Source organism: Pelomonas sp. BJYL3 (assembly GCF_027257975.1).
Classification (GTDB): Bacteria; Pseudomonadota; Gammaproteobacteria; order Burkholderiales; family Burkholderiaceae_C; genus Roseateles_B; species Roseateles_B flavus.
Window position 1 is genome coordinate 281239 of record NZ_JANZKX010000006.1, and the last position, 111474, is coordinate 392712.

Here is a 111474-nt window from a genome sequence, read left to right on the forward strand (position 1 = left end):
CGTTTCGTGCCCTGTGGCGCCACGCAGCCGCTCTCGGCGGGCTGGGTCTCGCCGCGTGGCATCGCGCATGCGCCGCTGATCGAGGACGTCGGTGGCCACTGGCTGCTGAAGCTGCAGGTCGAGCAGCGCGTGCTGCCAGGCTCCGTGGTGCGACGCCGGGTCGACGAGCTGTGCGAGCGCATCGAGCAGGAAACCGGCCGCAAGCCGGGCAAGAAGGTCAAGAACGAGCTCAAGGAGCAGGTCACGCAGGAGCTGCTGCCCCAGGCCTTCACCAAGCAGGGCGCCACGCGCGTCTGGATCGATGTGAAGCAGCGCCTGCTGATGGTGGACGCCGGCTCGGTCAGCAAGGCGGACGAGCTCATCACCCTGCTCGTCAAGTGCCTGCCCAGCCTGGTCGTGCAGCTGCTGCAGACCGCCGAGACGCCCGCCGCCTGCATGGCCGCCTGGCTGTCCGACGGCGTGCCGCCTGCAGGCTTCACCGTGGACCGCGAGTGCGAGCTCAAGAGCGAGGACGAGATGAAGTCCGTCGTGCGCTACGCCCGCCACCCGCTGGACATCGAGGAGGTGCGCCAGCACCTGGCCGCCGGCAAGCGCCCCACCAAGCTGGCACTGACCTGGCGCGACCGCGTCTCCTTCCTGCTGACGGACACCCTGTCCATCAAGAAGATCGCCTTCCTGGACATCGTCTTCGAAGGCCGTGACAAGCCCAGCAAGGACGAGGCCTTCGACGCCGACGCAGCCCTGGCCACCGGTGAGCTCTCGCAGCTGCTGCCGGACCTGATCTACGGCCTGGGCGGCGAGCACGACTTCGCGGCGGCCGCGCTGCAGGGCGTGAGCCTGCAGCTGCAGAAGGAACCGGCCCTGCCCGCCACGGCCACCACGGCAGCCGGCTCCGAAGAACCGGCCCCCTGGGACTGATCAGGCGCCCGGGCGATGGCGCCGCGGGCGGTGCCAGGCCCACAGCAGGGCCAGGCTCAGCGCCAGCCCGGCGTGCACCCAGCCCGTGGCCTCGTGCCAGGCCTCGGGGACGAGGTACAGCAGGCCATAGGCTGTCAGCACCACGGCCGTCAACACGGCGCTCAGCCACAGCCCGCTGCGGCGCTGGCCCAGGCGGCCGGCCTGGGCACTGAGCCGCCAGCCGGCGGGCACATGGCTGCCGGCGACCATGCCCAGGCCCATCAGCACGAACATGCTGGCCAGGCCATGCACGCGCAGCAGCCAGGCCTCGGCCGGTGGCGGCAGGGTGTCCGCCTCGCGCCCGTAGTGCAGCAGCAGCCAGGCCAGGCCGGTGGCGGCCAGGACGGTGAAGCTGGTGTAGAGCCAGCGCTTGTGCCAGCCGGGCAGTTTGAGCAGAGGAGCGCGCATGGAGGGCAGGAACGGATGCGGGGCGCTCAGCGCCGCCAGATCCAGACCCGGGCCTGCAGTCGCGTGAGCAGCGCGGATTCTCGCTCAGCGCCGGAAACCGCCAGTGCGCCCAGGCCGGCCAGCTTGCACAGCGCGTCGGCCCACAGGGCGGAGGGCGCTGCCACCGCCACCTGCACGGCGTCGTCCGGTTCCAGACCGTGGAGCTGGCTGCGGCTGCCCGGCGCGTAGTGGCTGCTGGCAAAGGCGCCGTCGGCCAGCTGGCCGAACTCGCGCAGGCCGCCGCGTTCTTCGTCCCGCAGCAGCAGGGGCACCGGGTCCGGGCCGAACACGCGCAGGTCCCCCCCGGCATTGACGCTGCCCCAGACAGCGCCGCTGCGCCGCATCAGCGCCACCAGGCGGTCGACGACAAAGCCCTTGGCGATGCCGCCCAGGTCCAGCTGCACGCCCGCCTGCGTCTTGTGCAGGACGCCCCCGCGCAGCTGCCAGCCTTGCGGGCCGCTGCCCAGCGTGGGATCGAATCGGCCGGCGCTGCGCTGACGCAGCCAGTCTGCCGCCGCCATCACGCGCTGCGTGGCGGGCCGCAGGGCCAGGTGGGCGCCGCCAGGCAGGGCATTGAAGCGGGCGACGTCGCTGGCGGGCTGGAAGCGGCTCAGCTGCCCTTCCAGGCGCGCCAGCAGGGCGAAACCCTCCTCCAGGGCCTGCGCACCCCGTGCCGGGTCCGGATGACGCAGCCCCAGCTCGACGAGGGTCCCCAGCACCGGCTGAGCGCGGCGCTGCAGGCCAGCCGTGGTGAAGTCAGCCGAGCACACCGCTGCGCCTTGCCTGTTCGACCACCGCGACGATGCGCTTCACGCCCTCGGTCACATGGCCGCAGGACAGCGTGGCGCCCGAGATGTTGGCGATGTCCTCGCCCAGCTTCAGCGGCGCGCCCTGGGCCTTGCCCAGGAACTGCTTGCGCCAGGCGGGCGTGCGCACCTCATGGCCGTGGCTCTCGCGGTAGGAGAGGATCTCCACCCCGCGCACCCTGCCGTCCGTGCCGATGCCCACGGCATAGCTGATCAGCTCGAACTTGCCCAGCACCTCGTCGGCCACCACCACACCCAGCAGCTCCCTGCCCTTGTAGGCCAGGCGCAGCTTCCACTGCGCGCTGCGCGGCTTGACGCCCAGGGCGGCGATGGCCTGGGCCTGCGCGGCGTCCAGCTGCCAGTCACGGATCTCGAAACGATCCGCCTCGGCGAACATCAGCTTGGCCGCGGCCTCGGCCGTCATGTAGTCCACGGCAAAGGCGCCTGAAGGGGCCAGGGCCAATGCGGCGGTGGCGGCCAGGCTCAGGCGCATCAGAAGCTCCAGCCCAGGCCGAGGTTGAGGCGGTTCTGGTCCTTGTTCTGCTTGAAGCGCTGCACATCGGCCTTGAGCACCACGCCCGGCGCGAACTCAAAGTTGGCGCCCAGGGTGTAGACCTGCTCGGCCGCCAGCACCTCGGGCGTCAGGCCGGCGCCCAGGTCGGCATAGGCGGCGGCAGTGTTGAAGCGCTCCCAGCGCACGAAGGGCTTGAGCACATAGCTGCCCTGCTCCCAGAGCTTGTAGGCGGCCTGCACGTAGGCCCCGTCAAAGCGCGAGGGGATCAGGCTGTCCCCGCCCACCAGGGGCAGGTTCAAGGCGGCGGTGTTGGAGATGGTGCCGCGGCTGTAAAGCGCCGAGAGGTCCCAGGCGCCGGGGGTCCAGCGCGCATGCAGGTCCCACAGGGTGATGCGGGACTCGTTCGCCTGCTGCTTGTGCGTGGCCTGGCCGGTGAAGATCGAGCCGCCCAGCAGCAGGCCCGGAATGCCGCGGTAGTTGGCCGCGCCGAAGAAGGACAGGTCGCGCGAGCGCGCCAGGGCCATCTCCTGGTGGATGGCGCCCAGCGGGGACTCGCGGCCCTCGCTGCTGCCGGCATCCCATTTGTTCAGGTCAAAGCCGGTGGAGATGCCGCCCTGCAGCGTCCAGCCGCTGTCCAGCTGGCCCACCAGCTGGATGCCGCCCTCGCGCCAGGTGCTGGGGATGATGGCGGTCTCGACGAAGTTGCGCTCCACGCCGTAATAGGCGGTGGGCTCGTGGTTCTCGTTGATCAGGCCCATGGGCACGAGGAAGAGGCCGCCGCGCACGGCCCAGTTCGGGTGGAACTGGTGCTCGACATAGGCCTGCTCGATGGCCACCTCGCCGGCGTCATCAGCCGAGGCCACGGCATGCTCGACCTCGATCTCCGTCACCACCTTGGTCTTCTCGTCGAAGCGGTGCTGGTAGCCCAGCACCAGGCGGCGCAGATCGGCCTGGGCGTCCTTGCTGTTCTTCGTCGGGCGGTTGTAGTTCAGCTCGGCATAGCCGCTCAGCACCGTGGCCGGCGCGGCCGTGGGGCGCTCGGCCTCGGCAAAGGCGGGCGGGAGCGAGGGCGGAGCCACCGGCGCCACCGGCTTGGCCGCCTCGGCGGCACGCTGCTGCTGGACCTGGGCCAGCTCGGCGCGCAGCTTGTTCAGCTCGGCCGCCAGCTGGTCCACGCGGCGCAGCAGCTCCTGCTCCGTGGCGGTCTGGGCCTGGGCGGGTTGCAGGGCCAGCATCAGGGCAAGGCTCAGGGTGCTGAGCAGGGGCAAGGTCTTCTTGTTCATGAGGGGCACTTCGAAAGGTCTTGAATGAGGGGCTCAGCGGGCGTAGCCATCACTGAGCGTGCGCAGGAAGGCGACCACGTCGTCGATCTCGGACTCGCTGAGCGCCGGCGCATCGCCGGGCTTGCGGTTGTAGGGGCCTTCGCTGGTGTTGACGTTGCCGCGCAGCGCCGGAGGCAGGTCATTGAATTTGTCGATGCTGCCGTCGGCCAGGCGCGGGTACCACTTCTCGGGGAAGATGTCGCGCTGCACATAGAAGCTCACGACCTCCCGCAGGCTGCTGAAGCGACCGTTGTGGAAGAAGGCCTTGCGCTGGGCCACATTGCGCAGCGAGGGCACCTTGAAGGCGCCGCAGAGGTCCTGGCGCGCCTGCAGGTCACCGCCCTCGCGGGCACACAGGCCCAGGTCGAAGAAGGCCGGGTCGGCGTTCTGGGCCAGGGCGGTGTTGCGCGGCACGCCCAGGGCGTCGTAGCTGAAGTCCGTGAACAGCGGGAAGCTGCCGTCCGCGCCCTTGGCGGAGGGGTGGCAGGCGGCGCAGTTGCCCTTGTCCTTGGCATTGAAGAGGGCCAGGCCGCGCAGTTCCTGCTCGCTGAGGGCCGTGCGGCCGCGCAGGAATTCGTCGTACTTGCTGCTGTAGGAGCGGAACTCCCCGTCTTCCAGCTGGTAGGCCTGCAGGGCCAGCTGCATGCGCTGCAGGGCCTCCGCCGGGTTCTTGAGGATGTCGGCACCGAATTCCTTCCTGAACTCGGCGGCGTAGCTGGCGCGGGCCAGGCGGGCGATCAGGTCCTCGACGCTGGCGTTGGCCATCTCCTTGGGATTGAAGAAGGGCTTGCCGGCCTGGTCCATCAGGCTGGTGGCCCGGCCGTCCCAGAAAAAGCCGCCATTGGGCGTGCCTTCCTTGTCGAAGTTGAAGGACTTGTTGCCCGCCAGATAGCGCAGGCCCGGCGCGGTGCGCCCGCCCTCCAACTCCATCATCACGCCGCCCGGCTCGGTGGGCTTGCCGTTCAGGGCGCCGGCATGGCCCGTGTCCGGCGTGTGGCAGCTGATGCAGGCCTGCTGGCCGGAGCCGGAAAGACTGACGTCCTTGAAGATCTTCTCGCCCAGCTGCGCGCGGCTGCTCAGGCCGCTGTCGGCGGGCGCAGGGGTTGGGCCGGCATCGCTGCCACCGCCGCCACCGCAGGCGCTGAGGACGAAGCTCAGCAGGAGCGCCGAAGCCATCGTCAAAAAGGAATTCACGGAGGGTGTTGGGGCGTGTCCAGCCTTGATGAGCGAAGGCTGGACGCGCGTCTGAGCGTGGCGAAGCATGGTTTGCACTTGGATTAGCAAGCGCAATGATAACAATTCGCAATTGCGAAACCTTTACCCAGATCAAGGGCGTGCGCGTGGCAATGCATTGCCACTACGCGTCCAAGGGAGCGCCGCCCTCTTTCCGGCCACGTCCCGGCCACGTCCCGCCCACTTCCCAACCACCTCTCGCCTCCTCGCCGAGCAGGGGGCCCTTCCCACAGCAGCCGGTCCGCAGGCCCTCAGAAGTGATCGAGGTCCAGGCTGCCCTGCTGCCCCACCCACTGGCCGGTGGCACGCGCCTCCAGCGCCAGCAGGCGGGCCTTGGTCACGGCACCGCCATGCGCGGAAAAGCCGCCCAGGCCGGCCCGGGAGCCAGCGGCGGGCAGCACGCGGTGACAGGGCACGATGGGCGCGAAGGGGTTCAGCCCCATGGCCTGGCCGACGGCACGGGCCCCGCCCGGCATCTTCAGCTGGGCGGCCAGCTCGCCGTAGCTGCGCGTCTGACCCTGGGGGATCTGACGGGCCAGCGTGAACAGGGCGCGCTGGAAGGGCGTCAGCTCGCGCTCGTCCAGCACCACATGGCTCACCACCGCCGGCTGCGAGCTGGCCAGGGCCTTCACGCAGACCATGGCGTCCTGCACGAAGGCCGGCACGGCGTCGCCCTCGCGCGCCTTGCGGGCGGTGGGAAAGCGCTGGCGCATGCGGTCGCGCGTCTCGCCCCGGCTGGCCTCCGGCAACTGCGAGCCGACGATGCCCTGCCCCGACCACGCCAGGCCGCACAGGCCGATGGCGGTGTCATAGCAGAGGTACTGGAGCAAGGGCGGCAGGCCGCCTGCCTCGGCGCCCTCCCCGCCTTCGATGCTGGGGTCCATGCCCGTTCTCAGGCCACCAGCAGGTTCGCCGGTCGCAGGCCGGCCTGCTGCGAGCGCGCCTCGCTGGCCTGCAGCGCAACCTCACCGGGGCGCAGACCCTTGAGCTTGTGATCGGACCAGATCTGGCGCCAGCGGCGCGCACCGCCCAGGCCGTTGTAAAGCCCCAGGGCGTGGCGCATGGCCTGCGGCCAGGGGCGGCCGGACGCCACCACGCGCTCCAGGTACTGCACCCAGGCCTGCTCGACCTGCTCGCGGCTCTGTGCCGGGCCCGGCGTGCCGAAGAAGCGCTGGTCCCAGCCGGCCATCTGCCAGGGCTCGTGATAGGCCTGGCGCCCCACCATCACGCCGTCGACGTGCTTCAGTTGCTCGGCGATTTCGTCGTCTGTCTTCAGGCCGCCGTTGATCACGATGGTGAGGTGGGGAAACTCGCGCTTGAGCTGGTGCACCAGGGCGTAGCGCAGCGGCGGCACCTCGCGGTTCTCCTTGGGCGACAGGCCCTTCAGCCAGGCATTGCGCGCATGGACGATGAAGACCTCGCAGCCCGCCTCGGCGATGCGGCCCACGAAATCCCGCACGAAGTCGTAGCTCTCGATCTTGTCGATGCCGATGCGGTGCTTGACCGTCACCGGGATGCTGACAGCGTCCCGCATGGCCTTGACGCCGTCGGCCACCAGCTCGGGCTCGGCCATCAGGCAGGCCCCGAAGGCGCCGCGCTGCACCCGCTCGCTGGGACAGCCGCAGTTGAGGTTGACCTCGTCATAGCCCCAGCGCTCGGCCAGCCTGGCACAGGCCGCCAGATCTGCCGGCTCGCTGCCGCCCAGCTGCAGGGCGACCGGATGCTCTTCGTCATTGAAATCCAGGTGCCGCGGCTGATCGCCATGCAGCAGCGCGCCGGTGGTCACCATCTCGGTGTACAGCAGGGTCTGGCGGGTCAGGAGGCGGTGGAAATAGCGACAGTGGCGATCGGTCCAGTCCAGCATGGGCGCAACGGACAGGCGCCAGGGGCTACAAGCTGTTGATTTATCTGCGATTTCAGTCATTTTCTAGATTTCGCCGTAGCACGGAAATGCACGCATTTCCCCTGGGATGCACTTTCTGGGTGCTACGCTAGTGCTACGGCCGCAACACCGACGGCGATTCGTAGCAAATTCATCCAGGGAGGCCCCGCAGGCGATGGCATCAATTATCCCGCTGAACGGCAAATGGCGCGCTCAGGTGCGCCGCAGAGGGGCTCCGACACAGACCAAGACCTTCGCGACCAAGGCCCTTGCCGAGGCCTGGGCGCGCCAGGTCGAAACGGACATCGAGGCTGGCCTGGCCGGCCTCGTGTCGCCCAGCTCGAAGACAACGGTGGGCGACCTGATCAAGCGCTACACCGAGGAAGTCTCGAAGGCGAAGCCCTTCGGGAAGAACAAGGCCTGGGTCTTGAACCGGATGGCCGACCGCAAGGCCGGCCTCGGGGCGGTGGCGGTCAACTCGCTGACGGCCGAGCGCATCATCCAGTACATCGTCGACGACCGTCGTGTGAAGGGCGTGACAGCCTCGATTGACCTGACCTACCTGGGATCAGTCTTGAAGGTGGCCCGGTCCGTCTGGCGCATCCACTCACCCCGGGGCGTGGTCGATGACGCCCGCGACGCCCTGTTGCACATGGGCATGCTGGCCCGAAGCAATGAGCGCGATCGACGCCCCACGCAGGCCGAGCTGGACGCATTGCGAGCGTGGTTCCGCCTGCATTCGCGCAGCCTCACCATGGACATCTTCGACTTCATCCTTGACAGCTGCTTCAGACCTCCCAGCGAGATCTGCCGGCTGCGGTGGGCAGACCTGAACCGCGAGGACCGCACGATCCTCATCCGCGACCGGAAAGACCCGAAGAAGAAGATCGGCAACCACCAGCGCGTGCCCCTCCTGGGCCGGTGCATGGAGATCATCGACAGGCAGCCACAGGACGGCGAGTTCATCTTCCCCTTGAACGGCAAGAGCTGGAGCAGCGTGTTTCCCCGGGCATGCCAAAAGCTCGGGATCGAGGATCTGCAGCTCTACGACCTGCGGCACGAAGCCATTTCCCGCCTGGTCGAATCGGGCAAGTACAGCATTCCCGAGATGATGCTGGTGACGGGGCATCGCGATCCGAAGCAGCTGATGCGATATACCCAGCTGCGGGCGGTCGACCTGCACCGTTGAATTGATGAATAGCAGCGAGATTGCACACGACGGGTGGAGCGGGCGAGCGCCCTGCTGATCGCGCGCTCGCTGCATCCTCTGGCCGTCACTATCGCGTCGGTCAGTTCGGAGGCGCCTCCACCGTGGACGACGCGCCGGTATCAGCATCTGATCTCCTGCACACATACACTGCCAGGCCCTTCTTGGGGCGACTCGTAGCTTCCGGCCATGGGATGCCGGTCTTGTCTCCGGTCATGGCTTCTCGCCTGTTCTCGGTGTTCACCTGCAGGGAGAGCACCTGAGCCTCTTCGAAATAGACGTCGAACTCGATGGCGAGCGTGTCGCCAATTCGCACGATGCCATCCTCGATATCGACTCCAATTGCGTGCGCCCACACCAGTGCGACCCGCCCAAGAAACGCGTAGTGTTTGGGGATCGGCCTGATGCGACCGTGCCCGTATAGGACTGGCTTTACATCGTTTGATCGCCAGCCATGCCGTCGCATATTGACCACCAGGCGATACAAATCCCAAGTGGTCATAAGGCCCTGTTGGTTTTGCAGCGCCACGTCCACAAGTTCCCGCCTGAAAGGCATGGCGTTGTCGCGATCAAGTGGAGGGAGATGGCGCTGATGATTGACGATAGACAATCCGTAAACGTCGGTGCGATTCTGTTCGCGCATGAACAATGCAGCATGCTTGAAAGCCTGCATGGCATCCTCATCTCCAGGGAAATTGCTGATCCCCTTAACGTCAACTATCAGCGTCGGGCTAGCGTCTTGTATTTGCAAGTCTTCGCGACGCGGTTTCCCATCGCGGTCGCGAATCTTGTCCATATCGACGACGTTTTGAAACCCCAGCTCAGCAAGCCCCGCCGCCACCGCTTCCACCAAATGGTCGCCAGTTTCCGTGAGCAAGTCGTGTAGCCAACCGTCCTTTGAGCGCAGTTCGGATACGTCCGCATCTAGCTTGGCCATCGCCGCCTTGTGCATCGCGATGGCATTCTGTCGCGCGGTTTCAAGTTCGATGACGCTGCGGAGTTCATATTCAGGCAAATGCGTCCATCGGCCCCTATCGATGCCGGGGTAGAGATGCGGGAACAGTTCTGGAAAGACGTCCGTCAATAGTCGCTTGATTAGGCTAGCCTTGTCGTCTACTTGAGGCAGGAGGAACACGGAGCCTTTGGAGTCGTTCGAGTATCCAAGCGCGACAGGATCTCCGAACTTGTTCTTGGCGAGGACCTTCCAATTCGTATGATTATAAATAGGGTGCAACGTGCACTCATATCTCATGCTAAAGAGTTCGGCCGACAGGGCCCTGCCAATCAACGATTGCTGTTCGCAGACAACGATCTCCTCGCCGGATAAGCGCGACACGCGAACACTTTTCAGCGCTCCAAGAAAGCTCCACTCATCCACCTGGACCGGTTCCTTGACGTGGAAGGTCTGACGCGATTTGCGGCCGGTGACGACAGACACCCCGGATTCAGGCATCGCAAATACGACGACGACGCCGCCGGCTGCAACGATGCGATCGAACCTTGGTCGTGCGACTATGGCAGCCGAAAAGCGAGGATCAATAATGCCCTTATCGCACCCTATCCAGTAGCCGTCAGAGTCCAAAGCGCACTGAAGTTCTCCGATCGGCCCGTCTGCCGGTTCGCAGGCCAGGTCGACAAAGATGATTTCTTGCTCGGCGTAACCATCAGGGAGCCGCTCCGAATTGCGCCAAGGCTGGTAGCTACTGCTGATCTCGCAGCGATAGGGAGTTCCGAACGAACCCGCGGTAGCGTTGATACCAGAGTCGCGGAGCGCCAGAGTCACCGAATCATCCAGGTCAACAAGGAAGACTTTAGGCTTGGGCTGGACGGCGATCGATAGGCTTGCGCCAGTCGTTGCGGACTCCGAGGCCTTGCTGGATTCAGCGCCTTGGATTGGGACATCCAAATTCCTATTGATTTTCAAAGTCATTCCATCACTCGCGGGCTGTTGTTCGGGCTTGCCCCTGGCGCGACGCCTCGAAATCTCCTTTGATGTTCGCGGCTGTTGGGGCGTCGTCGGTGCCGTTGGGAAATCGCACTGTTCCGTTGACCTCGCCGACCCTCGAAGCATATGGCAGCAATCGGAGGTCTAAAGGGGTCATCTTCACGCCACTCTCGGGAAACTCCAACCGCGTCGACCTGGCCAAGGCTCGGTGCAGCCGCAGGAATGGCGAGAGTCGCCGCCGTCCGTTTTCTCTCGTTACTGGCCAATGTGTAACGGCCCCAAGGGCCTGGCCAGGCCTGCGATCCGGCCTGCCGCTAAACCTGGAACGCCCACGGGAACTTCCTAACCTCCCTAACCAACTCCTGAAAAATGCCAAAGAGTTCAGGCGCGACAACGACTTACAGAAGCAGAGCCAACCTAACCTTCTTCCTAACATGAACTGAACCTGATTAGGAAACTGGAACCTAATTTCTAATCCAGGAAAAATCCTTGCAAATCAATGACTTACGAAAAAATTAGGAACGAGGTTAGGAAAGATTCGGAAGCAAACCTAACCAAAATTCCCCTTTCGCGACAAAGACTTAGGGGCATTCTCCGGGGCAGGTTCGGAAAGTTAGGAAGTTCCCGAGGCACTTCCGCGAAAGACCGCAGTAGGCATTGGCATTGCGACCGACCGTCTCGCTCGCCAGCGCCCCGTCACGCCCGCAAAAGGCCGTCAGATCCCGGCAGGTCGGTGCCCCCTCCAAACTGCCCCACAGGCCGCACCAGGCCTTTCGCGGGGCACTTCCGGCAGTGCCGTCGAAAGCGGGGCATTTAGCCCGGGGGCGGGGCGGGGTCCCGAGCGCGCGCCGTGGGGTTCTGTCGCCCTCCCCCGCCTGCGCGCCTGCCCCCGGGCACCCGGGCGGCCCGTCCGAGCCCCTGGCGGGGCCGCCATTGCGTCCACGTGAAGTCAGCAGGGCTGTGGGGCGCCCTCGCGGCCTCGCGCGCTCCTGTGGCCTCTGACCGCGTCGATACCCAGCTCACCGCGGAATACTGGATAAAATCACAGCATGTTGGTGGACCTGGTCGAGTTGAATCACGCAGGACAGCGGCTTCCGCGCGAGGTATGGCGGGCAGCCGTGCCGATCCGCGGCGAGCTGTCGATCCTCAGGTACATGAGCTGGCACGGCCACGAGGGGGCCCCAGTCTTCGCGGCCCTGCGCCCATTCGGCCTGGTCGCGGATCTATGCACGGCGCGGATCTGGCACCTGAGCGGCCACAGCATGGTGCTGGGCGGTGAGCAGCGGCTGGAGGGCCGAACGTGTGAACAGGTGTGGTGGTGCCGCTTTGTCCTCAAACATACGAACAGCTGGTAAACCAAAGCACTGAAGCAATTGCTCAGGCTATCGGCGAAGGCCCGCTTGGCAACTTATCGCGCAGGCCCTCAGCTTCACCGCCGGTCAGCAGGACTTCTGATTTGGCCAGCCCTCGCTCGCGAAGCCTGCAGAATAGGGCCCAATGCAATCGGGATCGTGAGAACCATGGACGACGAGGCAATCAAGGAAGGCGCAAAGGCCATTCAAGATGTGGCACAGACAGCCGGCAAGGCCATGGACATAGTTCAAAGCTCCGGAAGGTTCATCGCACGGCACATCAATGGTCCTCTCGAGCAAGTTCTCGGCATGCTCGAAGACAAGCTCCGGTTCACCAGAGCAGCGAGACGAGCCCGCTTGTATGAGCGCTATCGAACGGAACTGCTGGCAATGGGCCAGGACGTGACGATCAAGCCGATGCCGCTTCCGTTTGCAATCGATGCCCTAGAACAAGGGGCACTCGAAGAAGACGATGCACTCCAAGACCTCTGGGCCCGATTGCTCGCCAACGCGTCGGACGCGAGAACAGCTACCGAAGCTCGCAGGTCCTACGTCTCAATTCTCAAAAATTTGACAAGCCTCGATGCGGTCATCTTCGACCGCCTATACACGGTGACCCCGAGGCCTGGCCGGCACGACCAAATTCTGACGGCCGGACTACCTGCTTCGGCAACTGTTCAGAAGGAAGATTCGCCGAATGGCACACCGGCTGACCCTTCCGAGGAGGTCAAAGAGGCACTGGCGAATCTAGTGCGCCTCGGATTACTTAAGTTCGCGCACAGCTGGGGTGGGGGCGAGATCTATGGAGTCGTCAACCAGACCCTGACTGGTGACAGCCTGATGCGCGCGATTCAACGCAGGCATGTCTGATGGCAGCCACCTCATCTGGCCGCAGCCCCTGTCGGGCCGACTGTGCACTTTTGCGATCGAGACCTACTAATTCGAGTGACTCGAATGGGGGGCGCGTAGGTTCAGGATCACGCCGTGTCCCTCTCGGGCTCAGCCAGTTTGATCACATAGGGATCGAACGCCACCACCTCCTCGCCCATCCACTCGTTGATTGCCCGAAACCGCGCCTGCAGCGGCTCGATCTCGTTGCGCGCGAAGACCTGGGCCGCCGGCAGCACAGCACCAAAGCCGCCTGTGTTTCCAGGCACGATGCCCAGCAGCTGCGGCGGGATGCGATGCGCCGCCAGCACGTCGTCGCGGCTCACGCTCTTGATGTTGAAGAAGTCGTCCTTCGCGGCCACCTCGCTGACGGGGATCAGCTGCACGCCGTCCTTCTTGCCGTTGGGCGAGTAGAGGAACAGGTTGCGAAAGTTGCCCGGGCCTTTCGAGTTCTTCAGGGCCTCGCGGATGGCGTCGATGTCTTCCTGCTGCTGGGCCGGGTCGCTGATGTAGAGGATGAAGCCCGCGTGGCTGCCGTTGTTGTAGTAGCGGCGCCGGAAAAGGGTCGCCGACTCATTCAGCCAGGCCGCCTGCAGGCTCGATAGGTACTCGGGCAGGCCATAGACCTCCTGGTTGATGTCAGCCTCGCGCATGTGGAAGATCGAGCCCACCGCGAACTCGTGCTCATCCTTCCAGCCGCGCACGAAGTAGTAACGGTCCAGCTCGGCGCCGCGACGCACGTACTTGGCCAGCGGGTGCAGCAGCTGCAGGTTGCGGCCCGTCATGCTGCGTGGCCGTTCCAGGTAGCCATTGCCGAAGGTCAGGAAGTCGAGGACCAGCGCGCCGAAGGCCTCGGCGCTCAGCAGCTTGTGCGGCTTGAAGGTGGACACCAGGACGTTGCGTTTGAAGTAGATCGAGCTGCTGTGGTGCGTGCTGGCGCGGAAGCTCTTGGCCAGGCCTTCCCAGCTGACCGGCGGCTCATACCAGCGGCCGACCAGGCCGCATTCGAGGTAGTCGAGCAGCTCGCGCCGGTCCATCACCGGCGTGGGCTCACCGAAGGTGAAGGCCTCGATCTTGCCGGCGTTGCCCTTGTGCAGCTCGGCCGGGGCGTCGTTCGTGTCCATTAGGAGATCTCCATGATGCTGCGGCTCTGCGCAGTGGCCCCTTCCAGGGGTTCGTTGTCGAGGGCATGCATGCACGCCCAGGCCAGGTCGGCATGCCCGGTCTCTTCGCTGCGGCCTGCGTCATAGGTGACGCCGCGGCCGCTGGCTGTCAGCGTGCGGCGGATGGCCAGGAACGCATGGGCCAGGTCCACCCAGCTGGCATCGAACTCGATCCGGCCTTTGCTGATCACGCTCTTGGCCTTGAGCACCAGGCGCGTCTTCACGTCCAGCGAGTAGTTGATCGCCTTCGCGGCCGGATAGAACTTCTGGACGATCTGGTAGACCCCCTGCCCCAGCCCCGTCGTATCGATCCCGATGTGCTGGACATTGAAGCGCTCGGTGATCTTGCGGATGAACTCGGCCTGGGCCTCGAAGTCCATGCCCTTGAACTGATGGCGCTCCAGCACACGGAACTTCCCGCCTGGCGTGACCGGCGGCGCCAGGACCACGCAGCCGGCCGTGTCGCCCGTGTGCGAGGGGTCATAGCCCACCCAGACGGGCCGATGACCATAGGGCCGCATCGAGAACGGCTTGACGTCGTCCCAGGCCTCCCAGCTGTCCACCATGCAGCGCTGCAGCTCGGACAGCGGAAACACGGAGAAGGTGTCGTCGATGAACCCGCACATGAGCAGGTTCTCGAATTCCTCGCTGGTGTACTCCAGGCGCAGTTCGTCAATGTCGAATAGGTCGCAGCCGCTGTTGGCGGCGTCGATGATGTTGACGATGTTGCGCCAGACCTTGTCCTCACCCGTGAACCCGCCGCCGCCCAGGCGGTCATGGCTGAGATCGAAGGGCACGCGGTCATTGCGAGCGCGCCGCTTGTTGAACTTCTCGCCGCTCCAGTATTGGTAGGCCTGGTGCTGGATCGAGCTGGGCGTGCTGAAGTAGGTCTTGCGCCATTGCTTGTGCATGGCCATGCCCGAGGCGACCTTGTTCAGCTCTTCAAAGCGATGAGTCCAGAAGAACTCGTCGAAGTAGAAGTTGCCGTGGTAGCCCTGAGCCGTGCGCGCATTGGTGCCGAGAAAGTAGATGTGCGCGCCGTTGCTCAGCACGATGGGGTCGCCGCTGAGCTCTACGCCGCATGAGTCCTTCGCGAACTGCAGGATGTACTGCTTGAAGATGTGGGCCTGGGCCTTGCTGGCCGACAGGAAGATCTGATTGCGGCCGGTCTCGATGGCATCGGCCAGGGCCTCGCGGGCGAAGTACCAAGTGGCGCCGATCTGTCGCGACTTCAGGATCATGCGCGTTCGCAGATGGCTGTTGCGCAGCCAGACCTTCTGATAGCCGAACAGCGAATCCTTGAACGCGTCCAGCAGCTTCTCGTGCTGCTCTTCGCTGAAGTGGTTGCGCTCGGGCTTCTTCTTCGGGCCTTCGTTGCGTCGCTCGATATTGGGATTGAGATCGGCTTCCTTTCCGGTCCTCTCGTACTTGCGCACGCGCGCCAAGCGCTCGATCTGGCGGCCCAGCAGGTCGATCTCCTTGAAGTCGCCGCCGGTCTTTCCGTCCTTGGCGATCAGCTGGACCAGGCGGGTTTCAAGAGCGCCTTCAACACGTTCGACGGGCTGGGCCTTGTCCCAGTCCTCGGCGTCCTTCCAGCCCTGCACGGTCGAGCGGGGCTCGCCGATGAACTCGGCGATGGAGGAGATGCGCCAGCCCTGCCAGTACAGGTGGCGGGCGCTGCGGCGCTTGTCAGCAATGACGCCATCGGCGGGCCGCTCGCGCGCATCCGGGCGCGGCGCGGCGACCTGCGACGGCGGGTCTTCAATGGCTTGCGGAGTCATGGCCCCGAGGGTATGGGCGCATGCCCGCGCGCGCGATAGGCGTCGGTGCATGTGAGACGTTACCGGCGCCCGGCAAACCTGCAACGCGTTGAAAGCGAGGGCCGCACCACAGACCATGGCAACACCAGCAACCTGCCCCGTTCGCCATGTCCATCAAGTCCAAGAAATTCCGCGTCGCCACTGAGGGCGCGACCACCGACGGCCGCAACATCGAGCGCTCCTGGCTCGTGCAGGCGGCCAAGAACTACAACCCGAAGACCTTCGGGGCGCGCGTGAACATGGAGCACCTGCGCAGCATCTATCCCGACAGTGCTTTCCGCAGCTACGGCGACATCGTGTCGGTCGAGGCCAAGGAAGAGGACGGCAAGATGCGTCTCTACGCCGAGATCGCGCCGCTGCCCGAGCTGGTCCAGCTCAGCAAGGCCGGCCAGAAGATCTACACCAGCATCGAACTCAACCCGAAGTTCGCCGACACCGGCGAGGCCTATCTCGTCGGCCTGGCCGTCACGGACAACCCGGCCAGCCTTGGCACTGAGATGCTGAGCTTCGCCGCCCAGAACCCGAAGGCGAGCCCCTTTGCCTCGCGCAAATCGCATCCCGACGCCCTCTTCTCCGAGGCCGTCGAGATCGAACTGGCATTCGACGAGGAGGCCGAAGACGGCGGCAAGTTCTCCGCCAAGCTGCGCGAGATCCTGGGCAAATTCAGCAGCAAGGCCAAGGGCGACGACGCCCGCATGGGCGAGGTCGTGGCCGTGCTGGAGGAAGTCGCCGACACCGTCGCCGCGCAGGACGCCGCGTTCTCGGCTCAGGCCAAGCGAACCGACACGATGGGCAGGGAACTGGCCGAGCTGAAGAAGTCCTTCGGCGAAATGAAAGTCATCGTCGACAAGATCGACAAGACCCCGGCGCCCGGCTACACGCAGCGCCCGCCGGCCACTGGCAGCAACCCCAACGGCGCCGCGCAGACCGACTGCTGAGCCCTTCTCCGAGAACCCACGCACACAGGAAACCCATGCGCAACGCTACCCGTCTCGCCTTCACCGCCTACCTGGAACGCATCGCGCAGCTCAGCGCGGTGGCCAGTGCCACGCACACCTTCGCCGTCGACCCCACCATCCAGCAGACGCTGGAAACCAAGATCCAAGAGTCGAGCGATTTCCTCAAACGCGTCAACGTCATGCCCGTCGACGAGATGGAAGGCGCCAAGCTCGGCCTGGGCATCAGCGGTCCCATCGCCAGCCGCACCAACACCGCCGTGAAGGACCGCGCCACGCGTGACCTGTCGGCGCTCGACGAGCACCGCTACAAGTGCGCGAAGACCAATTTCGACACGCACCTGGGCTATGCCAAGCTCGACGCCTGGGCCAAGTTCCCGGACTTCCAGAACCGCATCCGCGACGCGATCCTCACGCGGCAGGCCCTGGACCGCATCATGATCGGCTTCAACGGCACGAGCGTGGCGGCGGAGACCGATCCGGTCGCCAACCCGCTGCTGCAGGACGTGAACATCGGCTGGCTTCAGCACATGCGCGTCGATGCGCCCTCGCGCGTGATGAAGCAGGGCTCGGTCGCAGGCAAGGTCCGCATCGGAGCTGGCGGCGATTACAAGAACCTGGATGCAGCCGTCTTCGACGCCGTGCAGCTGCTCGACCCCTGGTACCAGCAGGACCCCGGCCTGGTCGCCATCCTGGGCCGCGATCTGATGCACGACAAGCTGTTCCCGCTGGTCAACGATACGAAGGACCCGACCGAAAGCCTGGCGGCCGATGTCATCCTGTCGCAGAAGCGTGTCGGCGGCCTGGCAGGCGCCACGGTGCCCTTCATGCCGCCGAATGCGATCCTGATCACCCGCTTCGACAACCTTTCGATTTACTTCCAGGAAGGCGCCCGCCGCCGCCGCGTCGAGGACAACGCCAAGCGCGACCGCATCGAGAACTACGAGTCCTCGAACGACGCCTTCGTGGTCGAGGACTACGGCATGGCCGCGCTGGTCGAGAACATCGAGTTTGTGGACTGACCATGGCAATGAGTCCCGCACGCGCGCATCGGGCGCGCATGCTCGCGGCCCAGGCCGCCGCCGCTTCCCCGGCGGGTGGCGAGGTCCTGGGCGGCGAGTACGAGCTGATGCTGGCCCAGCTGGTGGAACACCGCCGTCAGCTGAAGGACATCCAGTCCATCGAGCGCAAGATCGAGGCCAAGCGGCAGTTCTTGCCGATCTACAAGGCCTGGGTCGAAAGCGCGGTCGAGCATGGCAACGGCGCGCAGGACCAGGTGCTCATGACGGTGCTGGTCTGGCTGATCGACGTGGGCGAGTACACCGATGCGCTGGCCATCGCAGCGTATGCGATGGAGCACGGCCTGCAGATGCCTGACCAGTACGACCGCAACCTGCCCACGGTCTTGCTGGACGAGATCGGCGGTGCTGCGCTGTCCGGCAAGCTCGAACCACAGCGCGCCGTCCTGGTGCTGAATGTCGTCGCCGAGCTGACCGCCGACAGCGACACACCCGACCAGGCACGTGCCAAGCTGCACAAGGCCCTTGGCTACGCCCATATGGGCCGGCTGGGCGCCGGCGAAGTGGACGTGAGCCAACTGGATCCGATCAAGGCACGGATCGCCCTGGACCAATGTCGCCGCGCCTACGAGCTCTTCGACGGCGTAGGCGTGAAGAAGGACATAGAGCGCTTGGAGCGCCGGCTGAAGCACGCCGGCGAGCCTGACGCCTGAACGATTCCGGACCCCGGAACCCCGGCGGCTCGGGCTGACGGCTGAAGGCCCCGGCCAGATGCCACGACGCCCGACCACCGCCGACCTATTCCCCGCTGCAGCCATGAGCTTCCTCGGAACTGATACCGCACCCACCGCCGCCGACGAGGTCAGCCTCACGAACGATGGCTGGTTCCCGGCCATCGCATTGGCCGAGCTGCGCGCGGCCGTCCGCCTGGACGGCACCGTGACGCCCGCCCGGCTGCGCCACGCCGCAGTCAACGCCATGGCCAGCGTCAACGGCGAGCTGGCCAGCTACAAGGAAGCCCAGCTGCAAGCGGGCCACGCCGGCCTGGCCGACGTGCCCGCGCCCCAGGTCGCTGGCGAGAGCGTGCAGCTGCAGCGCTACCGAAGGGCCGTCTACGCCTGCGTGCAGGCCGACCTGATCGAGCACTACCGCGACTTCGACACAACGGGCGCGGGCGACAAGGCAGCCGACAAGCTGGAGCTGCGCGTCCACGATCTGCGCCGCGACGTTCGCTGGGCCATCAGCGATCTGGTGGGCAGGCGCCGCACCACGGTGGAGCTGATCTGATGCAGGTCCGCACGCAGCAGCACGACACCGTCGACGGCCTGTGCTGGCGACACCTGGGCCGCACCGATGGCGTCGTCGCAGAAACCCTCCGTATCAACCCGGGCCTGGCCGCCCAAGGGCCGCTGCTGCCCGCAGGCCTGGCCGTCGAGCTACCCGAGCCCTCCCCTGCGACGCGGCCGATGGTGCAGCTCTGGACATGAAAGTGACCATGAAGCAGGAGTTCAAAGACATCATCGTGCAGGGCCTCGTGGCCATGCCCACGAGCCTCTGGGCGCTCATCACGTCGCTGACCATGGCGCAGTGGATTGCGCTCATCCTGGGCGCGCTCCAGGCCGCGTACCTGGTGCGAAAGTGGTGGCGCGAGGAGACCGAGTGGGGCATCAAGCTGCGCAAGCTGACAGGCCACAAGCCGACCCGCGACAGCGTGCTGCCGGAGCTGGAATCATGAGCCGCATGCGCGTTGCCATCGGCTCGCTGACGCTGAGCGCCGCGGCGCTGGTCGGTCTGGCCGCCAATGAGGGCTACTCCGAGCAGGCAGCCATTCCTGTGAAGGGCGACGTGCCCACGATGGGCTTCGGCAGCACCACGCACGAGGACGGCAGGGCCGTGCAGCTCGGCGACCGGACCACGCCTGTGAAGGCCTTGCAGCGCACGCTGGCCTACACCCAGAAGGCCGAAGCGGGCTTCAAGGCCTGCATCGACGTGCCGCTGCATCAGGGCGAGTTCGACCTGTACCTGGACTTCGCGTACCAGTACGGCATGCCGACGCTCTGCAGCTCGACCATCGCCGAGCACCTGCGTGCGCAGCGATATGTGCAGGCCTGCGGCGCGCTGCTCGACTACCGCTTCATGACGTCGCCCGTACCACACGAGGGCTGGGAGGTCACCAAGCGCGATGACAAGGGCCGGCCTGTCCGCTGGAGCTTTGACTGCTCGACGCCAGGAAACAAGATCTGCCGCGGCGTCTGGACCCGCCAGCAGGAACGCCACCAGAAGTGCATGGAGATGCAGGGATGAGCCGCATTGCTGATGGCCTGCTGCTGCTCGCTGCCGTTGCCCTCGCCTTCTGGATGGGCTCGCTGCTTGGTCAGGCCAAAGGGGGCGCCGAGCAGCAGCTGGTGGCCGATCAGCGCGAGCGCAGCGTTTCGGAGCAGCACGCAGCCGCATTGGCCACCGCGAACGCGCGCAACCGTGCAGCCGAGGCCTCGCTGCGCATTGACCTGGCCAAACAGGCCAAGAACTTCAAGAGAGCCCTGGACGATGAGAAAGCCCATAAAGATAGTCTTCTGTACGGCCTGCGTTACGGCGCTGTCCGCTTGTCAGTCCCTGTCCTCGGTACCAGCACCGGTCAGGCTTGTGGAGCCCACGCCAATGGAGATCCCGGAGCTACCGGAGGAGATTGGCACGAAGCGCGAGCCGAACTTGCTCCACAGGCTGCTGCGGACCTTGTCAGCATCGCCCACGAAGGCAACGCCGCCATCCACCAGCTCAATGCCTGCATCGACCGCTACAACGCCGTGAGGGCGCGATTCAACGCACTGCTGCCGGCCCATGCTCAAGCCCAATAGCCTGCGCCAGCACCTGGTCTCGGCAGTGCCAGAGCTCAAGCGTGACCCAGACAAGCTCTCGATCCACATCACCGAGGGCAAGCTGGCAACGACGGCTGCCGGGTCGCTGTCATTCGAGTACCGCTACACGCTGAACCTGATCCTGCTGGACTACGGCGGCCACGCCGACGCCATCATGGTGCCGGTGCTGGCCTGGCTCCGCGTGCATCAGCCCGAGATCGCAGACAACCCTGAGCTGCGCGACAAGGCTGTGCGCTTCGCGGTCGAGTTTCTGAACACCAAGACGGTGGACCTGTCCGTAGAAATCGACCTCACCGAACGTGTGATCGTGAAGCGCCGCGCGGGCACACCCGAGGGCGGGCCGCAGGCCTTCGACGTGAAGCACGTCGACGAACCGCCACACCTGGGCATCCAGCCAGCCGGCGAGCGCTGGGAGTTCTACCTGCGCGAGCAACTGCTGGCCGCCTGGGACTACGACCCTCGCTGATGGACGATCTGCAGCAGCTCGACGACTGGCTGGCGCCGCTGCTGGCCAAGCTCACTCCGGCCAAGCGTCGCACGCTGGCTCGCGAGATCGCACGGGACCTGCGGCGGCGCCAGCAACAGCGCATCGCGGCCCAGCAGAACCCTGACGGCAGCAGCTACGTGCCACGCAAGCCACTGCTGAGGGATCGCAAGGGACAGATCCGCCGGCGCGCCATGTTCGGGAAGATCCGGCAGGCCAGCTACCTGAAGGCCCAGGCCACGCCGGACGAGGCCTCCGTGGGATTTTCCGGACGCGTCGCTCGAATCGCCTCAGTCCACCAGCTGGGGCTGCGGGACCGCGTGCGGCCTGATGGCCCAGAGCACACCTATCCGCAGCGCCGCCTGCTCGGTCTTGCTCCCGACGAAGTCGAGGGCTTGCGGGACCATATCCTCCGGTTCCTGAGCCAGTGATGGGTGCTCCCCAGCTTGCTCCGGGATTGCTCGCCCCGGAGCGACCCGGCCTGACTCGCCTCGCGCGAGAGGGGCCGGCACCATTGCTGACATGGAAACCCCGCATGTCAGCGAGCTGATCCGCCGCATCGAGAACCTCCTGCGCCTGGGCACCATCGCGCGCGTGAACGCGAAGGGCTACAGGGTTCGCGTGACGGCCGGCGGCCTTGTCTCCAACTGGCTGCCTTGGGTGGCACTGCGCGCAGGTACCACTCGCAAGTGGTCGCCTCCCACGGTAGGCGAGCAGTGCCTGCTACTGAGCCCCGGCGGTGACTTGGTCAACGGCGTGGTCCTCGTGGGCATCTTCAGCGCCGAGGTTCCGCCCAACGACAACCGCGCCAACACTGAGGCCACGCATTACCCGGACGGCACATATCACGAGTACGACCACGAGGCGCACCGCGACCTGCTGCGATGCGTCGGCGATGTCCTGCGCCAGGTCGAGGGCAGCATCACGCACGAGGCCAAGGGCGCGATCACGCACCAGGCGGACGGTTCGATCCTGATCGAGTCCAAGGCGTCCATTACTCTGAAAGTCGGCGATTCCCGGATCGTGCTGACGCCGAGTGGCATCACGGCCGACCCGGACATCGTAGGCGGTGGCCACGTGAGCCTGGTCAATCACAAGCACACAAAGGTCTCGCTCGGCAACGATGTGTCGGGCAAGCCCCTATGAGCGGCATGAACCGCAGCGGCGGCCGCGCCGTCGAGGGCATCGAGCACCTGCGCCAGAGCATCGGCGACATCCTGTCGACGCCCATCGGCAGCCGCATCGCACGCCGCACCTACGGCAGCTTGCTGCCCGAGTTGATCGACCAGCCAGACAACGGGACCACGCGGGTGCGCATGTGCGCCGCCACCGCCGGTGCGCTCATGCGCTGGGAACCCCGCATCCGCGTCTCGCGCATCACCTTGGAGCGTGGCGACCGCCCCGGCCAGGTGTTGCTTGACCTGGCCGGCCTCTACATCCCCCGCGGCGGCCCCGAGCAGGCGCTGCAGATCCACATCCCGCTGCAGCTGCGCGCTGCCGTCTGAAGCCATGCCGACCATCGTCGACCTTTCCACGCTGCCGGCGCCTGGCGTCATAGAAGAACTCGACTTCGAGGTGCTGCTGGCCGATCTCCGCGCCGACCTGCTGCAGCGCTACCCCGAGGCCGCCGACGTGCTGGACCTGGAGTCTGAGCCCCTGGTCAAGCTGATGCAGGCCTTTGCCTACCGTGAGCTGCTGTACCGCCAGCGCGTGAACGAGGCCGCCCGGTCCAACCTGCTGGCCTTCGCCAATGGCACGGACCTGGACCACAAGGGCGCCTTCTACAACCTGCCGCGGCTGCCCGGTGAGCTGGACGCCCGGTACCGCGTCCGCATCCAGCTGCGCATCGCCGCTCTGGCCGGCAACGGCACAGGCGAGCAGTACCAGCTGCTGGCCATGACGTCCTCGCAGAACGTCCGCAGCGCCTCTGTCGGCCACGTCCAGCCCGGTTCAGTTGCACTAGTGCTGTGGCTCATCGATGCCGGCCAGGCAGAGGCCACGCTGGCCCAGGTCCGCACCGCGCTGGCCGCCGAGAACGCCCGGCCGCTGGGCGTGTCGGTATCGGTCAGCCTGGCCCAGGCCAAGCCGATCCGCGTCGCAGCCAGGCTCTGGCGGGAGCCTGCAGCGCCTGTCGACCTGGTGCAGCAGATCGCGGCCGCCCTGCCACCCGCAGTGGCCTCCTACGCGGCCCTGGGCCGAGACGTGCCGCGCTCATGGATCACGGCAAGACTGCACGTCGCTGGTGTCGCACGCGTCGAGTTCGTCGATGCCGAGAGCCCGCCGGAGAACACCGTTCTGCAGGCCAACGAGTTCCCGAGCATCGGCGAGCTGCATCTGCTTGACCAAGGGGTGATCTGATGCCGCCGTCCGTCGATCGCCTGCTGCCCCCTCAAACCACCAGCCTGGAGCGTGCAGTCGTTCAAGCGGCGCCGAGCTGGGACGGCATGGCCGAGCTGGGCGCCAATCTGACGAGCACGCGGCCGGAGGGCTTTGCGACTTGGCTGGCCGCCGAGTGGGAGCTGGGCCAGTTCGCCGACCTCTTCGATTCCACCGAGGCCCTGATTGAGGCGGGGCTGCCCTGGCTCTTCGAGCGCGGCTCCGCGGCCAGCGTGCGCCGCGTGCTGGGCTGGCTCGGCTTCGAGGCCGATGTGCAGATCGAGGAAGACGAGGCCTATCTGCACATCGACCTGGGCCGCATCGCTACGCCCGAGGAGATCAAGCGCCTGGCCTTGGCCGTGCGAGCCAGCCTTCCGGCGCACATGCACTTCTACCGGGTCTTCTTCGCCTACGACCTGCGCCCGATCCGCCTGGACCATGGTCCGGCCCTTGACGGTGGGCTGCTCGAGGACGACTCCGGAGTGTGGGTCGGCGACGTGAAGGCGAGCTTTGCCGATTACCGCGGCGGCCTGGTCGAAGCGCCCAGCACCGAAGCTCTGGGCCAGTCGGCCACCGCGCGCCGCACCGCGCTGCTGAGCTACGACGATCGCATGCTGTTGGACGCCTGGCGGCTGGACTCGCATGTGCTGGTCGACAGCTACGGCGGCCTGCAGGAGCTCTTCACAGGCACATGCGATGCGCCGCGGCCTGGTGCTCCCGAGCGCCTCAACGGCATCGCGCAGATCGGCTCAGTCGAATGGGATGCACCTCAGCCCGTGACCGGGGCCATCGAGACACGCTCCACGGGCCTCCCTGTGCCCGTCCATCCCCCTCGCGCCTGGCTCGGCCCCTGGGCCGGGCCGTGGCGCCAAACCATCGAACTCAAACGCACCGAGGAAACCTGACCCATGGCCGTTCTTCAAGAATCCGGACGCATCGTCCTGGCTCGCGCTGTTGCCGCGCAGGCCATCCACCTGGCCTGGGGCCGGGGATCGCCAGCCTGGGACGCGGCGCCCCAGCCCGAGCCCACCGACGCCACGGCGCTGGTCGACGAGATCGGCCGGCGTGCTGTCACCCAGCTGGGCTATGTGGTGCCTGACGACGACGGCGAGATCGAGCTGCCCTCTGGTGCCCGCTACACCGCTGTGGCCGGCCCCACGCGCTGGCTCTATGTCCGCTTCACCTTCAACTTCAGCGACGCCGCTGGCGAAGCCATCCGCGAGCTGGCCATCTTCGTGGGCACGCAGGCGGCAGCCGGCGTACCCGCTGGCCAGCGCTACCTGACGCCGGCCGAAGTGGCCAACCACGGTGACCTCTACGCCCTGGAGCGCCTGCCCAAGTTCACGCGCAACGGCGACGTGCGCCAGGTCTTCGACTACGTCCTGCCCTTCTGAGCCACTCATGCCGAACCAGATCTACGACCGATTCGACCCGTCGCTCAACTATGAGCGCCACCTCTTCCGCGCCGACAAGGTTCTGCAGAGCGCAGAGCTGATTGAGATCCAGCGCTCGATCCAGCACCGCGTGAAGGGCATCGCGGACGTTCTGTTCAAGGACGGCGACGTCGTCCGCGATGCCCGCATCGTGGTCAACGCCGAGACCGGCGACACCTTGTGCGAGGCCGGCGCCATCTACCTGGCCGGGGCCGTGCGCGGCGTGCCGCCCGCGAACTTCGTGATCCCCGTCGTGGGTCTGGTCACGGTCGGCGTGTACCTGCGTGAGTCCATCATCACCGAGCTGCAGGACCCCAGCCTCGTCAGCCCGGCAGTGGGCACCCGCGGCTACTTGGAGCCCGGCGCCGCGCGCCTGCAGATCCTGCCGGAATGGGGTGTCGCCGGCGGCGCTGGTGCCTTCTACCCGGTCTACACCGTCGAGGATGGCCATGTGCGGGCCAAGGAGCCCCCGCCGCAGCTCGACGCCGTGACGCAGGCCCTGGCCCGCTACGACCGCGACTCCGCGGGCGGCAGCTATGTGGTGCAGGGCCTGCAGGTCGCCATGGCCGCCGATCTGCCGGACGGCCGCCAGGTCTACACCGTGGCCGAGGGCCGAGCCCGCGTCTCCGGCTACGGCGTGGAGCTGATCACCAGCCGCCGACTGGTCTACGACGCCCAGCCGGACCTGCAGTTCATCGACAGCGAGCCCCACGCCAGCACGACGGCAGCAGCGCAGCGCATCAACCTGGACCGGTCCCCGCTCTCTTCTATCGAGAGCGTGAAGATCACGGCCGAGCGCGCGGTCAACATCAATCACGGCGGCTTCGCCGGCGCCCTGGATCCGCTGCCGGACAACTCGGTGCTTGTCATCAAGGAAATCAAGCAAGGCGCCACCGTCTATACGAAGGACGCCGACTGGAAGCTCACCGCCGGGCAAGTCGATTGGAGCCCGTCCGGGGCTGAGCCGGCACCTGGCAGCACCTACTCGGTCCGCTACGAGTACATCGCGACCGTGGAGCCCACGGCCGTGGACGCAACGGGATGCACGGTCACCGGCGCCGTGCCGGGCTCGCTGATCCTGGTCAGCTATCACCAGATGCTGCCGCGCGTCGACCGGCTGTGCCTGGACGCCGAGGGCGGCTTCATCTGGCTGCGCGGCGTCGCGTCCGCCTGGCGGCCCACCGCGCCCGCCGTCCCGGCCGGCCTGCTGCCCATCGCCAGCGTCGCCCAGACCTGGACCAGTGCGCGCAGCGTCACCAACAACGGTGTGCGCGTGGTGCCGATGAATGAGCTGGCCGCCATCACCTCGCGCATCGACCTGCTGACCGAGCTGATGGCGCAGCAGCGCCTGGAGTCCGACGCGGGCCTGCGCGAGGCCGGGACGAAGAAGGGCCTCTTCGTCGACCCCTTCACGGGCGACAGCATGCGCGACCAGGGCCTGGCCCAGACGGCCGCCATCGTCGACGGCGAGCTCACCCTGCCCATCGTCTCGGCCGATGTGCTGACCCCGACCGCAGCCCTCGCGGCCCCGGCGACCCTACCGCTGGCGTTGCAGGCCTCTCTCGGCCAGGCCCTGCGTACCGGCAGCATGCCGGTGAACCCCTACCGAGCCTTCGACCTGCTGCCTGCCAGCGTGCTGCTGAAGCCCGCGGTGGACCAGTGGACCAATGTGCAGACCAACTGGCTGTCGCCTATCACGCAGCTGGTCAGCGCGGGCGCGTCGACCAGCACGGACCAGCTGGTGAGCATCAGCCAGCGTGCCGTCGAAAACCTGCGCCAGATCGTGGTCCACTTCGAGGCCCGCGGCTTCGGCGCCGGCGAGAAAGTCTCGGCCCTCACCTTCGATGGCATCGACGTGAGCGGAGCGCCGCTGGTGGCCAATGGCCAGGGCCTGGTGGCGGGGCAATTCACTATCCCGGCGGGCATCCGCGCCGGCGCCAAGCGCTTCAGCATTGAGGGCCAGGGCGGCACCCGCGGCGAGGCCACCTTCACGGGCAGCGGCCTGCTGCGCATCGAGACGCGCCAGATCGTCACCACGGTGGCCAGCCGTCCCATCGACCCGCTCGCGCAGACCTTCACGCCGGCGGACATCATGCAGCTGGCGGCCGTCGACCTGTGGTTCACCGCCAAGGGCACCAGCCGGGTGCTGGTGCAGATCCGCGAGGTGCAGCTGGGCGTGCCCACCCGCACGGTGCTGGGCGAAACCCAGCTCGAGCCCGCCGGCATCCAGCTGGCAGGCGCCTCCACGCGCGTAACGTTCTCGCGCCCGGTTCCGCTGGAGGCCGGCACCGAGTACGCCCTTGTCGTGCTGTGCGATGACGCCACCACGGCCCTGGCCCTGGCCGAGCTGGGCAAGTTCGACGACACGGCACAGGCCTTCTACACCCAGCAGGGCTTCAACGTGGGCGTGCTGCTCAGCTCGGCCAACGCCAGCACCTGGACGCCGCACCAGGACAAGGACCTGACCTTCCGTCTTCACGCAGCTCGCTGCACCAGCCTGCAGCGCCTGGTCGACCTGGGCCAGTGCGAGGTGGAAGGCGCCACCGACCTGCTGCTGCTGTCGCTGATCGAGGCCCCAACGGCCGCCGCACGCGTCGACTACACCCTGGCCCTGCCGGACGGCTCGCACGTCACCGTGGCCGACGGCCAGCCCCTGCGCCTGGCGGCGCCTATCACTGGGCAGGTCGGCATCACCGCGCGCCTGGTCGGCGCCGAGCGCGTGACGCCCGTCCTGCACCCGGGCCTGCAGCTGGTGGCCGCCACCGTCAGCAACGTGGGCGACTACATCAGCCGGGCCGTCAACGCGGGCAACAACTCGCGCGTGCGGATCATCTTCGACGCCCTGCTGCCCGGCGGATCGGCCGTCGTCGCCGACGTGGCCAGCGCAGCGGCCGATGCCTCGCTGCCGGCATCCTGGACCAACGCGGCCAATGTGAAGGCGACGCCCATCGGCGACGGCTGGATGGAGATGCAGCACGAGCTGGCCAACATCAGCGCTGCGGCGGTCCGCCTGCGCCTGCACCTGAGCGGCAACACGGCAGCTCGGCCGCGCGTGCGCAACCTGCGCGTGATCGTGCTGTGAGGTGATCCATGGCTGACCTGATCTTCGACGACATCACGCCTCACCTCAGCCTGCCGCTGCCCCATCCGTCCAACGACCTGGGCGTCGACGCTCTGCGCCTGCGCGACGCGTTGAGCGCCATTGACAGCAAGGTGGCTGCGCTGGACACGCTGCTGCAATCCAACGACGTGGACCTGGACCAGTGGCAGGAGCTGGTCAACGCGATCAAGTCCAACGCCAGCGACGCCGTGGCCTTGCTGGCCACCAAGGCAGGCCGCGACGAGCTGGCCGCCGTGGTGGCTGACAAAGCCAGTCGCGCCGAGCTGGGCGCCGTCAACACAGCGCTGACGAACGGCCTGGCCAGCGTCGCCCGCAGCACGGCCCAGGCCTCCGTCATCGGCATCACCTACGACGCCCAGGGCCGCCCCCAGCGCGTCGACGAGACCGTGGCCGGCCTCCCCCGGCAGACCACGCTCACCTACAACAGCGACGGGACCGTGGCCACCATCGTGAGCACCTTCGCGGGAGTCACCCGCACCGAAACCTACAGCTACGCCGGCGGCCGAGTGACCGGCATGAATGCAACCGAGATCTGACACATGAGTGGCTTCGATCCCCTTACCCATGCCGCGGCCCGAGAGGCCCGGCCGCCGGCCGGCGCGCTGATGCCCGCGATGCAGGTCGACCCGTCCGTCCTGACCCCCGGCTGGTGCCAGCTGGACGGCTCGCTGGTGTCCCGTGAGGCCTACCCGGATGCAGCCAAGATCGTGGGCGATGTGCGCTTCTTCAACAGCGCCCCGACCGAGGCGACCACGGACCTGACCATGCGCGCTGGCGTGCAGAGCGTTTCCAATCTGAAGTACCTCGCCTTCGGCAGCACCTTCATCGCGGCAGGCCTCAGCTCCGGCACGGGCGTCACGGACATCACGGCCTACCGGCTGTGGCGCTCGTCGGACGCGGGCGCGAACTGGCAGGCCGTCGACCTGCCGGCGATGCCCTCAGCAGCCAATCAATGGCGCGCCGAGTCGCTGGAGTGGTTCGGCGCCGGACGAGTCCTGCTGGTGCTGGTCGGCGTCACCGCAGCGAATCGGTACTCCATCGTCACGACCTTCTCCAACGACTCCGGGCAGACCTGGAGCGCACCGAAGGAACTGATCGCGGTGGCATCTGGCTATGTGACCCTGGACTCCGTGTCGGCCGACGCCGAGATGGTGGCCAGCGGGACGGGCTACTACTACGTCGGCGTCCAGATCAACCAGGCCTCGCCTGCCTCCGCGGGCCTGTATGCATTGAACCCCACCAACAACACCGTCTCCTCGCTGGCCATCCCCTCCGATGGCACCTCGGCCCAGCGCTGCAGGGTAATCGGCGGTCGAGTGACCGGGGCGGGCGTGAGCGAGGTCCACTACGCGGTGTTCGGCAGTGGCGCCTGGGGCCTCAACAAGGCCACCTTCAACGGTGCCGCCCTCAACTCAAACGGTCCGTCCACGCTCGCACTTACCCCCATCGGATCCATCTCTGGCATGCGTCAATACTTGACCAAGGGCGGGGACGGTAGCTACTACTGGGTCTTCAGCGCCGCCGCGGTCATGAAGATGCCGGCCAACTGGGCGGGCCTGCCACTGCAGGTCCATACCGGCCACGACAACACAGGCTGGCGGCTGCTCACGAACACCTTGGGTAATGCGACCACGGGCCAGCGCTATGACTGCAACACGGGCGTGGCCAGCGTGATCGGCGGCATGAACGCGGGACGAGGCAAGGTGGGCACGCTGCATGGACTGACGGATCGCGCCTGGTCCGAGGCCGTGGTCATCGACAAGACGCCGTCCAATGACCGGCACTTCGTGCACGTGGTCGGTGTGAGCGGCTCCTTCGCGGTGCGGACCACGCGAGCGGCCGACAACTTCGTGGGCGGCCTCCCGGACTCGCCGGACAACGCCAGGTTCCTGCCGTATCCCTCGACCAGCTGCAACTGGTACGACCCGGCGGCCGGACAGCTCAAGGTCGTCGACTTCGTGGCGGGCACGCCAGCGAAGCTGCGGGTGCGCACCTATGCCCTGGCCAACGACTACGCCACCTATGCCCACCTCCCCTATCTCCCGGGCCTGATGGCTCGCCTGCGCTAAGAAAGTTCCTCATGACCAACCTCTTTGAGCTGGGAGCCGGCGGCTATTGGACCGGCCGCATTCGCCAGCAGCCTGATGACTCCGTCGTGCCATCGGGCTGGACCGCCCGCCAGCCGCCCGCGAAGATCCCCGCGGGCCAGTACGCTGTCCTGACGCTCGCCGGCTGGCGCCTCACCCATGTGGCGCCGCCAGCCTACGAGGCGCCCGCCCAGGCCTTCCGCCCGGAGCTGGCCATCACGCAGATCACGGCCGACGCCGAGCACCAGATGCACACCATCGTCCATGGCCTGGCGGAGGTGACGTGCCCGGCCGGCACCGAGCTGACCTTCATCGCAGAGCTGCGCGGGCCGGACGGCAAGGTGCTCCCGCTCACCGACCGCTTCCGCATGCCGGTCCGCTCGCGCGACGGCCGCGAGCGCGTCGTCCTGGCCGACATGGCCGACGGCATCGTCACCATCCGCGTGCCCCTGCGCGAGTCTGGTGTCTGGTCGACCACCGAGGCCGCTGTGAACTCCGCGCTGCCCGGCGGCTTCCAGATGCAGTTCGCCGGCGTGACGGTCTTCGCGGTGGAGGCGTGATGAAGGCTCGCATCGTCTTCTGGCTGCTGCAGGTGCTCATCGCGCTGGACCAGCTCGCCAACGCGCTGCTCTTCTTCGGCTGGGCCGACGAGACCATCAGCGCACGCAGCTGGCGCCAGCGTGAGAAGTGGCAGTGGCGCCAAGCACGCCGGGTCATCGACTGGATCTTTGCGCTACTGGGCGACAGCAACCATTGCCAGGGCGCCTATGAATCAGAACTGCAGCGAAGCCAGCTCCCCGAGACGCTACGCTGATCCTGCATTCCACCCATCACATGGGCGCCTCCGGGCGCCCTTTTTCATTGCTACTTCCATGACAACGAAAGTCACTATCGGGCCCGCGACGCTCTACCTGGGCGACGCCCTGGACATCCTGCCGCGCTTGGAGCCCGGCATCGCCGCGCTGATCACCGATCCGCCCTACAGCTCGGGGGGCATGACACGCGGCGACCGCATGCAGGGCACCGCCAGCAAGTACGTGAGCACCGGCGCCACCCGGGCGGCCCACAACGTCGAGTTCATGGGCGACAACCGCGACCAGCGCAGCTGGCAGTTCTGGATGTCGCTGTGGCTCACGCTCGCGCAAAGCAAGCTCAAGCCGGGCGCCTACGCGCTGTGCTTCACCGACTGGCGCCAGCTGCCCGCGCTGACCGATGTCTTCCAGGCCGGCGGCTTGGTCTGGCGCGGCCTGGTGCCCTGGGACAAGACCGAGAGCAGCCGCGCGCCGCATACCGGCTACTTCCGCCATCAATGCGAGTACGTCGTTTGGGGCAGCAATGGGCCGCTCCCTGCAGCTGAACACGGCGGCCCCTGGCCCGGCCTGGTACGCGAGCGCGTGAACCATCGCACCAAGCTCCATATGACCGGGAAGCCTGTCGAGCTCATGGAGCGCCTGGTTGCCTGTGCGGACCCGGGCGGCGTGATCCTCGATCCCTTCATGGGCTCGGCCAGCACCGGTGTGGCCGCATTGAAGAAGGGCCGCCAATTCGTCGGCATCGAGAAGAGCCCGCACTACTTCGACGTGGCTTGCAAACGGATCGAGCTGCTGTTGTCGGAGGAAGCAATGAAAGCTGCTACTTGATGGCTTTGCCTATCGGCTGGCCCTGAGCAACTCGAGGCTGCAATGGCTCCAACCACAGCAAGGACAGCGGCGACAAGTGCTTTGCCCCATTCGTTGGTAAGTGACGCGAGAGAACGGAGGAGCAAATAGCGCTTTCTCAGCTCGCCCAAAACTACCAACTGATACGTGAAACGCTCGCCAATGCTCAGTGAATGCCTTCCTCCAAATAGCGAGGTCATTCGTACCACAACAAGATGGCGCCGGATCATCTTCTCGACGAGTCGGTGAGTAACGTCGGTTGGATCAAATGGCCCGCCAATGATGAACTCAGCGTCCAGCGGCCTTGACCAAGCCGACTTCCGCGGATGCGAGACGAAGAGCACGTAGCCTTCAGCCGACTGGCTGGCAATTAGCTCGCCGCCATCCTCCAACGTCTGACGATCCACATACTCAGCTTCACCGAAAGTCGATCCGTAATGGCGCATCAGTGCATTCGTTGGTATGTGCTCAAAGGCGATCTCCACAGTGCATGCATTCAGAACGTAGTGCACATCTACTGAAGCAGCCCATGGAAAGCCAGCCGCTTTGGCTCCAGCGACGAAGGCGCTGAATACACCGACGACTCTGTCCATCGTCTCGATCCGCCAATTGAGACGCCTGTCCTCCAGTAGGGTCCTCGACCTGCGTAGTCGTGCTGTTGCAGCTTCAGTATTCAATTGCATAGCCATGGCGGGGTGTTTCGATGCATCTGCAGCCTAACTCACTTCCATTCGCTGCACCTGGCCTTTGCGCAGTTGCCGGGCCTCTCGGTCTACCAGCGTCGAGCCGACCCGGCATCGCATGACTTCGCGCGAAGGAAGCAGAACACTGGCCGCTCATCCTCGGGGGCCGCGCACGTCAGGGTGTTGTCCCGGTGCCGGCCCCTCTCTTCAGCGACCACAGGAGCACTATGTCTCTCGCCCAGTACCACCATGGCGTCCGCGTCTTCGAGATCAGCGAGGGCGTGCGCACCATCCGCACGATCTCCACCGCCATCATCGGCCTGGTGGCGACCGCCCCGGACGCCGACGCTGCCGTCTTCCCCCTTAACAAGCCGGCGCTGGTGACGAACGTCAACGCCGCCATCGGCAAGGCCGGCACCAAGGGCACGCTGGCCAGCGTGCTGGACGCGATCAGCCTGCAGTCCACTCCCGTGATCGTCGTTGTGCGCGTGCCCGATGGCGAGGGCGAGGACGACGCAGCCAAGGCTGCCGACCAGATCAGCAAAGTGATCGGCACCGTGCTGCCCTCGGGACAGTACACCGGCATGAAGGCCCTGCTGGCGGCCCAGGCGCAGCTCGGCGTCAAGCCGCGCATCCTGGGCGCACCCGGTCTGGACTCGCAGCCCGTGGCTACTGCGCTGGCCGCCGTCGCGCAGCAGCTGCGGGCCTTCGCCTATGTGTCCAGCGCCGGCGCCACCAGCGTGTCCGAGGCACTCGACTACCGCGACAACTTTGGCGCCCGCGAGCTGATGGTGATCCACCCGGACTTCACGCGCTGGGACACCAAGCTGAACCTGACCGCCACGGCGCCGGCGACGGCCTACGCGCTGGGCCTGCGCGCCAAGATCGACGCCGAAACCGGCTGGCACAAGACGCTGTCCAACGTGCCCGTGAACGGCGTCACCGGCCTGTCCAGCGACATCTACTGGGACCTGCAGAACCCTGCCACTGACGCGGGCCTGCTGAACGAGGCCGGCGTCACGACGCTGATCAACAACCAGGGCTTCCGCTTTTGGGGCTCGCGGACCTGCTCCGAGGATCCGCTCTTCGCCTTCGAGAGCGCCGTGCGCACGGCCCAGGTGCTGGCCGACAGCATCGCCGAGGCGCACTTCTGGGCGGTCGACAAGCCGATGCACCCCAGCATCGTGCGCGACATCCTGGAGGGCGTGAACGCCAAGTTCCGCGAGCTCAAGGCGGGTGGCTTCATCCTGGACGGCTCGGCCTGGTACGACGAAGAGATCAACACCAGCGCCACGCTCAAGACCGGCAAGCTGGTGATCGACTACGACTACACGCCGATTCCGCCGGTGGAAGACCTGAGCTTCCGCCAGCGCATCACGGACAAGTACTTCGCCGACTTCGCCTCGCGCATCGCAGCCTGACGCATCCCGCCCGTCGGCACCGCCGGCGGGCCTACTTTCTTCCTAGCAGATCAACATCATGGCACTGCCCAAGAAGCTCAAGAATTTCATCCTGTTCAACGACGGCCGCGGCTACCTGGGCGAAATCCCCGAAGTGCAACCGCCCAAGCTGACCCGCAAGACCGAGGACTACCGCTCGGGCGGCATGAACGGCCCGATCAAGCTCGACCAGGGCATGGAAGGCATGGAACTGGAGTGGACCGCCGCCGGCTACCTGCGCGAGGTCTTCGCCCAGTGGGGCATCCTCAAGCACGACGGCGTGGCGCTGCGCTTCACCGGCGCCTGCCAGGCCGAGGATGAGACCGTCATGGCCATCGAGATCGTGGCGCGCGGCCGCCATACCGAGATCGACTCGGGCAAGGCCAAGGCCGGCGACAACACCGAGATCAAGATCAAGACCGCGCTGAGCTACTACAAGCTCAGCATCGACGGCCAGCCCGTGATCGAGATCGACTTCGTGAACCTGGTCGAGATCGTCGACGGCGTGGACCGCCTGGCCGAGATCCGCAAGGCCCTGGGCATCTAAGCGCTGCCCGCCCCTCTCAAACCCTGCGGAGATCTCCCCATGTCCCACACCCCGACCACCGCCACCGTCACGCTGGACTCGCCGCTCAAGCGCGGCGATACCACCATCACCCAGATCGAGCTGCGCAAGCCCCGCGCCGGCGAGCTGCGCGGTGTCGCTCTCTACGACCTGGTGCGCATGGACGTGGCCGCCGTGCAGACCGTGCTGCCGCGCATCACGACGCCCACGCTGACGCGTCCCGAGGTCGACTCGCTCGACCCCGCCGACATGTTCCAGCTGGCCGCCGAGGTGTCCGCTTTTTTGTCACCGAGAGCCGCGCAGGAGCTGGCCTCCCCGACCGCGTAGAGGAAGCGATGGCCGACCTGGCCATCGTGTTCCATTGGGCGCCGGCCGACATGGACGGCTTCACCCTCGCCGAGCTGATGGACTGGCGCGAGCGCGCCAGGGCCAGGCACGAGCCCACCGAGTAGCGACAGAGTATTTCCATGGCAATCAGCGACCTGCGCCTGCAGGTGATCCTTCAGGCGATCGACCGCGCCACAGCGCCCCTGCAGCGGATCAACAGCGGCAGCACCGCCACCGCCAAGGCCCTGCGCGACACGCGCGAGCGCCTGAAGGAGCTGGGCACTCAGCAGAAGACCATCGGCGAGTTCAGGGAGCTGCGCACCGGCCTGGACGCCACGTCCGCCAAGCTCGACAACGCCAAAGAGAAGGCCTCGCGCCTGGCGCGTGAGCTGGGCCAGGCGGGCCCACCCACCAAGGCCCTCACCCAGCAGCTGGCCGCGGCGCGCCAGGTTGCCCGAGATCTCGGTGAACAGCACCAGCGCCAAGCCGCCCAGGTCCAGGCGCTGCGCGACCGCCTGTCGGCTGCCGGCATCAGCACGCGTGAACTGGCCCAGCACGAGCAACGGCTGCGCGCCAACATCGCGTCGACCACGCAGAGCATCGAGACCCAGACGGCCGCGCTGCGCGCCCAGGCGGCCCAGCAGCGCCGCAGCGCGGCCGCGGCCGAGGCCTTGGCCAAGTCGCAGCAGCTGCAGGCCAGGGCCGCAGGCGCCGGCGCGGCAATGGGCGCCACCGGCGCCGCCATCGGCGCCCCTGTGGCCGTTGCCGTGCGCGACTTCGCCAGCTTCGAGGACCACATGCTGGGCGTGGCCCGCCAGGTCCAGGGCGCACGTGACGATGCCGGCAAGCTGACGGCTGTCTACCTGGCCGTGCGCCAACAGGTCCAGGATCTGGGCCGCGAAATCCCGCTGACCACGAACGAGATCGCCGACATGGTGACGGCGGGCGCCCGCATGGAGGTGCCCACCGACCAGCTGAAGGCCTACACCCGCACCGCCGCCATGATGGCGACCGCCTTCGACGCCGTTCCCAACGAGCTGGCCGAGCAAATGGGCAAGGTCAGCAAGAATTTCAAGCTCCCGGTAACGCAGATCGAAGCCCTGGCCGATTCGATCAACTACCTGGACGACAACGCCATCAGCAAGGGCGGCGACATCATCAACGTCCTGAACCGGATCTCGGGTGTGGTGTCGACGGTCAAGATGAGCGCCAACGACGCCGCCGCGCTGGCGTCCACGCTGCTGACGCTGGGCGAGAGACCCGAGACCGCGTCGACGGCCATCAATGCCATCACGCAGAAATTGGCCGCCGCCACCAAGGGCACCAAGAAGTTCCAGGCCGCCGTGGCCGAGATCGGCATGAAGAGCTCGGCCATCCAGAACGGCATGGCAACGGACGCCTCGGCGACCTTCGACAAGGTCATTGCCGGGATCCGCGCGCTGCCCGAGAAGAACCGCGTCGGCGTGATGGTCGAGCTCGTCGGCCTGGAGCACTCCGACACCCTGGCCAAACTGGTGGACAAGCCCGAAGAACTGCAGCGCCAGCGAGCGCTGGCCAATGGCGACGCCGCCAAGGGCTCCATGCGCCGTGAGGCCGATGCACGCAACCAGACGCTGTCCGCTCAGTGGATCATGGCCAAGAACCGGGCCTTCGAGCTCAGCACGACGCTGGGCGAGTCCCTGAAGCCTGCCCTGATTGACCTGATGGGCACGCTGGGGCGCGCAGCATCGGCCGTGGCCGACTTCGCCGCCAAGCACCCGTGGCTGACCTCGGCGGCAATGAAGACGGCGGCGGCCCTCTCGGTGCTGCTGATCGCCGGCGGCACGCTGACCGTGGCCATGGCCTCGCTGATCGGCCCCTTCGCAATGGCCCGCTACGGCATGGCCATGCTGGGCATCAAGGGCGCCGACATTGCCGGCAGCATGGCGCGTGCTGCCGGCGGCCTGCGCCTGGCTGGCCAGGCCGCGCTCTGGGCCGGCCAGGCGCTGCTGACGACGCCCATCGGCTGGCTGGTGATGGCCATCGCCGCGGCTGGTCTGCTGCTGGTCAGGTACTGGCAGCCTGTGAAGGCCTTTTTCGCGGGCGTTTGGCAGGGTCTGGCCGAGGGGCTGGGCCCGCTGGCCGCGATGTTCGACGGCCTCTTCGCGGCGCTCGGACGCGCCCTGGCGCCCCTGCGCCCCTTGTGGGACGGCCTGGTCGCTGCGTTGTCGGCGGTCTGGGGCTGGGTGTCTCAGCTTTTCGAGCCATTCCAGGCCTCGGCCGAACAGCTGCAGGCAGCCACTGCCAGCGGTCGCGCGTTCGGCCAGTTCCTGGGCTCGCTCGCTCAGCTCCTGCTCGCGCCGATCATGGCGCTGGGGCAGCTGGTGGGTGGCATCGCCAACCTGGTGGGCTCCTTCTGGGGCGAGGCCAGCGCAGCCTTCCAAGGCGGCATCAGCAGCATCGCAGCCCTGATCCTGAACTGGTCGCCGGTCGGCCTCTTCTACCAGGTCTTCGCCAGCGTGATGCGCTGGTTTGGCATCGACCTGCCCCAGCGCTTCACCGAGTTCGGTGCCAACCTCATGCAGGGCCTGGTCGGCGGCATCACGGGGGGCCTGGCCAGGGTCCGCGACGCCATCAGTGGCGCGGCAGAAGGGGCCATCGGCTGGTTCAAGGACAAGCTGGGCATCCGCAGTCCCAGCCGGGTCTTCATGAACGCAGGTGCCGAGATCTCCAACGGCGCAGCCGCCGGCGTCATGAGCCGCAGCGAGGGCGTGCGCAGGGCCGTGCTCGACCTGGCCGCGGCTGCGAGCATCGCCATGCCGGCTGTCGCCATGGCGGGCTCGGGCGACCTGGACAACACCGGTCCGTTCGATCCCGGCCTGGTGCCCTTCGACCGCCGTCCGCCCGTTGCCTCACCGGCAACCGCGGCGTCGCCTGCAGGAGCCACGCAGATCTCGATCACCATCAACCCGGCCCCGGGGTCTGACCCGCAGGCCATCGCCCGCGCCGTTGCCGCCGAGCTGGACCGCCGCGAGCGGGCCAAGCGTTCGGCCCGGCTATCGACGCTCGGCGACATCAGCTGAAGGGAGCCCGCGCCATGATGATGGGCTACGGTCAATTCGTTTTCAGCCTGCCGACGCTGGCCTACCAGGAGCTGCAACGCCAGACTGCCTGGCGTCACCCCAGCAACAGCCGGGTGGGCACCAGACCCGCACGCCAGTACGTCGGCCCGGGCGACGACACCATCACGCTGTCGGGAGTGCTCGCGCCCGAGTTCATGGGCGACGTGGTGAGCCTGGGCAAGCTGCGCGAGATGGCCGACGCCGGCCTGTCCTGGCCGCTTGTGACGGGCACAGGTGAAGTGCTGGGCGCCTTCGTGATCGAGTCCCTGCACGAGACCCGCAACGTGCTGATGGACAACGGCGCGGCGCGGCGCATCGAGTTCCAGCTGCAGCTGGCCCGCGTCGATGAGCAGCGCACTGACGCCATCGGCAGCGACTCGCTATGACGCCGGGCAGCCACCCTCAGGTCGACTACCGGATCACGGTCGATGGGCGCGACATCACACGCAAGGTCGACCCGCGGCTCATCAGCCTGACGCTGAGCGAGTGCCGCGGCGGTGAGGCCGACCAGCTCGACCTGGTGCTCAACGACGCAGACGGCCAGCTCGCGCTGCCGCCCAAGGACGCGCTGATCACCCTGCAGCTCGGCTGGGTCGGCCAGGCGCTGGTCGACAAGGGCAGCTTCACGGTCGACGAGATCGAGCACAGCGGCTCACCGGACCAGCTGCACATCAAGGCACGCAGCGCCGACATGGTGGACACGTTGAAGGTCCGCGCTGAGAAGAGCTGGCATCAGCGCACCATCGGCGACATCGTGGGCGAGATCGCAGGCAAGCATGGCCTGGCACCGCGGGTCGACCAGAAGCTGGCGGCAGTGGCGGTCGATCACGTCGACCAGACGCACGAGAGCGACCTGAACTTCGTCTCGCGCCTGGCCAAGCGCTACGACGCCGTGGCGACCGTGAAGAAGGGGCACCTGCTGTTCCTGCCGATCAACGGCACGCGCAGCAGCAAGGGTCAGGCCATGCCCTCGGCATCGGTCAGCCGTGCCGACGGCGACATGCATCGTTTCCACACGGCTGACCGGGAGGCCTACAGCGGCGTGCGGGCGTACTGGCACGACCCAAAGAGAGCCAAGCGCCGCAGCGTGCTGGTCGGGATCAGCGGCAACGCAAAGCGCCTGCGTGACACCTACGGCAGCGAGGCAGATGCACTGGCCGCCGCCAAGGCCGAATGGCAACGCCTCCAGCGCGGTGCGGCCACCTTGGAGCTGACGCTGGCCCTGGGTCGGCCCGAGCTGGTCCCACAAACGCCGGTGAGCGTCTCAGGCTTCAAGCCCAGCATCAACGCTATCGCCTGGCTGACCGTGAAGACTGCGCACACGGTCAGCGATGGCGGCCTCACGACGCGCATCGAGCTGGAGACGGCCGACAGCAGCAGCGGCGGGGGAACAGTTGAGGACGTTGCCTCGCCCTCCGATTAGGTTGCCTGCGGCCTCCCGGCCCGGCCCCCTCTTGCGTTCACTTTTGACGCCGAGTGCTCTCTGGCGATTGCTGCACGGAACTGCATTCCGTCAGTCGTCGAAACAAGGCCGCCTGGACCTTGACGATGTGGCACTTCTTGAGCTCATCTGGCCACTGCGACACAGCGGATTGCGAGATATCCATCGCTCGCGCTGCTGCGGTAACAGTTCCCCCCAAAAGGCGGATGGCATCGGCTTTCAACATGCAGGCATATTAGCACGCTCATCATTTTTGACAATCACGCTAACTCATAAGCGCGCTAAATTACGGGGTATGGATCTAAAAGAACGCCTCGAGTTCCTGATGTCCGAATGCAATTGGGGACGGGCCGACCTGAAGGCCGCGTCCGGCGAGACGTCGTCCGTTGTCTCTCAATGGCTGGGGCATGGCTCGAAGATCATCAAGAACATCACCAAGCTTGAGGCGGCGGTCGGAATCGCAGACAAGAGTGGGTTCAACGCCCTGTGGATTGCGCGTGGCATAGGTGAGCCGCGAACACCGAACAGCTCTTGGCCCTTCAAGCGGATCACTCCAGCTGTGTGGCATGCCCTGGACGAAGGGCTGAAGGATCGAATCGAAGCCATGGTGGAAGGCGCGCTAGCTATCGGCGCCACTGGTTCGATGCCACCAACGGCGCCAGCTTGGCGAGGCATGGCCTTGCAGATCGCTGCGGGCGTTGACGCAGTCACCCAAGGAGACCAGTTCCGTCGCTTTGTGAATGCGGTAGACGCCCAGTTTTCTGCCGAAGGACCGTCTGCGACAGACAGCCCTCCTCCACCCGGCAAGCCCTGAAATGAGAAAGGCACCCAGACGGGTGCCTTTCTCATTTCTCAAGCTGGGCGGCCTACAGGCCCAACACTGCGGAGACCACCCGCTCCCACGATATCGAGACCGCCATCCGGCTTAGGACAATTTGCGCGCGGATACGGTCCAACGGCCCGTCCTCTCCAAGCAGTCTCAGGTTGGAGCGCACGGCAAGAGGGTCCGCCATCTCGATAGCCAGTTGATGCGTGCCAGAGGCCACCCAGTCCCACGTTAGGTGCACCGCATGGGCGCTGTTCATCGCATACCACGTCGTGCATCCAGCGACGCAGTTTCCCAGCGGAGAAATGACGTCGGCGCCTCTGAGAGTCTCCCCGTGCACCCAGCGCAGGCGATGCTGGCCATCCCAGCGGAAAGGCGCTGGAAGCCAGAATCGCCGAGAAGCCTCCCTGGCTTCGAGCGCGTCATCGCGCTTGTTGGTGTTTTCAAAGGTCAGCATGAGTCACTGACTGTTCAATAAATGAGACTATCAGGCAAGCCGTAATTGCTTGCAGGTTGCATAAGAGTGCTTATGTGCTGAGAATCTGCCATCCGAAAGCCTCAAGCCCCATGCCAAGCCTCAGATCCGCGCGCGCCTCCATTCTGGAAGCCTCCTCCACCGACTCCTTCCTAGCTGCTTTGGTGAGCTACGCACACGCTGCTGGCTTTGGGACTGCGGATGCAACAGCAATCATCGAGCATGCCGATCGGCCGCGGGAATTCGCATACATCGACAACATCCCCAGCTCCAGCGAATGGCAATCACTTGATCCATCTCTTGGAGCTCGGTGCCCGGTGATGCAGCACTGCAAACGACTTGGAACGCCCGTAGTGTGGGGGCGCCGGACGTACCATGACGTTGCAGGTGTCGCCGACCTCTACGACGTCTGCAGTTCCCTGGGTCTTGCTTCCGGGGTCAGCGTGGGCGTGCACCTACCTAGGGGGCGGATGCTCCAGGTATCGCTGCACAGTGATCAGGACTTGCCGGTCCACGGTCACCACGCAATCCTGCATGACTTCGTGCAGTTCGCAGCCAGTGCTACAGCAGCGGCCTCGGATCTGCTACTGCAAATGGACGACGTTGATCGCATCCAGGATCTGACACCTGTAGAGCTCGAACTGCTCAGGCGGGTAGCTGCAGGCCAGCCGCTTGAGCGCGTCGCGCACCACCTCTCTTTGGCCGAGTCGGTCACAGGAGAGATCGCTGCCATGGCCAGCCTCACACTCGGATGCTCGTCCGTACAAGCAGCATCGCTGCGCGCACTTCGACTGGGTATCATCTAACTCCCCAGGTTTACAGGATTGAGGATTGAGTGATGGAGAAGCAAGGATCTAAGCCGTTCGAGCTCAATGTTGACGAGATCAACGCCGTTTCTGGCGGCGAGTCGAACCAGCTCACAACGCCGCAGGAGCCGCCGCAGCCGCGGAGCCTCTTCGCTGCCGAGACATCGGCGCCCGTTCCGGGCCCGTTCCCCACGAACTGAGCGTCAGGCTCATAAGACAAGCCCGCCACTGCGCGGGCTTTTTTGCGCCCATTGACGTTAGCACGTTGACCTAGACGATAAGCATGCTTATCATTTGGAGACCAAGAAGCATCAATGCGCCCATGAGAGTGACCATCAAGTGCCCGCACTGCCAGTCCCGCGCTCGAGCGGTGAAGAGCCGCGAAATGTCCGTCGTCACGCGCGAGGTGACCTACCAGTGCACCAACGCGCACTGCGGGCACACCTACGTTGCCAGCCTGGAAGTGATGCGCACGTTGTCGCCCTCTGCCACCCCCAACCCGGCCGTCACGATCCCCATGAGCGCTCATGTGCAGCGCCGGCTGCTGGCCACGCAGCTGGACCTGGCGCCGGTGGCCCCTGGCCGTGATCCTGATGCACCGGCCCAGAACCTCGATCTCTTCGAGACAGCGGCCCACGGCCCCTGACGGGCAGTCCCATCGGCAGGCCTGACCTGCCGCCTTGATCCCCTCACTTTGCGCCAGCGATGCCTGTACGGAGGCATCGCGGGCAGCGCTCACCCTGAAAGGACCGCGACATGAGCAAGACCCAGCCGCCTCAGTCGCTCTACGACGCCGCGACACAGTTCGCGCTGAAGCAGTTCAACGACCGCAAGGCCGAGCTGCTCTCCATGCGACACAGCCTGGATCTGCTCCAGGAGTTTCTGCCTGCGCTGGCCGAGCGCGGCTTCCCGATCCATGTCGATCAGCTGCGCTGGCTCAGCCACGGCCGAAAGGTCTCGATCTTCACGACGAGCACTAGGACGTCGCAACTGCTGCTGCAGGCCTTCGTCGAACTGGGCTTCGTCGAGTGCTCGCGTACGGACTACGACACCTTCGCCATCGTCGACCTCAAGAAGGGCCGCTTGAAGGTCCACATGACCGTCTATCTCGACAAGGCCGCCGCGTGAACGACGCAGATCTGCACCGTGACATCCTGCGCGAGCTGGGGGAATTCGGCTTCAAGTCCAAGCAAGGCTGGCTGCGCAAGGGCGAATGCCCGAGCTGCCGCAAGCGCGAGCTGTACACCAACGAAGAGAAGCCCTGGGTGGTGCGCTGTGGTCGCTTGAACAACTGCGGGTACGAGGCCCACGTCAAGGACCTGTACCCCTTCCTCTTTGAGGACTGGAGCAAGCGCGCGGCGCCGCAGATCCAACAGAACCCGAACGCCGCGGCTGACCTGTACTTGCAGCTTGCCCGCGGCTTTGACCTGTCACGAATCCAGGGCTGGTACCGGCAGGAGAGCCACTTCGACAGCCTGGCCGACAGCGGCAAGGGCGCCGGCAGCGCCACCGTGCGCTTCGACGTGGGCTCAGGCTTCTGGGAGCGGCTGATCGACCGCCCGGGCCGCTTCGGCAAGAAGAAGGCCGTCTTCAAGTACGGCATGACCTACCACGGCACCTGGTGGTGCCCGCCAACCTTCAAGGCCCCCGAGGTCACGGAGCTGTGGCTGGTCGAGGGCATCTTCGACGCCATCGCCCTGGCACACCACGACATCACGGCCGTGGCGCTGCTGAGCTGCAACAACTATCCCGAGCAGGCCCTGGCCGAGCTGCGCCAGGCGCTCATGGGCGGCAGCCATGTGGTGCGCCTGGTCTGGGCGCTGGACTCGGACAAGGCCGGCCGCGACTACACCCTGCGGTGGGTCGAGAAGGCCAAGAAGGACGGGTGGGTTTGCGAGGCAGCCCAGATCCCACAGACCGGCCGTTCCAAGATCGACTGGAACGACCTCCATCAGCGCGACCGCCTGAATCCAGAGGACTTCAAGGAGTACCGGCACCAGGGCGCCATGCTGATCGCCGAATCGGCAGCCGAAAAGGCGCTGTTGATCTATCGCCACTCGGGCGGCCAGAAGACCGAGTTCGACGTGGCCTTCCGCAAGCGCCTGTTCTGGTTCAAGCTGGACCTTGACGCCTTCGACCGGGCCATGCGCGCCCTGGAGGATGGCAACGACGGCAAGTACAGCGAGGACGAGATCCGAGAAGAGGCGCTCAAGAAGTCGCACTCGATCCGCCCCATTGCCAACTGCCTGCCGTCGCCCCTGTACTACCAGCGCAACGCCCTGACCGACGAGAGCTGGTACTACTTCCGCGTCGAGTTCCCGCACGACAGCCCACCGGTGAAGAACACCTTCACCAGCTCGCACCTGAGCGCAGCCGCGGAGTTCAAGAAGCGCCTGCTGCACCTGGCGCCCGGCGCCGTATTCACCGGCACCAGCCAGATGCTGGAACGCATGATGGAGCGCCAGCTCTACAACATCCAGCGGGTCGAGACGGTCGACTTCATCGGTTACTCCCGCGAGCACGGCGCCTACGTGCTGGGCGACACGGCCGTGAAGGACGGTCGCCTGGAGGAGATCAACGCCGAGGACTACTTCGACCTGGGCAAGCTGTCGCTCAAGTCGCTGAACCAGTCGGTGCAGCTGACCATCAACCGCGACCTGGACGAGTACAGCGCGGACTGGCTGGGCCTGCTGTGGACCTGCTTCGGCGCCAAGGGACTGGCCGCGCTGACCTTCTGGCTGGGTTCGCTCTTCGCCGAGCAGATCCGCGCTACGCAGAAGTCGTTCCCCTTCCTGGAGATCGTCGGCGAGGCCGGCGCCGGCAAGTCGACGCTGATCGAGTTCCTGTGGAAGCTGTGCGGCCGCCGTGACTACGAGGGCTTCGATCCCAGCAAGTCCAGCCTGGCCGCACGCGCCCGGAACTTCGCCCAAGTGTCCAACCTGCCCGTGGTGCTGATCGAGAGCGACCGCGAGCGCGTGGGTAACGACAAGGGGCCTCACGTCAAGTCCTTCGACTGGGACGAGCTGAAGACCGCCTTCAACGGCCGCAGCGTGCGCGCCCGGGGCATGGCCACCGGCGGCAATGAGACCTACGAGCCCCCCTTCCGCGGCGCCATTGTCATCAGTCAGAACAACGAAGTTAGTGCCTCCGACGCCATCCTGCAGCGGATCGTGCATCTGACGTTCGACCGCTCGGCTCAAACGCCCAAGACCCGCGAGGCGGCCGTCAAGTTGGAGAACACGCCGGTGGAGGAAGTCAGCGGTTTCATCCTGCGCGCGGCGCAGCGCGAGGCCCAAATCCTGGACGTGCTGGCCAAGCAGACACCGCTCCACGAGGCCGAGCTGCAGCGCCATCCGCTGGTGAAGAGCACCCGCGTAGCCAAGAACCACGCCCAGCTGCTCGCGCTTGCCGATGCACTGCGCCTGGTCGCGCCGCTCAGCGATGAGCAGCACACCGCCCTGCAAGGCCAGATCGTCCAGATGGCCGTCGAGCGCCAGCAGGCGATCAACAGCGATCACCCGATGGTGGCCGAGTTCTGGGAAGTCTTCGACTACCTGGACGGCCATATGTCCACACCGCTGAACCACTCGCGCAAGCCCGACGACGAGATCGCCGTGAACTTGAACCACTTCATCCAGGTAGCTCGCGAGCGCAATCAGCAGGTGCCGTCCATCGGCGACCTGAAGAAGGTCCTGCGCACCAGCCGGCGCCATCGCTTCGTTGACGTGCGCAACGTCAACAGCGGCATCCGCGTGCAGCTGGAGAACCAGAAGGAAGTCCGGTCGACGGCCGTCTGGTGCTGGGTGTTCGAGCGCAACAAGTCCAAGTCCGCCAAGGCCTGAAGGGAGCCCCCATGCAAAACCGACTCAAACCCCGCATGCGCCGCTTCCGCGCGCGCTATGCCCTGGCCAACGGCCAGAGCGGCAGCCTGCTCCTGGTCGCACGCCACAGCTGCGACGCCGTGTGCATCGTCCTCAACCTGCTGGGCGAGGACGCGCGTCGCGTCAGCGTCCGCCCCGCGACCTGAGGGCAGCCATGCGCAAGCCGATCTTGAACAAGCCCTACACCCCCTCCGCGTCGACCGACATCCGGGCGACCTTCCAGCTGGAGCGCCAGCGCCTGGCCAAGGCAGCCGCCGATCGCGAGGCCGAGGACTTCGGCATGGCGCTGGGTGTTGCACTGATCCGCACGGCTCGCTATCTGCGGGCTGTGCTCGGTCAAAGGACTGGCCAATGAACGCCACGCCGCTGTGGATGCGCATCGCACCCTATCGGGCCTGTGATCTGTGCCTGCACGTCGAAGCTGCCAGCACGCCCCTGTGCGGCTGTCCTGACGCCCTGCAGGCCGGCCGGCCGCTGCCCGTTGACCAGGTGCGTGCGCCTGACGGCGCATGCGGTCCGGACGCCAAGCACCTGGCCATGGAGTCCTGGCAATGACGGCCCCGCTGTGCCGCGTCGAGCTGAGCGTCGAGCAGCTGCGCGAGACCTGGGAGCAGCTGCGCCACACCCGCACGCACTGGCCGGCGGACTTCAGCCAGGCCATGCAGCACCCACTGGTGTCCCGCGTGTTGCGGATTGAGGCCGCGCTGCGCGCTCGCGGTGCTTTCGCAGGCACTGCCCGGCCCATCCCCACACCGACGCCGCGGCCGCCGTGGCGCCCCTACGGCAACCCCAACACGCCGGCCGCAGACCGCAAGCGCGCAGCTGCGGCCGACCTTGACGACTGATCCTGAAGGGAGAACAAGCCATGCGAAAGACCAAGCGGCGCCAGCAAGCCAGCCGCGCCAACCCCCACGCCAACCCGGTGGCCATCGCTATGGCTGCCGCGCGCATGCGAAGCCACCTGCGTACCGTTGGCATCGAGCTGTTCATGACCGGCGACGGCGAGCAGGCCACTGGACTGGTCAGCCATCTGGCATGGATCATCGGCATGGGCGCCGAGATCGCCGCCAACCTCATGCCTGGCAACGATGTGGCCAAGCGCCAGCATATGGTCCTGCGCAACCTTGTGCAGATCGCCACCGAGGGCTGCACCTGGCGTTCCTCGCTGGCCGAGCCGGTCTGGGACGCAGCCCTGGAGGCCAACCGGCTGCTGATGGCGCACCCCACTATTGGCTTGGCGGTCCAAGCAGGCGCAGACAGCCTGGCCGACAGCATCAGGACCGGCAGCGTGCGCATGGCCGACGTGGCCGGCGCGGAGATCTACAGGGCCACGGCGCCGCTGGAGCAGCGCGTATGAGGGCCGAGACCATCACCTGGCACGAGCTGCCGCTGGACGCGATGCCAGACGCCTGCCTGACCGTGCTCATCAGCACCGAGCACGCCGGCGTGGACTCGGGCTTCTTCGATGGCAAGGACTGGCGCTGGTGCGAAAGCGGCGGCGTGGTGGGCGAGCCCGTGCAAGGGTGGGCCGCCATGCCCATGGGGATCGTCTGATCATGACCAAGAGCCGCCACATCCGCGCGCCGAAAGCTGTCTGGTCGGAAGTCGACCTCGAGCTGCTGCGCCGAAACTTTGCAGACAGCCTGACCGCCGACCTGGCGAAGGCCTGCGGAAAGACGCTCAGTGCAGTACAGCACAAGGCCCGACAGATGGGGCTTCGCAAGAGCCCCGAGTTCATCGCAAGCACGGCCCGGGAGCGCGCCATGTCGCCTGGCCATGGAGGCGAGCGGACGCGCTTCGTGCCAGGCGCTGTCCCCGCGAACAAGGGGCTGCGCCGACCGGGCTATGCCCCGGGCAACATGGGCTCGACGCAGTTCAAGGCCGGCCGCCCGGCATCCGAAGCCCGCAACTACTTGCCAATCGGCAGCCATCGCATCAATGCAGACGGCCACGTAGAGCGCAAGGTCACCGACGACCCCTCCATCTATCCGGCTCGACGCTGGCAGCCTGTGTATCGCCTGGTCTGGGAGGCAGCCCACGGCCCCATTCCCGCCGGGCACCTGATCCGCTTCAAGCCAGGCATGGCAACGACTGACCCCGAGCTGATCACGGCTGACAAGCTGGAGTGCATCAGCCGACGTGCGCACATGCTGCGCCACACCTTCCACCAATACGGCCCCGAGGTCGCAGCTGTCGTGCAGCTGCGCGGCGCGATCACGAGGCAGATCAACAAGCGCTCCAAGGAAAAATGACCATGAGCAACAAGAGCATCACCGACCTGCGCGCGACGCTGTTCGACATCCTCGCTGGTGTGAAGGATGGGACCATCGACATTGACCGGGCCCGCGCGGCCAATGACGTGGCCAAGACCATCGTCGACACAGCCAAGGTGGAGGTCGACTACCTGCGCACCGTGGGCAGCGGAGAAAGCGGCTTCATCGTCCCGGAGGGTGACAAGCCGAAGCTGCCGGCCGGCATCACCGGCGTGACACGGCATCGATTGGCTGGCTAAGGCCTGAGCGGTACCAGATGAATCCCTTCGATCCCAACTACAAGAGCGCCCTGGTGGCTCAGGCGCTGTCGCCACGGGGCCGCCAAGCCGCGCAGGCCTCAAGACGAGCCAGCGCCCGTATCGAAGCGATGCGGGCCTCTGACGATCCGAGACAGCGCGCCGCTGCCTCGGGAACCATTGCGGGACTTGGCCACCCGGCCGACACCGCCAAAACGGGCCGGATCTTGAAGCCGGCCAAGCTGTGAAAGATTGACAGACTATGCGCACTCAGTTCGCGCTGCTTCTCCTGACCGACGGTCGCCCGACCATGACGCACGCCGAGTTTGCCAAGCTGCGTCACAAGAGCCCTAGGACCATCCAGAACGAGATCTACGCCAAGCGGAACCCCGTGCCCTTCTGGAAGGATGGAGGTGACTACCTCTGCAATGTCTCGGACGTGGCGAGCTGGCTGGACGGGCAGCGCCAGGACGCGATCAGCGCCATGCCACACTTGGCGACGTTCTCGGACTAGTTGCACGAATCTGCACGAAGAAAAGCGGCCTGTGATCTCACGATCCAGGCCGCTTTGCATTGGGCTTTCAGCGTTTTGTCAGTGCTACGGAATTGCTACGACACCCCGCAAACCCGCATGAAATAAGGCCCTGCCGTCCAGTCCAGCATGGGCGCAACGCTCAGGCGCCACGGCGAGATTTCGCGCTTCAGTTGTTGATCTTCTTGGATAGGCATCGTGCTGGACTCTTGGGACTTCGGCGGATTTCTGCGTTGTCGAGCACCCCGGGTGTGACGGTGCGCAGCTTCCTTGCACAGCCACGGCATCGGCCTTGGCCGCAGGAGACAAGACCCTTGCCCAAGTCCGCACCGGGCAGGGCGTGGCCCGTCATTTTCTCAGAGTCGATGGCGTTCAGCAGCGGCAAGCGGTCGAACAGCCGGGCAATAGCTCTCGCAGCCAGGCCCCGCGATCCATCGCCAAGGATTCAGGCGATGCATTCTTGCAAATACAAATCGTTCTCATTTATAGTTGCAACAAGCCAGACTCAATCGAGCAGCACATCACCCCATCTCTTGCCGTCTCCTACACCATGTCCCTCATCCGGCTGAAAGCCCTGGGCCTCTGGCTGACCCCGCTGCTGCTTGGCAGTGCCGCCCAGGCCCATTCGCCCTACCTCAAGCCCAACACCTTCCATGCCGAAGAGCAGCGCAAGCATGTCACCGTCGAAGCCTCCTTCGCCGAAGGCGAGCTGCGCCCCGACGTGGTGATGAAGTCCGACAGCTTCCATGTGATCGGCCCCGACGGACGCCGGCAGCCGCTGGTGCCCGCTGCCGTTCTGAAGGACGCCAGCTATCTCGAAGTGCCCCTGGCTGCCAGCGGCACCTACCTGGTGTCCTCGGGTGTCAGAAAGGGCCGGCTGGCCAAGGCGCTGCTGCGCAAGGGCCAGGTGCACTTCACCGAACAGCAGGAAGACCCGCAGCCGGATGACACACCGATCGAGGTACAGAGCCTGACGCGCGCCGATGTCTACGTCAGCCGGGGCCGCCCCAGCGCTGTGGACTTCGACACCGACGGCCTGGAGATCTACCCGGTCACCCGGCCCTACGACCTCTACGCGGGAGAAGCCATCACCGTGCGGGTGCGGGAGAACCGCAAGCCCCTGGCCGGCGAGACCCTGACCCTGATCGCCGACGGTCAAAGCTATGACGGCCAGAAGCAGGCCGAGCAGCACTTCAGCACCAACGCAGCCGGCGAAGTGAGCTTCAAGCCGCAGACCGCCGGCCTCTACCTGCTGCAGGTCCGTGTGCGCCGCCCCTCTCCCGACAAGCCCACGCTGTGGTTGAGCAGCACGGCCACGCTCACCATCGAAGTCCAAGCCCAGCCATGAGTCGTGCTCCCATGAAACCTCCCCTGTCTCCCCTTCTGCTGGCCTTCCTGGCGCTGCCGGCCCTGGCCGCCTCCCATTCCACGAGCACCTTCATCAGCGAGCAGGACCTCAACGGCGACGGCAAGGTGCTGCTTGAGGAGTTTCGCCTCGGCCGGCAGCTCGAATTCGTCCGCATCGACTTCAATGCTGATGGCCTGGTGAACGAGGCCGAGTACCTGGGTGAGTTCGAGGGCCGGCTGATGCTGCGCGTCGGCAAGATCGCCGATCCGGAGAAGCGCCGCGAGGAACTGCAGCGCCAGATGCGCCAGGCCAAGGTCCGCTTCGGCGTGCTGGACACCGACAGGAACGGCAGCATCAGCCTGGAGGAATTCCAGGCCACCGGCCGGCACATGTTCAAACTGCACGACCGCAACCAGGACGGCGTGGTCGACGAACTCGACGTGAAGATCGCCGAGGACGAGCAGAAGGCGGGCAAGACCAGCTTTGTGTCGCCCTGAACTGACGCACGGGGCGGAGCCATTGCCCGCCTCCTCACGAGCCCCTCGACCGGCTTCCCGCCGCTGAGCCGCGCGCACACCGCCGGGCTCGCTCCCGCGTTCCGGGCCTTCCGGACACCCCCTGTACTGATTCATTCGCACCAGCCAGCCTGCGTCGCCAGCCCGTGCTCCATCCCCAAGGACACTTCCATGCTGCGCAAGACCCCGGTCGCGCTGGCGCTCGGCGCCCTGGCCGCGCTCGCCACCGCTCCCAGCACCGCTGAGACGCCCTCCTCCACCCCTACCGCCGAACCCCGCAAGCTTGCCGAGGTGACCGTCAGCGCCACACGCACCGAGCGCAGCGTCGAAGCGGTGCCCAACACCGTCACCGTCTACGGCAGCCAGCGGCTGCAGCAGCGCGACGCCCGGGACCTCAAGGACTTGCTGGACCCGGAAGTGGACATCACCGTGCGGGCCACCACCGGGCGCTTCACCGCCGCGGGCGCCTCGACCGGGCGCGCGGGTAATGAAGGCATCAACATCCGCGGCCTGGAAGGCAACCAGGTCCTGATGAGCCTGGACGGGATTCGCCTGCCCCAGAGCTTCAGTTTCGGCGCCTTCGCCAGCGGACGCGCCGACTACATCGACACCGAACTGCTGGCCGGCGCCGAAGTGCTGCGTGGGCCGGCGTCCACGCAGTTCGGCAGCGACGGCCTGGGTGGCGCGCTGGTCCTGCGCACGCTGTCCCCCGAGGATCTGCTGACCCGCGGGCGGCGGCAGGCCGGCTTTGCCGCGCTGGGCGCCTACTCCATGGACCGCTCCACCAAGCTCAGCGCAGGCTTCGCCGCTTCGTCCGGCCCATGGCAGGGCCTGCTGGCCGCGGTGGTGCGCCGCGGTCATGCGGTGGAGAACATGGGGCGCAGCGAGGTGGCCAACGTGAACCGCACCACTCCGAACCCGACGGACATCCGCTCGCACAGCCTGCTGGGCAAGCTGGGTCTGCGCCTCGACAGCCGGCATGCGCTGCAGGCCACGCTGGAAGCCCGCCAGCGGGACACGGACACGGAGGTCCTCAGTGCCCATGTCGCGGTCATCGACGCCAGTACGCCCGCGACGGCCGTCATCGGCCTGCAGGCGCGGGACCGGCTGGACCGCCGCCGGTTGTCGCTGGAACACCGCTATGAAGACCTGAATGCAGCCTGGCTGCAGCTGCTGCGCACCCAGGTCTATGTGCAGGACAGCAAGACCCGCCAGCACTCCGCGGAAGACCGCTACACGGCGCCGGACCGCAGCCGCGACGGCTTCTACAAGGAGCATGTCCAGGGCTTGGCCACCCAGGCCCAGACGCAGCTGCCCGGGCAGCGGCTGAACTACGGCCTGGAGTTGAGCCGCAACCACGTCACCGCCCTGCGGGATGGCACGGTGCCGCCCGCTGGCGAGACCTTTCCCAACAAGCCCTTCCCCGACACCCGCTACCAGCTGGCCGGCGCCTACCTCCAGGATGAACTCGAGTTCGGCGACTTCAGCGTCATCCCCGGCCTGCGCCTGGACCGCTACTCGCTCAAGCCCTCCGCAGAGGGCTACACCGGCGGGACCGTGGTCTCCCTGTCGGACCAGGCCGTGACGCCCCGACTGGGCCTGGTCTGGCGCCCGTTGCCAGCATTCCAGCCCTACATGCAGTGGTCCCAGGGCTTCCGCGCTCCGACGCCCGACCAGGTCAACAACGGCTTCGCCAACCCGGCGCAGGGCTACCGCAGCATCGGCAATCCGGCGCTCAGGCCGGAGCATGCGAACAGCCTGGAGCTGGGCCTGCGCGGCACGCTGGACGAGCACCTGCGTTGGCAGCTGAGCCTCTACCAGAACCGCTACCGAGACTTCATCAGCCAGAACGTGGTCCAGGGCAGCGGCACGCCGGCAGACCCGCTGGTGTTCCAGTACATCAACCTCAGCCAGGCCCGTATCCGCGGCATGGAGTTGCGTCTGATCTGGCAGCCCCTGGCCGGCCTGTCCCTGAGCACCGCCCTGGCCGACACCCGCGGCGACAGCACCCGCGCCGGCGTCGACACCCCGCTGGACACGGTCCAGCCCACACGCCTGAGCACGGCCCTGCGCTGGGAGCATGGCGACTGGGCTCTGCAGGCGGCCTGGCAGCATGTGGCCGCCAAGAAGGCCAGCCGCTCAAGCAGTGCCAGCCACTTCCTGCCGCCCGCCTATGACGTGATCGACGTGGGCCTGAGCTACCGCATCCACCCGACCCTGCGCGCCGCGGCCCTCATCACCAACCTGGGCGACAGGAAGTACTGGCGCTGGAGCGATGTGCGGGGCCTGGCCGCCAACAGCCCCGTGCTGGATGCCTACACGGCGCCAGGCCGGCAGCTGCAGCTGTCGCTGCGCGCTGATTTCTGAGGCCAGGACCGCGCCGGCCATGTCCCTCCGCCCCACGCCCCACGATCGTGCCGGGAAGCTGCCAGCCCACGGCCGCACACACGCCGCTGAGCTGCCTCGCCCAGCAAGGCTTCAGCAGGCCGGCTTAGGGCCGCTGCCGAGGTGTGCATGAACCGCTGGGCCGCCTCCTTCGCCGTGCTGCTGCACGGAGGGCTTCTGCTCGCGGCCTGGTCAGGCGCAGCACGGCCACGGGTCATCCAGGGCCTGACTCCGGACCGGCCCGCCCTGGCCCTGCGCCTGTCTGCTCCGCAGGGGACGGCGGCCAGGGGTGAGAAGTGGCCCTGGCCACCGACAGTGGCCAGGGCCCTGGCCCTGCAGCCGCCGACGCCCCTGCTCATCGCGCCGCCGGAGCCGCTGCCCGGCGTTGCGCCCTCGCCTTCCCCTTCGCCAGCGGCCCTGGATGCCCCCTCGCCCGAGCGCCTCGGCATGCGCGAGGTCTCGGCGCAGGAGCCTGCCCCCACCCCCGTGCCTCAGGACCCGGCGCCACAGACCCTGGCCCCCGCCGCCCTGCCGCCCGAGCACCTGGCCTGCCAGGCCCGGCAGGCGGAGCGCCATTACCCGGCCCTGCTGCGGGAGCGGGGCATCGAAGGCCGGGTGGTCGTTCGCGTCAGGGTGGATGAAAGCGGCCGCGCAGCGGAAGTGCAGGTCCTGAATCCCAGCGGATGGCGGCTGCTGGACGAGGCCGCGCGCCAGGTCGCCACGGCCTGCGCCTACCTGCCCGCCCGGCGAGGAGAGCAGCGCCTGATGGCCTGGGTCGAGTACCCCGTCCGCTTCAGCCTGCATTGAGCGCGGCCCGCCTCCCGGCGCCCGCCCCCTGGAGCGCCCCTGGACCGTCCCGGTCCGAGCCTTGAACTGACAGCCATGAACAGACATGTCCCTCTCGCACACAGGCAGCGCGAGCGCGCGGCCCGGCTTCGCTGCCTTTGCTGTTGCGACGAACCGCCCGTGCACCCGGCAGCAGTCAGCCCGCGCCCCCGGTTCCGGCGCGTTGGCAGCCCGCACCAGGAGCCCGCAGAAGTGCTGCCGGCACCGCCGGCTCCACCCCGAGCCGGGCAGCGCCGCCTCGACAGGAAAGCCAGGCGATGAGCCACGCCAGCGGCGGCAAGCGGCTGCGCAAGCCGGCGGGTCCTGGGCAGGCCCGCTGATGGCCTCGCGCCCGGCCGCGTGGGCTGATCCCGGTCGGCGCCGTCACCGCCGCCGCTGAGCGCGAGGCTGTCGAGGGTCAGGCCCCTGGGTGGCGCCGGCGTGCGCCGGCCGCCAAGGCCAGCACACCCAGCACGAGCCAGCTCCAGCCCGCCGGCTCCGGCACCACCGAGGGCGCCGGCGCATCGAGCACGAAGGCCAGGTTGTCGGCATAGCCGTCGTTGTCCCCGCCGCCGAGACGCTCCATCGACAACGAGAACATCAGCCGGCTGGTGCCGACGGGCAGCCAGTTGCTCACCTCGCGGTAGAACAGGCCGGTGGCGTTGCCGCGATCCGCCGGGGTCACCGGGCCGAGTGCGGCGTGGCCGATTTCGCTGTCGCTGCCGTCAAGGAAGGACACGTAAAGCAGCGCGTTGTCGCCCTGCGAAGCCCAGCCGCCCAGCCAGCCGCTGAGCTTGAAGGACAGGGGCTGGGTCAGCGTGCCGGCCAGGTCCAGCAGCTGGTAGCCGGCCGTACGGGCGCCGTCGCCCGCGAACATGCGCTTGCCGCGGTTTGCGGGACCAGGCTGGGTCGGCAGGACCCAGTTGGACCCGTAGTCGACGGCTTGCGGGCGGGCGTAGCCGTCGAAGGCGAGCCAGCTGGTGGCCACGTCGGTCTCGGCGTCGCCGTTCACGATGAGGTTGCTGCCAAACAAGGGGCCGGCCTGGGCGCTCATGGCGGCCAGGGCCAGCGCGGCGGCGCTGAAGCAGTGGCGCGCCGAGATCTTGATCGAGTTCATGAATGCTCCGTTCACACGGTGGTGGCTTGATCGAGCCGGGCGGCGCCTTGCAGCGCCGGGTCGCTGATGGAGGGCTTGCCGTCCTCGAGGTGGCCGGCGAAGCGGCGCAGCCAGCCGCCGAGCCCCTTCACGCGCAGGCTGAAGTCGTACCAGTTCTGGCTGGCCGCCAGCGGGATGCGCAGACTCGTGCGGCTGCGCGCCACGACGGTGATCTCGCGCGGCGTGGCCGCCAGGTACTTGTTGGCCTGCAGCACGAAGGTGCAGGGCGCGCCGCCCGCGTTGACGAGCTCGATCAGCAGCTCGCCGCTGGCACGCGCGCTGCGCAACACGAGCTCGGGCAAGGCGCTGCCAACCGGGCGCCGCACATCGCCGGCGATGTGGCGGTGGAAACCGTTGGGGCCGAGCACCCAGAGGTCATAGGCTCCGGTCGTGGTCCAGCGGCCCTGAAGCTGCTTGCCGGCTTCGACGGTGTAGCGGCGCGGCATCTGGTCCAGCGCGAGCCGGTCGTAGACATGGAACACCGCGCCCTGCTCGCCCGCATTCTCGAAGGTGAGCAAGACCTGACCCCCAGCCTCCGGCACCTGCGCCTGCACCTGCAGCTCATAGGGCAGCGGGCGTGCGGGGCGCACACCGGCCTGCTGCACCGGCGCGGCCAGCGTGGTGGGCGTTGCGGGCGCCTTGGTGCCCGGCAGCGCCAGCGCACGGGCGCGGCGCTCGGCCGTGGCCGGCAGCAGCTGCAGGAAGCCTTGGTCGTCGGGGTTGGCGAAATCGAAGCAGGACTGCAGATCGCCGCAGACGGCACGCCGCCACGGGCTGATCAGCGGCTCCTGCACGCCGAAGCGCGCAGCGATGAAGCGCAGCACCGAGCTGTGATCGGCCACCTGGGAGTTGACCCAGCCGCCCTTGGTCCAGGGCGAGACCACGTACATCGGCACGCGCGGGCCCAGGCCGTAGGGGCGGTGGTGTGTGCGCGCGTCGGCGCCGTTGAGCACATGGTGGTATTCGCCGGTCGTGTCGACCGTCGATGCGCCGGCCAGCTGCGCCTTGGCGGGGTCGGCATCGTAGGCGACATAGGACGGCACGGCCGGCGGCGGCACATGGTCAAAGAAGCCGTCGTTCTCGTCGAAGTTGATGAACAGGACGGTCTTGCTCCAGACCTCCGGGTTGGAGGTCAGCGCGTCCAGCACGCGGGCCGTGTAGTCGGCGCCCGAGGCCGGGCTGGAGGGCCCCGGATGCTCGGAACCTTCGGCCGTCGCGACGATCCAGCTGACCTGCGGCAGGCGGTTCGCGATCACGTCGGCCTTGAGCAGGTCGAGGTCCCTCGTGCTGATGCCGCGCTCGCGCAGCGCCTGCGAGTAGCCCGGGCGCTCGTACCAGGCATCGCGGTAGGGCCGGAAGCCGGCCAGCGGGTTGTCGGTGAAGTTGTCCGACATGTTCTGGTAGACCTGCCACGAGATGCCCGCGGCCTGCAGGCGCTCGGGGTAGGTCGTCCAGCGGTAGTCCGTGCTGCGGTCGGTGTTGAACCACTCACGGCTGTTGTCCGTGCTCGGGCCGCCGGCGACGCCCAGCGGGTCGTTGTGCCCCGTCCAGAGGAAGAGGCGATTGGTGTTGGTGCCGGTCTGGGTCGCGCAGTGGTAGTGGTCGCACAGCGTGAAGGCGCGGGCCAGCGCGAACTGGAACGGCAGGTCAGCCTCGCTGAAGTAGCCCAGCGAATGGTTCTGCTTGGCATTGCACCAGTCGTTCATGCGGCCGTGGTCCCAGGCGAGCTGGGCGTCCAGCCAGGCGTGCGGCGTGCCGGCGACGCGCATCAGCGCGAAGTCCTGCGTCGTGTTCAGCGGGAAAGGCGCGATGGCCCGGCGCTGCCCCCAGTCCGGCCGCCCGGGCACCGGGTTGCCGCCCTGTGTGGGCTGCACGAACACGCTCTTGCGCGTGAACAGGCCCGGGCGGTCCTTGGCCGGCGCGGGGAAGGGGTCGCCGAAGCCACGCACACCGGCCAGGGTGCCGAAGTAGTGGTCGAAGCTGCGGTTCTCCTGCGTCAGCACGACGATGTGCTCGACGTCCTGCAGGCTGCGCGTGCGCTGGTTGGCCGGGATCGCCAGGGCTCTCGCAATGGCGGGCGGGAAGCTGGCCAGCACGGCGCTGGCGCGGAGGAAGTCGCGGCGGCTCATCGTGCGGCTCCGCGGGATGCGCTCAGGCGGCAGCGCACCTGGGTCGCGCGCTGAAGCGCGACAGGCGTGGGTCGGGACATGGAGGTCTCCTGAAGGACAGAGTGAGGTGGGGCTCGGACGTCGTGCGCGGCGCCACTGTAGGCAGCGCTCGTGAAGGCGGGGTGACAGTTCCAAGACGCTGCGACCACCGTCGCGCCAGGACCGCTTTCGGCGGGCTTGCCGGCCGTGCCTCGTCAGCGTCGACGATGCTCGGCAGCCGGGCGCCTGGCACTCGCAGCCTCACCCCACCAGTCCATGCCGGCAGCCCTGGACTCAGGCCGACCCAGGGCGCGGGTCTGCTGCAGGCATCGCCGCCCCGCGCGCTTGCGGGCCCAGATCAGCGCGCCGGTCACGGAAAGCATCGCCACGACCAGCCCCGTCGCGGCCAGGAGCAGGCGCAGGGGCAGGCCGCCCACCCGGCCCGTATGCAGCGCGGTGAGCCAGGTGGTGGCCGTGCGGGCCGCTTGCTGGCCCGTGGGCCACTGGACGGCGAGCAGGGCCCCGCTGCCGGCATCGAAGAGAAGCGTCGACTGCCCCCGCTGCGGGCCGACATCGCGATCGCTGTGCACGACATAGCGCCAGGTGCCCGCGCCCCGGTCCAGCGCCAGCGATTCCTCGCGTCCCACCGCAATCCCTTCTGCCCCTGCGGCTGCGGCCATGAGCGCGCGCGCATGGGCTCGCGCGGCGGGCCAGTCCGGCTCGACGCCATCTGCAAGGCCGGCTGTCTGCGGCAGGGGCGCGGCCTCCCAGGGGCCAAGCAGGGCCGCCATCACCGGCCTGTACACGGGCGCCAGGTTGAAGGACACCCCCGACCACGCGATCACGAACAGCAAGGCCCACAGCCACAGGCCGCCCGCGCGGTGCAGGTCCACCGTGCTGCGGTAGCCCGCGCCGCGGCGCACGCACCACGCCTGGCGCCAGCGAGCCCACCAGCCCCGTCCCTGCCGCACCAGCGGCCCTTCTCGGCGTGGCATCCGCAGCGGCAGGGTGAGGTAGGCACCGACCACGCAGTCCAGTGACCACAGCAGCGCCACCAGCCCCAGCACGGTCCTGCCCCAGGACGGCGCCAGCAGCGCGTAGTGGAGGCGGTAGAGGAAGGGCATCACATTGACCCGGCCCTGCGCCGGATCGCCCCACAGGCGCCCGCCGAGCTCGCGGCCGGTCCAGGGATCGACGTACAGCTCGTCGATGGCCAGGGCCGCAGCGGCGCCGGGTGCGGCCTGCACGCGGAAGGCCAGGGAGCGGCCAGGCTCGACAGACAGCGGGACCGCATCGATGCGCAGGCCGGCATGCCGGCGCAGCAGGCGCTCGCGGACCACGAGGGGATCGAGTGCCACCGCTCCCACGGGCTGCGGCGCCTTCAGCAGCGCGGCCGCGAAGGCCTCGTCCAGCGGCCGGTAGAAGGCCAGCAGGCTGCCCGTGAGGCCGGCCACCAGCAGGAAGCCGGCCAGCACCAGGCCGACCCAGCGGTGCAGCCACAGCCAATGAGAGCGCTTCATCGGTGCCACCTCGCCTGCGTCAGTAGCTCCATTCGCCCGACAGGCGCACGGTGCGCGGCGCTCCGGCGAGCACGCCGCCGTAGTTGACGTTCTCCCAGAAACGGCGATTGCCCAGGTTCTGCACCTGCAGCCGCCACAGGAAGGAGGCGCCCGCCAGCGTCGTCGCATAGCGCGCGCCGGCGTCCCAGCGCGTGTAGGCCGGCACCAGGATGGCCTGCGCCTGGTCCAGCGCCCGGCTGCCGGTGTGCACGGCGCCTGCGTTGAGGCTCAGCCCCGGCACGCCGGGGATGCGGGCATCGAGCCAGGCACTGCCCTGCAGCCTGGCGACGTGGGCGGGCCGCTTGCCTTCGCGCGCATCACCGGTGCCCAGCACCCTGGCGTCGAGCCAGCTGAGGCCCGCGACCGCGGAAAGGCCCGAGGCCAGGTCGCCGTTGAGCTGCAGCTCGAGGCCCTGGTGGCGCTGGCGTCCACGCGTCTTGAACACCTGGTCGCCCGGATCCGTCGCCTGCAGGGGCTTGTCGATATGGAACAGCGCCGCATTGGCCACGAAGCCCGCCGTGGGCTGCCATTTGATCCCGGCCTCGAGCTGGCGGCTGCGGATCGGGTCCAGCCGTTCACCGCGATTGGCCGCGGCATTGGGCGCATAGGCTCCCTGCTCCAGGCCTTCGGTCCGGCTGGCGTAGACGCTCAGGTGCGGGGCCGGCAGCCAGACCAGGGCCAGCGACGGCACGACCACGTCGGCGCGGTAGTCCCGCTGGACGCCAGCAGCGCTGCGGGAGGCATTGCGGTAGCCGATGTAGCGCGCGCCGGCGAGCACGCGCCAGCGCTCGTCCAGCGTCAGGGTGTCGCTGAGGAAGAGGCTGGGCTGGCGCGTCGTGGCCTGGTTCTTGGGCGGTGGGTTTGAGAAGTCCGGCGGCGCGCTGTAGAGCGGCGCGTGGATGTTGCCGACGGTGAGCCCCTCATTCGGGAACCAGCCCCCGTCCCAGGACTTGAGACGGCTGTCCGACACGCCCATCACCAGCGCATGCCGCAGACCGCCCGCCCGCAGGCGGCCGCTGAGGAAAGCCTGCGCGCTGACCGTGGTGAAGCGCTGGTCCGGCGAGAAGTAGTAGTCGCCGCTGCTGATGGTGCCGTCGAGCTTCACGCCGTACACATCGGGAAAGGCGGCATCGCGGCGGGTGCGGCTGTAGGCCAGCTGCGCGATGAGCTGCCAGTCCGCGTCCAGGGCGTGCTCCAGGCGCAGGCCCAGATTGGAGGCGTCGCTGCGGTACTGGCCCCAGGGCTGGCCCAGCAGGGTCCGCGGATCGAGGCTGTCCGCGGGCAGCACCTGGCCGTCCTCGCGCGGGCCCAGCACCGGCTGGGCCGCCAGCTTCTTGTGCTGGAAGTCCGCGTCCAGGCGCAGCAGGGTCGCGCCGGTCAGGCGGTAGTCCACGGCCAGGCCGGCCATGCGGCGGAACATGTCCCCGGCATGGCGGAAGTCGCCCTGCTGCTCGGCGGCGAGATTGAGCCGCCAGCCCAGCGTCCGGCCTGCATCCAGGGGGCCGCCCGCGTCCGCGTGGAGATAGCGACCGCCGAAGCTGCGCAGCTCGGCCTGGACGCTGGCGAAGGTCTCGCGCGTGGGGCGCTTCAGCACGTAGTTCACCAGCCCGCTGGGTTCTCCGACACCGTAGAGAAAGCCGGACAGCCCCCTCAGAACGTCCAGGCGCTCCATGTTCTCCAGCGGGATGTCCGCGTAGACGGTGGTCAGCAGGCCGTCGCGCCGCACGCTGTTGACGGCATTGGCCGAGAAGCCGCGCACCGCGATGCCGTCATAGGCGCCGCCAAGGGACGCGGGCTGCACGCCGGGGTCGTTGCGCAGCACGTCCTGCAGCGTGCGGGCGCGCTGGTGGTCCATCAGCTCGCGGCCGTAGGAGCCGATGGAAAAGGGCAGCTCCTGCAGTGCCTGCACGCCCAGGGCGCCCGCGTTGACGTCGCGGTTCAGGTAGAGGGACACGCGCTTGCCGCTGAGGAGCACGGGCTCCAGCAAGACCTGACCCTCGTCAGTGCCCTGCGCCTGCGCGAGGCCGGTGGCGCTGAGGGCGGCCAGCAGCGCGGCATGCAGCCGCGTGCGGCTTGGTTTCTTTGTCTTCATGGAATGAGGAACCTGGGATCAATGGGCGGTGAACTGGGCAGGCTGCGGTCGCTCGAAGGCAGGGCCCTCGGGCGTGCTGAAGCTGAGCGTGGCGCGATGGACCACCCCGTCCTGGCGAGGGTCGGGGGCGCCGCCCGGTGACGGCTCGCGGGTGTCGACGTCCAGCACGTAGAGGCCGCGCCAGGGCATGTGGATGCGCACCCGGCCGCGTTCGTCGATGTCATGGACCTGCAGCCACAGGCTGGGCGCGATCACCTTCAGCGTGCCCTGGGTCAGCGGTGCGCCCTTGAAGAAGACGGCGAAGGTGCCAGCCTCGGCCGTGGGCACGATGTCCAGGGCCATCGCGGGCTGCGCGGCCTTCAGCGGCCAGGCCGCATGCCGCGCGTAGTAGCGGGACCGGGCCCCGGAGGCGCGGGCCTCCACCACCGTGTCGGCCTCGGCGCCAGGGCCGTGCAGCACGAAGCCGTCCTCGGCCCTGCGCCAGGGCAGCGCGCCGCTATTGCGGTCCAGAACCTGCGCCCGCTGGGGCTCCAGCGCATCGAGCTTGCCAGGGCTGCGCTCGAGCAGGCGGATCTCCGGCTCGCCATAGCGCAGGTGCAAACCGCCCGCCTCCGCGGGCTCCAGCCACAGGTTGTGCGCAGCGGCCGGCAGTGCGGCCAGGGCCGTCATGAGGGCGAGGACTGTCTTCATAGGATCTCCATGTTTGGCGTAAGGCAAATACGAATCATTCGCATTCTAGTAGTTAAAGTCCGCTGCACTCAACCACACGGGAGATTGCTGGTGAACACAGCGAGCCTTGGAACCGGGCAAGGGAGCACGGTCCACACACACGCCCTCACGCCGCGCGAAGCCGCGGCCGTCGAGGCCCTGGTCGATCGCCTGGCGGCGAGCTTCGGCAGCGTGGAGACGCCGGAGTTCGCGGACGCCTGCGCGCTGGCCGCCCAGGAGCTGCCACGCGCTCTGCGCGAGCTGGCGCACCGCTTCAAATACCTGCACCTGCCCTGCGGCGCGGTGCTGATCCGCGGCCTGCCGGTGGACGACGGGCGCATCGGCCCCTCGCCCTCGCACTGGGACGCCAGCTGGCGCAACCCGCCCAGCCTGCGCGAGGAGATCGCCCAGTGCCTGCTGACGGCGGCCCTGGGCGAGATCTTCGGCTGGCGCACGCAGGAGAACGGCCGCTTCCTGCGCCACATCGTGCCCATCGAGAAGGACCGCAAGGAGCAGCTGGGCGGCGGCAGCGAGGTGACCCTGGTCTGGCACAACGAGGAGGCCTTCCACGACCACCGCTGCGACTTCCTGTCCATCGTCTGCTATCGCAACGAGGAGCAGGCGCAGACCATCCTGGCCTGTATCGACGACTTCGACATCCCTGACGACAAATGGGCCCTGCTCAGCGCCCCGCGCTATGTGGTGCTGCCCGACACCTCGCATCTGCCGGACCAGAACATCAGCGCGCACTGGCGGCTTGACGACGGCGCCTTCGAGCGCATCCGCCGCATGTACGCCGAGCCCCAGCCTGTGCCCGCGCTGAGTGGCTCACGCCAGCGGCCCTTCATCCAGGTCGACGAGGCCTATATGCGGGCCGTCGAGGGCGACACCGAGGCGCAGGCCGCCTTCGACTGGCTGATCCACCGCTTCAACGCCCATACCACCGCCATCGTGATGGAGCCCGGCGACATGCTGTGGATCGACAACAAGCGCGCCGTGCACGGGCGCTCGGTCTACCAGCCGAACTACGGCCCCCGCCATCGCTGGCTGCGGCGCGTCAACGTGACCCTCAACCTGCGCGCCTCCATGCCCTACCGCGAAAGCGCGGTCGCCCGCCACATCGTCTGAAGGAAACCCCATGAACACATCGAATGCCGCCGCGGCAGGCCCGGCCCTGCGCGTGCTGTCCCGGCAGGATCTGTCGAGACTGTCCTACCGCCTGCAGGACGTGCTGGATGCGGTGGAAGGCGCTTACCGTGCCTTCGCCAGCGGTGCCAGCGCCAACCCGCCCAAGCTCAGCGTGAAGCCGCAGGATGGCCGCTCCATCGCCTACGCCATGCTGGGCCGTGACGGCGAGCGCGAGACCGTCGCGGTCAAGACCTCCTACAAGTTCGGCCACGAAGGCGCAAAGGCCGACGAGCGCTACTACACCACCCTGCTCCTGCACGACGACCGGCAGGGCGCGCCCATCGCCCTGATGGACGGCAGCCTCGTGGGCAGCCTGCGCACGCCTGCCGCCACGGCCCTGATCGCCCGCGCCTGCGCCCGCAGCGACGCCAGGACGGCCCTGGTGGTCGGCTCCGGCGTGCAGGGGCAGACCGCCCTGCCCTTCCTGGTCGAGGCCCTGCCCCAGCTGCAGCGCCTGATCGTTCACGGCCACCATGGCGCCGGCATCGACGCCGTGCTGACGCGCATGCAGGAGCATCACCCGGACCGCCAGGTCGAGGTCTCGCGGGACCTGCGTCGCTCGGCCGAAGCCGCCGACATCATCATCGGCGCCGCCGGCCCCTCCTCGCCGGAGTCGGTGCAGGCCGGCTGGCTGCGGCCCGGCTCGCTGGCCATTCTCGTGGGCTACGGCATCGACAAGAAGGCCCTGCATGACGCCGACTACCGCGTGGCGACCAGCGCCGAGCAGATGAAGGTGACGGGGCAAGACCTGGCCCTGGACGGCCGATTGCCCGCCTTGGACGCTGAACTGCCCTGCATACTCAGCGGCCTTCAAAAGGGAAGACGCAGCGGATCGGATCGCGTGTTCGCCTACAACAGCGGCATGGTCCTCACCGACATCGCCCTGGGCCGCGTGCTGGCCGAGCAGGCGATCGCGCAGGGCCTGGGCCAGGAGGTGGCCCTGTGGTGATCCGGCCGAGCACCCCCAGCCTGCCGGCCCTCCGCCACGCCCTGGTGCAGCGGCTCACGACCGAGCAGGTGCCCCTGCTCAGGAGCCTGCTCGATGGCCTGGGATCACCCCTGCACCTGATGCTGCCGCAGGTCTTCGAGGCCAATGCGCGCGCCTTCCAGCAGACCCTGCGCGAAGCCGGCGTGGACGGCCAGCTGCTGTTTGCCAAGAAGGCCAACAAGGCGCGCTGCCTGGTGGAGCGCTGCCCGGGCCTGGGTCTGGGCGTCGACGCGGCCAGCGTGCCGGAGCTGGTCGCGGCACTGGCGGCCGGCGTCCCCGGCGCGCACATCGGCATCTCCGGGCCAGCCAAGCACCCGGCGCTGCTGGCGCTGAGCCTGCACCACGACTGCCTCGTCGCGATGGACAGCCCCGAAGAACTCCTGGACTACGCAGCCCTCGCAAAGAGCCTGCAGCGCCGGGCCCGCGTGCTGCTTCGCTGGCGGCCGCCATCGCAGCCGCGCAGCCGCTTCGGCATGGACGACACGGAGCTCGCCCAGGCCCTGGCACTGTGCGTCGAGCACCGGGCGCAGCTGCAGCTGCAGGGCTTCTCCTTCCATCTGTCGGGCTATGACGCCGCGGAACGGGCCCGCTGTGCGCAGCGGCTCATCGAGCGCTGCACCGAGGCCCGCGCCCTGGGGCTGCCCTGCGACACCCTGGACATCGGCGGCGGCTTCGCCCTGTGCTATGTCGAGGCGGCCGCCTGGCAGGACTTCATGGCCCGGCAGTCCCCGCAGGACTACCACGCCGGCAAGACCTTCGAGGGCTTCTATCCCTATGCCAGCGCCAGCCCGGGCGCGCAGATGCTGGAGCGCATCCTGTCCCATGACGAGGACGGCCGCACGCTGGCCCGGCGCCTGCGCGAGGAAGGCTTGCGCCTGCTGCTGGAGCCGGGCCGCGCGCTGCTGGACCAGGCGGGCTTCACGCTGTTCCGTGTGCAGGGCGTGAAGGACCGGCCGGCCGAGGGCTACGGCCTCGTCACCGTCGAGGGCATGAGCTTCAGCCTGTCGGAGCAATGGTTCAACAGCGAGTTCCTGCCCGACCCGCTGCTGCTGGGCGGCAGCGCCTCCGGCCCCTACCCAGCCGCCGTGGCCGGTGCCAGCTGCCTGGACAGCGACATGCTCAGCTGGCGCAAGCTGCCCCTGCCCAGCCGCCCAAAGACGGGCGACGCGCTGGTCTACCTCAACACCGCCGGCTACCAGATGGACTCCAACGAGTCCCCCTTCCACGAGCTGCCGCTGCCGCGCAAGGTCTCGCTGGAAGTCGATGCGAACTCGGAGCTGCGATGGCGCCTGGATGAAGTCCCGCCCGTCGCGCCCCCGCTGCCACTTTCATTTTGATCAGGGAGATCACCTCATGGAACGTCATCCGCTGCAGATGCAGCCCCTCGTCGCGCAACGCGTCTCGGACCTCATCGGTGGCACGCCGCTGCTGGAGCTGCTCACCACCCGCTTCGGCACCCGCGTGCTGCTCAAGCTCGAACAGTTCAATCCCATGGGCACGGCCAAGATCCGCATGGCCCGCCAGATGCTGGACGAGGCCGAGGCCCAGGGCCGGCTGAAGCCCGGCGGCTGGGTCATCGAGTCGACCTCGGGCAACACCGGCATGGGCCTGGCCCTGCTGGCCGCCGAGCGGGGCTACCGCTTCACCGCGGTGGTCGACCACCATGCCTGCAAGGACAAGCTGCGCGCGATGCGGGCCTTCGGTGCCGAGCTGCTGTACGTCAACGAGGCACCCGGAGACGGCCTCGCCACCTCGGACCGCGAGGCCCTGGCCCAACGCATTGCCGCCGAACAGGGCGCCTACTGGACCGAGCAGCACAACAACCCGGCCAATGCCAATGGCTACCGGGCCGTGGCCCGGGAGCTGATGGACACCCTGGGCCCTTGCATGACCCACCTGATGGGAGCCGTGGGCACGGGTGGCTCGCTGTTCGGCACCGCGCGCGAGTTGAAGCCCCTGCTGCCGTCGCTGCGGGTGATCGGTGTCGAGCCGGTGGGCTCCATCGCCTTCGGCGGCCCGGGCGCGCCCTATCACCAGTCGGGCACCGGCACGCCTGAGGGCGCGGAGATCGGCTTCCTGGTGGACTTCAGCCTGCTCGACGAGGGGCTCAAGGTCAGCGATGCCCAGGCCTTCAACACCGCCCGCTACCTCGCCCGCAGGCATGCCGTGCTGGTGGGCGGATCGGCGGGCGGCGTGCTGTACCAGGCCTTGCGGCGGGCGGAGGCGGCGCCACCGCACAGCACCATCGTGGTCCTGGTCTGCGATGGCGGCGAGAAGTACCTGGACACCGTGTTCGACGACGACTGGATGCGCGCCCACGAACTGCTCGACCCGAGCGTCGACGAGGAACTGGACGCGATGTTCGAGCAGCTGGCACCAGGCCGGGTGAAGGCATGACGCGCATGGCCTGGCGCGCCGATGCCTCGCAGGTGCTCACGCTGGCGGCGCCCCTGGTGCTCACGCAACTCGCCCAGGTGGCCCAGGGCACCACCAGCATCGTGATGCTCGGGCAGCTGGACACGGTGGACCTGGCTGCCGGCGGGCTGGCCCTGTCCCTGTTCAATCTGCTGCGCACCATGGGCGTGGGGCTGATCACGCCGACCGGCAATCTGGTGGCCGAGGCCAGCGTCGATGCGCAAGGCGGCGCGCCCCGCATCCGGGCGCTGCTGTGCGCGAGCCTGGCGCTGGCCACGGCGGCCGGGCTGCTGGCGGCGCTGCTCATGGTCCTCGGCGCCCCGCTGCTGCGGGGCCTGGGCCAGGACCCGCGGGTCGTCGAGCGCTGCGGGCAGTACCTCGCGGCGGCGGCCCCCGGCCTGCTGCCCCTGCTCTGGTTCCAGGTCTTGCGCCAGCTCACCGTGGGGCTGGGGCGGCCGGGGCCGATGCTGGCGGTGACGCTGGCCTCGGTCGGCCTGAACGCCGTGCTGGCCTACACGCTGATGAAGGGGGCCGGGGGCCTGCCCGCGCTGGGCCTCAGCGGCGTGGCTATCGCAGGCACGGTGGTCAATGCCCTCGCGCTGTGCGCCCTGCTGTGGGTGGCCCGGCGGGACCCGAGGGTCGCGCCACTGCTGAGCCTGAGGTACGAGACCTCCCCCTGGCCAGCCTGGCGCCGCCTGGCCAGGCTGGGCCTGCCGGTGGCCGCCAGCTATGGCAGCGAGGCGGCCTTTTTCTCGGTGCTGGGCCTGCTGGCCGGCGCCTTCGGGCCCACGGCGCTGGCGGCGCACACGGTGCTCAACCAGCTGGTCTATGTGGTCTTCATGGTGGCCGTCGGACTGTCGCAGGCCGTGTCCCTCTGCATCAGCCGGGCCTGGGCCCATGGCGACGGCCCGCGCGCGCGCCGCCTGGGCCTGACGGCGCTGGGCCTGGGATGGATCGCGATGGCCGGCGTGGGCCTGCTGTACCTGGCGGCGCCGCTGGAGGTGCTCGGGCTGCTGCTGCGGCCGGGCAGCTCGGGCGAGGTCGCGGCGCAGGCCGCTGCCTTGCTGGGCATCGTGGCCGTGCTGCAATGCTTCGACTGCAGCCAGAACCTGGCGATCGGCATGCTGCGAGGGGTCGGCGAAACGGCGAGTGCCTTCCTCCGCACGCTGCTCGGCTATTGGGGGGTGGGCCTGCCGCTGGCCTGGTGGCTGGGCTGGGTCCTGCAGCTCGGGCTGAGCGGCCTGTGGCTTGGTCTCGCCAGCGGGCTGGCCACGACGGCCGGACTGCTGCTGCTTCGCTTCGTCCAGGTCACCGCGGCGGCGCGGCATCGCTCGCCGACGGCCATGGTGCAAGGGGGACCGGCATGAGGGCTGCTGACACCCGGGGGCTGCGCCTGGACTGCAGCCCGCCGGCATCGCCCGGCGTGGGGGCGCCCGGCTACACCGTCGCCCTGGAGGCCATCGACTTCTTCCGGGCTACGGAGGCGGTGGACCCTCAGCGCGTGCGGGAGCTGACCGACAGCATCGTCGCCAGCGGCCACTGGCTGGTGCCCATCCCGGTCGAGCACCGCACCGGACTGGTGATGGACGGCAACCACCGTCTGCGCGCGGCGCGGCTGCTGGGGCTGCGGCGCCTGCCCTGCATCCCGCTGGACTACGGCGATGCGCGCGTGGACGTGCGCTGCTGGCGCTCCGCCGAGCCCTTCGACATCGACCGCATCCTGCAGCTCGCGGCGCGGCAGGCGGTGCTGCCCTACAAGACGACCCGCCACCGCTTCGATCCCCCCCTCCCCGGCTCGCGCATTCCCCTGGCGCTGTTGGCGCAGGAGCTGCATGCGGCGCAGGCATGGCCCGCGTGACGCGGCGATGCAGGCCCGGCCCGCTGGGAGCGGCCCCAAGGCTGACCTGGGCCGGGGCTGGCGGAACTTGGCGGCGGTGCGCGCGATCAGGCAGCTTCCAGGCAGCTTCCGGGCAGCTCCCAGGCAGCGAGCGGGCTGGGGGAAAACAAATAAGCGGCGCACCGGCACAAAGTGGAGTAAAACGGTCCTCAGGCCTGATTGGCGAATTGCCTGCCCGCAGTCCAAGGACCTGCACTCGACGGCCTGCCCTCGGCATCCAGCCGCACGGCTCGGCCAGGCCGCATTCCCGGCCGCCAGCCGCGGGCGAGCACCCCCAGCGGGAACGTCACTTGCCCCTGGCCCGAGTGGCCAGCCTGCACGATCCCAATGGATCCTCCCCAAGTCTCCGGCGCCCTGCCATGCGCCAGCGCTTGGACATCGCGCCACCGAAAGGCGGCGTTCCCTCCACCCTTTTTTCTGCGGCCCCCGCGACCGAGGCGAGCCGGCCCATGGCCGGCTGGACGCCCCTCCGCCACGACCCAGGTCTGTCCACCCTTTGCAAGGAGCCATCATGCTCGTCCTATCCGGTACCCGATCTCGTCTGAGCCTGCTCAGGAGCGCCCTCGCCAGCAGCATGGCGTCCCTGGACCGGCGGCGCGCCGCTGACATCCCCAACGGCTACATCGACGACTATGTCGCGCTGAACTGGCTCCGATGGGATGGCGGCCACCTGCGCCTGACCACGGTCGGCAGCAACATCCTGCAGCAGCTCACGCTGCAGATGAAGGCGGAGTGAATTCGGGCCTGTCGGCGGCCGCTCATGGTCCGCCTGGGTGCCGCCGGGCTGAGTTCCAGCGGCGGCGCGCCCTCGACCCGGCCGTGGTCCCGTGATCGAGCAACACCGCCCCGGGCCGCACGTGGCGACCGTCGGGCTGCCCAAGGAGTTGATCGACCACGTCCGGCCGAGCTTCGCGCGGTTTCTTCGCATCGAGGCTGCCGGGGGCGTGGTGCTGCTGCTGTGCGCCGTGGCGGCCGTCCTGCTGTCAAACGCCGACTTCGGGCAGGCGCTGTCCGCCTTCTGGGACACGTGGCTCGGCTTGCGCCTCGGGGATCTTGAAGCCGGGCGCTCGCTGAAGGCCTGGATCAACGACGGGCTGATGACGCTGTTCTTCTTCCTGGTGGCGCTGGAACTCAAGCGTGAGCTGGTCCTGGGAGAGATGCGCAAGCCGCGCATGGCGGCGCTGCCCATGGCTGCGGCCCTGGGCGGCATGGCCGGGCCGGCAGCGCTCTTCCTGGCCCTGCAATGGGGAACGCCGACGCAGCGTGGCTGGGGCATCGCCATGGCGACAGACACCGCCTTCGTGATCGCCTGCCTCGCCCTGCTGGGTCGCCGCGTGCCGCAGAGCCTGCGCGTCTTCATGCTGATGCTTGCCATCGTGGATGACGTCGGGGCCATCCTGGTCGTGGCCATCGGCTACAGCAACGGGATTGACTGGCACATGCTGGCACTCGCGGCCCTGTGCGTGGTGTTGATGCGCTTCATGGCACGCATAGGCATCCGTCAGTTCTCGCCCTATGTGCTGAGCGGGTGCGCCCTCTGGCTGGCCATCGATGCGTCCGGACTGCACGCGACGATCGCCGGCGTGATCCTGGGCCTGATGACGCCTGCACGGCGCTGGGTCAGCGATACCCGGCTGTACGGCATCCTGCGTCAGGTTGTCGCACACCCCGCCGGGCGCGCAGGCAGCGGCAATACCCGCGACCGCAAGACGCTGCTGATCGCGGAGCTGGCCGCCCGCGAATCGCTGTCGCCGGTCGAGCGGCTGGAGATGGCACTGCATCCCTGGGTGAGCTTCTGCGTGATGCCGCTCTTCGCCCTCGCCAATGCCGGCTTGCAGCTGTCCTGGGAACACGCGCGCCAGCCGGTTGCCGTGGCGGTGTTCCTGGGCTTCGTGGTGGGCAAGCCGGCCGGTATCGTGCTGTTCAGCTGGCTGGCCCTGCGCGCCGGCCTGGCGAGCCGCGCGCCCGAGCTGGGCTGGCGGATGCTGGTGGGTGGCGGCTTTCTGGCGGGCATCGGCTTCACGATGGCCTTGCTGATTGCGGACCTCGGGCTGAACGGCCAGGTCCTGGACAGCGCGAAGATGGGCATCTTCCTGGCCTCGCTGTGCTCGGCGGGCCTGGGTCTTGCCCTGCTCCTGTGGGCGTCAAGACCGGCTGGCCGTGCGCCCGGCTGAGCGGCTCGGGCGTCGGCCGACCGGTCAGCGGCTGGCAGCGTTGGCGGCCTGCACGGCCACCGGCTCGCAGCGCATGCCCTGCCCCAGGCCGCGCAGATAGGCGCGACGGGCCAGGCCGGCCGCGATGGCGGCCGTGACCTCCCGGTTGTAGCGCTCGGCGCCGCTGAGCTTGCGGATCCAGCCGCGGAAGGGCAGCAGGCCCTCGGTGGCGCTGCGCAGGCCGCTGACGGCGGCGTCGCCGAAGGCATCACCGGCCTTGCCGAACCAGTCTTCCTCGCCGGGCGCGCGCGGGCTGTCCAGATCCTGACCCAGCACGGCATTGAGGCCCTGCAGCTGCACCGTCAGCGCGGAGCAATCCGCCGGTCGCGCATAGGGCGCCTGCCGGGCCGTCAGCAGCACTTCGGGGATCTTGGCGCGCACCAGGTTCAGGTCATTGAGCGGTGAGGTGGCGGCCTCGGCCAGGCGGTCGCCCGTGTCGGCCTTCTGGCCCGGCGTGTGGACGGTCTGCACCGCGCAGGCCGACAGGCCCAGGAGCAGCACCAGGGAGGCCAGCAAGGGCCGCGAGATCATGGGGCGAAGGGTTGAGGTCATGCCCCTACTGTATGACAGCCCAGGCTTCCGCCCAGCGGTCCAGGTCCGGCGGGCACTGCTTCTTGTTGCCAAAGACGATGGCCTTGCCGCGGCCGCGCTCGGACTTCATGCCCTCGGCCCGGCTGGCCGGCATCACGAAGACCATGGGGTAGGCCCGCGCCTCCTCGAAGCGCTTGTAGTTGAGCAGCACGTAGAAGCGCTGGTCCATCTCGCCTTCCGGCTCCTCGTTGACCAGCCAGCGGCCGTTGTCCGGCACGCCGCGCACCACCACTTCGAGTTGCCGCCCCGCGGGCGTCTTGACCAGCAGCTCGACACCGCCGAAGCCCCCCAGCGTGGGCACCACCTGGTGGCCCAGGCGCATCAGCTGACTCATCACAAAAAACTCTGCCGCGCGGCTCACCGCGCGTTCCTTACTGCTCCGGGACAAACAACACTCCTGCTCACTGAAATCGCGCCCCAGCCAGGGCGGCGGGGGCGCGATTGTGCAGCAATTTCAGGTGGCGCTGCCACACCGCCCGCCCCTGCCGCTGATTCCCGCGGCAGGGGCGCCCGGGCTGTCAGGGGACGTAGTTGAGCGTCAGCTGGGCATTGCTGTAGCTGGCGTAGCCGTAGACACCGATGTAGAGCCAGCCGGCGGCCGGATTGCTCAGCGTGCAGGTCTCGGCATTGGTGCTGCCCTGCTTGCGGCAGCTGTAGGTGCTGCTCGTGGGCTTGGCGCCTGAGCGGGTGAAGAGGTCCAGGTCGCCGCTGCCGCCGCTGGTGCTCACGGTCAGCGAGGTGGTGCCGGCAGGCACCGCCACCTTCCAGTAGCGCCAGCTGCCGGTGGCGCCCGCAAGACCTGTCAAGACCTGACCCTTGGTGAGCACCGGCACGCCGTCGTCGCTGAGCTGGACCAGCTTGCTGGTGCTGGCGCTCAGGCCTTCGTTGTCGGTGACGGTGAGCTGCACCGTGTAGCTGCCGGCAGCAGCGTAGGTGTGGCTGACGGGCGTCCCGCTGCCATTGCTGCCGTCGCCGAAGCTCCACTGGCGGCTGGCGATGCTGCCGTCGTCAGTGCTGCCGTCGGTGAACTGCACGGCCAGGCCATTGACGCTGTAGTCGAAGGCCGCGACGGGCGGCTGCCCGCCACCGCTGCCGCCGATGTCCAGAAAGGCGGCGCTGAAGGCGCCCCAGTTGCCTGCGGCGTCCCGGCCTCGCACATAGACCAGATGCCGGCCCGTGGCCAGGCCCGTGGTGTTGAGCGTGCCGCGCACGGCCTCCGCGCTGCTGTTGAAGCTGCCGTCGACCGCCGCCAGCGGCAGGGCCTGCGCCCCAGCCTGCCAGGGCGGCACGTCGAGGTAGGCCTCGGCCGCGGCGATGGCCTGCGTGGGCTCGGTGCCGTTGCTCTGGTTGTAGCGGGTGTCGTCCACCCGTGCGTCCAGGGTCACGGGCGTGCCGGCCGTCACACGGCCCGCGGAGAGCGCCAGCTGGGTGATGTCCGGCCCCGCCGGTGTCTGGTAGGGCGTGCGCACGACCTTGGCAGCATAGAACAGGGCCGGCATGTTCCCTGGCAGCAGGGTGTTGTTGTAGTAGCTGCACTGCTCGAAGAAGGCCGTGCCCAGCTCGAAGGTGAAGGCGGCCACGCCCAGCTCGCCGTAGCTGGGGCCGTCGCTGGTGCCGTCGGTCTCGTAGAGGTCGAGGGAGCGCTCCGGCGTGTGGCCGTTCCAGTAGGCGAACTTGCGCCCCAGGGTAGCCAGCTGCACGTCGTTGCCGGCCACCGATCCGTTGGTGCCCCAGGGCCACAGCAGCAGGCGGCCGTGGCTGTGGATGTCCAGGTGGATGCCGCTGGTGTCCAGCGGGGCCGGATCGCTGCGGTTGGGCCCGCGGCGGTCCGTCCACAGGGAGCGGATGTAGGCCTCCACCGCCCGGGTCTCGGGCTCGGAGGCGGCGCTGGGGCCGCGGTAGGTCTCGTTGCAGGCATTGCCGCTGGAACCCGAACCGCCCGTGCTGTTCCAGCCGAAGCCGAAATTGCGGTTCAGGTCCGCGCCACGGCTGTTGCTGGTCGCGCCGCAATAGGCGGTGTTGGTGTTCTTGCGCCACAGCAGGCCGGTCTCGGCCTTCTTGCGGCCGTCCGGGTTGGTGGCCAGCAGGAGGTGGATCTCGTGGTGATCCAGGATCCAGGTGGCATCGGCATCGACGCCGTAGCCATTGACCAGGCGCCGCGCGAACTCCAGCACCAGGGGCGTGGTCGCGTACTCGCGGGCATGGATGCCGGCGTTGACGAAGAGCTTGGGCTTGGGGCCGCTCACCGCGCTGTTGCTGAGCTTCAGCACCCGCAGGTCATAGCCGCCGGTGCCGCGGGTCTTCTCCCAGGAGTCGCCGATGTCGATCCAGCTGGCCAGCTGCGGCTTGGCGCTGACCATGCCCTGGGCCTCGGTGAAGACCTCCTCGACGGTGGGATAGCAGCTGTAGTTGGGGATGCCCGCCAGCGTCTGGCGCTGCCCCGCGGCCAGGGCCTGGCGGCGCCGCTCACCCGATTCCATGCGGGCCTGCTCGCGCTGCTGTGTCAGCCAGTGCGGATCGGGCTCCAGCCGGAAGCCCAGGGCGCGCAGCTCGCGCGCTTCCTCGGCGTTGACCTGCACGATCACATAGCCCAGCTCATAGGGCGATGCCAGCGTCTCGTAGCGGCTGTGCGCGATGGCCCGGGCCTTGCGCACATCGCTGAAGTAGGCGCGCATGGTCTGCCGCGGCTCGGACTCCCGCCCCTGGACGAGCGTGGGCTCGGGGGGCTGGGCCAGGGCGGATCCGCCACCCACCAGGGCCAGCGCCGACAGCGCGCCGACGAGTGCGCCAGCGACGGCGCGCGAGGGGAACTGCAACCGACTGCCTTGCTGCTTCATCTCGATCTCCTGAGATCAGGCAGGTAGCAAGACCTGGCACATCCGACGCCACCCGGGACTGCAGCGGTGCCGGCCGCGGGGACCTGCGGCCTGCAGGGGCGCCCTCGCAGACAGGCGGGCGCGCCCCGGTTTGCACGGTGCAGGCCGTCCCGTCTGGCGGGCCCGGTCCTGCCTCACTCTGAGAGATCCCCCGCCCCGGCGGCGTGCGCCGGGGCATCCTTGCCTTGTTGTGCTTCAGGCCCGCCGTGGACGGAGCGGCTCGCCCGGCCTCACGGCAGTGCACGGACTGAAGGCGTCATGGCCCCGGCCGAGCCCCTGCAGTATCGGCAGGCGGCCCGTCACGGGGCTCCGTGGCTTCCCGCAGCCACCGGGCTGTGGGTGTGTCGCATCAGAACAGTCCGTGGATGCGCCCGCCGTCGTCCAGGCCGATGCGCTCGGCCGCAGGGGCCTTGGGCAGGCCGGGCATGGTCATGATGTCGCCGCAGATGGCGGTGACGAACTCGGCGCCCGCATGCAGCCGCAGCTCGCGCACGCGCAGGCGGTGGCCCTGCGGCGCGCCCAGGCGCTTGGGATCGCTGCTGAAGGAATACTGCGTCTTGGCGATGCAGACCGGCAGATGGCCATGGCCCAGGGCCGTGATCTCCTCCAGCTGGCGGAAGGCGGCGGGTTCGAAGTCGATGTCTTCGGCGCCGTAGATGCGCGTGGCCACGGCCTGCAGCTTGTGCGCCAGGCCGTCCGCGTCCTGGTACAGCAGACCCAGGGCCGGGGCCTCGCCTTCGCAGGCCTGGACCACGGCCCGCGCCAGCGCCTCGGCGCCCGCCCCGCCCTGCGCCCAGTGGCTGGCCAGCACACAGCGCACGCCCAGGCGCTCGCAGGCGGCCTGCACGAGGGCGATCTCCTCGGGGGTGTCGCTGTCAAAGCGGTTGATGGAGACGATGGCCGGCAGCCGGTAGTGCTGCTGCACGTTGTGCACATGGCGCTCCAGATTGGGCAGGCCCAGGCGCAGGGCCTCGAGGCCGTCCGGCGCGCCCTGGCCATGGTGCTTCAGCGCCCGGATGGTGGCCACGACCACCGCGCAGGAGGGCCGCAGGCCGGACTTGCGGCACTTGATGTCGATGAACTTCTCGGCGCCCAGGTCGGCACCGAAGCCGGCCTCGGTGACCACGTAGTCGGCCAGACGCAGCGCCGTGCGCGTGGCCATCACCGAATTGCAGCCGTGCGCGATGTTGGCGAACGGCCCGCCGTGCACGAAGGCCGGATTGCCTTCCAGGGTCTGGACCAGATTGGGCTGGATGGCATCCCTCAGCAGCGCCGCCATGGCGCCGTCGGCCTGCAGCTCGCGGGCGGTGACGGGCTTCTTGTCAGCCGTGTAGCCCACGACGATCTGCCCGAGGCGGCGCTTGAGGTCCGCCAGCGAGTCGGCCAGACACAGGATGGCCATGACCTCGGAAGCCACCACGATGTCGAAGCCGTCCTCACGCGGATAGCCATTGCCCGGGCCGCCCAGGCCCGCGGTGATCAGGCGCAGGGCGCGGTCGTTCATGTCCACCACGCGGCGCCAGCTGATGCGGCGCACGTCCAGCCCCAGCACATTGCCGTGGTGGATGTGGTTGTCGATCATCGCGGCCAGCAGGTTGTTGGCCAGGGCGATGGCGTGGAAGTCGCCGGTGAAGTGGAGGTTGATGTCCTCCATGGGCACGACCTGCGCATGCCCGCCGCCGGCCGCCCCACCCTTCATGCCGAAGCAGGGCCCCAGCGAGGGCTCGCGCAGGCAGATGATGGTGTTGGCGCCGATGCGGTTGAGACCGTCGCCCAGGCCCACCGTGGTGGTGGTCTTGCCCTCCCCCGGCGGCGTGGGCGTGATGGCGGTGACCAGCACCAGCTTGCCGCGCTGGGGCAGCTTCTCGAGCCGGCGCAGGGCCGCGAGGCTCAGCTTGGCCTTGTAGTGGCCGTAGGGCACGAGCTCGTCCTCGGCCAGGCCCAGGCGTTCCTGCGCCAGGGGGAGGATCTTGCGCAGCGTGGCGGCCTGGGCAATCTCGATGTCGGTGGGCATGCAGCGCTCCTGATGGGATCGACGGGCGCCGGAAAAAGCAATGGCGCGTCAGGGCCGGTGGGCCCTGCGCGCCATTGTGGTGCCTGCACCCGGAGGGGGGCAAGGGTCAGGTCATGCCAGATCGCTCAGGGGATGATCCTGGGCCGTCCAGGGGCTCTGGAAGAAGGCGGCCACCATCTCGGGCGTCACGTCCTCGATGCGGGCCGGGTTCCAGCGCGGGGCGTGGTCCTTGTCGACGGCCAGGGCGCGGATGCCCTCCACCGTCTCGCTGGCCGCGCCCGGGCGCAGGTGGAAGCAGCGGTGAACCAGGTCGCGCTCCATGCGGAGATCGTCGGCCAGGCTCATCTGGCGGGCGCGGCGCACCTGCTCCAGCGTCACCGCCATCATCAGCGGCGAGCGCTTGCGCAGCGTGGCCAGGGCATGGCGCGCCCATTCGCTGTCATCGCCGGCCAGCGATTCCATGATGGCCTGCACGCTGGCGGCGCCGAAGTGGCGGTCGATCTGGCGGCGCAGCTCGCGGTGGTCCGGCGTGGGGGCCAGGTCCACGCGCTCCATGACGGTGGCCACCACATGCTCGGCGCTGGTCTGCAGGCCCTGGCGCAGCGCCTGGATCAGCTCGGGCAGCACGCTGCTCTTGACGTAGACATCGCCCAGGCCCATCTCGATGGCATCGCCCGCGGCAATGGGCTGGCCGGTCAGCGCCAGCCACTCGCCCGTGAAGCCGGGGCACTGGCCCAGGAAGAAGCCACCGCCGACGTCCGGGAAGAGGCCGATGTTGGTCTCGGGCATGGCCAGCTTGGAATGCTCGGTCAGCACGCGCAGGCGGGCGCCCTGGCTGATGCCCATGCCGCCGCCCATCACCACACCGTCCATCAGGGCGATATAGGGCTTGGGGAAGCGGTGGATCAGGTGGTTGAGCGCGTATTCCTCGGTGAAGAAGTCCTCCAGGGCGGAGTCCCCGGCCAGCGCGGCCTGGTGGAAGAAGCGGATATCCCCGCCGGCGCAGAAAGCCGCCGGCTTGCCCTCGCGGCCCTGGCCCAGGACAACCACGGCCTGGATGCCGGGCTCGGCGGCCCAGGCCTTCAGCAGGATGGTCAGGTCGCGGATCATGGCCAGCGAGAGCGCATTGAGCGCCTGCGGGCGGTTCAGCGTGATCAGGCCCAGGCAGCCATTCACCTCGGCCAGGATCTGGCCCTCGGACTGCAATTGCGGGATCAGGGGGGACGTCATGACTACTCCGTTTTATTGTTCAGGGCGCGCGCGGACCTTGCGGACTCCTCAACGCACGCGCCGCCAGCCCAGCCATTCATTGCCGACCAGCGCGGCCAGCACCATAGCACCACCCCAGAGGGCGGAGGAAGACGGGACTTCCCCCGCGCCCCACCACGCCCACAACACCCCGAAGATCACCTCGAGCAGGCCCAGCAGGGCCACCTCGGGGGCCGGCAGCACGCGGGTGAGGCGCACGACCAGCAGGCAGGGAATGGCCAGCTGCGTCAGGCCCAGGCCGGCCAGCAGGGTCAGGTCATGCGCGGTGGCCTCGAAGGGCCAGGCCATGGGCAGCGTCATCAGGGCAGACAGCAAGGCGCCGATCAGCACCGCCGGCAGCATGTCCGGCTTCTCAGTCGAGCTGTCGCTGTGGGCAATGCGCTGCAGCAAGGTCCAGTTGGTGGCCGCCGCCAGCGGCACGGCCAGGGCCACGCCCATGCCGGCCAGGCTGGCCGCGCTGCCCTGCATCTCGTGGCCGAACATCCAGGCGATGCCCGCGCTGCCCAGCACGATGGCCACCCAGGTCCGTGCCGGCAGGCGGTGATGCAGGAACAGCCGCGAGAACAGCGCCGTCAGCAGCGGCCCCAGCGCCATCGTCACCAGCACATTGGCGACGGTGGTCATGGTGATGGCCATCATGAAGGCCGTGAACATCACCGACCAGCACAGCCCCGAGATCCACACCGCCCGCGGCGTCCGCGGCAGCTGCCGCCAGAACGCCGCCCCCCGCATCCACGAGAGCGCCGCGACCAGCGACAGCGCATTGAACGCACTCCGCCAGAACGTCACCTCGAAGCCCTTCGCGACCTCCAGATGCCGCGACACCACCCCCGCCGTGCTCCACAGCAGGGTCACCAGAATCATCAACAGAACTGCTCGACGATGCTTCATGACGACAAAGCGGCCCCACCGGGGCCGCTCTCAACGATCTGGCTGGAACCCCCTCTCGGAGGGGGCTGGGGAGAGCCCAATTCCCGCGCAAAGCGCAACGCATGGCGCGGGAAGCCGCAGCCATCAGGCTGCGGATTCGCGCGACATGCGCTTGCGCTCGTGCTCGACGAGGTAGCGCTTGCGCAGACGCACGCTCTTGGGCGTGATCTCGACCAGCTCGTCGTCATCGATGAAGTCCACGCCGTACTCCAGCGTGAGGTCGATCGGCGGCGTGATCTTGATCGCGTCTTCCTTGCCGCTGACACGGAAGTTGGTCAGCTGCTTGGTGCGGGTGGCGTTGACCACCAGGTCGTTCTCGCGGTTGTGGATGCCGACGATCATGCCCTCGTAGACCGGATCATTGGCCTTGACGAACATGCGGCCGCGGTCGTCCAGCTTGCCCAGGGCGTAAGTGAAGATCTCACCGGCGTCCATGGAGATCAGCACGCCGTTCTTGCGGCCGCCGATCTCGCCCTTGTGCGGCTCGTAGCCGTCGAAGATGGAGGAGATCAGGCCCGAGCCACGCGTCAGGTTCATGAACTCGTTGGAGAACCCGATCAGGCCGCGGGCCGGGATGCGGTACTCGAGGCGCACACGGCCGTGGCCGTCCGGCTCCATATTGACCAGGTCGCCCTTGCGCAGACCCAGCGCCTGCATCACGCCACCCTGGTGGATTTCTTCCACGTCGGCCGTCACCAGCTCCATGGGCTCGCACTTCACGCCGTCAATGTCCTTGAACATCACGCGGGGCTTGGACACGGCCAGCTCGTAGCCTTCACGGCGCATGTTCTCCAGCAGGATGGTCAGGTGCAGTTCGCCGCGGCCGCAGACCTCGAAGACGCCGTCTTCGTCGGTTTCCTTCACGCGCAGGGCGACGTTGTGCTGCAGTTCCTTCTGCAGGCGGTCCCAGATCTGGCGGCTGGTGACGTACTTGCCTTCGCGACCGGCCAGCGGGCTGGTGTTGACGCAGAAGTTCATGGTCAGCGTCGGCTCGTCCACCTTCAGCATGGGCAGCGGCTGAGGATTGAGCGGGTCGGTGACGGTCACGCCGATCCCGACTTCGTCGATGCCGTTGATCAGCACGATATTGCCCGGGCCGGCCTCGGTGACCTGCACGCGGTCCAGACCCTGGAAGGTCAGCACCTGGTTGATGCGGCCGGTGACGGTCTTGCCATCCGGGCCTTCCATCACGGCCACGTTCATGCCGGGCTTGATGGTGCCCTGGCTGATGCGGCCCACGCCGATGCGGCCGACGAAGGTCGAGAAGTCCAGCGCCGAGATCTGCAGCTGCAGCGGTGCATCGGGGTCACCCTTCTGCGGCGGCACGTGCTTCAGGATGGTGTTGAAGAGGGCCGACATGTCGGGGCCCCACTGGGCGCCGGGCTCGCCCTCTTCCAGCGAGGTCCAGCCGTTGATGCCCGAGGCGTAGACCACGGGGAAGTCCAGCTGTTCGTCCGTGGCGCCGAGCTTGTCGAACAGGTCGAAGGCGGCGTTGATCACGGAGTCCGGCTTGGCGCCGGGCTTGTCCACCTTGTTGACCACGACGATGGGGCGCAGGCCCAGGGCCAGGGCCTTCTTGGTCACGAAGCGCGTCTGGGGCATGGGGCCCTCTTGCGCATCGATCAGCAGCACCACGCCGTCCACCATGGACAGGGCGCGCTCGACCTCGCCGCCGAAGTCCGCGTGGCCCGGGGTGTCCACGATGTTGATGTGGGTGCCTTCCCAGGACACGGCGCAGTTCTTGGCCAGGATGGTGATGCCGCGCTCGCGCTCGATGGCATTGCTGTCCATCACGGTGTCGACGACCTTCTCGTGGTCGGCGAAGGTGCCGCTCTGGCGCAGAAGCTGGTCCACCATGGTGGTCTTGCCATGGTCAACGTGGGCAATGATGGCGATGTTGCGGATTTGGGTGCTCATAAATGCTCGCTAGGTAATCGTCTTGCGGCGCGGAACCGAAGTGCCGCCGCGGGGCAGTCGTTGGGCCGGTCTGGCCGAGGAATCAGCCGGATCAGGTGCCGGGCCCGGCCAGGAGGGACTGCACCTCCTGCGGACTCAGCAGCCGATCGGCGATCAGCTCGCCGGCCTTCACGTGTGCGCTGCCCAGGAATGCTTGCGGTTCAGGTCCGTAGACCCTCACCTGCCCGGCATCTGCGGCGGCAACGCGTCGCCGCAGTCCCGAGAGGAATCGCCCGGCCTCGTCGGCATCCAGCCGAAGGGCGGGCCAGTCCTGCAGCAGGCTGTCCGGCGGGCGCAAGAGCGCCAGTCGCTCGTCTTCACTCATGGCCGCCAGGGCGTCCAGGGTGATGGCATCTTCCACCCGCAGCGGACCGCTGCCGGTGCGCCGCAGCGCGCTCAGGTGCGCGCCGCAGCCCAGCCGCTCGCCGATGTCCTCGCCCAGGGTGCGGATGTAGGTGCCCTTGGTGCATCGGACGGCAATGCGGAGTTGTTGGATCTCGCCATCCTGCCAGTCGAGGATGTCGATGCGATGAATGGTGACGCGCCGCGCCGGGCGCTCGATGGTGATGCCCTGCCGTGCATAGTCGTACAGCGCCTTGCCCTCGTGCTTGAGCGCCGAGTGCATGGGCGGGACCTGGTCAATCTCGCCCGTGAAGGCGGCGCAGGCGGCCTCGATCTGCTCGCGCGTCACGTTCACCGGGCGGCGCTGCAGGACCTCGCCCTCGGCGTCGCCGGTGCTGGTCTTGACGCCCAGCTGCAGCACGGCCTCGTAGGCCTTGTCGGCGTCCAGGCTGACCTGGCTGAACTTGGTGCCCGCGCCGAAGCACAGGGGCAGCAGGCCGGTGGCCAGCGGGTCCAGGGTGCCCGTGTGGCCGGCCTTCTCGGCGCGCAGCAGCCACTTCGCCTTCTGCAATGCGTCGTTGCTGGACAGGCCCAGGGGCTTGTCCAGCAGGAGCACGCCATGCACCGGCCGGCGCTGGATGCGCTGGCGCGGGGCACGGGCCGGCGCTGCGGGCGCCTGCTCGGGGGCGAGGTCGGGGGTACGGCTCAAGAGTCTCTTCTCAGGGATGGCGAGTCGGCGCGCGGCTCAGTCCTCGCGGTCGTCGTCTTCGTCCTTCACGCGGGTGGCATTGGCCTTGGCGATCAGGCTGCTCATCTCGGCCGCGCGCTCGATGCTGCGGTCGTAATGGAAATGCAGGGTGGGGACGGTGTGGATCTGCAGACGCTTGAACAGCCCGTTGCGCAGGAAGCCGGCGGCCTCGTTCAGCGCGGCGGCCGAGGCCTCCGGATCGCCGACCAGCACCGAGAAGAAGACCTTGGCGTGGGCGTAGTCCGGCGTCACCTCGACGGCATTGACCGTGGCCATGCCCACGCGGGGATCCTTCAGCTCACGGATGAGCTCGGAGAGGTCGCGCTGGATCTGGTCGGCCACACGGAAGCCGCGGTTGGGAATGGAACGCTTGTGTCGCATGGTGGATTCCTTTCAAGCACAAACCCCGCCGCATTGCTGAGGCGGGGTTTGTCGGCCGGGGCCCGCTTGCCTTGTTACAGCGTACGCGCCACTTCCTTGATTTCAAAGAACTCGAGCTGGTCGCCCTCGGCGATGTCGTTGTAGTTCTTGAGCTTGATACCGCACTCGAAGCCTTCCTTGACTTCCTTGACGTCGTCCTTCTCGCGGCGGACGGATTCGACCTCGCCCGTGTAGATGACGATGTTGTCGCGCAGCAGGCGGAACTTGGCGTTGCGGCGCACCAGGCCGGAGGTGACCATGGAGCCGGCCACCGTACCGATCTTGGAGGCCACGAAGACCACGCGGATCTCGGCCGTGCCCAGCGCTTCTTCTTTCTGCTCCGGCGCCAGCATGCCGCCCATCGCTGCCTTCACCTCATCCACGGCGTCGTAGATGATGTTGTAGTAGCGCAGGTCGACGCCGTTGTGCTCGGCCAGCTTGCGGGCACCCGCGTCAGCACGGGTGTTGAAGCCGATGATGATGGCCTTGGAGGCGATCGCCAGGTTGACGTCGGACTCGCTGATGCCACCCACGGCGGCGTGCACGATCTGCACCTTGACCTCGTCGGTCGAGAGCTTGAGCAGCGAAGCGGCCAGCGCTTCCTGCGAGCCTTGCACGTCGGCCTTGATGATCAGCGGCAGAGTCTGGACATCGCCGGCGGCCATGTCGGAGAACATGTTCTCCAGCTTGGCGGCCTGCTGCTTGGCCAGCTTGACGTCGCGGTACTTGCCTTGGCGGAAGGTGGCCACTTCACGGGCGCGGCGCTCGTCGCCCAGCACCATGAACTCGTCACCGGCCTGCGGCACTTCGGTCAGGCCCTGGATTTCCACCGGGATGGAAGGACCGGCTTCCTGGCAAGGCTTGCCGTCCTCGTCCAGCATGGCGCGCACGCGGCCGTAGGTCGAGCCGGCCAGCACCACGTCGCCGCGCTTGAGCGTACCGCTCTGCACCAGCACCGTGGCCACGGGGCCGCGGCCCTTGTCCAGCTTGGCTTCGATGACCAGGCCCTTGGCCATGGAGGCCACCGGGGCCTTGAGCTCCAGCACTTCGGCCTGCAGCAGGACTTGCTCCAGCAGGCTGTCGATGCCTTCGCCGGTCTTGGCGGACACGGGCACGAAGGGCGAATCGCCGCCGAATTCTTCCGGCACGACTTCCTCGGCCACCAGCTCGCTCTTCACGCGATCCAGGTTGGCGCCGGGCTTGTCGATCTTGTTGATCGCCACGACCAGGGGCACGCCGGCCGCCTTGGCGTGGTGGATGGCTTCCTTGGTCTGAGGCATGACGCCGTCATCGGCCGCGACGACCAGGATGACGATGTCAGTGGCCTTGGCACCGCGGGCACGCATGGCCGTGAAGGCCTCGTGACCCGGGGTGTCAAGGAAGCTGATCATGCCGCGCGGCGTGTCGACGTGGTAAGCGCCGATGTGCTGCGTGATGCCGCCGGCTTCGCCAGCCGCGACGCGGGCACGGCGGATGTAGTCCAGCAGCGAGGTCTTGCCGTGGTCGACGTGGCCCATGACGGTCACGACCGGTGCGCGCGGCAGCAGCTCGTGTTCCTTGTCGGCGTCGGCGCCCTCTTCTTCCAGGAAGGCATCCGGATCGTCCAGCTTGGCGGCAAACGCCTTGTGGCCCATTTCCTCGACCACGATCATGGCCGTTTCCTGGTCCAGCTGCTGGTTGATGGTGACCATCTGGCCCAGCAGCATCAGCTTCTTGATGACCTCGGACGCCTTGATGGACATCTTGTGGGCCAGGTCCGCGACCGAGATGGTCTCGGGCACGTGCACTTCCTGGATCACCGGTTCCGTCGGGGCGGCGTAGTTGCTGTTGCCACCGCGGTCGTTGCGGTCGCCACGGCGGCCTGCGCCACCCTTGGGCGCGCGCCAGCCCGGCGTGCTGCGAGCCGCACCAGCGGGAGCGGTGTCGCCACGGGTCTTGAGGCCGCGCTTCTTGGCGGCGTCATCGGCCCAGCTCGACGAGAGCTTCTCGCTCTTGACGGACTTCTTGTCCCCCGGCTTGGCGCCGGCACCGGCGTTGGCCGTGGCTGGCGTGGCAGCGCCCGGAGCGCCCGGCTTCTTGTGGATGGTGCCCTTGATTTCCTTGGCAGGCTCGGCGGGCTTGGGCTCTTCCTTCTTCGCGACCAGCACCTTCTTGGGTGCGTTCATCATCGCGCGGATGGCGGCGGCCTCGGCCTCGGCGGCCTTGCGGCGGCGTTCCAGGTCGGCCTGGCGCTGCTTTTCGTCGGCGGCGCTGTCACCGGCCTTGACGACGCGCAGCTGGGGCTTGGGCGGTTCGGCCGGTGCGGCGGCGGCAGCCACGGGCGCAGGCGCCGGGGCGGCCACGGGCGCGGGGGCCGGTGCAGCGGGTGCGGGCGCAGGCTTGCCTTCGGCGGCGGCCTTGGCGGTAGCTTCAGCAGCGGCCTTGGCGGCGGCTTCGGCGGCGGCCTTGGCGGCAGCTTCGGCAGCGGCCTTGGCTTCGGCCTCGGCGGCGATGCGAGCTTCCTCGTCGCGGCGGCGCTGTTCCTCAGCTTCGCGGGCGCGGCGCTCGGCTTCCTCACGCTCGCGCATGCGGGTCGCCAGCTCCTCTTCCTGCTTGCGCAGGGCGTCGGCCTGGGCGCGGGCTTCTTCCTCGCGGCGCTGCAGTTCGGCTTCCTGCTCGGCCTGCAGATTGGATTCATCCACGCCGGAGGCATCGTCACGCTTGACGAACACGCGCTTCTTGCGCACTTCGACCTGGATGGTGCGGGCCTTGCCGCTGGCATCGGCCTGCTTGATCTCGCTGGTCGACTTGCGGGTCAGCGTGATCTTCTTGCGTTCGGCGCTGCTGGTGCCATGCGCAGTGCGCAGGTAGTCCAGCAGACGCTCCTTGTCGGCTTCGTTGAGCGCATCTTCGGCAGACGCCTTCTTGACGCCGGCAGCCTGAAGCTGCTCAAGCAGCGTGCTGGCAGGCCTGTTCAGCTCTGCAGCAAACTGGGCGACGGTGGTCACAGCCATGTGGGGATCCTTCTGGGTAATCTGGGTGCGAATGGTTGCGTGCCTGCGGATCAGGCGTTGAACCAATGTTCGCGGGCCTTCATGATCATGGCGCGGGCCTGAGCCTCGTCCATGCCGGCCAGTTCAACGAGTTCATCGACGGCCAGGTCGGCCAGGTCGTCGCGGGTATGGATGTCACCGTCGGCGAGCTTGGCGATCAGGTCGGGCGTCACGCCCTCCAGATCGCGCAGGTCTTGGGACACTTCCTCGACCTTTTCCTCGCGGGCAATTTCCATGGTCAGCAGCGCATCCTTGGCACGGGCGCGCAACTCGTTGACTGTGTCCTCGTCGAAGGCCTCGACTTCCAGCATTTCCTGCATGGGCACATAGGCCACTTCTTCCAGGCTGGTGAACCCTTCGGCGATCAGGATATCGGCCACTTCCTCGTCCACATCGAGCTTGTCGACGAAGAGCTTGCGGACCGATTCCGACTCCTGAGCTTGCTTGGCGGCCGATTCCTCGGCCGTCATGATGTTGATGCGCCAGCCCGTCAGCTCAGAGGCCAGGCGCACGTTCTGACCACCGCGACCGATCGCGATGGCCAGGTTCTCTTCGTCCACGACCACATCCATGGCGTGGCGTTCCTCGTCCACCACGATGGACTGGACGTTGGCCGGCGCCAGGGCGCCGATCACGAACTGGGCGGGGTCTTCCGACCACAGCACGATGTCCACGCGCTCGCCGGCCAGCTCATTGGTCACGCCGTTGACGCGCGAACCGCGCACGCCCACGCAGGTGCCGATGGGGTCGACGCGCTTGTCGTGCGACAGCACGGCGATCTTGGCGCGCGAGCCGGAGTCACGGGCGCAGCTCTTGATCTCCAGCAGGCCCTGCTCGATCTCGGGCACCTCCTGGGCGAACAGCTCCTTCATGAATTCGGGGCTGGAGCGCGAGAGCATGATCTGCGGGCCACGCTGGGTGGGGTCCACGCCGAGGATCACGGCACGCACGCGGTCACCGGTGCGCAGGTTTTCCTTGGGGATCATCTCGTTGCGGCGCAGGCGCGCTTCCACGCGGCCAGACTCGGCAATGATGTCGCCCTTGTCCAGGCGCTTGACGGTGCCGATGAAGATCTTCTCGCCGCGCGAGAGGAAGTCGTTCAGCAGCTGCTCGCGCTCGGCGTCACGGATCTTCTGCAGGATGACCTGCTTGGCGGCCTGCGCGCCGATACGGCCGATGGGCACGGACTCGACAGGCTCTTCGATGTGGTCATCGATCTCGATGTCGGGGATCTGCTCCTGGGCTTCGAAGAGCAGGATCTCGGCGTCGGCGTTCTGCAGGCCGGCCTCGTTGGGCACGACGTGCCAGCGGCGGAAGGTCTCGTACTCGCCGGAGTCACGGTCGATGGCCACACGGATGTCGACCTCACCGCCATACAACTTCTTGGTGGCCGAAGCCAGGGCCGCTTCCACGGCACCAAACACCACATCGCGCTCCACGCTCTTCTCGCGGGAGATGGCGTCCACCAGCATCAACAGTTCGCGGTTCATTGATCGAGACCTCCGTCAACCTTGTCATCCTGATCGGCAGTCTCGACAGACTGCCGGGCCTTGGCGTTGCTCTGCTTCTTCTTCGCAGGTTTCGCGGCCTTGGCCTTCATTGCTGCGGCCTGCCCGGGAGTGGCAGCGCCCTTGGGGGCGGCATTGCGCCCCTTGAAAGTGATTTCTGGAACCAGCTTGGCGCTGCGGACCTCGTCCAGCGCGAAGTCCAGGGCCTGCTCGGTCTTGCCGTCGATGAAGACCACGCGCCAGCCCTCGCCCTCGGCAGACAGGACGCCGCGGTACTTCTTGCGGCCCTGGAAGGCCTCGCGCAGGGTGATCTCGACCTCGTGGCCGGCAAAGCGCTGGTAATCAGCCAGCTTGTTGAGCGGACGATCCACCCCCGGCGAGGACACCTCAAGCCGGGCGTAATCTGCACCTTCCACCTCCAGCACGTACTGCAACTGGCGCGTCACGCGCTCGCAGTCGTCCACCGTGATCACCTCACCGGCCAGCGCCTGCTCAGGCAGCTTGTCGATGTAGACGCGCAGCAAACCGCCGGCACTGCGCTCGCAGTCCACCAGCTCGTAACCCAGACCGGTCACGGTTTTCTCTACAGCAGCTTGCCAATTCGTCATGCGTTCGGTGTGGGCTTCTAGTCTCTCGAGGAGCAAAAAAACAGCAGTCAAAAAGCGCCTGAAGCTCTGCCGCACGGGCACGTTGACTCGGCTTTCGCCGGGCCAGCGCGGACTCCCCGCACCGCAGAGCACTCAAGCGGTCGCTCGACCGATGACCCGCGCCTCAAGGACCCAGGCCACCCATCAAACAGAAAACTTCAGAACAAAAGTTCCATCGCCAGATCAAGCAAAAAAAATGGGCTGGAAAAATCCGCCCACATCTGAGTGCCATTCAAGTTCATGAAAGCACCCTCTGCCAGACATGCACCTGGTGCATGCCGCCTGAAGCTTCTTGCGCTGTGCCTTCAACCAACCGGCACCGCCGCCAATCAAACCAACAGGCGCTTCACTTATTCAGCGAAGCCAGGATTGTACTATGCAAGCACCATGCCCGCAAGAACCCGGCTTGCCCTGAAACGAGGCCGTGCGAGAATCCCGCGCTGATTTGAACATTGATACCAAGGAGCAGACATGGGATTTCTCGCCGGCAAGCGCCTGCTGATCACGGGCGTCCTTTCGAACCGGTCGATTGCCTATGGCATTGCCAAGGCCTGCCACCGCGAAGGCGCCGAGCTGGCCTTCAGCTATGTGGGCGAGCGCTTCAAGGACCGCATCACCGAATTCGCTGCCGAATTCGACTCCAAGCTGGTCTTCGAATGCGACGTCTCCAGCGACGAGCAGATCGACAGCCTTTTCGCCCAGCTGGGCGAGGTCTGGCCCGAGTTTGACGGCTTCGTGCATTCCATCGGTTTCGCCCCCCGCGAGGCCATTGCCGGCAATTTCCTGGACGGCCTGACCCGCGAGAATTTCCGCATCGCCCACGACATCTCGGCCTACAGCTTCCCGGCCATGGCCAAGGCCGCCGCGCCGCGCCTGCGTGCGGGCGCCTCGCTGCTGACCCTGTCCTACCTGGGTGCGGACCGCTACGTGCCGAACTACAACACCATGGGTTTGGCCAAGGCTTCGCTGGAATCCAGCGTGCGCTACCTGGCCTATGCCCTGGGCGAGCGCAACATCCGCGTCAACGGCATCTCCGCCGGCCCCATCAAGACCCTGGCCGCCTCGGGCATCAAGGACTTCGGCAAGCTGCTGACCCAGTTCGCCGCCACCACGCCCATCCGCCGCAACGTGACCATCGAGGATGTGGGCAACACCGCCGCCTTCCTCTTCTCCGACCTGTCGGCCGGCATCAGCTCCGAAGTGATCTACGTCGACGGCGGCTTCAGCCACGTGGCCTTGAGTGGGGAGTGACCCCCCTACCGGCTTCGCCGGCCCCCCAAGGGGGGCGAGCTTGAGGGCCCGGCGGAGCCGGATCCCCAAGCTCCGCTGAGGAAACAAAACGGGACTACGTTGGTCCCGTTTTGTTTTTCAAGGCACGCGCTTCGGGGCGAACCTGACGATTGCGCCGAAGTCGATGTCGGACCATCAACGCATCGAACTCCACCCCACAAAACAAAACGGGACCATCGAGTCCCGTTTTGTTTTTCAGGCACGGAGCTTGGGGATCCGGCTTTGCCGGGCCCTCAAGCTCGCCCCCTTGAGGGGGCCGGCGAAGCCGGTAGGGGGTGGTCAATCGCGAACACAATCGACGAAGTAGTGCGACTTGCCGTTCTCGTCCTTCTCCTCGACGAGGCCATGGACATCGGTGGCGAAGCCGGGGAACTTGACGTTGAACTCGCGGGTGAACTTGAGGTAGTCGACGATCTTCTTGTTGAAGCGCTCGCCAGGAATCAGCAGCGGGATGCCGGGCGGGTAAGGCGTCAGCAGGGAGGTCGTGACGCGGCCTTCGAGCTTGTCGATCTCCACGCGCTCGGTGCGGCGGTGCGCGATGTGGGCGTAGGCGTCGCTGGGCTTCATGGCGGGCTCGAGGTCCGAGAGGTAGACCTCGGTCGTCAGGCGGGCGATGTCGCCACGGGCATAGGCCTCGTGAATGCTCTGGCAGAGGTCGCGCAGGCCCATGCGCTCGTAGCGCGGCTGGGCGGCGCAGAACTCCGGCATGATGCGCCACAGCGGCGCGTTCCTGTCGTAGTCGTCCTTGAACTGCTGCAGCGCCGTCAGCAGGGTGTTCCAGCGGCCCTTGGTGATGCCGATGGTGAACAGGATGAAGAAGGAGTACAGCCCCGTCTTCTCCACCACCACGCCGTGCTCGGCCAGGAACTTGGTGACGATGCTGGCGGGGATGCCGGTCTTGGCGAACTTGCCGCTCATGTCCAGCCCCGGCGTGATCACCGTGGACTTGATCGGGTCCAGCATGTTGAAGCCGGCGGCCAGATTGCCGAAGCCGTGCCACTTCTGGTTGGCCTTGAGCATCCAGTCCGCGGGCTTGCCGATGCCCTCATCGACCAGCTTGTCCGGACCCCAGACCTTGAACCACCAGTCCTTGCCGTAGTCGGCCTCGACCTTGCGCATGGCGCGGCGGAAGTCCAGGGCCTCGGCGATGCTCTCCTCCACCAGGGCCGGGCCGCCCGGCGCGTCCATCATGGCCGCGGCCACATCGCAGCTGGCGATGATGGAGTACTGCGGACTGGTCGAGGTGTGCATCAGGTACGCCTCGTTGAACAGGTGCTTGTCCAGCTTGACGTTCTGCGCGTCCTGCACGAGCACCTGCGAGGCCTGGCTGATGCCGGCCAGCAGCTTGTGCGTGGACTGCGTGGCATAGACCATGGCCTCCTTCGGCCGCGCGCGGTTCTTGCCCATCGCGTGGTAGGAACCGTAGAAGGTATGGAAGGCGGCGTGCGGCAGCCAGGCTTCGTCGAAGTGCAGCGTGTCGATCCAGCCGTCCAGCTTCTGCTTGATGGTCTCGGTGTTGTAGAGCACACCGTCGTAGGTGCTCTGGGTCAGCGTCATGATGCGCGGCTTGACCTTCTTGGCGTCCACGCCCTTGAGCAGCGGGTTCTTGGCGATCTTCTTGCGGATGTTCTCCGGGGCGAACTCGCTCTCGGGGATGGGGCCGATGATGCCGTAGTGGTTGCGCGTAGGCGTCATGAAGACCGGCACCGCGCCGGTCATGATGATGCTGTGCAGGATGCTCTTGTGGCAGTTGCGGTCCACCACCACCACGTCGCCCGGGGCCACCGTGTGGTGCCACACCATCTTGTTGGACGTGGACGTGCCGTTGGTGACGAAGAAGCAGTGGTCGGCATTGAAGATGCGCGCAGCATTCTTCTCCGACTCCGCCACCGGGCCCGTGTGATCCAGCAGCTGACCCAGCTCCTCCACGGCATTGCAGACGTCGGCGCGCAGCATGTTCTCGCCGAAGAACTGGTGGAACATCTGACCCACCGGGCTCTTCAGGAAGGCGACGCCGCCCGAGTGGCCGGGGCAGTGCCAGGAGTAGGAGCCGTCCTGGGCATAGTCCATCAGCGCCTTGAAGAAGGGGGGCGCCAGGCCGTCCAGGTAGCTCTTGGCCTCGCGGATGATGTGGCGGGCCACGAACTCCGGCGTGTCCTCGAACATGTGAATGAAGCCATGCAGCTCGCGCAGCACGTCGTTGGGCAAGTGCTGCGAGGTGCGGGTCTCGCCGTAGACGTAGATGGGGATGTCCGCATTCTTGAAGCGGATCTCCTCAATGAACTTGCGCAGGTTCAGCACCGCCGGATCCAGCTCGGGGCCGGGAGTGAACTCCTCGTCATCGATGGACAGAATGAAGGCGCTGGCCCGGCTCTGCTGCTGGGCGAACTGCGACAAGTCGCCGTAGCTGGTCACGCCCAGCACCTCGAAGCCTTCCTTCTGGATGGCGTCGGCGAGGGCACGGATGCCCAGACCCGAGGTGTTCTCGGAGCGGTAGTCCTCGTCGATGATGACGATGGGGAAACGGAAACGCAGCATTTCAGGGCCCTCCGGGAACACGGGCGAAAAATCAAAGGCGCGAAGTGTAGGGCTAGCAGCTGACAGCGCAAGATCCAATTTCGCTTTGTCGCACAAACAGAACGGCAAGCCGGCAAAAGCCGGGCGATACACTCAGTTCACATCATGAAATAAAGGAGGACGAGATGGGATTCGACGCTTCGACCTGGTGGTGGATTGCCACCGGCATCCTGGTCGCCACGGAGCTCTACACGGGCACCTTCTACCTGCTGATGCTGGCCATCGGTACGGCCTGCGCAGCCCTTTCGGCCCATGCCGGCCTGGCCAGCGTGGGGCAGATGATCACCGCCGCCCTCGTCGGCGGCCTGGCCGTCACGCTGTGGCACCGCCGCCAGCTGGCGCGCCGCAGCCAGGAGCCGCAAGCCCCGGCAGGCCACAACCCTGACGTGCTGCTGGACATCGGCCAGCAGGTGCAGGTGGACGCCTGGCAGCCCGGCGGCCATGCCACCGTGCGCTACCGCGGCGCCAGCTGGCAGGCCCGCTACGCCGGCAGCGCCACGCCGCAGTCCGGCATGCACACCATCCGCGGCGTCGACGGCAGCACGCTGCTGCTGGACGCCTGAAGCCCTGCCCCGCTCCATTCATCAAGAACCCCAAGGAGGATTCATGGAACTCATCGCGCTGGTGATCCTCATCGCCGCAGCCATCTTCGTCATCCAGTCCGTCAAGGTCGTGCCCCAGCAGAACGCCTGGGTGGTCGAGCGCCTGGGCAAGTACCACGCCACCCTCACCCCGGGTCTGAGCTTTCTGGTGCCCTTCGTGGACCGCCTGGCCTACCGCCACTCACTGAAGGAGATCCCGCTGGACGTGCCCAGCCAGATCTGCATCACCAAGGACAACACCCAGCTGACGGTGGACGGCATCCTGTACTTCCAGGTCACCGACCCCATGCGTGCGAGCTACGGCTCCAGCAACTACATCATCGCCATCACCCAGCTGGCGCAGACCACGCTGCGTTCGGTGATCGGCCGCATGGAGCTGGACAAGACCTTCGAGGAGCGCGAGATCATCAACAGCGCCGTGGTGCAGGCCCTGGACGAGGCCGCCCTCAACTGGGGCGTCAAGGTGCTGCGCTACGAGATCAAGGACCTGACCCCGCCGGCCGAGATCCTGCGCGCCATGCAGGCCCAGATCACCGCCGAGCGTGACAAGCGCGCCCTGATCGCCGCCTCGGAAGGCCGCCGCCAGGAGCAGATCAACATTGCCACCGGCGAGCGCGAGGCCTCCATCGCCCGCTCCGAAGGCGAGAAGCAGGCGGAGATCAACAAGGCCGAGGGCGAGGCCGCCGCCATCCTGGCCGTGGCCGGTGCCAGCGCCGAGGCCATCCGCCAGATCGCCGCGGCCATCCAGTCCCCCGGCGGCGAGCAGGCCGTGCAGCTGAAGGTGGCCGAGAAGGCGGTCGAGGCCTATGCCCAGCTGGCCCAGAAGAACAACACCATGATCGTGCCCAACAACATGGGCGAGGTCTCCGGCCTGATCGGCACGGCGATGGCCCTGATCAAGGGCAGCAAGGCCTGAACTCCGCCCCGGCCGCCGGCCCCTCGGGAAGCCTCTGCAGAAAATATTCAAAAATTTGCGGAAGTTTCCTGGCGGCCCAAAAAACTGCGCTATGATGGCGGGCTTCGGAGAGATGGATGAGTGGTTTAAGTCGCACGCCTGGAAAGCGTGTGTGGGTTAACAGCCCACCGCGGGTTCGAATCCCGCTCTCTCCGCCAAGAACCACGCAAGAACGGACCCTCGGGTCCGTTTTTCGTTTCCGGGGCATGGGGGCAACGTGGGGGCAACGTGGGAACACGGAGGCCATGGAAGGCCGATAGGGTCGGCACGCCTTGCTCAGCCGCAAGCAGGTCATACTCGCGTCGCCCTCAACGATTGACCCCGGGGGTGACGCACTGACACACCCCGCATGCCTTCATCGCCTTCCACGATGCCGTCGCAGGCGCCAGGCCTGACTGGCCTCGGCGTCAAGGGCGCCGCGCTGCACCAGCAGGCCACCGCCGAGCTCGCCGTCGCGCTGCTGCGCCCCACCGTCCCGGAGCACGAGATTCACCAGCACCAGCATGCGGACATGCACCTGGTGCTGCTGCTGGCCGGGACTTACGTCAGTGATGCGGCCGGCATGCCCGCCCTGTGCACAGAGCCTGCCGTCATCCTGAATCCGCCCGGCACCGAGCATCGCGACCGCTTTCGCTCTCACGACGGCCTGTTCCTGACGGTGACGATGCCCGCCGCCGTGCTGGAGCGCCTGAGCAATGGCCGCTCGGTCGGCGATGAGCCGCGCCGGCTGCCGCGGCGTTCGCTGGCCTGCGCGCTGTCGCTGCTGCCCGAGGTCCGGCGCTGGGAGCCGGCGTCGCCGCTGGCCATCGAGACCATCGTCACCGAACTGGTGGCGGACGCACTGCCGCGACCGCTGCCCAAGATCGGCGACAAGCTCCAGCGTGTCCTGGACCGTCTGGAAGCCGACGGCCTGCCCGTCCCCACGCTGGAGGAGCTCGCTTCGATCGCCGATCTGCACCCGGTCTACCTGGCACGAGCCTTCCGCAAGCGCCATGGCATCGCCCCCAGCGACTATCTGCGCAGGCTGCGGCTGCACAGGGCGGTGTCGCTCATCGTGCGACGTCGCCCCTTGAGCTTCGTCGCCACGGAGCTCGGCTTCTTCGACGAAAGCCATCTGCACCGCTGCTTCGTGGCGGAGTTCGGCATCACGCCGGGGGCGTTCCGGCAGCTCGCACTCAGCCGCGCCGAGGTTTCCCACGTACAAGATGCCCGCCTGAGGCGCCGATAGCATCAGGGCACACAAGGACCCCTCATGCATCGCACCCTACTCTGCTTCACCCTCGCCGTGGCCTCGCTCACCGCTGCCACCGCTGCCACCGACGCTGCCACGGCGCAGACGGCCCCGCCCGCCCGCTTCGAGCAGGCCCAGAAGAACGTCGAACAGGGCCGCTACAAGGCCATCACCAGCATCCTGGTCGCCCAGGAGGGCCGGGTGGTGTACGAGCACTACTTCGACGCCGAGGGCGCCGAAGCGCGCCGCAACACCCGCTCGGCCACCAAGACGGTAGCCGGCATGCTGGCAGGCCTGGCCGTCGCGGATGGCCGCATGAGCGGCAGCTCGCGAATCTTTGACCTGCTGCCGGCGCAGCGTCGCGCCCGGATGCTGCATCCAGATCCACGCAAGCTGGCGATCAGCGTCGAGGACCTGTTGACGATGTCCTCGCTGGTCGAGTGCAACGACGACAACCAGTTCTCCCGCGGCCATGAGGAGCGCATGTACCTCGTCGAGGACTGGGTGCAGTTCTATGCGGACCTGCCGGTGCAGGGCTTCCCAGCCTGGATGCCCAAGCCGGCGGACTCGCCGCACGGCCGCAGCTTCCGCTATTGCACCGCCGGCGTGACCACGCTGGGGGACGTCATCCAGAGCGCCGTGCGGGAACCGCTCGACGCCTATGCCCAGCGCCGCCTGTTCGATCCCCTGGGCATCCACGCCCCCGAGTGGCAGCACTCGCCGCTGGGGCTCGCCCAGGCCGGAGGCGGGCTGGGCCTGCGCACCCGCGACCTCTGGAAGCTCGGCCAGCTCTACCTGGATGGCGGACGGGCCGGGGGCCAGCAGCTCATCCCCGCGGACTGGGTCCGGCGCTCGCTGGCACCGCAGGCTGCGGCGCGCGAGGATGCCGACTACGGCTACCTGTGGTGGCTGATGAAGATCCCCTTCGGCGCCTCAACCCTCACGGCGCCCACGATGGCGGGCAACGGCGGCAACGCGGTCTTCCTCCTGCCCGAGAAGCGCGCCGTGGTCGTGATCACCACGAGCAACTACAACGAGCGGCAGCCCCACCTCCACACCTTCAAGCTGCTGACCCAGGACCTGCTGCCGGCACTCTAGGCCGCGCGCCGGTCAATCGCCCGGCTCTGCCGAACTGCGCACGCCCAGCAACCCGGCCTCCAGCGACTGCGCCAGGGGCTGCTGCAGCGCCTGCCGCAAGGACTCCGGCGTGGCCAGCCCCTGGTTCGACAGCATCACCCAGCGGTTGCGGCCGGCGCGCTTGCCCTCGTAGAGCGCGAGGTCGGCCAGCGCGACGAGCTCGGGCCACAGGCCGGGATCGCTACCGGGCATGAAGGGCAGACAGACCGCCCCGACGGTGGAGGTGACGGGCAGCGTGTCGCCGCGCTGAAGCGCAAAGGGGCTGCCGTTGATGGCCTCCAGGATGCGCGTGGCGAGCTGGGCGCCGTGCTGGGCGGTGTCGAGCCGGGCGACCAGCAGGAACTCCTCGCCGCCCCAGCGCACCAGCAGGTCCGTGTCTCGCGTCACGGCCTGGAGGCGCCGTGCCAGCTCGACCAGCACCTCGTCCCCCACGCCATGGCCGAAGCGGTCGTTGACCGACTTGAAGTGGTCGACATCAAAGAGATAGATGCCCAGCGCCGCCTCCGGGTGCCGGTGCCGCGCCCGCTCCAGGGAGGCCAGCTCGCGCCCGACCTGCTGCTCCAGGAAGCGGCGGTTGCCCAGCTGGGTCAGCGTGTCGACCAGGCTCATGCGCTCGAACTGCTCGGCCAGCCTCTTCTTCGAACGCCAGCTCAGGCCGATCAGCAGCAGCACGGCCAGCAGCAGCAAGGACAGCGCGATGAAGGTGTTCTGGCGCTGGGCTGCGGTGGCATCGCGCTCGCGCTGCAGCGCCTGCTGCTGCTCGAGGACCAGGCTCTTGAACTCCGACTCGCGCTGCAGCCGGCGCAGCTCGGCATTGGAGGCCGCCGTGGACCCGCGGCGGCGCAGCTGGGGCTCCAGCTTCTCGAAGAACAGGGTGCGCAGGCCCTTCAGTCCGGCGAGCGCGATCGCGGGATCGTCGATATGGGACAGGCGCTTGTAGACGTCCAGCTGCACCTCGGTGGCGGTGTCAGGGTGCAGGCTCAGGCAGTCGCTCAAGGCATGCCCGGGCTGCAGGCGGCGGCCCGCCAGCTGCCGGTAGCAGCTCAGGTACTGCCGCACGGCGGGAGCCGCGTTGCCAGGGCCCTCCCGACCGGCGCGCGCCAGGTAGGCACGGGCGCGCTCGTTCTGGCGCAGCTCGGCCGCAGCCAGCGCGGCAAAGGCCAGCGCATCCTCGGTATAGGGATTGGGCTCGGCCAGCACCCGATCGAAGTGCTGCAAGGCGTTGGCATAGTCGCCCAGATGCAGCGCATAGGCGATGCCGCGGTTGAACTCGGTGAGCTGCATGCTTTCGCGCAGCACGGCCTTGTCGATGTCGCCCGTGGGCTCCTCCAGCATCCGCGCCAGGCGCTCGCGGTTGCTGGCCAGCAGCGCGATGCCCTTGCGGACATAGCCCTCGTCTCCATTGACGATGTAGCTGGTCGCCGTGTTCATCATCAGGTCGGTCAGCAGCCCCACATCGCTGACCGGCGCCACCGCCAGCGCGGCCTCCAGATTCTCGAAGGCGCCGCCGATGTCCCCGAGCTCCGACTGCCGCCAGGCAATCTCCTGCAGCAGCAGCGCCTCCATGCCGGGATTGCGACGGCTGCGCGCTTCCTGGGTCAGCAGCAGCAGCTGCGGCAGCTGCTCCTGCGGGCCGGACTTCGTGGCGAGGATGCAGTGCGCCCGGAACAGGAGATCTTCCGCCAGCGGCGGATGCTGGCGGCACAGGGAAGCCGCCTCGGTGTGACGGTTGGCGAAGTAGTACTCGCTGAACAGCAGGCGCTGGCTGCGGTAGCGCTCCGGGGCGTCGAGCGATCCGGCCAGGCGCTCCTGCAGCCAGCGCAGCCGCGCCTCCAGCGAGGGTTCGTCGGCATAGACCGCTGGCGGGGCCGGCAGCGCACGCACCTGCTCGAACGTGAGCGCAGCCCGCACTTGGGAAGCCCCTGGGGAGGGCAGCTGGGACTGTGCTTGGGCCTGTGCTTGGGCCTGCACCTGCGATGCCGCCAGGCCGCCCAGCAACAGGCTCAGGCCCGCAGCTACAACACGGGCAGCAGGCCAGCCGCTCTTGCAGGCGGGCGCAGGCGCAGTCGTGGTGAGCAGTTCAACAGCCAAGTTTCGCGACCTGGGACAGGACAAGCAGGGCCTGCCATGGTAGGACGCAGCCCTTCCTGCACCAGGCCGCAGGGCCGCCGGCTCCGTGCGATCCTGCCGTTCTTCAGCTCAGACCAGCACCTCCAGGCAGCCTGGATGCCCGAGGAAGCCCTGCGGACTCGCGCTGGCCCCATAGGCCCCCGACTGGTAGACCACCACCAGGTCCCCCTCCTGGGCCACCGGCAGCATCATGCGTTCGGCCAGCAGGTCCAGCGGCGTGCACAGCGGGCCCACCACATGGACGGACTCGGTGGCCGGTTCGCCCATGCGGTTGCCGATGGCCACGGGGTAGTTCTTGCGGATCACCTGCCCGAAGTTGCCGGAGGCGGCCAAGTGGTGGTGCAGGCCGCCATCGGTCACGAGAAAGACCTGACCCCGTGACACCTTGCGGTCCAGCACGCGGGCCACATAGAGCCCCGCCTCGCCCACCAGATAGCGCCCGAGCTCCAGCACCAGGTGCGCCTCGGGCATCTCGCGCCCGGCCCTGGCCTGCAGCTCGGCCAGGTTGGCGGCCACGGGGCCCAGGTCCAGCGGCTGCTCGCCGGGGAAATAGGGAATGCCGAAGCCACCGCCCAGGTTGAGGTGGCGCACGGGCGCAGGCGCGTCCGCGGCCAGGCGCAGGGCCAGCTGGTAGCTCAGGCGCTGAGCCTCGCAGATCGCCTCGGCGCGCAGGTTCTGCGAGCCCGCGAAGAGATGGAAGCCCTCGAACTGCAGCCCCAGACGGCCGATCTCGGCCAGCAGGCGCGGCACGTCCTCGGCATCGACCCCGAACTGCCTGGGTCCGCCGCCCATGCGCATGCCCGAGCCCTTGAGCTCGAAGTCCGGGTTCACGCGCACGGCCACGCGCGCCGGTCGGCCCAGGTCCTGCGCGGCCTGCGCCAGCAGCGGCAGCTCGCGGAAGGACTCCACGTTGACCAGCACGCCCGCCTCCACCGAGGCCCGCAGCTCCTGCGCCCGCTTGCCCGGCCCCGCAAAGCTCATGTGCCGCGGATCCGCCCCCTGGGCCAGCGCCACCTGCATCTCGCCGGCGGAGGCCACGTCGATCCCGTCCACCAGGCCCACCATGCAGGCCACCAGGGCCGGCAGGGGGTTGGCCTTCATCGCGTAATGAAGGTGCAGGCCCGCCGGCAAGGCCTCGCGCAGCGCGGCCACGCGGGCTTGCAGCAGGGATCGCTCGTAGACGTAGAAAGGCGTCTGGCCGAGCGAGGCCGCCAGCTCGCTCAGCGGCCGTCCCCCGACGATGAGCTCATGGCCCCGGACCGGGAACTGGTGCATTGGCGCATGCACCGGCAGAGCGCGGGTGGGGGTGGCGGCGGAGGGTGTGTCCATGAAGGCGATGGGCAGGAAGGGATGAGAACGGCGCGATCACGCCTCGGCCGACCCGGCCTGCTGCTGCAGGCGCTTGCGGTCGATCTTGCCATTGGGATTGCGCGGCAGCGGGCCGCTCACGGGCAGCAGGCGCGCCGGCACCAGATAGGCCGGCATGTGCTTCTTGCAGAAGGCCAGCAGCGCCGCTGGATCGGCCTCAGCGCCCTCGGGCGGGCAGAACACCACCTCGATGCACTGACCCAGCTGCTCGTGCGGCAGGCCGTAGGCGGCGCATTCGCCCACCAGGCCGGAGCGGTACAGCAACTCCTCCACCTCCACCGGGCTGACGCGGTAGCCGGAGGTCTTGATCATCTCGTCGCGCCGGCCGATGAAGTAGAGAAAGCCCTCGGCATCTCGACGCACGGTGTCGCCGGAGAACACGGCGTACTCGGGCAGCTGCAGGCCGGCCTCGCGCCCGCCCACACCTGCGGGCAGGGGCTTGTAGCGCTCGGCGGTCTTTTCGGCGTCGTTCCAGTAGCCCAGGCCGACCAGGGGCCCCCGGTGCACCAGCTCGCCGGGCTCCTCGGGATCGCAGAGGCTGCCGTCCTCGCGCAGCACCAGGATCTCGGCATTGGGGATGGCCTGGCCGATGGAATCGGGCCGGCGGTCCACCTCGGCGGGCGGCAGATAGGTCGAGCGGAAGGCCTCGGTGAGGCCGTACATCAGGAAGGGCGCGGCCTGCGGCAGGCGTTCGCGCAGGCGGTCCAGGGTCTCGCGCGGCATGCGGCCGCCCGTGTTGGCGAAGTAGCGCAGGCTGCGGCCCGCGCCCTCGGGCCAGGCCAGCTGGGTCAGCTGGATGTACAGCGGCGGCACGGCGGTGAGGCCGGTGATGCCCTCCCGGTCCAGCGCCTTCAGCACGTCCCGCGGCATCAGGTAGTTCAGCAGCACCACCTTCGCGCCCACCAGAAAGCCCGTCGTCAGCTGGCTGAAGCCGGCATCGAAGGACAGGGGCAGCGCCGCCAGCAGCACATCGCCCGCATGATTGCCCAGGTACTGCGCCACGCTCTGCGCACCCAGCACCAGATTGCGGTGGGACAGCACCACGCCCTTGGGCTTGCCGGTGCTGCCGGAGGTGTAGAGGATGGCGGCCATGTCGCTGTCCAGCACGGGCGCGGCGGTCTCCTGCGGCTGTGCCCCCTGCAGCTCTGTCCAGTCGTGCAGGCGCAGCGCGGGCGGCAGGGCCAGCCCCTCAGGCGGCGCATCGACCAGCAGCACCTCGCGCAGGGCCGGGCAGTCCGCCAGCACCTCGGCCAGGGACTGCAGACGCGCCCCGGCGGTGACCAGCACGCGCACATCGCAGTCCCGCAGGATGTGCGCCACCTGCTCGGCCTTCAGCACCGGATTGACCGGCACGAACACCGCCCCCACGCCACCCGCACCGAAGCAGGCGATGACGAATTCCTGGCGCTTGTCCAGGTAGACCGCCACCCGCTCCCCGCGCGACACGCCCCGGGCGGCCAGCCAGCCCCCCATCAGGTGTAACTGTTGTGACAGGCTGCCGTAATCCAGGCTGCCGCCCTCCCCGCCCAGGGCCACGGCCGCGGGCCGGCACAGCGCCTGGTGGTGGACGAGGTCGGCGAGCAGCCGGGGCGTGCGGAAGCCCGGCTGGCCGGGGGTGTAGGCAGGGGCTGGGGCGGCAGTCTCTTGCATGATGCGGCGATTGTCCCCGAGTCCGGGGGCGGCCCAGCGCTCACGCAAGGCCTGCGCCGCGGGCCGCCTCCCTTGGGATGAGGGGGCCCGCCCCCCGGGATCTGGACGGCGCCCCCGGGTAAGATTCGGCCGCCTTCCCCGGCACCCTCTCCGGCGCCCGGCCCTGCCCAGGCGCCCTTTTCCTTTTCCGGTCGTCCCATGTCCCCAGCCTCTCACGTGCTCCGCCTCCTCGACGAAACGCTCGGCCTCCAGGGCCGCGCCGCGCAGTTCGATGCGCAGACGCCCCTGCTGGGCGCCCTGCCCGAGCTGGACTCCATGGCCGTGGTGAGCCTGATCACCGCGCTGGAGGAACAGCTGGGCATCAGCATCGGCGACGACGAGATCGACGGCCAGACCTTCGCGACCGTGGGCGCCCTGACCCGCTTCGTCGAGGCCAAGCTGGCGGCCTGAGGCCAGGCCAGCCTGTCCGCCCCCGCACCGAGCATGGACGCCGCCACAGCCTTCTTCCTGGAGAGCCGTGACGGCAGCCTGCGCTACCTGAGCCTCTTCAAGCCCGCCGCCGGCACCCCTGCCCGCGGCCTGGTGCTGCTGGTCCCGCCCTGGCTGGAGGAGCTCAACCGCAGCCGCCGCATGCTGGCCCTGGGCGCCGATGCCCTGCGCCAGGCCGGCTTCACCGTGCTGTGGCCCGATCTCTTCGGCTGCGGTGACAGCGCCGGCGAGCACGGCGAAGCCCGCTGGCAGACCTGGCTGGACGACCTGGACCTGGCCCTGCAGCGGCTGCGCCAGGAAGGCGAGCCGGACAGCCCGCTGTGGCTGTGGAGCCTGCGCAGCGGCGCCCTGCTGGCCAGCGATTTCGCTCAAGCCCGCCAGCTCGCCTGTCACTGGCTGATGTGGCAGCCCCAGCCCAGCGGCGAGCAGGTCCTGCAGCAGTTCCTTCGCCTGCGCCTGGCCGCCGACATGAGCCGCACCGTGCGCAGCTACGCCGACACCACCGCCATGCGCCAGGCCCTGCAGGCCGGCCAGGCTCTGCATGCCGCGGGCTATGTGGTCCGCCCCGAGCTGGCCCTGCCCCTGGCCGCGACCCAGCTGAAGCCGCCCGGCGGCGTGGCCGGCGCCCGCCTGGTGTGGTGCGAGATGGCCAGCGCGGCCACGCAGACCCTCGGGCCTGCCAGCCGCCAGCACATCGAAGCCTGGCGCGCCGCCGGCTACCAGCCCAGCACCATCTGCGTGCAGGGCCCGCAGTTCTGGGCCAGCCAGGAGTTGACCCTCAGCCAGGGCCTCATCGAAGGCAGTCTGCGCGCCCTGTGCGCCGAAGAGGCCTTCGCATGAGCACCCGCACCGCCGTGATGGAGCAGGTCTGCCCGGTGGGCTGCGAAGGCCTGCGTCTGCCCGGCATCCTGAGCCTGCCCCAGGGCGGCTCGCCGCGCCTGGGCGTGATCGTGCTGGTCGGCGGCCCGCAGTACCGCGTGGGCGCCCACCGCTTCTTCGTCAGCCTGGCCCGCCATCTGGCCGGGCAGGGCGCGGCGGTCCTGCGTTTCGACCACCGCGGCATGGGTGATGCACCCGGCGAAGCCGTCGGCTTCGAGCACCTGGACCCCGAGATCGACGCCGCCATCGCCGCCCTCCAGCGGGCCTGCCCGAGCGTGGAGCGCGTGCTGCTGTGGGGCCTGTGCGATGGGGCCTCGGCCGCCCTGCTCCATGCCCGCCGGGGCGACGCCCGCGTGGCCGGCCTGCTGCTGGCCAACCCGTGGGTGCGCAGCGAGCGCAGCCTGGCCCAGGCCCGCACCCGCCACTACTACCCCGCCCGGCTCGTCAGCGCCGATTTCTGGCGCCGGCTGTTCGGCGGCCAGGTGCGCTGGAGCAGCCTGCGCGCGGCCCTGGGCGCCATGGGGCGAAGCGTTGCCGCCGCCGAGGACACCGGCGATTTCCGCAGCGGCATGCGCGAGGGCCTGGCCCGCATCCTGGACCAGCGCGGCCGCGTGACGTGCCTGCTGTCCGGCGCCGACCTCACGGCCCAGGAATTCACCGAGACCCTGCGCGAGCCCGGCTGGGCCGCGCAGGCCAGCCGCCCCGGCTTCAGCCAGCAGGTGCTGGACGGGGCCGACCATACCTTTTCCGATCCCGAGCACCGGGCCGCCGCGCTGAACCTCAGCGCGCAGTGGCTGCAGGACTTCCTGGCCCCCCCGGCCATGCCCTGCACCAGCCCGGCCGCGGATCCCGCCGTCATCTGATTCAAGAGGGAGTGACACCGCATGTTGAACGCAGCCAAACAGGTTCTCCGCAACTGGCGTGAGCAGGCCAGCCTGCCCGCCGAGGCCAAGGCCGAAGCCGCCCGGGACGCGCGCGGCCTGCCCGCCCAGGACCCCGGCATCGATGCCGCCGTGAAGGCCGCCCTGCAGTGGCTCAAGCGCGCCCAGGACCAGTCCGCCTCGCACGATGGCGGCGTGGCCCGCGACTTCAGCCTCAAGAATGGCTGGGCCGTGTCCTACCCCGAGACCACCGGCTACATCGTCTCCACGATGATCGACTGCGGCCAGCGCTTCCAGGACCCCGACTCCCTGGAGCGCGCCCGCCGCATGCTGGACTGGCTGGTGTCCATCCAGTTCCCCGAGGGCGGCTTCATGGGCGGCAAGATCAACGCCACGCCGCGCGTGCCCGTCACCTTCAACACCGGCCAGATCCTGATCGGCCTGGCCTCGGGCGTCGGCGCCTTCGGCGAGCCCTACCTGGCCCCGATGAACAAGGCCGCCGCCTTCCTGCGCGACTCGCTGGACGCCGACGGCTGCTGGCGCAAGCACGCCACGCCCTTCGCCGAGCGCGGCGACAAGACCTACGAGACCCACGTCTCCTGGGGCCTGTTCGAGGCCGCCCGCCACGTGGGCGACCAGGGCTATGCCGAGGCCGCGCTGCGGCAGGTCGAATGGGCCTTCACGCAGCAGCAGGCCAATGGCTGGCTGGCCAACTGCTGCCTCAACATCCCCGCGACCCCGCTGACCCACACCCTGGGCTACGCCCTGCGCGGCTTCATGGAAGCGCACCGCTTCACGAAGGACGAGCACATTCTGCGCCGCGCCATCAAGACCGCCGACGGCCTGATGACGGCCCTGCGCCCGGACGGCTTCATCCCCGGCCGCCTGAAGCCCGACTGGTCCGCCGCGGTGGACTGGTCCTGCCTGACCGGCGAGGTCCAGATCGCCCACAGCTGGCTGATGCTCTACGAGCTGACCGGCCAGAAGAAGTACCGCGACGCCGCCAAGCTGGCCAACCGCTACGTGCGCCGCGCCATCGCCATCGACGGTCCCGAGGACCAGCGCGGTGGCGTCAAGGGTTCCTTCCCTGTGGACGGCGACTACGGCCAGTGGGAGTACCTCAACTGGGCGGCCAAGTTCATGATCGACGCCAATCTGCTGGAGCAGGACATCGATGGCCGCGCCTGATCTCAAGGAGCGCATCAAGGCGCCCCTGCGGCGCCTGCTGAACGCCTGGCGCGCCCGGCGCCGCAGCGCCGAGCTCAAGGCCGAGCAGCCGCACACCAGCAAGGCCGAGATCGTCGCCGGCCTGCGCGCCATGGGCATCGTCCCGGGTGACACGGTGATGCTGCACTCCTCGCTCAAGAGCCTGGGCTATGTGGAGGGCGGCCCCACGGCGGTGCTGGAGGCCATCCACGAGGCCATCAGCCCCGGCGGCACTCTGGTCGTGCCGACCTACTACCTGCCCGGCGGCACCATCTACGCCACCTGCAAGATGCAGGGCTATGTCTTCGACCCGCGCGAGCATGGCTCCAACCTGGGCGCCCTGCCCGCGGCCTTCCTGAAGATGCCCGGCATCCGCCGCAGCATTCACCCGACGCATTCCGTCTCGGCCCTGGGGCCGCTGGCCGAGGACATCGTGGGCCAGCACCATCTCGCGGCCTCGGTGTGCGGCCGGCTGTCGCCCTGGGAGCGCTGTGTGCACCACAAGGCCAAGATCCTGGGCCTGGGCATCAGCATGGGCCCGGTGACGTTCTATCACCTGGTCGAGGACCTGATGGACGAGCGCTTCCCGCTGCCGGTGCGCATGTCCGAGACGTTCAAGATGCCCTGCAAAGACTGGCAGGGCCGCGACATCACGGTGCCGGTGCGTCCGCTGGACCCGGCCTTCCAGGGCCAGCGCATCGACCACAAGTCCCGCGGCGACCTGCGCCAGCATTTCTACGACCGCTACCTGAAGGCGGGCATCCTGCATCCCGGCCAGGTGGGGCCGGCGCGCTCCTGGTGGATCCAGGCCGACGAGTTCTACCGCCACCTCGAGCAGGACGCGCAGCGTGGTCTCACCATCTACACCACGGCCGAGGAGCTGTCGCGCCTGCCGGCCTGAGGCCGGGCGCCGATCCCATCGATGCAGATACGCGATCGCTTCCTCCACGGCCTGAAATGGTCCGCCATCGGCAAGCTGATGAGCCAGCTGCTCAGCTGGGGCTCCACCATCGTGGTCATGCGTCTGCTGCAGACCAGCGACTACGGCCTGATGGCGATGACCATGATGGTCATCACCCTGCTGTCCAACCTCAACGAGTTCGGCTTTGGCTCGGCCCTGGTGCGCGGCGAGACCCTGGACCGCCGGACCTGCGGCGCGGTCTTCGGCGCCATGCTGGCGGTGGCCACCGTGCTCAACGGGGCGCTGTGGCTGGGTGCGGCGCCGCTGGCGCACTTCTTCAATGATCCGCGCCTGGCGGAGCTGCTGCGGCCGGCCGGGCTGATCTTCCTCATCTCGGCGCTCAGCACGGTGCCGGAATCGGTGCTGCGCCGGGAGATGGACTTCAAGGCCATCGCCTTCGCCGACATCGCCTCCGTCATCGTCACCAGCCTCAGCGCCCTGGGTCTGGCCTATGCCGGCCATGGCGTCTGGGCGCTGCTGCTGGGCAACCTGGCCGGGGCCCTGGTGCGGACCCTGGTGCTGCACCTGCGCTCGCACACGCGGGTCTGGCCCAATGCCGACTTCCGCCAGCTGCGCGGCCTGCTGGCCTATGGCAGCAACCTCACGGCCAGCCGCTTCACCTGGTGGTTCATGTCCCAGGTGGACGTGCTGATCGGCGCCAAGCTGCTGAGCACAGCGGCCCTGGGCCTCTATTCCGTGGCGCTCACGCTGGCCTCGCTGCCGCTGCAGAAGTCCATGCAGGTGGTCAACCAGGTCGCCTTCAGCGCCATCGCCAAGCTCAAGAACAGCGGGCAGGCCGTGCCGCCCGAGCTGCTGAAGGGGCTGCGTGCGCTGAACCTGGTCTCCCTGCCCAGCTGCGCGTTGCTGGCCCTGCTGGCCCAGCCGCTGGTGCTGCTGGTCATCGGTCAGCAATGGGCAGACGCGGCACCGGCCCTGCAGCTGATCGCGCTGGCCGTGCCCCTGCGCCTGTGCAGTGCCATCCTGGCCACCGCCCTCATTGCCACCGGCCATGCCGGCGCCGACTTCAGGAACACGATCACCGGCGCGCTGGTGATGCCCCTGGGCTTTGCCGCTGGCGGCCTGCTGTGGGGCGCCAATGGCCTGGCTGCGGCCTGGACGGTGGGCGTGCCCCTGGTCTTCCTGCTCAACTCCCCCCGCAGCGCCCGCTTGCTAGACTTGCCGCTGCGTTCCGTCCTGGGCACCTTCCGCAACGGCCTGCTGGCCTGCCTGCCCCTGGTGGGCGTGGTGATGGCCGCCAGGCATCTCGTGCCGGCACAGCCGCTGTGGCAGCTGCTGGTGCCGGGCTCACTGGGGGTGCTGAGCTATGTGCTGGCGCTGCTCGTCGTGGACCGCGCCTTCCGGCAGTGGCTGCAGGCGCAGCTGGCCACCCGTTTGAACAAGGATTCGTAATGGCGATTTTCTTTGCGGCCGTCGGCGGCACCCCGGAGGACCTGCAGCGGCTCAAGGCCGCGGCCTCCGCTGCCCTGCGCCGTGAACTGGGCGCTGCCCCCATCGAGGCCACCGAAGCCCCCGGGCTCTTCGCCGTGTGGCACGAGCTGGGCATCTGGGCCCCGGTCTCCCATCACCGTCTGGAGGATGGCAGCCTGGCCCTGCTGGCCGGCGAGCCCATCCTGCAGCAAGGCGGCCAGCGCGTGTCGCAGACGCAAGCCCTGGTGCACTTCGCCCAGGGCGATCTGCGCGGCCTGCTGGAGCAGTCCCACGGCACCTTCTGCGGCCTGCGCCTGGACCCCAAGCACGCCCGCCTCCACGCCTTCACTGACAAGCTGGGCGTGCGCACCCTCTACACCGGCCAGCACCGCGGCATCCATTTCTTCACCAATGCGCGCTGGCTGCTGCAGGGCATGGGCGAGGTGATCGTGCTGGAACCGGACCCGCAGGGCGTGCTCGAGATCGCCTCCATGGCCTTCCCCCTGGCCGAGCGCACGCGCTACCTGGGCATCCGCGCCTGCTACGGCGCCGAGCTGATTGAAGCCACCGCTGCCGGCGCCCATCGCCAGACCTATCACGACTGGCAAGACCTGACCCCACTGGACGCGGGCAAGCCCTACGAGACCGAGCTCTACGAGACCTTCCTGCAGGCCGTGCAGGACCGCCAGGGCGAAGCGCAGGAGCAGACGGCCTTCCTCTCCGGGGGCATGGATTCGCGCCTGATCGCCGCCAGCCTGGCCCACAGCGGCATCCGCCTCAACACGCTGAACTTCGCGCCCAGCGACACCCAGGACCTCACCTTCGGCCGCATGGCCGCGGCAGCCCTGGGCACGCGGCATTTCGAGTTCCCGCTGGGCCCGGACAACTTCGACAGCAAGCAGATCCAGACCATCTCCGCCTGGAAGGCCCAGGACGGTGGCCGCAACTTCGACCGCCGGATCTGGTCGGGCGATGGTGGCAGCGTGGGCCTGGGCCATGTCTACCTGGACGAGCAGATCGTCCAGCTGGCCACCGAGCGCCGCTACGAAGAGGCGGCCGCCCTGCTGTGCCGCAAGAACAAGTGGGGCGTGCCCTCGCGCGCGCTGCGCCCGCGCTACCGCGAACTGGCGCGGCGCCTGCAGACCGAGGTCGCGGCGGAGCTGCGCCGCTGGGACCGCGTGCCGGCCAAGGCCGCCTACCTGTTCCTGCTGCTCAACGACCAGCGCCGCCACCTGATCGGCCACTTCGAGACGGTGCACAAGAAGGGCTTCGACTTCGCCCTGCCCTTCTTCGATGCCCGCGTCATCGCCAAGGTTCTGGCCGGCCCCAACGAGGACCTGCTCAACCACCGCGTCTACAACCGCATCCTGCTGGCCCTGCCCGGCCCCATCGCGCAGGTGCCCTGGCAGGCCTATCCGGGCCATGATCCCTGCCCCGTTCCCGTGCCGCAGGAACTCAAGCTGCGCTACCAGTGGGAAGCCTGCTACGACGAGGACGACACCAAGATGCTCAAGGACCAGCACACGGCCCACTGCCTGAGCTCGGCCCTGCAGCCCAAGAGCCCCATGCTGTCGCGCGGCAACCTGCTGGCGGCCTGGGTGCTGACCAAGTCCGGCCTGCGCGACCAGAGCTTCTACGGCCGCTACGCCGAGGCCGTGGAGCAGGCCAGCCGCTGAGCGGGCCTGCCTCGCCATGCAAAAGGGCGGCCCGCGGGCCGCCCTTGTCTTTGGCGCTGCGCTGCGTCAGTCGATGAACAGCGTGGCCGGCGCCTCCAGCTGCGCACGGATGGACTGGATGAACTCGGCCGCATCCTGCCCGTCCACCACGCGATGGTCGAAAGACGAGGACACGTTCATCAGCAGGCGCGCCACCACCTGGCCGCTCCTGAACATGGGCCGCTCGACGATGCGGTTCACGCCCAGGATGCCCACCTCGGGATGGTTGATCACCGGCGTGGTGACGATGCCGCCCAGCGGCCCCAGGCTGGAGATGGTGAAGGTGGAGCCGCTGAGCTCGTCCCGCGTGGCCTTGCCTGTGCGCGCCACCTCTGCCAGGCGGCGGATCTCGGCCGCGCAGCTCCAGAGGTCCAGGGCCTCGGCATGGCGGATCACCGGCACCATCAGCCCGGACGGCGTCTGCGCGGCGATGCCCAGGTGCATGGCCTCGTAGCGGTTGACCACGCCGGCTTCGTCGTCGAAGCGCGCGTTGATCTGCGGGAAGTCGCGCAGCGAGCGGCACACCGCGCGCACCAGCAGCGGCAGCACCGTCAGCTTGCCGCGGGTCTTGCCATGCAGGGCGTTGAGGCGCTCGCGCAGGGCTTCCAGCTCGGTGACGTCCACCTCTTCCACATAGCTGAAGTGCGGGATGCGGCGCTTGCTCTCCTGCATCTTCTCGGCGATCTTGCGACGCAGGCCCGTGACCTTGCTGGCCTCGATGCCGTCACCGCGGGGCGAGACCAGATGGCGCTCGCTGGGCCGCACGGGAGCGGCCGCCGCTGTGGCGCCCGGCACGTTCGCGAAGGGGGCGCCACTGCCCGGCTGCAAGCCCTGCGGATGGGCGGCCGCGAAGGCCTCCACGTCCGCGTGCATGATGCGACCGGCGGTGCCGGTGGCGCGCACCCGGGAGAGGTCCACGCCCAGCTCCCAGGCACGGCGGCGCACCGAGGGCGAAGCGATGGGGCGGGTGCCCGGCACGGCGGGCGCAGCCGGCGCATGCGCAGGCATTGCGGGCGCGGCCGGTGCTGGTGCTGGTGCCGGCGCCGGTGCTGGTGCCGCGGCCACGGCGGCCACCGCAGCGGTCTCGGCCTTGGCGGGCGCAGGGGCCGGCACGGGTGCCGGGGCCGCTGCAGCGGCCGGCGCAGTCTCCACCGGTGCCGCGCCCTCTATCGCGATCTCGATCAGCGCCGAGCCCACGCGCATCACCGTGCCGGCCTCGGCACCGAGGCGCTGGACCACGCCCTTGACCGGGGACGGAATCTCGACCGTGGCCTTGTCCGTCATCACGTCCGCGACGACCTGGTCCTCGCGCACCACATCGCCCGGCTTCACATGCCAGGCCACCAGCTCGACTTCGACGATGCCTTCGCCGATGTCGGGCATCTTGATCGTATGAATGCTCATCAAACCTCCTGCCGGGCCGCGATCGCGCGACCCTGCTGCGCCCGAGGGCGCGATTGCTCACGAGCGCCGGCGCGGGCGCCGTGCTGCTCCTTCATGCGCTGCATGCTCAGGACTCCATGACCCGGCGCAGCGCCGCGGCCACGCGGGCGGGGCCGGGGAAGTAGTCCCACTCCTGGGCGTGCGGATAGGGCGTGTCCCAGCCGGCGACGCGCTCGATGGGCGCCTCCAGGTGGTAGAAGCAGTGCTCCTGCACCAGGGCCGAGAGCTCGGCGCCGAAGCCGCTGGTGCGGGTCGCCTCGTGCACGATCACGCAGCGGCCGGTCTTCTTCACGGACTCCACGACGGTCGAGATGTCCAGCGGCCACAGGGCGCGCAGGTCGATGATCTCGGCGTCCAGCCCCGTCTCCTTCGCGGCGGCCTCGGCCACGTAGACCATGGTCCCGTAGGCCAGCACCGTCAGCTGCTGGCCGGGGCGGTAGACCGTGGCCTTGTCCAGCGGCAGCGTGTAGTAGCCCTCCGGCACCTGGGCCTTGGGATGGCCGGTCCAGGGCGTGGCCGGGCGGTCGTGATGACCGTCGAAGGGGCCGTTGTAGAGGCGCTTGGGCTCCAGGAAGATCACCGGGTCGTTGCACTCGATGGCGGCGATCAGCAAGCCCTTGGCATCGTAGGGATTGGACGGCATCACCGTGCGCAGACCGCAGACGTGGGTGAACAGCGCCTCGGGGCTCTGGCTGTGCGTCTGGCCGCCGTAGATGCCGCCGCCGCAGGGCATGCGGATGGTCAGCGGCGCGGTGAAGTCGCCGGCCGAGCGGTAGCGCAGGCGCGCGGCCTCGGAGACGATCTGGTCGGAGGCCGGATAGAAGTAGTCCGCGAACTGGATCTCGGCCACCGGGCGCAGGCCATAGGCACCCATGCCCACGGCCACGCCGACGATGCCGCCTTCGGAGATGGGGGCATCGAAGACGCGCTGGGAGCCGTACTTGGCCTGCAGGCCGTCGGTGCAGCGGAACACGCCGCCGAAATAGCCCACGTCCTGGCCGAAGACGACCACGTCAGGGTCGCGGGCCAGCATCACGTCCATGGCCGAGCGCAGGGCCTGGATCATGGTCATGTTGACGGGCTTGCCCTCGGCGTCCTGCGCCTCCTGCTCCTGGGTGATGGGGAGTTGCTCAGCCTTCATTGACGGCCTCCAAACGCTTGGGCCTCGGCCATCTGCTCGCGCAGGTGCCGGGGCATGTCTTCGTAGACGTCCTCGAACATGGAGGCGATGCTGGGGATGTGGCCATCGGCCAGGCTGCCGAAGCTCTCGGCATGCTTCTGCGCGGCCAGCACCTCGGCTTCGAGCTCCTCCTGCAGGGCGGTGTGCTGCTCCTCGGACCACAGTCCGCGGCGGATCAGGTGCTGCTTGAGGCGGGCGATGGGATCGCCCAGGGGGAAGCGGGTCCAGTCGTCGGAGGGGCGGTACTTGCTGGGGTCGTCCGAGGTGGAGTGCGGGCCCGCGCGGTAGGTCACCCACTCGATGAGGGTGGGTCCCAGATTGCTGCGGGCGCGCTCGGCGGCCCAGCGGGTCACGGCATAGACGGCCAGGAAGTCGTTGCCGTCCACGCGCAGGGAGGCAATACCTGCCCCCACGCCACGCGCGGCGAAGGTCGTGCCCTCGCCACCGGCAATGGCCTGGAAGGTCGAGATGGCCCACTGGTTGTTGACCACGTTGAGGATCACCGGCGCGCGGTAGACGTGGGCGAAGACCAGGGCGTTGTGGAAGTCGCTCTCGGCGGTGGCGCCGTCGCCCACCCAGCCGGAGGCGATGCGGGTGTCGCCCTTGATGGCGCTGGCCATGCCCCAGCCCACGGCCTGCACGAACTGCGTGGTCAGGTTGCCGGAGATGGAGAAGAAGCCGGCGCGCTTGATGGAGTACATCACCGGCAGCTGGCGGCCCTTGAGCGGGTCCTTCTCATTGGAGAGCAGCTGGCACATCAGCTCGGACAGCGGCACGTCGTCCCGGCCGACCAGCAGGCTCTGCTGGCGGTAGGTGGGGAAGCACATGTCGCCCTCTTCCAGGGCCATGCCATGGGCGCTGCCGATGGCCTCCTCGCCCAGGCTCTGCATGTAGAAGCTCAGCTTCTTCTGGCGCTGGGCGATGAGCATGCGGCCGTCGAAGATGCGGGTCTTCATCATGGTCCGCAGGCCGCGCTTGAGCTGGGCCTCGCTCAGCTCGGGGGCCCAGGGGCCGCAGGCCTCGCCGTCCTGGTTGAGGACGCGGATCAGCTTGTGGGCCATGTCGCCGGTGTCCACCGGGGCCACGTCCACCGCCGGCCGGGGCACCTCGCCCGCCGCGCTGATCTTGAGATAGGAAAAATCCGTGTGGCAGCCCGGCCGCCCCGTGGGCTCCGGCACGTGCAAGCGCAGCGGCGCGCGCACCGCACCGGGCTCGTTCTTGTCGCTCATACATCGCTCCCGCATGGTGATGCCATGCAGAAATTCAGGCAGTTGGCAGCCACCGGGTCGGGCGCTGCCACCCACACCGGACAGGCCTGGGATCGCCAGACGCCGGTGCGCCCGGGCAGCGTACCGCATCCGTCGGCCAATCCCCATGATCCAGGCTATGAATCAGGGAAAGCCTGAAGCGCGGCAGCGGCCGGGGCGCGACGCCGGTCTGCGCTACCCTCGCCCCATGCAAGAACGACGCCCCACCCCTCGAACGCCCTGGCTGAGACATGGCGCGCTCGCCCTCCTCGGCCTGAGCCTGGCCGCCGGACTGCAGGCCCAGACCCTGCGGCTGCGCCTGCTGGAGACCAGCGACATCCACATGAACCTGCTGGCCTACGACTACTACCAGGACCAGCCCAGCGCCACGCAGGGCCTCTCGCGCACCGCCCGGCTGATCGCCCAGGCACGGGCCGAGCAGCCCAACCACCTGCTGCTGGACAACGGCGACCTGATCCAGGGCTCGCCCATGGGCGACGTGATTGCGAAGCAGGGCGTCGCGGGGCAGGCGCACCCGGCCCTGCAGTCCCTGCGCCTGCTGGGCTATGACGCGGCCAACATCGGCAACCACGAGTTCAACTTCGGCCTGCCCTTCCTGAAGCAGGCCTACGCCCAGGCCGGCTTCCCCGTGATCAGCAGCAATCTGCGCGAGGCCCGCAGCGGCAAGCCGGTCTTCGCGCCCAGTGCGCTGCTGCAGCGGGACTTCAGGGACGATCAGGGCCGGCCGCAGCACCTGCGCATCGGCGTGCTGGGCCTGCTGCCGCCGCAGATCCTGCAATGGGACCGCCAGCATCTGCAGGGCCGGGTCGTGGCCGAGGACATGGTGGTGGCTGCCCGCCGCGAGATCCGCCGCCTGAGGGCCGCGGGCGCGGACCTCGTCGTCGCCCTCGCCCACTCCGGCTACGACGCCGCCCCCCAGGCCGAGGGCGCCGAGAACCGCGCGGGAGACATCGCCCGGCTGCCCGGCCTGGATGCCCTGCTGCTGGGCCACGCCCATGCCGAGTTCCCCAGCCCCGCCTTTGCCCGGCACGCAGGGGCGGACCTGGTCCACGGCCGCATCCACGGCGTGCCCGCCGTGATGCCCGGCAGCTGGGGCAGCCACCTGGGCGTGATCGACCTGCGCCTGGAGAAGCGCGCGGGCCGCTGGCGCGTGACAGACAGCCAGGGCAGCCTGCGCGCCCTGC

At 68.1% G+C, this 111474-nt stretch carries 108 protein-coding genes, 1 tRNA gene and 1 pseudogene (2 of these 110 cut by a window edge); 74 read left to right on the forward strand and 36 right to left on the reverse strand.

Features of this window, described 5'->3' with window-relative positions; translation table 11 throughout:
- A protein-coding gene (locus O9Y01_RS18745; protein ID WP_269633124.1) for a recombination-associated protein RdgC crosses the window boundary here: on the forward strand, positions 1-918 show its 3' portion. The gene continues 84 nt to the left of window position 1, outside the view; 918 of the gene's 1002 nt are visible here — the last part of the coding sequence; the start codon falls outside the window, past its left edge; its stop codon occupies positions 916-918.
- Here the strand turns inward: O9Y01_RS18745 and O9Y01_RS18750 are convergent, their stop codons facing one another.
- The 7 genes from O9Y01_RS18750 to dusA form a co-directional block, all read right to left on the reverse strand.
- Positions 919-1365, reverse strand: coding sequence for a hypothetical protein (locus tag O9Y01_RS18750; RefSeq protein ID WP_269633125.1), 447 nt, complete (start codon positions 1363-1365; stop codon positions 919-921).
- A gap of 26 nt (positions 1366-1391) precedes the next feature.
- Positions 1392-2174 carry an FAD:protein FMN transferase gene (locus O9Y01_RS18755; protein ID WP_269633126.1) on the reverse strand — a complete coding sequence of 261 codons (783 nt, stop codon included), beginning with the start codon at positions 2172-2174 and terminating at the stop codon, positions 1392-1394.
- The gene (locus O9Y01_RS18760; protein WP_269633127.1) at positions 2161-2703 is read right to left on the reverse strand and encodes an FMN-binding protein; all 543 of its coding nucleotides are present in this window, start codon (positions 2701-2703) and stop codon (positions 2161-2163) included. Before O9Y01_RS18760 ends, O9Y01_RS18755 begins: the two co-directional genes overlap by 14 nt.
- The gene (locus tag O9Y01_RS18765) at positions 2703-4007 is read right to left on the reverse strand and encodes a hypothetical protein (RefSeq protein ID WP_269633128.1); all 1305 of its coding nucleotides are present in this window, start codon (positions 4005-4007) and stop codon (positions 2703-2705) included. The genes O9Y01_RS18760 and O9Y01_RS18765 overlap by 1 nt, the downstream gene beginning before the upstream one ends.
- Positions 4008-4040: 33 nt before the next feature.
- Positions 4041-5222: a cytochrome-c peroxidase gene (locus O9Y01_RS18770; RefSeq protein ID WP_269633129.1), complete on the reverse strand. Its 1182-nt coding sequence runs from the start codon at positions 5220-5222 to the stop codon at positions 4041-4043.
- Between the two features lie 308 nt (positions 5223-5530).
- Positions 5531-6163 carry a methylated-DNA--[protein]-cysteine S-methyltransferase gene (locus O9Y01_RS18775; RefSeq protein ID WP_269633130.1) on the reverse strand — a complete coding sequence of 211 codons (633 nt, stop codon included), beginning with the start codon at positions 6161-6163 and terminating at the stop codon, positions 5531-5533.
- An 8-nt stretch (positions 6164-6171) separates the two neighbouring features.
- Entirely contained in the window at positions 6172-7143 is a 972-nt protein-coding gene (dusA, locus tag O9Y01_RS18780) for a tRNA dihydrouridine(20/20a) synthase DusA (protein ID WP_442952772.1), read from the reverse strand.
- A gap of 370 nt (positions 7144-7513) precedes the next feature.
- Here dusA and O9Y01_RS18785 point away from each other — a divergent pair, with 370 nt between their 5' ends.
- Complete coding sequence (locus O9Y01_RS18785; RefSeq protein WP_269633132.1) at positions 7514-8350, forward strand: site-specific integrase; 837 nt, start codon at positions 7514-7516, stop codon at positions 8348-8350.
- Between the two features lie 100 nt (positions 8351-8450).
- Here O9Y01_RS18785 and O9Y01_RS18790 read toward each other — a convergent pair whose 3' ends face one another.
- Positions 8451-10298 (reverse strand): hypothetical protein, encoded by a 1848-nt coding sequence (locus O9Y01_RS18790; RefSeq protein ID WP_269633133.1) that lies wholly within the window; start codon positions 10296-10298, stop codon positions 8451-8453.
- A gap of 1064 nt (positions 10299-11362) precedes the next feature.
- Between O9Y01_RS18790 and O9Y01_RS18795 the strand changes: the two genes are divergently transcribed.
- Both O9Y01_RS18795 and O9Y01_RS18800 read left to right on the forward strand, forming a co-directional pair.
- Positions 11363-11668, forward strand: a complete 306-nt coding sequence (locus O9Y01_RS18795) for a hypothetical protein (protein WP_269633134.1) — start codon at positions 11363-11365, stop codon at positions 11666-11668.
- A gap of 165 nt (positions 11669-11833) precedes the next feature.
- Positions 11834-12535, forward strand: a complete 702-nt coding sequence (locus O9Y01_RS18800; protein ID WP_269633135.1) for an Abi-alpha family protein — start codon at positions 11834-11836, stop codon at positions 12533-12535.
- A 107-nt stretch (positions 12536-12642) separates the two neighbouring features.
- On the opposite strand, the gene O9Y01_RS18805 is transcribed toward O9Y01_RS18800, so the two are convergent.
- Entirely contained in the window at positions 12643-13677 is a 1035-nt protein-coding gene (locus tag O9Y01_RS18805) for a phage portal protein (protein WP_269633136.1), read from the reverse strand.
- Positions 13677-15497 carry a terminase ATPase subunit family protein gene (locus tag O9Y01_RS18810; protein ID WP_269633137.1) on the reverse strand — a complete coding sequence of 607 codons (1821 nt, stop codon included), beginning with the start codon at positions 15495-15497 and terminating at the stop codon, positions 13677-13679. Before O9Y01_RS18810 ends, O9Y01_RS18805 begins: the two co-directional genes overlap by 1 nt.
- Positions 15498-15643: 146 nt before the next feature.
- Between O9Y01_RS18810 and O9Y01_RS18815 the strand changes: the two genes are divergently transcribed.
- The 21 genes from O9Y01_RS18815 to O9Y01_RS18915 all read left to right on the forward strand — a co-directional run bounded on the left by O9Y01_RS18815 (position 15644) and on the right by O9Y01_RS18915 (position 31528).
- Positions 15644-16474: a GPO family capsid scaffolding protein gene (locus O9Y01_RS18815; RefSeq protein WP_269633138.1), complete on the forward strand. Its 831-nt coding sequence runs from the start codon at positions 15644-15646 to the stop codon at positions 16472-16474.
- Between the two features lie 35 nt (positions 16475-16509).
- A complete protein-coding gene (locus O9Y01_RS18820; RefSeq protein WP_269633139.1) occupies positions 16510-17514 on the forward strand; it encodes a phage major capsid protein, P2 family in 1005 nt (334 codons plus the stop codon).
- A 2-nt stretch (positions 17515-17516) separates the two neighbouring features.
- On the forward strand, positions 17517-18224 hold the full coding sequence (gene gpM, locus O9Y01_RS18825) for a phage terminase small subunit (RefSeq protein WP_269633140.1): 708 nt from the start codon (positions 17517-17519) through the stop codon (positions 18222-18224).
- 103 nt (positions 18225-18327) lie between these two features.
- Positions 18328-18798 carry a head completion/stabilization protein gene (locus tag O9Y01_RS18830; RefSeq protein ID WP_269633141.1) on the forward strand — a complete coding sequence of 157 codons (471 nt, stop codon included), beginning with the start codon at positions 18328-18330 and terminating at the stop codon, positions 18796-18798.
- On the forward strand, positions 18798-18998 hold the full coding sequence (locus tag O9Y01_RS18835) for a tail protein X (RefSeq protein WP_269633142.1): 201 nt from the start codon (positions 18798-18800) through the stop codon (positions 18996-18998). The genes O9Y01_RS18830 and O9Y01_RS18835 overlap by 1 nt, the downstream gene beginning before the upstream one ends.
- Before the next feature lie 8 nt (positions 18999-19006).
- Positions 19007-19246: a hypothetical protein gene (locus O9Y01_RS18840; protein WP_269633143.1), complete on the forward strand. Its 240-nt coding sequence runs from the start codon at positions 19007-19009 to the stop codon at positions 19244-19246.
- On the forward strand, positions 19243-19815 hold the full coding sequence (locus O9Y01_RS18845; protein ID WP_269633144.1) for a glycoside hydrolase family protein: 573 nt from the start codon (positions 19243-19245) through the stop codon (positions 19813-19815). Before O9Y01_RS18840 ends, O9Y01_RS18845 begins: the two co-directional genes overlap by 4 nt.
- Positions 19812-20366: a lysis system i-spanin subunit Rz gene (locus O9Y01_RS18850; protein ID WP_269633145.1), complete on the forward strand. Its 555-nt coding sequence runs from the start codon at positions 19812-19814 to the stop codon at positions 20364-20366. Before O9Y01_RS18845 ends, O9Y01_RS18850 begins: the two co-directional genes overlap by 4 nt.
- Positions 20350-20853: a phage tail protein gene (locus O9Y01_RS18855; protein WP_269633146.1), complete on the forward strand. Its 504-nt coding sequence runs from the start codon at positions 20350-20352 to the stop codon at positions 20851-20853. The genes O9Y01_RS18850 and O9Y01_RS18855 overlap by 17 nt, the downstream gene beginning before the upstream one ends.
- Positions 20853-21302 carry a phage virion morphogenesis protein gene (locus O9Y01_RS18860; RefSeq protein ID WP_442952773.1) on the forward strand — a complete coding sequence of 150 codons (450 nt, stop codon included), beginning with the start codon at positions 20853-20855 and terminating at the stop codon, positions 21300-21302. The genes O9Y01_RS18855 and O9Y01_RS18860 overlap by 1 nt, the downstream gene beginning before the upstream one ends.
- 91 nt (positions 21303-21393) lie before the next feature.
- Entirely contained in the window at positions 21394-22017 is a 624-nt protein-coding gene (locus tag O9Y01_RS18865; RefSeq protein ID WP_269633147.1) for a phage baseplate assembly protein V, read from the forward strand.
- Positions 22014-22376, forward strand: coding sequence for a GPW/gp25 family protein (locus tag O9Y01_RS18870; protein WP_269633148.1), 363 nt, complete (start codon positions 22014-22016; stop codon positions 22374-22376). The genes O9Y01_RS18865 and O9Y01_RS18870 overlap by 4 nt, the downstream gene beginning before the upstream one ends.
- Positions 22377-22380: 4 nt before the next feature.
- Positions 22381-23229: a baseplate assembly protein gene (locus O9Y01_RS18875; RefSeq protein WP_269633149.1), complete on the forward strand. Its 849-nt coding sequence runs from the start codon at positions 22381-22383 to the stop codon at positions 23227-23229.
- Positions 23229-24152, forward strand: a complete 924-nt coding sequence (locus tag O9Y01_RS18880; RefSeq protein ID WP_269633150.1) for a phage tail protein — start codon at positions 23229-23231, stop codon at positions 24150-24152. The genes O9Y01_RS18875 and O9Y01_RS18880 overlap by 1 nt, the downstream gene beginning before the upstream one ends.
- A gap of 3 nt (positions 24153-24155) precedes the next feature.
- Positions 24156-24641, forward strand: coding sequence for a hypothetical protein (locus O9Y01_RS18885; RefSeq protein ID WP_269633151.1), 486 nt, complete (start codon positions 24156-24158; stop codon positions 24639-24641).
- 7 nt (positions 24642-24648) lie between these two features.
- Entirely contained in the window at positions 24649-27762 is a 3114-nt protein-coding gene (locus tag O9Y01_RS18890; RefSeq protein ID WP_269633152.1) for a DUF4815 domain-containing protein, read from the forward strand.
- Positions 27763-27770: 8 nt separating this feature from the next.
- Positions 27771-28337 carry a hypothetical protein gene (locus O9Y01_RS18895; RefSeq protein ID WP_269633153.1) on the forward strand — a complete coding sequence of 189 codons (567 nt, stop codon included), beginning with the start codon at positions 27771-27773 and terminating at the stop codon, positions 28335-28337.
- 3 nt (positions 28338-28340) lie between these two features.
- Positions 28341-29870: a hypothetical protein gene (locus O9Y01_RS18900; protein WP_269633154.1), complete on the forward strand. Its 1530-nt coding sequence runs from the start codon at positions 28341-28343 to the stop codon at positions 29868-29870.
- Between the two features lie 11 nt (positions 29871-29881).
- Positions 29882-30448, forward strand: coding sequence for a hypothetical protein (locus O9Y01_RS18905; RefSeq protein WP_269633155.1), 567 nt, complete (start codon positions 29882-29884; stop codon positions 30446-30448).
- Positions 30448-30702, forward strand: coding sequence for a hypothetical protein (locus O9Y01_RS18910; RefSeq protein ID WP_269633156.1), 255 nt, complete (start codon positions 30448-30450; stop codon positions 30700-30702). Before O9Y01_RS18905 ends, O9Y01_RS18910 begins: the two co-directional genes overlap by 1 nt.
- 58 nt (positions 30703-30760) lie before the next feature.
- A complete protein-coding gene (locus O9Y01_RS18915) occupies positions 30761-31528 on the forward strand; it encodes a DNA-methyltransferase (protein WP_269633157.1) in 768 nt (255 codons plus the stop codon).
- On the opposite strand, the gene O9Y01_RS18920 is transcribed toward O9Y01_RS18915, so the two are convergent.
- A complete protein-coding gene (locus O9Y01_RS18920) occupies positions 31459-32139 on the reverse strand; it encodes a hypothetical protein (RefSeq protein ID WP_269633158.1) in 681 nt (226 codons plus the stop codon). The two genes, O9Y01_RS18915 and O9Y01_RS18920, sit on opposite strands and share 70 nt — an antisense overlap.
- Before the next feature lie 317 nt (positions 32140-32456).
- Between O9Y01_RS18920 and O9Y01_RS18925 the strand changes: the two genes are divergently transcribed.
- From O9Y01_RS18925 to O9Y01_RS18960, 8 genes are all read left to right on the forward strand, one after another.
- Positions 32457-33650: a phage tail sheath protein gene (locus tag O9Y01_RS18925; RefSeq protein WP_269633159.1), complete on the forward strand. Its 1194-nt coding sequence runs from the start codon at positions 32457-32459 to the stop codon at positions 33648-33650.
- 58 nt (positions 33651-33708) lie between these two features.
- Positions 33709-34215, forward strand: coding sequence for a phage major tail tube protein (locus tag O9Y01_RS18930; RefSeq protein ID WP_269633160.1), 507 nt, complete (start codon positions 33709-33711; stop codon positions 34213-34215).
- Between the two features lie 39 nt (positions 34216-34254).
- Complete coding sequence (locus tag O9Y01_RS18935; protein WP_269633161.1) at positions 34255-34560, forward strand: phage tail assembly protein; 306 nt, start codon at positions 34255-34257, stop codon at positions 34558-34560.
- An 8-nt stretch (positions 34561-34568) separates the two neighbouring features.
- Positions 34569-34685 carry a GpE family phage tail protein gene (locus O9Y01_RS18940; protein WP_269633162.1) on the forward strand — a complete coding sequence of 39 codons (117 nt, stop codon included), beginning with the start codon at positions 34569-34571 and terminating at the stop codon, positions 34683-34685.
- A 15-nt stretch (positions 34686-34700) separates the two neighbouring features.
- Positions 34701-37622 (forward strand): phage tail tape measure protein, encoded by a 2922-nt coding sequence (locus O9Y01_RS18945; protein WP_269633163.1) that lies wholly within the window; start codon positions 34701-34703, stop codon positions 37620-37622.
- A gap of 14 nt (positions 37623-37636) precedes the next feature.
- A complete protein-coding gene (locus tag O9Y01_RS18950; protein ID WP_269633164.1) occupies positions 37637-38047 on the forward strand; it encodes a phage tail protein in 411 nt (136 codons plus the stop codon).
- Positions 38044-39084, forward strand: coding sequence for a phage late control D family protein (locus tag O9Y01_RS18955; RefSeq protein ID WP_269633165.1), 1041 nt, complete (start codon positions 38044-38046; stop codon positions 39082-39084). The genes O9Y01_RS18950 and O9Y01_RS18955 overlap by 4 nt, the downstream gene beginning before the upstream one ends.
- Positions 39085-39397: 313 nt before the next feature.
- Positions 39398-39916 (forward strand): hypothetical protein, encoded by a 519-nt coding sequence (locus O9Y01_RS18960; RefSeq protein WP_269633166.1) that lies wholly within the window; start codon positions 39398-39400, stop codon positions 39914-39916.
- 52 nt (positions 39917-39968) lie between these two features.
- On the opposite strand, the gene O9Y01_RS18965 is transcribed toward O9Y01_RS18960, so the two are convergent.
- Positions 39969-40385, reverse strand: a complete 417-nt coding sequence (locus O9Y01_RS18965; RefSeq protein WP_269633167.1) for a hypothetical protein — start codon at positions 40383-40385, stop codon at positions 39969-39971.
- A 110-nt stretch (positions 40386-40495) separates the two neighbouring features.
- Between O9Y01_RS18965 and O9Y01_RS18970 the strand changes: the two genes are divergently transcribed.
- The 19 genes from O9Y01_RS18970 to O9Y01_RS19060 all read left to right on the forward strand — a co-directional run bounded on the left by O9Y01_RS18970 (position 40496) and on the right by O9Y01_RS19060 (position 53186).
- Positions 40496-41209 (forward strand): autoinducer binding domain-containing protein, encoded by a 714-nt coding sequence (locus O9Y01_RS18970; RefSeq protein WP_269633168.1) that lies wholly within the window; start codon positions 40496-40498, stop codon positions 41207-41209.
- 32 nt (positions 41210-41241) lie between these two features.
- Complete coding sequence (locus O9Y01_RS18975) at positions 41242-41409, forward strand: hypothetical protein (RefSeq protein ID WP_269633169.1); 168 nt, start codon at positions 41242-41244, stop codon at positions 41407-41409.
- 122 nt (positions 41410-41531) lie between these two features.
- Complete coding sequence (locus O9Y01_RS18980; RefSeq protein ID WP_442952774.1) at positions 41532-41855, forward strand: ogr/Delta-like zinc finger family protein; 324 nt, start codon at positions 41532-41534, stop codon at positions 41853-41855.
- Positions 41856-41965: 110 nt separating this feature from the next.
- Positions 41966-42337, forward strand: coding sequence for a hypothetical protein (locus O9Y01_RS18985; protein ID WP_269633170.1), 372 nt, complete (start codon positions 41966-41968; stop codon positions 42335-42337).
- Entirely contained in the window at positions 42334-45051 is a 2718-nt protein-coding gene (locus O9Y01_RS18990; protein ID WP_269633171.1) for a toprim domain-containing protein, read from the forward strand. The genes O9Y01_RS18985 and O9Y01_RS18990 overlap by 4 nt, the downstream gene beginning before the upstream one ends.
- Before the next feature lie 11 nt (positions 45052-45062).
- Positions 45063-45236 (forward strand): hypothetical protein, encoded by a 174-nt coding sequence (locus O9Y01_RS18995; RefSeq protein WP_269633172.1) that lies wholly within the window; start codon positions 45063-45065, stop codon positions 45234-45236.
- A gap of 8 nt (positions 45237-45244) precedes the next feature.
- Complete coding sequence (locus tag O9Y01_RS19000; protein ID WP_269633173.1) at positions 45245-45445, forward strand: hypothetical protein; 201 nt, start codon at positions 45245-45247, stop codon at positions 45443-45445.
- A complete protein-coding gene (locus O9Y01_RS19005) occupies positions 45442-45645 on the forward strand; it encodes a hypothetical protein (RefSeq protein ID WP_269633174.1) in 204 nt (67 codons plus the stop codon). Before O9Y01_RS19000 ends, O9Y01_RS19005 begins: the two co-directional genes overlap by 4 nt.
- Positions 45642-45935 carry a hypothetical protein gene (locus tag O9Y01_RS19010; RefSeq protein WP_269633175.1) on the forward strand — a complete coding sequence of 98 codons (294 nt, stop codon included), beginning with the start codon at positions 45642-45644 and terminating at the stop codon, positions 45933-45935. The genes O9Y01_RS19005 and O9Y01_RS19010 overlap by 4 nt, the downstream gene beginning before the upstream one ends.
- A 20-nt stretch (positions 45936-45955) precedes the next feature.
- Complete coding sequence (locus O9Y01_RS19015) at positions 45956-46447, forward strand: hypothetical protein (RefSeq protein ID WP_269633176.1); 492 nt, start codon at positions 45956-45958, stop codon at positions 46445-46447.
- Positions 46444-46644 carry a hypothetical protein gene (locus O9Y01_RS19020; RefSeq protein WP_269633178.1) on the forward strand — a complete coding sequence of 67 codons (201 nt, stop codon included), beginning with the start codon at positions 46444-46446 and terminating at the stop codon, positions 46642-46644. Before O9Y01_RS19015 ends, O9Y01_RS19020 begins: the two co-directional genes overlap by 4 nt.
- A gap of 2 nt (positions 46645-46646) precedes the next feature.
- Positions 46647-47342, forward strand: coding sequence for an HNH endonuclease (locus O9Y01_RS19025; protein ID WP_269633179.1), 696 nt, complete (start codon positions 46647-46649; stop codon positions 47340-47342).
- A gap of 2 nt (positions 47343-47344) precedes the next feature.
- Entirely contained in the window at positions 47345-47602 is a 258-nt protein-coding gene (locus O9Y01_RS19030) for a hypothetical protein (protein WP_269633180.1), read from the forward strand.
- Between the two features lie 17 nt (positions 47603-47619).
- Complete coding sequence (locus O9Y01_RS19035; protein ID WP_269633181.1) at positions 47620-47847, forward strand: hypothetical protein; 228 nt, start codon at positions 47620-47622, stop codon at positions 47845-47847.
- 14 nt (positions 47848-47861) lie between these two features.
- Positions 47862-48113 (forward strand): helix-turn-helix domain-containing protein, encoded by a 252-nt coding sequence (locus tag O9Y01_RS19040; RefSeq protein WP_269633182.1) that lies wholly within the window; start codon positions 47862-47864, stop codon positions 48111-48113.
- Between the two features lie 568 nt (positions 48114-48681).
- Positions 48682-49479: a DUF4198 domain-containing protein gene (locus O9Y01_RS19045; RefSeq protein ID WP_269633183.1), complete on the forward strand. Its 798-nt coding sequence runs from the start codon at positions 48682-48684 to the stop codon at positions 49477-49479.
- An 11-nt stretch (positions 49480-49490) separates the two neighbouring features.
- Positions 49491-49976: a hypothetical protein gene (locus tag O9Y01_RS19050; RefSeq protein ID WP_269633184.1), complete on the forward strand. Its 486-nt coding sequence runs from the start codon at positions 49491-49493 to the stop codon at positions 49974-49976.
- Positions 49977-50165: 189 nt separating this feature from the next.
- Positions 50166-52361, forward strand: coding sequence for a TonB-dependent hemoglobin/transferrin/lactoferrin family receptor (locus tag O9Y01_RS19055; RefSeq protein WP_269633185.1), 2196 nt, complete (start codon positions 50166-50168; stop codon positions 52359-52361).
- Positions 52362-52508: 147 nt separating this feature from the next.
- Positions 52509-53186, forward strand: a complete 678-nt coding sequence (locus O9Y01_RS19060) for an energy transducer TonB (RefSeq protein ID WP_269633186.1) — start codon at positions 52509-52511, stop codon at positions 53184-53186.
- Between the two features lie 436 nt (positions 53187-53622).
- On the opposite strand, the gene O9Y01_RS19065 is transcribed toward O9Y01_RS19060, so the two are convergent.
- The 5 genes from O9Y01_RS19065 to O9Y01_RS19085 all read right to left on the reverse strand — a co-directional run bounded on the left by O9Y01_RS19065 (position 53623) and on the right by O9Y01_RS19085 (position 60848).
- Complete coding sequence (locus tag O9Y01_RS19065; protein WP_269633187.1) at positions 53623-54321, reverse strand: hypothetical protein; 699 nt, start codon at positions 54319-54321, stop codon at positions 53623-53625.
- An 11-nt stretch (positions 54322-54332) separates the two neighbouring features.
- Complete coding sequence (locus O9Y01_RS19070; RefSeq protein WP_269633188.1) at positions 54333-56489, reverse strand: phosphocholine-specific phospholipase C; 2157 nt, start codon at positions 56487-56489, stop codon at positions 54333-54335.
- Between the two features lie 233 nt (positions 56490-56722).
- Positions 56723-58027 (reverse strand): PepSY-associated TM helix domain-containing protein, encoded by a 1305-nt coding sequence (locus O9Y01_RS19075; RefSeq protein ID WP_269633189.1) that lies wholly within the window; start codon positions 58025-58027, stop codon positions 56723-56725.
- A 19-nt stretch (positions 58028-58046) separates the two neighbouring features.
- On the reverse strand, positions 58047-60158 hold the full coding sequence (locus O9Y01_RS19080; protein ID WP_269633190.1) for a TonB-dependent siderophore receptor: 2112 nt from the start codon (positions 60156-60158) through the stop codon (positions 58047-58049).
- 18 nt (positions 60159-60176) lie between these two features.
- Positions 60177-60848: a hypothetical protein gene (locus O9Y01_RS19085; RefSeq protein ID WP_269633191.1), complete on the reverse strand. Its 672-nt coding sequence runs from the start codon at positions 60846-60848 to the stop codon at positions 60177-60179.
- Positions 60849-60938: 90 nt separating this feature from the next.
- On the opposite strand from O9Y01_RS19085, the gene gntD reads away from it, so the two are divergent.
- The 8 genes from gntD to nhaA all read left to right on the forward strand — a co-directional run bounded on the left by gntD (position 60939) and on the right by nhaA (position 69528).
- On the forward strand, positions 60939-61994 hold the full coding sequence (gene gntD / locus O9Y01_RS19090; protein WP_269633192.1) for a guanitoxin biosynthesis L-enduracididine beta-hydroxylase GntD: 1056 nt from the start codon (positions 60939-60941) through the stop codon (positions 61992-61994).
- Positions 61995-62004: 10 nt separating this feature from the next.
- Positions 62005-63003, forward strand: a complete 999-nt coding sequence (locus O9Y01_RS19095) for an ornithine cyclodeaminase family protein (RefSeq protein ID WP_269633193.1) — start codon at positions 62005-62007, stop codon at positions 63001-63003.
- Positions 63000-64379 carry an alanine racemase gene (locus tag O9Y01_RS19100; RefSeq protein ID WP_269633194.1) on the forward strand — a complete coding sequence of 460 codons (1380 nt, stop codon included), beginning with the start codon at positions 63000-63002 and terminating at the stop codon, positions 64377-64379. Before O9Y01_RS19095 ends, O9Y01_RS19100 begins: the two co-directional genes overlap by 4 nt.
- A 16-nt stretch (positions 64380-64395) precedes the next feature.
- Complete coding sequence (locus O9Y01_RS19105; protein ID WP_269633195.1) at positions 64396-65439, forward strand: PLP-dependent cysteine synthase family protein; 1044 nt, start codon at positions 64396-64398, stop codon at positions 65437-65439.
- A complete protein-coding gene (locus tag O9Y01_RS19110) occupies positions 65436-66824 on the forward strand; it encodes an MATE family efflux transporter (RefSeq protein WP_269633196.1) in 1389 nt (462 codons plus the stop codon). Before O9Y01_RS19105 ends, O9Y01_RS19110 begins: the two co-directional genes overlap by 4 nt.
- Entirely contained in the window at positions 66821-67315 is a 495-nt protein-coding gene (locus O9Y01_RS19115; RefSeq protein ID WP_269633197.1) for a ParB N-terminal domain-containing protein, read from the forward strand. The genes O9Y01_RS19110 and O9Y01_RS19115 overlap by 4 nt, the downstream gene beginning before the upstream one ends.
- A 550-nt stretch (positions 67316-67865) precedes the next feature.
- Positions 67866-68090: a hypothetical protein gene (locus O9Y01_RS19120; protein ID WP_269633198.1), complete on the forward strand. Its 225-nt coding sequence runs from the start codon at positions 67866-67868 to the stop codon at positions 68088-68090.
- Positions 68091-68181: 91 nt separating this feature from the next.
- Positions 68182-69528: a Na+/H+ antiporter NhaA gene (nhaA, locus tag O9Y01_RS19125; protein WP_269633199.1), complete on the forward strand. Its 1347-nt coding sequence runs from the start codon at positions 68182-68184 to the stop codon at positions 69526-69528.
- A 24-nt stretch (positions 69529-69552) separates the two neighbouring features.
- Here nhaA and O9Y01_RS19130 read toward each other — a convergent pair whose 3' ends face one another.
- From O9Y01_RS19130 to rimP, 12 genes and pseudogenes are all read right to left on the reverse strand, one after another.
- Positions 69553-70119 carry a hypothetical protein gene (locus O9Y01_RS19130; RefSeq protein ID WP_269633200.1) on the reverse strand — a complete coding sequence of 189 codons (567 nt, stop codon included), beginning with the start codon at positions 70117-70119 and terminating at the stop codon, positions 69553-69555.
- A 4-nt stretch (positions 70120-70123) separates the two neighbouring features.
- Positions 70124-70492: a hypothetical protein gene (locus O9Y01_RS19135; RefSeq protein ID WP_269633201.1), complete on the reverse strand. Its 369-nt coding sequence runs from the start codon at positions 70490-70492 to the stop codon at positions 70124-70126.
- Positions 70493-70676: 184 nt separating this feature from the next.
- Positions 70677-72995: a M14 family zinc carboxypeptidase gene (locus tag O9Y01_RS19140; RefSeq protein ID WP_269633202.1), complete on the reverse strand. Its 2319-nt coding sequence runs from the start codon at positions 72993-72995 to the stop codon at positions 70677-70679.
- A 388-nt stretch (positions 72996-73383) separates the two neighbouring features.
- On the reverse strand, positions 73384-75048 hold the full coding sequence (locus O9Y01_RS19145; protein ID WP_269633203.1) for a formate--tetrahydrofolate ligase: 1665 nt from the start codon (positions 75046-75048) through the stop codon (positions 73384-73386).
- Between the two features lie 111 nt (positions 75049-75159).
- Complete coding sequence (locus O9Y01_RS19150; RefSeq protein ID WP_269633204.1) at positions 75160-76278, reverse strand: enoyl-CoA hydratase/isomerase family protein; 1119 nt, start codon at positions 76276-76278, stop codon at positions 75160-75162.
- Between the two features lie 48 nt (positions 76279-76326).
- Positions 76327-77208, reverse strand: a complete 882-nt coding sequence (locus tag O9Y01_RS19155; protein ID WP_269633205.1) for a DMT family transporter — start codon at positions 77206-77208, stop codon at positions 76327-76329.
- A 123-nt stretch (positions 77209-77331) separates the two neighbouring features.
- Positions 77332-79164, reverse strand: a complete 1833-nt coding sequence (typA, locus tag O9Y01_RS19160) for a translational GTPase TypA (protein ID WP_269633206.1) — start codon at positions 79162-79164, stop codon at positions 77332-77334.
- A gap of 91 nt (positions 79165-79255) precedes the next feature.
- Positions 79256-80254 (reverse strand): tRNA pseudouridine(55) synthase TruB, encoded by a 999-nt coding sequence (gene truB / locus O9Y01_RS19165; protein ID WP_442952775.1) that lies wholly within the window; start codon positions 80252-80254, stop codon positions 79256-79258.
- Positions 80255-80290: 36 nt separating this feature from the next.
- Positions 80291-80674 carry a 30S ribosome-binding factor RbfA gene (gene rbfA, locus O9Y01_RS19170; RefSeq protein ID WP_183104992.1) on the reverse strand — a complete coding sequence of 128 codons (384 nt, stop codon included), beginning with the start codon at positions 80672-80674 and terminating at the stop codon, positions 80291-80293.
- Between the two features lie 74 nt (positions 80675-80748).
- Complete coding sequence (gene infB / locus O9Y01_RS19175) at positions 80749-83706, reverse strand: translation initiation factor IF-2 (protein ID WP_269633207.1); 2958 nt, start codon at positions 83704-83706, stop codon at positions 80749-80751.
- Positions 83707-83756: 50 nt separating this feature from the next.
- Positions 83757-85235: a transcription termination factor NusA gene (gene nusA / locus O9Y01_RS19180; protein ID WP_269633208.1), complete on the reverse strand. Its 1479-nt coding sequence runs from the start codon at positions 85233-85235 to the stop codon at positions 83757-83759.
- A 143-nt stretch (positions 85236-85378) separates the two neighbouring features.
- Positions 85379-85861 (reverse strand): annotated as a pseudogene (rimP, locus tag O9Y01_RS19185) (ribosome maturation factor RimP); the annotation flags it as partial.
- Positions 85862-86371: 510 nt separating this feature from the next.
- On the opposite strand from rimP, the gene fabI reads away from it, so the two are divergent.
- Positions 86372-87151: an enoyl-ACP reductase FabI gene (gene fabI, locus O9Y01_RS19190; protein WP_269633209.1), complete on the forward strand. Its 780-nt coding sequence runs from the start codon at positions 86372-86374 to the stop codon at positions 87149-87151.
- 318 nt (positions 87152-87469) lie between these two features.
- Here the strand turns inward: fabI and O9Y01_RS19195 are convergent, their stop codons facing one another.
- Positions 87470-89728 carry an arginine/lysine/ornithine decarboxylase gene (locus O9Y01_RS19195; RefSeq protein WP_269633210.1) on the reverse strand — a complete coding sequence of 753 codons (2259 nt, stop codon included), beginning with the start codon at positions 89726-89728 and terminating at the stop codon, positions 87470-87472.
- Between the two features lie 164 nt (positions 89729-89892).
- On the opposite strand from O9Y01_RS19195, the gene O9Y01_RS19200 reads away from it, so the two are divergent.
- The 5 genes from O9Y01_RS19200 (at position 89893) to O9Y01_RS19220 (ending at position 93653) form a co-directional block, all read left to right on the forward strand.
- Positions 89893-90330, forward strand: coding sequence for an NfeD family protein (locus tag O9Y01_RS19200; RefSeq protein ID WP_269633211.1), 438 nt, complete (start codon positions 89893-89895; stop codon positions 90328-90330).
- Positions 90331-90373: 43 nt separating this feature from the next.
- Positions 90374-91285: an SPFH domain-containing protein gene (locus O9Y01_RS19205; protein WP_269633212.1), complete on the forward strand. Its 912-nt coding sequence runs from the start codon at positions 90374-90376 to the stop codon at positions 91283-91285.
- A gap of 106 nt (positions 91286-91391) precedes the next feature.
- Positions 91392-91482: transfer RNA gene (locus O9Y01_RS19210), tRNA-Ser, on the forward strand.
- Between the two features lie 212 nt (positions 91483-91694).
- Positions 91695-92552 carry a helix-turn-helix transcriptional regulator gene (locus O9Y01_RS19215; RefSeq protein ID WP_269633213.1) on the forward strand — a complete coding sequence of 286 codons (858 nt, stop codon included), beginning with the start codon at positions 91695-91697 and terminating at the stop codon, positions 92550-92552.
- Positions 92553-92576: 24 nt separating this feature from the next.
- Positions 92577-93653: a serine hydrolase domain-containing protein gene (locus O9Y01_RS19220; RefSeq protein WP_269633214.1), complete on the forward strand. Its 1077-nt coding sequence runs from the start codon at positions 92577-92579 to the stop codon at positions 93651-93653.
- A gap of 12 nt (positions 93654-93665) precedes the next feature.
- Here O9Y01_RS19220 and O9Y01_RS19225 read toward each other — a convergent pair whose 3' ends face one another.
- The 3 genes from O9Y01_RS19225 to O9Y01_RS19235 all read right to left on the reverse strand — a co-directional run bounded on the left by O9Y01_RS19225 (position 93666) and on the right by O9Y01_RS19235 (position 98840).
- Complete coding sequence (locus O9Y01_RS19225; RefSeq protein WP_269633215.1) at positions 93666-95783, reverse strand: GGDEF domain-containing protein; 2118 nt, start codon at positions 95781-95783, stop codon at positions 93666-93668.
- 108 nt (positions 95784-95891) lie between these two features.
- Entirely contained in the window at positions 95892-97151 is a 1260-nt protein-coding gene (locus O9Y01_RS19230) for a pyridoxal-dependent decarboxylase, exosortase A system-associated (protein ID WP_269633216.1), read from the reverse strand.
- 36 nt (positions 97152-97187) lie between these two features.
- On the reverse strand, positions 97188-98840 hold the full coding sequence (locus tag O9Y01_RS19235) for an acyl-CoA ligase (AMP-forming), exosortase A system-associated (protein ID WP_269633217.1): 1653 nt from the start codon (positions 98838-98840) through the stop codon (positions 97188-97190).
- Between the two features lie 216 nt (positions 98841-99056).
- Between O9Y01_RS19235 and O9Y01_RS19240 the strand changes: the two genes are divergently transcribed.
- Genes O9Y01_RS19240 through O9Y01_RS19270 form a run of 7 tightly spaced genes read left to right on the forward strand, consistent with a single transcriptional unit; the run spans position 99057 to position 106360 of the window.
- Positions 99057-99290: an acyl carrier protein gene (locus O9Y01_RS19240; protein WP_430765677.1), complete on the forward strand. Its 234-nt coding sequence runs from the start codon at positions 99057-99059 to the stop codon at positions 99288-99290.
- 33 nt (positions 99291-99323) lie between these two features.
- Positions 99324-100169, forward strand: a complete 846-nt coding sequence (locus O9Y01_RS19245) for a hydrolase 2, exosortase A system-associated (RefSeq protein ID WP_269633219.1) — start codon at positions 99324-99326, stop codon at positions 100167-100169.
- Positions 100166-101071, forward strand: coding sequence for a hydrolase 1, exosortase A system-associated (locus O9Y01_RS19250; RefSeq protein WP_269633220.1), 906 nt, complete (start codon positions 100166-100168; stop codon positions 101069-101071). Before O9Y01_RS19245 ends, O9Y01_RS19250 begins: the two co-directional genes overlap by 4 nt.
- Positions 101072-101092: 21 nt before the next feature.
- The gene (locus O9Y01_RS19255; protein ID WP_269633221.1) at positions 101093-102277 is read left to right on the forward strand and encodes a hypothetical protein; all 1185 of its coding nucleotides are present in this window, start codon (positions 101093-101095) and stop codon (positions 102275-102277) included.
- Complete coding sequence (locus O9Y01_RS19260) at positions 102264-103196, forward strand: AAC(3) family N-acetyltransferase (RefSeq protein ID WP_269633222.1); 933 nt, start codon at positions 102264-102266, stop codon at positions 103194-103196. The genes O9Y01_RS19255 and O9Y01_RS19260 overlap by 14 nt, the downstream gene beginning before the upstream one ends.
- 21 nt (positions 103197-103217) lie before the next feature.
- Positions 103218-104666, forward strand: coding sequence for a lipopolysaccharide biosynthesis protein (locus O9Y01_RS19265; protein WP_269633223.1), 1449 nt, complete (start codon positions 103218-103220; stop codon positions 104664-104666).
- Positions 104666-106360 carry an asparagine synthase-related protein gene (locus O9Y01_RS19270; RefSeq protein ID WP_269633224.1) on the forward strand — a complete coding sequence of 565 codons (1695 nt, stop codon included), beginning with the start codon at positions 104666-104668 and terminating at the stop codon, positions 106358-106360. Before O9Y01_RS19265 ends, O9Y01_RS19270 begins: the two co-directional genes overlap by 1 nt.
- 66 nt (positions 106361-106426) lie before the next feature.
- Here O9Y01_RS19270 and O9Y01_RS19275 read toward each other — a convergent pair whose 3' ends face one another.
- The 3 genes from O9Y01_RS19275 to O9Y01_RS19285 all read right to left on the reverse strand — a co-directional run bounded on the left by O9Y01_RS19275 (position 106427) and on the right by O9Y01_RS19285 (position 110251).
- Positions 106427-107803 carry a dihydrolipoamide acetyltransferase family protein gene (locus tag O9Y01_RS19275; protein ID WP_269633225.1) on the reverse strand — a complete coding sequence of 459 codons (1377 nt, stop codon included), beginning with the start codon at positions 107801-107803 and terminating at the stop codon, positions 106427-106429.
- Between the two features lie 106 nt (positions 107804-107909).
- Positions 107910-108914, reverse strand: coding sequence for an alpha-ketoacid dehydrogenase subunit beta (locus O9Y01_RS19280; protein WP_269633243.1), 1005 nt, complete (start codon positions 108912-108914; stop codon positions 107910-107912).
- A 65-nt stretch (positions 108915-108979) separates the two neighbouring features.
- Entirely contained in the window at positions 108980-110251 is a 1272-nt protein-coding gene (locus O9Y01_RS19285; protein WP_269633226.1) for a 3-methyl-2-oxobutanoate dehydrogenase (2-methylpropanoyl-transferring) subunit alpha, read from the reverse strand.
- 226 nt (positions 110252-110477) lie between these two features.
- On the opposite strand from O9Y01_RS19285, the gene O9Y01_RS19290 reads away from it, so the two are divergent.
- A protein-coding gene (locus O9Y01_RS19290; RefSeq protein ID WP_269633227.1) for a bifunctional 2',3'-cyclic-nucleotide 2'-phosphodiesterase/3'-nucleotidase crosses the window boundary here: on the forward strand, positions 110478-111474 show its 5' portion. It continues 926 nt past the right edge of the window; 997 of the gene's 1923 nt are visible here — the first part of the coding sequence; its start codon is at positions 110478-110480; its stop codon lies off the right edge, out of view.

Bases quoted from the DNA above. Each gene is read 5' to 3' on its own strand.
- O9Y01_RS18750 (WP_269633125.1), bottom strand. From the start codon at position 1,365: ATGCGCGCTCCTCTGCTCAAACTGCCCGGCTGGCACAAGCGCTGGCTC.
- O9Y01_RS18760 (WP_269633127.1), bottom strand. From the start codon at position 2,703: ATGCGCCTGAGCCTGGCCGCCACCGCCGCATTGGCCCTGGCCCCTTCA.
- O9Y01_RS18765 (WP_269633128.1), bottom strand. From the start codon at position 4,007: ATGAACAAGAAGACCTTGCCCCTGCTCAGCACCCTGAGCCTTGCCCTG.
- O9Y01_RS18770 (WP_269633129.1), bottom strand. From the start codon at position 5,222: ATGGCTTCGGCGCTCCTGCTGAGCTTCGTCCTCAGCGCCTGCGGTGGC.
- O9Y01_RS18775 (WP_269633130.1), bottom strand. From the start codon at position 6,163: ATGGACCCCAGCATCGAAGGCGGGGAGGGCGCCGAGGCAGGCGGCCTG.
- dusA (WP_442952772.1), bottom strand. From the start codon at position 7,143: ATGCTGGACTGGACCGATCGCCACTGTCGCTATTTCCACCGCCTCCTG.
- O9Y01_RS18790 (WP_269633133.1), bottom strand. From the start codon at position 10,298: ATGACTTTGAAAATCAATAGGAATTTGGATGTCCCAATCCAAGGCGCT.
- O9Y01_RS18795 (WP_269633134.1), top strand. From the start codon at position 11,363: ATGTTGGTGGACCTGGTCGAGTTGAATCACGCAGGACAGCGGCTTCCG.
- O9Y01_RS18800 (WP_269633135.1), top strand. From the start codon at position 11,834: ATGGACGACGAGGCAATCAAGGAAGGCGCAAAGGCCATTCAAGATGTG.
- O9Y01_RS18805 (WP_269633136.1), bottom strand. From the start codon at position 13,677: ATGGACACGAACGACGCCCCGGCCGAGCTGCACAAGGGCAACGCCGGC.
- O9Y01_RS18810 (WP_269633137.1), bottom strand. From the start codon at position 15,497: ATGACTCCGCAAGCCATTGAAGACCCGCCGTCGCAGGTCGCCGCGCCG.
- O9Y01_RS18815 (WP_269633138.1), top strand. From the start codon at position 15,644: ATGTCCATCAAGTCCAAGAAATTCCGCGTCGCCACTGAGGGCGCGACC.
- O9Y01_RS18820 (WP_269633139.1), top strand. From the start codon at position 16,510: ATGCGCAACGCTACCCGTCTCGCCTTCACCGCCTACCTGGAACGCATC.
- gpM (WP_269633140.1), top strand. From the start codon at position 17,517: ATGGCAATGAGTCCCGCACGCGCGCATCGGGCGCGCATGCTCGCGGCC.
- O9Y01_RS18830 (WP_269633141.1), top strand. From the start codon at position 18,328: ATGAGCTTCCTCGGAACTGATACCGCACCCACCGCCGCCGACGAGGTC.
- O9Y01_RS18835 (WP_269633142.1), top strand. From the start codon at position 18,798: ATGCAGGTCCGCACGCAGCAGCACGACACCGTCGACGGCCTGTGCTGG.
- O9Y01_RS18840 (WP_269633143.1), top strand. From the start codon at position 19,007: ATGAAGCAGGAGTTCAAAGACATCATCGTGCAGGGCCTCGTGGCCATG.
- O9Y01_RS18845 (WP_269633144.1), top strand. From the start codon at position 19,243: ATGAGCCGCATGCGCGTTGCCATCGGCTCGCTGACGCTGAGCGCCGCG.
- O9Y01_RS18850 (WP_269633145.1), top strand. From the start codon at position 19,812: ATGAGCCGCATTGCTGATGGCCTGCTGCTGCTCGCTGCCGTTGCCCTC.
- O9Y01_RS18855 (WP_269633146.1), top strand. From the start codon at position 20,350: ATGCTCAAGCCCAATAGCCTGCGCCAGCACCTGGTCTCGGCAGTGCCA.
- O9Y01_RS18860 (WP_442952773.1), top strand. From the start codon at position 20,853: ATGGACGATCTGCAGCAGCTCGACGACTGGCTGGCGCCGCTGCTGGCC.
- O9Y01_RS18865 (WP_269633147.1), top strand. From the start codon at position 21,394: ATGGAAACCCCGCATGTCAGCGAGCTGATCCGCCGCATCGAGAACCTC.
- O9Y01_RS18870 (WP_269633148.1), top strand. From the start codon at position 22,014: ATGAGCGGCATGAACCGCAGCGGCGGCCGCGCCGTCGAGGGCATCGAG.
- O9Y01_RS18875 (WP_269633149.1), top strand. From the start codon at position 22,381: ATGCCGACCATCGTCGACCTTTCCACGCTGCCGGCGCCTGGCGTCATA.
- O9Y01_RS18880 (WP_269633150.1), top strand. From the start codon at position 23,229: ATGCCGCCGTCCGTCGATCGCCTGCTGCCCCCTCAAACCACCAGCCTG.
- O9Y01_RS18885 (WP_269633151.1), top strand. From the start codon at position 24,156: ATGGCCGTTCTTCAAGAATCCGGACGCATCGTCCTGGCTCGCGCTGTT.
- O9Y01_RS18890 (WP_269633152.1), top strand. From the start codon at position 24,649: ATGCCGAACCAGATCTACGACCGATTCGACCCGTCGCTCAACTATGAG.
- O9Y01_RS18895 (WP_269633153.1), top strand. From the start codon at position 27,771: ATGGCTGACCTGATCTTCGACGACATCACGCCTCACCTCAGCCTGCCG.
- O9Y01_RS18900 (WP_269633154.1), top strand. From the start codon at position 28,341: ATGAGTGGCTTCGATCCCCTTACCCATGCCGCGGCCCGAGAGGCCCGG.
- O9Y01_RS18905 (WP_269633155.1), top strand. From the start codon at position 29,882: ATGACCAACCTCTTTGAGCTGGGAGCCGGCGGCTATTGGACCGGCCGC.
- O9Y01_RS18910 (WP_269633156.1), top strand. From the start codon at position 30,448: ATGAAGGCTCGCATCGTCTTCTGGCTGCTGCAGGTGCTCATCGCGCTG.
- O9Y01_RS18915 (WP_269633157.1), top strand. From the start codon at position 30,761: ATGACAACGAAAGTCACTATCGGGCCCGCGACGCTCTACCTGGGCGAC.
- O9Y01_RS18920 (WP_269633158.1), bottom strand. From the start codon at position 32,139: ATGGACAGAGTCGTCGGTGTATTCAGCGCCTTCGTCGCTGGAGCCAAA.
- O9Y01_RS18925 (WP_269633159.1), top strand. From the start codon at position 32,457: ATGTCTCTCGCCCAGTACCACCATGGCGTCCGCGTCTTCGAGATCAGC.
- O9Y01_RS18930 (WP_269633160.1), top strand. From the start codon at position 33,709: ATGGCACTGCCCAAGAAGCTCAAGAATTTCATCCTGTTCAACGACGGC.
- O9Y01_RS18935 (WP_269633161.1), top strand. From the start codon at position 34,255: ATGTCCCACACCCCGACCACCGCCACCGTCACGCTGGACTCGCCGCTC.
- O9Y01_RS18940 (WP_269633162.1), top strand. From the start codon at position 34,569: ATGGCCGACCTGGCCATCGTGTTCCATTGGGCGCCGGCCGACATGGAC.
- O9Y01_RS18945 (WP_269633163.1), top strand. From the start codon at position 34,701: ATGGCAATCAGCGACCTGCGCCTGCAGGTGATCCTTCAGGCGATCGAC.
- O9Y01_RS18950 (WP_269633164.1), top strand. From the start codon at position 37,637: ATGATGATGGGCTACGGTCAATTCGTTTTCAGCCTGCCGACGCTGGCC.
- O9Y01_RS18955 (WP_269633165.1), top strand. From the start codon at position 38,044: ATGACGCCGGGCAGCCACCCTCAGGTCGACTACCGGATCACGGTCGAT.
- O9Y01_RS18960 (WP_269633166.1), top strand. From the start codon at position 39,398: ATGGATCTAAAAGAACGCCTCGAGTTCCTGATGTCCGAATGCAATTGG.
- O9Y01_RS18965 (WP_269633167.1), bottom strand. From the start codon at position 40,385: ATGCTGACCTTTGAAAACACCAACAAGCGCGATGACGCGCTCGAAGCC.
- O9Y01_RS18970 (WP_269633168.1), top strand. From the start codon at position 40,496: ATGCCAAGCCTCAGATCCGCGCGCGCCTCCATTCTGGAAGCCTCCTCC.
- O9Y01_RS18975 (WP_269633169.1), top strand. From the start codon at position 41,242: ATGGAGAAGCAAGGATCTAAGCCGTTCGAGCTCAATGTTGACGAGATC.
- O9Y01_RS18980 (WP_442952774.1), top strand. From the start codon at position 41,532: ATGAGAGTGACCATCAAGTGCCCGCACTGCCAGTCCCGCGCTCGAGCG.
- O9Y01_RS18985 (WP_269633170.1), top strand. From the start codon at position 41,966: ATGAGCAAGACCCAGCCGCCTCAGTCGCTCTACGACGCCGCGACACAG.
- O9Y01_RS18995 (WP_269633172.1), top strand. From the start codon at position 45,063: ATGCAAAACCGACTCAAACCCCGCATGCGCCGCTTCCGCGCGCGCTAT.
- O9Y01_RS19000 (WP_269633173.1), top strand. From the start codon at position 45,245: ATGCGCAAGCCGATCTTGAACAAGCCCTACACCCCCTCCGCGTCGACC.
- O9Y01_RS19005 (WP_269633174.1), top strand. From the start codon at position 45,442: ATGAACGCCACGCCGCTGTGGATGCGCATCGCACCCTATCGGGCCTGT.
- O9Y01_RS19010 (WP_269633175.1), top strand. From the start codon at position 45,642: ATGACGGCCCCGCTGTGCCGCGTCGAGCTGAGCGTCGAGCAGCTGCGC.
- O9Y01_RS19015 (WP_269633176.1), top strand. From the start codon at position 45,956: ATGCGAAAGACCAAGCGGCGCCAGCAAGCCAGCCGCGCCAACCCCCAC.
- O9Y01_RS19020 (WP_269633178.1), top strand. From the start codon at position 46,444: ATGAGGGCCGAGACCATCACCTGGCACGAGCTGCCGCTGGACGCGATG.
- O9Y01_RS19025 (WP_269633179.1), top strand. From the start codon at position 46,647: ATGACCAAGAGCCGCCACATCCGCGCGCCGAAAGCTGTCTGGTCGGAA.
- O9Y01_RS19030 (WP_269633180.1), top strand. From the start codon at position 47,345: ATGAGCAACAAGAGCATCACCGACCTGCGCGCGACGCTGTTCGACATC.
- O9Y01_RS19035 (WP_269633181.1), top strand. From the start codon at position 47,620: ATGAATCCCTTCGATCCCAACTACAAGAGCGCCCTGGTGGCTCAGGCG.
- O9Y01_RS19040 (WP_269633182.1), top strand. From the start codon at position 47,862: ATGCGCACTCAGTTCGCGCTGCTTCTCCTGACCGACGGTCGCCCGACC.
- O9Y01_RS19045 (WP_269633183.1), top strand. From the start codon at position 48,682: ATGTCCCTCATCCGGCTGAAAGCCCTGGGCCTCTGGCTGACCCCGCTG.
- O9Y01_RS19050 (WP_269633184.1), top strand. From the start codon at position 49,491: ATGAAACCTCCCCTGTCTCCCCTTCTGCTGGCCTTCCTGGCGCTGCCG.
- O9Y01_RS19055 (WP_269633185.1), top strand. From the start codon at position 50,166: ATGCTGCGCAAGACCCCGGTCGCGCTGGCGCTCGGCGCCCTGGCCGCG.
- O9Y01_RS19060 (WP_269633186.1), top strand. From the start codon at position 52,509: ATGAACCGCTGGGCCGCCTCCTTCGCCGTGCTGCTGCACGGAGGGCTT.
- O9Y01_RS19065 (WP_269633187.1), bottom strand. From the start codon at position 54,321: ATGAACTCGATCAAGATCTCGGCGCGCCACTGCTTCAGCGCCGCCGCG.
- O9Y01_RS19070 (WP_269633188.1), bottom strand. From the start codon at position 56,489: ATGAGCCGCCGCGACTTCCTCCGCGCCAGCGCCGTGCTGGCCAGCTTC.
- O9Y01_RS19075 (WP_269633189.1), bottom strand. From the start codon at position 58,027: ATGAAGCGCTCTCATTGGCTGTGGCTGCACCGCTGGGTCGGCCTGGTG.
- O9Y01_RS19080 (WP_269633190.1), bottom strand. From the start codon at position 60,158: ATGAAGACAAAGAAACCAAGCCGCACGCGGCTGCATGCCGCGCTGCTG.
- O9Y01_RS19085 (WP_269633191.1), bottom strand. From the start codon at position 60,848: ATGAAGACAGTCCTCGCCCTCATGACGGCCCTGGCCGCACTGCCGGCC.
- O9Y01_RS19095 (WP_269633193.1), top strand. From the start codon at position 62,005: ATGAACACATCGAATGCCGCCGCGGCAGGCCCGGCCCTGCGCGTGCTG.
- O9Y01_RS19105 (WP_269633195.1), top strand. From the start codon at position 64,396: ATGGAACGTCATCCGCTGCAGATGCAGCCCCTCGTCGCGCAACGCGTC.
- O9Y01_RS19110 (WP_269633196.1), top strand. From the start codon at position 65,436: ATGACGCGCATGGCCTGGCGCGCCGATGCCTCGCAGGTGCTCACGCTG.
- O9Y01_RS19115 (WP_269633197.1), top strand. From the start codon at position 66,821: ATGAGGGCTGCTGACACCCGGGGGCTGCGCCTGGACTGCAGCCCGCCG.
- O9Y01_RS19120 (WP_269633198.1), top strand. From the start codon at position 67,866: ATGCTCGTCCTATCCGGTACCCGATCTCGTCTGAGCCTGCTCAGGAGC.
- O9Y01_RS19130 (WP_269633200.1), bottom strand. From the start codon at position 70,119: ATGACCTCAACCCTTCGCCCCATGATCTCGCGGCCCTTGCTGGCCTCC.
- O9Y01_RS19135 (WP_269633201.1), bottom strand. From the start codon at position 70,492: ATGAGTCAGCTGATGCGCCTGGGCCACCAGGTGGTGCCCACGCTGGGG.
- O9Y01_RS19140 (WP_269633202.1), bottom strand. From the start codon at position 72,995: ATGAAGCAGCAAGGCAGTCGGTTGCAGTTCCCCTCGCGCGCCGTCGCT.
- O9Y01_RS19145 (WP_269633203.1), bottom strand. From the start codon at position 75,048: ATGCCCACCGACATCGAGATTGCCCAGGCCGCCACGCTGCGCAAGATC.
- O9Y01_RS19150 (WP_269633204.1), bottom strand. From the start codon at position 76,278: ATGACGTCCCCCCTGATCCCGCAATTGCAGTCCGAGGGCCAGATCCTG.
- O9Y01_RS19155 (WP_269633205.1), bottom strand. From the start codon at position 77,208: ATGAAGCATCGTCGAGCAGTTCTGTTGATGATTCTGGTGACCCTGCTG.
- typA (WP_269633206.1), bottom strand. From the start codon at position 79,164: ATGAGCACCCAAATCCGCAACATCGCCATCATTGCCCACGTTGACCAT.
- rbfA (WP_183104992.1), bottom strand. From the start codon at position 80,674: ATGCGACACAAGCGTTCCATTCCCAACCGCGGCTTCCGTGTGGCCGAC.
- infB (WP_269633207.1), bottom strand. From the start codon at position 83,706: ATGGCTGTGACCACCGTCGCCCAGTTTGCTGCAGAGCTGAACAGGCCT.
- nusA (WP_269633208.1), bottom strand. From the start codon at position 85,235: ATGAACCGCGAACTGTTGATGCTGGTGGACGCCATCTCCCGCGAGAAG.
- fabI (WP_269633209.1), top strand. From the start codon at position 86,372: ATGGGATTTCTCGCCGGCAAGCGCCTGCTGATCACGGGCGTCCTTTCG.
- O9Y01_RS19195 (WP_269633210.1), bottom strand. From the start codon at position 89,728: ATGCTGCGTTTCCGTTTCCCCATCGTCATCATCGACGAGGACTACCGC.
- O9Y01_RS19200 (WP_269633211.1), top strand. From the start codon at position 89,893: ATGGGATTCGACGCTTCGACCTGGTGGTGGATTGCCACCGGCATCCTG.
- O9Y01_RS19205 (WP_269633212.1), top strand. From the start codon at position 90,374: ATGGAACTCATCGCGCTGGTGATCCTCATCGCCGCAGCCATCTTCGTC.
- O9Y01_RS19215 (WP_269633213.1), top strand. From the start codon at position 91,695: ATGCCGTCGCAGGCGCCAGGCCTGACTGGCCTCGGCGTCAAGGGCGCC.
- O9Y01_RS19220 (WP_269633214.1), top strand. From the start codon at position 92,577: ATGCATCGCACCCTACTCTGCTTCACCCTCGCCGTGGCCTCGCTCACC.
- O9Y01_RS19230 (WP_269633216.1), bottom strand. From the start codon at position 97,151: ATGGACACACCCTCCGCCGCCACCCCCACCCGCGCTCTGCCGGTGCAT.
- O9Y01_RS19235 (WP_269633217.1), bottom strand. From the start codon at position 98,840: ATGCAAGAGACTGCCGCCCCAGCCCCTGCCTACACCCCCGGCCAGCCG.
- O9Y01_RS19245 (WP_269633219.1), top strand. From the start codon at position 99,324: ATGGACGCCGCCACAGCCTTCTTCCTGGAGAGCCGTGACGGCAGCCTG.
- O9Y01_RS19250 (WP_269633220.1), top strand. From the start codon at position 100,166: ATGAGCACCCGCACCGCCGTGATGGAGCAGGTCTGCCCGGTGGGCTGC.
- O9Y01_RS19255 (WP_269633221.1), top strand. From the start codon at position 101,093: ATGTTGAACGCAGCCAAACAGGTTCTCCGCAACTGGCGTGAGCAGGCC.
- O9Y01_RS19260 (WP_269633222.1), top strand. From the start codon at position 102,264: ATGGCCGCGCCTGATCTCAAGGAGCGCATCAAGGCGCCCCTGCGGCGC.
- O9Y01_RS19265 (WP_269633223.1), top strand. From the start codon at position 103,218: ATGCAGATACGCGATCGCTTCCTCCACGGCCTGAAATGGTCCGCCATC.
- O9Y01_RS19270 (WP_269633224.1), top strand. From the start codon at position 104,666: ATGGCGATTTTCTTTGCGGCCGTCGGCGGCACCCCGGAGGACCTGCAG.
- O9Y01_RS19275 (WP_269633225.1), bottom strand. From the start codon at position 107,803: ATGAGCATTCATACGATCAAGATGCCCGACATCGGCGAAGGCATCGTC.
- O9Y01_RS19280 (WP_269633243.1), bottom strand. From the start codon at position 108,914: ATGACCATGATCCAGGCCCTGCGCTCGGCCATGGACGTGATGCTGGCC.
- O9Y01_RS19285 (WP_269633226.1), bottom strand. From the start codon at position 110,251: ATGAGCGACAAGAACGAGCCCGGTGCGGTGCGCGCGCCGCTGCGCTTG.